We start from the raw sequence: 106,549 nt of genomic DNA, 5'->3' as shown, positions 1-106,549 counted from the left end.
AGTCGTCGTCGCCGTATGTCTCCTCGAGCACCAACAGGCCGGTCCGCTCTTCCCAGTCTGCGCTGATCGCCCACCCTATCGATCCCGTGTCCGTGACCCCACCGTCCTTGCCGATGAGGTAGAGCCGCTTGCCGGAGCCCTCGGCCTCAGCCGCGAGCAAGACCCCGTTCGGCCCGGTACCCAGTACCTCAAGCGACCAGGCATTCTTCCATTCCTCCGGAACCTTCAGGCCAAGAACATCGGCGGCATCGGACACCTCACCGCCCGGCTCGATCGCCCTTACGACGTTGTTGGGCTGACCGCTGTCTGATTCGTCCGCCCATTGCTGTTCGACCCAGATGAGCACGTCGCGTGTGGAGTCCCACATGACCGGGCCGCTCGCGCCGCCGGTGAGCAGGACGGATGCGACGGCGTCGCCGCTGGCGGCGTCCAGCACGATGAGACGCCGCTCGGGAGAGTCCCACGGCATGTCATCGGATGAATCGGGCGCCATCTGTGCGGCCTCGGACATCTGCGCCAGTTCCTCGATCGCCAGGTACGCTCCGGACGGTGACCATCCAACCACCGAAAAGGTACCGAAGCCCTCTGGAAGCGCCGCCTTGTGCCCTTCCCCGGAAGACGCAGCGTTGTTGAACAGCATCTTGGCGGGAAACGCGCCGCGCAATGGATCGATCTCACAGTAGGCGACCCAGTCGGCCGGTCCCGGCATCGCCCTCCATTTGGCCGGCACGTCAGCGCTCGGAACAGAATCAGGCTCGTCCAGCGCCCATGCCAGCAGCTCGCGCGGGGGACTGTCGAAGGGGCCCGCTCCGGGGACGAAGACGTCCTCCTCGGTGACGGCTTCCGCAACATCGTCAGCGGTGGCCCGGACGAGCCAGACGACCGGGGCCGCCTTCTCGACCGTGGCGACGAGAAAACCCTCCTGGGTGCGAACGTCACCGCTCTCTGAGTCCCACACCGCAACGAACGGCGTGCCCGCCGCGTTCTGCGTCTGGATCACGGCGAACTTGCCGTCGGCGGTCCAGCGCGCAGAGGAATCAACCGGCGCAACCCAGGAGTCGGAACCCGAATCGACCAACGGATCGATGATGTAGGTCTTCGCAAGCCAGAACGCCAGTCCCGAGGCGATGATGATGAAGGCGACGATGACCCCGATCACGACCCAGATCCGCGACCTGCCGCGCTCACGTCCAGACATCGCACCCACACCAGGTACCGCGCCGGGCGGCAGTGGGTCTGGCGACGGTGGTGCGACGGTTGCGGGACGGTCGCCGGAATCATCGGCCCCTGGAGTGTCTGCGGGGCTCCTTGGCAGGTCAACACCCTCGTTCAGGTCCGACATCCGGTCCCCTCTCGCACCGTTCTAGTCAACAACCAGCGCACCAACCAGGTCGGTGACCTGGTCGATGCCACGAGCATGACAGAACTCCACAAGCCCGTCGATGACGCGCACAGCGCTGGTGGGATCGACGAAACTCGCGGTCCCGACGGCCACGGCGCAAGCCCCTGCAAGCAGGAACTCGACAGCGTCCTCGGCGGTCATGATCCCGCCCATGCCGATGACCGGGATGTCCACGGCCCCGGCAACCTGCCAGACCATGCGCACGGCGACCGGCTTGATCGCCGGGCCGCTCAGGCCACCGACGACACGGGCGAGTTTGGGCCGGAAGGTGTCCACGTCCACGGCCATGCCAAGGAGAGTGTTGATGAGCGAGACCGCATCGGCCCCCGCGTCCGCTACCGCACGAGCGATCTCAGCGATGTCGGTCACGTTCGGGCTCAGCTTGACCACCAGGGGGCGCGTGGTCGCTTCGCGACACGCACTTGTGACCGCGGCCGCGCCAGCGCAATCGGTTCCGAACGTCATTCCGCCAGCGTCCACGTTGGGGCACGAGATATTCACTTCGTAGCCGTCGACCCGGGACTCTGCCTCGAGACGTTCGATCACGCCAACGTACTCGGCGACCGTGTTGCCGGACACGTTCACGATCAAAGGAACGTCGATGTCGCCGAGCCAGACAAGGTCCCGGGCGCAGAACGCCTCCACACCGGGGTTCTGCAGTCCGATCGAGTTCAGCATTCCGCTTGCTGTCTCGGCGATGCGCGGGCTCGCATTGCCAATCCACGGCTCGACTGACACGCCCTTCGTGACCAGGGCCCCCAGACGTCCGAGGTCCATGAAGTCCGCGTACTCCCGTCCCGACGCGAACGTCCCGGAAGCGGTCATGACGGGATTGCGCAGCTCAAGGCTGCTGATGCGCACGCGCATGTCGACGGTCACGACGCCACCTCCCGCAAATCCGTGCACGAACGCCTAATGCCTGGGCGGTATCTCGGTCGCATCCCAAAGCACCTCCTCGGCGTCGAAGACCGGCCCGTCTGCGCAGGCACGCTTCAGGCCGGTCGTGGTCGTGACCACACAAGACAGGCACGCACCGATACCGCACGCCATGAGCCGCTCCAGCGAGACCTGGCACGCCACACCTGCCGAGGAGCACTGCTCCGCCACAGCGCGCTGCATGGCCTCGGGACCGCAAACATACGCGACATCGAAGGTGTCCGCCGCAAGCAACCGTCCGGTCACCTTCGTCACCAGGCCTGCTTCTCCCGAGCTGCCGTCCTCCGTAGCGACCTCGACCCGTCTCGCGGTGCGCTCGAAGACCTCGCGCGCCACGAGACGCACGGCCGTGGGCGCACCGAGCGCGACCGTGACCGCGACCCCCGCGGTCGCAAGCTCCTCGGCGAGCATGCCGAGCGGTGCCGCGCCAAGCCCTCCTGCGACCAGAAGCGCATGTTCGAGACGCTCCGGCACGGCCCATCCACGACCGAGCGGGCCAATGAGATCCATCTCGGCGCCGGGCGACGCCGTCGCCATCTCCCGGGTGCCGACACCGAGAACCTGGTACAGGATCTCGATGCGATCTCCGGAAACGCGATGCACGGAGAACGGCCTGCGCAGGATGAAGTCACGTCCCCGCGCGACCCTGAGGTGCACGAACTGTCCTGGCCGCACGTGCGCCGCCACCCGGGGCGTCTCGAGAACTAGCAGGCCCACTCCGGTACCCACGCGATCGTTGGCGACTACCAGCGCCGGCTCGAGCGCGGGCCGCGCGCCCGTATGGTCGGCGTCGCAATTCACGGCGACACATCCTGGAAGTCCTGGAGCGCCACGGCGTTCAGCCGACCGTCCTTGATGGCCTCGATCGCCTGAACGACCGCGGTCGCGGCCGGAATGGTCGTGATGTTCGGGACTCCGTGCTGCACGGCCGCCGTGCGAATGTGGTACCCGTCCGAACGCGTTTCCTGTCCGAACGGCGTGTTGATAACAAGCTGGACCTCATCGTTGACGACAGCGTCCACGATGTTGGGACGGCCTTCGTGCTTCTTCAGGACCTCCGTGACCGGGATGCCGGCCGCGCGCAGTGTCTTGGCGGTTCCGCGGGTGGACAGGATCTTGAACCCGAGTTGATGCAACTGCTTGACCACCGGCACGATCGCTCGCTTGTCGCGATCGCACACAGAGACGAACGCAGCGCCTCCCCTGGGCAGTGAGTAGTCGATTGCAAGCTGGGACTTCGCGTAGGCCGTCGGGAAGTCATCGGCCACTCCCATGACCTCGCCGGTCGACTTCATCTCCGGGCCGAGGACGGTGTCCGCACCCGGGAAGCGCCCAAAGGGCATGACCGCCTCCTTCACACAGAAGCGTCCGAGCTCGCGACCCTCATCGGGCAGGTCCATCTCCGCGAGCTTGTGGCCGGCCACGACCCGAGCGGCCACCTTCGCGAGCGGGACACCGGTCGCCTTGCTCACGAACGGCACCGTGCGGCTCGCTCGCGGATTGACCTCTAGAACGTAGACCGCCTGGTCCTTCACCGCGAACTGGATGTTGATGAGTCCGCACACGCCGAGCGCGAGCGCCAGCGCCCGCGCATGACCCTTGATCTCCTCTATTGTGTCTTCGCCGAGCGAGAAGGGCGGAATACAGCAGGCAGAATCACCCGAATGGATGCCGGCCTCCTCGATGTGCTCCATAACACCACCGATGTAGACGGTCTGCTCGTCACAGACCGCATCGACATCGACCTCGACCGCACCCTCCAGGAAGCGGTCGAGCAGCACCGGATGGTCCGGCGAGACGCTGACGGCCTCGGCCATGTACCGCTCCAGGTATTCCTCGTTGTACGCGATCACCATTCCTCGCCCGCCAAGGACATAGCTCGGACGCACCAGGAGTGGGAATCCGATGCGCCCTGCGACCTCGACCGCCTCTTCAAAGCTCGTCGCGGTTCCCGCAGCCGGGTACTTGATGCCGAGGCCGTCGAGCACGGCGGAGAAGCGCCGTCGGTCCTCGGCCAGGTCGATAGCCTCCGGCTTCGTGCCCAGGATGGGCACGCCTGCAGCTTCGAGCGCATGCGCGAGCTTGAGCGGTGTCTGGCCGCCGAACGTCACGAGCACTCCCGCAGGCTTCTCGGCGTCGCAGATATCCATGACGTCTTCAAAGGTCAGCGGCTCGAAGTAGAGGCGGTCGCTCGTATCGTAGTCGGTCGACACCGTCTCGGGATTGCAGTTGACCATGATGGTCTCGTAGCCAAGGTCGTGCAGTTCGTACGCGCCGTGAACGCAACAGTAGTCGAACTCGATGCCCTGCCCGATCCTGTTCGGCCCCGCACCGAGGATCATCGCCTTGGGTCGCTCGCTCGGGGCGACTTCGTCCTCGGTCTCGTATGTCTTGTAGTAGTAGGGCGTGCTCGCTTCGAACTCGGCCGCGCAGGTATCGACCGACTTGAACGTAGCCTTCACCCTGAGGTCGAGCCTTCTGACGCGCACCTCTGCCTCAGTCGAACCTGTAAGGTGCGCGATCTGCGGGTCAGACAGCCCATGCTGCTTCGCGTCGCGCATCTCATCGGCGGAGATGTCCGCCAATGCGCGACCAGCCAGTCCTCGCTCGACAACGACCATCGCTTCGATCCGGCCAAGGAACCAGGGATCCACGTGCGAGAGGTGGTGCACGTCTTCCACGCTGCGCCCCCGCCGGAAGGCCTCGGCGATGTAGTAGATGCGCTTCTCTGTAGGCGTCGCAAGCCGGATGTCGAACTTGTGCTCGTCGAAGGAGTCCTTGCCGTCGGCCCCGAGGCCCAGCCGGCCGTTCTCGAGAGAGCGCATCGCCTTGCCGAGCGCCTCCTCGAAGGTGCGGCCGATCGCCATCACTTCTCCCACCGACTTCATCCTGGTAGTGAGGGTCTCGTCAGTGCCCTTGAACTTCTCAAACGCCCAGCGGGGAACCTTCACGACGGTGTAGTCGATGCTCGGCTCGAAGCACGCCGGCGTCTTCTTCGTTATGTCGTTGGAAATCTCATCGAGGGTGTAGCCGACGGCGAGTTTGGCAGCGAACTTCGCGATCGGGAAGCCCGTTGCTTTCGACGCGAGTGCGCTGGAGCGTGACACCCGGGGGTTCATCTCGATGACGACCATGTGCCCGTCTACCGGGTTGATTGCGAACTGCACGTTGCTCCCGCCGGTCTCCACGCCGATCTCACGCATGATGGCTATCGACGCGTCACGCATGGCCTGATACTCGCGATCGGTCAGGGTCTGGGCAGGAGCCACGGTAATGGAGTCACCGGTGTGCACGCCCATCGCATCGAAGTTCTCGATGGCGCAGATGATGACGGTGTTGTCGCTACTGTCGCGCATGACCTCCATCTCGTACTCTTTCCAGCCGAGCACGCTCTCCTCGACGAGCACCTCGCCGGTCGGCGACAGCGCTACGCCTCCCGCGACGATGTCCCGCAACTCGTCGTGGTTGTAGGCGATGCCACCCCCCGCGCCGCCGAGCGTGTACGAGGGACGCACGACCACCGGGTAGCCCAGATCAGCCACGACGTCCTCGGCTTCGCGCACCGAGTACGCGTATCCGCTGCGCGGGACATCGAGCCCGATCCGCTGCATCGCCTCGGCGAAGAGCTTGCGGTCCTCGCCCTTCTTGATGGCATCGAGCTTCGCACCGATGAGCTCGACGCCGAAGTCGTCGAGCACGCCCGCCTCGGCAAGCGCGACAGCGCAGTTCAGCCCCGTCTGTCCGCCGAGCGTGGGAAGTAGAGCGTCAGGCCTCTCACGTTCGATGATCTTCGCGACGAACTCTGGAGTCACCGGCTCGACATAGGTCCGATGCGCGATACCCGGATCGGTCATGATCGTCGCCGGGTTCGAGTTGACGAGAACGACCTCGTAGCCGTCCTCCCGCAGGACCTTGCACGCCTGAGAGCCCGAGTAGTCGAACTCACAAGCCTGGCCGATGATGATCGGCCCGGCACCGATGACCAGCACTTTCTTGATGTCGTCACGACGGGGCATGCTGCTCCTTCTCTAGGGAACGATCATCACGGGACACGACGCCTGCCTCATCAGCGTCAGAGATACGCTGCCAAGGACAGCCTCCAGTAGGGGATTCGGACCCTGCGTGCCCACTATCATCCCTGTGGCACGGCGTTCCTTGGCCTCCTGCAGAACGGCCCGGCGAGGATCCCCCTGCCTGACGACTGGACGCGCCGTGATGCCCTTCTCCGCAGCTATCGCCGCCATGTTGCGAAGCTGGAACTCCGCTCCATCTTCGGTGCGGCGAATACGGTCGCCGACAACGGCGGCGTCGATGACATGGGTCAGAAACGCGGTGCCAACGGCATCCTTTGGCATCGAGAGGAGCGCGTCGAATGCCCGCATCGACGACGACGAGAAATCGATCGGCACGATGATCTGCTTCGCGAATGCCCTCGCCAACTCGGCCGGGTGCTCGCGTCCCCGCATGAGGTCGTAGCGGACGGCGATCGTCGGTACGCTCGCGTTGGTCACCATGTCCTCGGAAACGGACCCGGCGATCAGCTTCGTGAGCAGCCCCTTGCCGTGGGTACCGCACACAACCGCGTCGACGTGCGTCTCGGCGGCGATGCCCATCAGGCATTCCGAGACCGGGCCCGTGACTACCCGCACCTCCACATCGAGACCGGCGCTCGCAAGATCCGAGCTCATTGCGCGGATCTGCTCGCGCACCTTGTCCATCGTGGCGGCGATGACCGGACCCTCCATGCCGCTGGCCTCGACTGCATGGCCAAGGACCACGCGTCGCACGCCAAGCGCGGCAAGCCCCTCGGCGTACCGGAGCAGCAAGCCGAACTCAGGCGAGAAGTCGGTCGGGACCATCACACTCCGCAGCATCGACGCCCCCTACCCCTTCCTGGCCTGCCGGTCGACCGTCTGGTCCATGAGCCGCGTGAACTCGCCGAACAGGTAACGGGCGTCATGTGGGCCCGGTGCCGCCTCGGGATGGTACTGGACGCAGAACGCCGGGAAGTCCAGCAACCTGATGCCCTCCGTGGTCATGTCGTTCAGGTTCACGTGCGTCAGCTGCACGCGGCCGAAGGTCTCCGACTGCACGACCGGTGGCACGCCTGCGCGTGCCCAGGCACCCAGATCCGAGCCTTCCATTGCCAGCCCATCGCTCTCTTCGGCCAGTACCGGTCCTATGGAACCGAAATCCACGCAGAATCCGTGGTTCTGACTGGTGATCTCCACGCGGCCCGTGAGCAGGTTCTTCACCGGCTGGTTGCCGCCGCGGTGACCGTACTTGAGCTTGTACGTGCTCGCCCCCACCGCGAGCGAGAGCATCTGGTGGCCGAGACAGATCCCGAAGACCGGCCTCGTGCCCAGAACCTCCCGGACGGTCCCGTAGAGGTAGTCCACGGCAGCCGGATCGCCGGGCCCGTTGGCGACGAAGATGCCGTCAGGCTCAAGCGCCAGCGCGTCGGCAGCAGATGTCGTCGGCGGCACCACGATCACCTGGCAACCCGCCTCTGAAAGCTGCCGGAGGATGTTGTACTTGATACCGGAGTCGAACGCCACGACCTTGTAGCGCGGTGAGACCGGCAGCACACCTGTGTCGACCGGCACTTTACCGTCAGGCCCCGCGTTGCCCCACTCGAACTGCTCGCCCACGGCGACCTCAGCCACCAGATCCCTTCCCACAAGCCCCGGGGACCCCAACGCCTTCGCCACGAGTGAAGCGGGGTCAAGATCCACGGTCGAGATGACCGCGCGCATCGCGCCGGCTTCGCGAACGTGCCGGGTCAGGCGGCGCGTGTCGACACCCTCGATCGCGACGACACCGAAACGCTCTAGGAACGCAGGCAGGCTCTCCTCGGAACGCCAATTCGAGGGCTCGCGGCACATCGCGCGAACGACGAACCCCTTCGCGAACACGCCGCGTGACTCCATGTCGGCGCCGTTGGTTCCGTAGTTGCCGATGTGCGGCATCGTCATGGTGACGATCTGCCCGGCGTAGCTCGGGTCGGTCAGCACTTCCTGATATCCCGAAAGCGAACTGTTGAACACGATCTCGCCTGCGGCCTCTCCATCAGCGCCGCAGGCCAGACCCTCGAATACCGTCCCGTCCTCGAACGCGAGCAGCGCAGGCTTGCGTGCCGTCACCGGTCGACCACCTTCCCGTTCCGCAGAACGATCCTGCCTCCGACGAGCACCTCCGAGGCCTTCCCGAGTAGCGCAACTCCGAGAAAAGCCGAGTTGGCCGAGAGGCTTTCGAACCACCCTTCGGTCACGGCGACCCGTGCTTCCGGATCGAAGACGGTGATGTCCGCGACCTGACCCTCCGCGAGCCGCATCTCCGGCAGTCCCGGAACGGCTGTACGCGCACCATGGCACATGCGCTCGACGACGACAGGCCAGTCGATGACCTGCTTTGCCACAAGATGGGTGTTCACCAACGAGAGTGCCGTCTCCAGCCCGGTGGTGCCGAAGGGCGCGATCTCGAACTCGAGCTCCTTCTCGTGCGAAGCATGAGGCGCATGGTCGGTGGCGATGCAGTCGACCGTACCGTCCAAGAGCGCAGCCAAGAGGGCTTCGCGATCGGCGACTGTGCGCAAAGGTGGGTTGATCTTCAAATTCGTGTCGTAGGTCGTATCGATCGCGTCCTCGTCAAGAAACAGGTGATGCGGCGTGGCCTCGCAGGTGACCGGTATGCCCTGCTCCTTGGCAGCACGGACGAGCTCCACGCTGCCGGCTGTGGACAGATGCGCCAGATGCAAACGGCATCCGGTGAGTTGGGCGAGGCGGATGTCGCGGGCAACAGCGATCTCCTCGGCAGCTGCGGGCCAACCGCTCATGCCGAGGCGGGTGGAGACCACACCCTCGTTGACGACGCCGCCCGCGGCAAGTGCTTCATCCTCGCAGTGCGAGATGAGCACGGTCGGCAGCATCTTCGCGTAGTCCATCGCAAGGCGCTGCATCCCGGCGTCCTGCACGCCATGGCCGTCGTCGGAGAAGGCGACCGCGCCGGCGCCGTGCATGTCGGCGATCTCCGCGAGTGCGGTTCCTGCACTTCCCATGGTGACAGCGCCGATGGGATACACCCTGCAGAAGGCCTGCTCCTCGGCCGCCTCGATGACATAGCGCACCGCCGAAGCCGTATCGCAGATCGGTGACGTGTTCGGCATCGCGCAAACCGCCGTGAACCCACCGTGAACGGCCGCACGTGAGCCCGTGAGTATCGTCTCCTTGTCTTCGCGACCCGGATCCCGCAGGTGGACGTGGAGATCGACCAGACCCGGCATCACGATCTTCTCGGTGCAGTCGATAGCCAGGGCGCCCTTCGGCGGTTCGATGCTTGGTGAGATTGCCGCGATGACGCCCTTTGAAACAAGCACGTCCGCGACCTGATCCAGCCCCACTGCGGGGTCGACCACACGCCCGCCTGCGAGCAGGATATGCTCGTGAGAAGCGCTCCGACCCGTCATGCAGCCTCACCTCCGAGCAGCAGGTACATCGCGGCCATGCGCACTGCAACGCCGGCGTTGACCTGGTCGAGCACGATCGCCCGGTCCGAATCCGCAACTGCCGAGGAGATCTCGACGCCTCGGTTCATCGGCCCCGGATGCATAATGCGGGCGTCAGGCTTCATCGCGTCGAGACGCTTCCCGTTCATGCCGAAGAGCTTCGCGTACTCGCGCAGACTCGGGAAGGGCATCCCGTCGGCGCGTTCCATCTGAATGCGCAGCATGTACGCCACATCGAGATCGGGAAGAACCTCGTCCAGCGAGTAGCAGACGCCCGCGCCAAGGACGTCCGGGCGCGCGGGCATCAGCGTGGGCGGACCGATGACGATCGGGCGGGCGCCGACCGCGCGGAGCGCGGGTATGAGCGACCCGGCGACGCGCGAGTGAGCGATATCGCCGACGATGCCCACGGTCAGTCCCTCGAGGCGACCCATGGTCTGCCTTATCGTGAACAGGTCGAGGAGCGCCTGAGTCGGGTGCTGGTGCTTGCCGTCGCCACCGTTGACGACGTGGGCGTCCATGCACTCCGCCAGCACCTGCGGTGCGCCTGCGTACTTATGGCGCACGACGATGAGATCGCAGGCCATCGCCGACAGAGTCTTGGCGGTATCTCGCAGCGACTCCCCTTTTGCGGTCGCCGACGCGGAGCCCGACATGTTGACGGCGTCTGCGCTGAGACGCTTGGCAGCTAGCTCGAAGCTCGTCCTCGTGCGCGTGCTCGGCTCGAGAAAGAGATTCACGACCGTGCGTCCACGTAGGGTGGGAAGCTTCTTGATGCGTCGTTCGTTGACTTCCTTGAACGACTCCGCCGTGTCCAGGATGAGAGTGATGTCCTCGGCGGACAGATCGTCCATCGACATTATGTGCTGGCCGGACAACATCATTCCGGGTCCTTTCCGCACGCCTCGAGAATCTCCGCCGCATCGATGCCGTCTGGCTCGGTGAGACGCACCCGGACGCGCTCCTTGCGAGACGTCGGAACGTTCTTGCCGACGTAGTCCGCGCGGATGGGCAGTTCGCGATGACCCCTGTCCACCAGCACGGCCAACTGCATCGAGCACGGCCGCCCGTAGTCCATGATCGCGTCCATCGCCGCCCGGATCGTGCGGCCCGTGTACAGCACGTCGTCGCAAAGCACGATGTCGCGCCCTTCGACGTCAAACGGGATGTCCGTGCGGTGTACCTCGGGATTGAGCCTGGTCGCAAGGTCATCACGGTAGAACGAGATGTCCAGCAGGCCGACTGCGACTTCGGTGCCTTCGATCTCGCGAATCTTGGCGGCGAGCGCCTCGGCCACACGGGCCCCACGCGTGAGGATTCCCACGAGGGCTACATTCGACGCTCCCTTGTTGGCCTCCAGGATCTCGTGGGCGATGCGCGTCAGAGCGCGTTCGATCGCCGGGCCGTCCATCACAACCGCCTTCGTGCGGTACTCCATCCCAGGCCTCCTCACAACGCGTTTCCCGGGCAACAAAAACGCCTTCTCGCAAGGCAGGCAAGAAGGCACATCGTACCGCCGACGCTCCGTCAGCAGTCTCGGTATGTTTCCCTTGCCGGCCTCACGGGACCGGGTTAAAAGGTCTCACGCGACCTTAGCAGCACAACGGGGTCCTGCCAAGGGGCCATGCCGCGCCGATAGATCAGCTCATCGGGATCTCGATCGTGAAGGTGCTGCCTTCACCCGGTACGCTCTGAACAAGGATGGTACCCCCATGCGCTGCAACACCGCGGTACGCGACGAACAGCCCAAGACCCATCCCGCCGAAACTCCTCGTGCTCGACATGTCTCCCTGCGCGAACAGCTCGAACAGACCTGCTGCCTCCTCCTCGGACATGCCAATTCCATGGTCCTGCACCGAGATTCTGGCTGCTTCGCCAACGGCCTCCACTGATACTACGATGTCTCCGCCTCGGGGAGAGTACTTGACCGCGTTGTCAAGAAGCCGGTCCAGAGCGTTGCTGACACGGGCCGGGTCGCACATGACCTCCGGCATCCCGTCCTGAACATCGAGTCGAACGCTGAAGCCGACCGGAGGCAGACCCGTGACGCGCTCGCTGACGAGTGCCCCGAGGTCGGTCGGCTGCTTCACGAGAGCCATGCCCTCCGATTCGACCTCGGTTGCTTCCAGAAGCGTCTCAACGAGTTCAAGCATCCGTCTCCCATTGGTGCGTATCTTCTCGACAGAGGAGTGAACCTGTTCCGGTCTCTCAGTCGGATCCATGGCCGCAAGCAAGTCAGAGAACCCGATGATGCTCGTAAGCGGGGTGCGCAACTCGTGCGAGACCATTGATATGAAATCCGTCTTCATCTGGTCGAGGCGCTGTCTCTCGCTGACGTCCTGTTTCACGATCACGACGTGGTGGACTCCACCCGTGGGAGAACTCACCGGGGCGATCGTCACGTCCTCGGCATATGGAGTCCCGTCCTTGCGAGTATTGGAGTTCTCCGCACGCCACACAGAGCCATTCAAGACGCGTTGCCATGCGGATTCATAGTCAGGTTCACGATAGGCCCCATCGTCGGGGCCGAAGATGCTCGAACCAGCCACATCATCCAGTTCGTAGCCGGTGAGCACGGTGAATGCAGGGTTCACCCAGCTGACCGTCCCCGCGGCGTTGCAGACAACGATGGCGCTTGCGGCCGATTCGACCGCAGCCGATAGCAGGACCGCCTCCTCGCGAGCCTCGACAGCCATAAGCGCCATGGCGACACGGTCTGCGTAGCGGGCCGCCGCCTCGAACCGCACCCCGTCAAACGCGTGCGGGTTGGCGGAGGTCAGCGCAAGGGCACCGAAGACGCGGTCGGTTCGGCGTAGCGGGAATGCGCAGCCGGACCGAATCCCAAGTGCAGCCGCACGCTCCTTCCATGATGCTGACAGATCCTTCTCAAGCCCGGCGATGGCCACCGCACCACGTTCGCGCAGAGCAGCGCGTGTAAGGCCATCCCCGTCAGCACGTCCCGAATCGAGGAGCCCTTCGATCGCCTCTCTGGTACACCCGGCACACGCCTTGATCTCAGGCTCGCCACCGGGTCCCGAGTACGCGATCCACGCTGCGGTCGAGCCAAGTTCGTGCGCAGCGTCCGAACATGCCACCTGTAGCACCTGCTCCTCAGTCGCGCCGAGAAGAATCGCCAGGTCCACATGTCCCAACGCCCGCTCGACAGCAGCCGAGATCGTGACCTCGGTGACATCGATCCCGATCGCAAGCGTGCCCGCGAGACCCCCGCCTTCACCCGGCAGTCGGACGACGGACCATTCGAGAATGAGCTCATCGCCTGACTTGGTGATCACGGGCGAGACTCCGCGCAGAGCGGGCCCTGCGTTGTCGACCGAGGAGAAGATATCAAGCTCCGGCGTGGGCTCATCGGAAGGATAGAGGGCCTCGGACGCGCGCGCGCCGAGAACCTCTTCCGCGGTGTACCCCGTGATGCGCTCGGCCCCGGGGTTGAACAGCGTCAGCCTTCCCTCGGCGTCCGCGACACCCACGAACACGTCCGCCGCCTCGATGATGCGCCGACTGAAGTCGCGCTCGGCCCGCAGTTCTTTCTCACGTTGGCGCCGCTGCGCCACCTCCTCGTCCAGCTCGTGGATCACGCGCGCCTTGGCGTCAACTTCCTCGCTCAGTGTCTGCATCGTGCTCTGCAGTATCGCGTTCGTCCGCTCGAGATCAATGAGCTTCTCCTCGAGCTTGTGCACGAGTCTCTCGCTGTACTCGCGAAGCACTTCGGCTTCCTCGCGCATCGCCGGAGCGCGCACTTCCTCCGATGTGGACATGAGCGCGTCAATGGTCTCAAGGAGAGTCTCCGGCTCGACCGGCTTGCTGAGGAAGCCGTCGGCACCCAGCCCGGCGGCGAACTTCTCATCGGCGGGATCCGTGTATGACGCAGTCAGGAAGACGAGGGGTATCCTGGCAAGCGCCTCGTCGGACTTCCATTCGCGGGCAAGCTGGTATCCGTCCATGCGCGGCATGAGGATGTCCGAAATCACGACGTCCGGCATCTCCTCGCGACCCTTCTCAAGCGCCTCGAGTCCGTCACCGGCTTCGATGACCTCGTGTCCCGCGGACTTGAGAATCGACGCAACGAGATAGCGCCCGGCCTCGTCATCGTCAACGACAAGCACTCTCACTGAGTCTCCTCCGAGCTGTCCGGAATCAGGTAGTGCTCGACCTGGCCCACGAAGAGCTCCGGATCGATCGGCTTCGAGATATAGCCATCACATCCGGCGCGGAGAATCGCCTCCTTGTCGCCCTTCATCGAGTAGGCAGTGAGCGCCACAACCGTCACTTCGAAGTCGTCCGAGGCCTTGATGCGACGCGTCGCCTCGAACCCGTCCATCCTCGGAAGCAGCATATCCATCAGGATGAGGTCCGGACGACTCGCGAGAGCCGTGTCGACGGCCTCCTGACCGTCGCGGGCGGAGAGCACGTCATAGCCCGCCTTCTGGAGCAGGAACTTCGCCAGGTACATGTTCTGTGGATCGTCCTCTGCAATGAGAATCCGGGCGCTCATCCGGATCCCTCCTCTGTTTCACGCAAGTCCGATATTTCGCAAACATCCGACCCTGATCCGGCCGCAGTGTGCCCGGCCGCGCCGGGAATCTCTTCACCGGACGGCCACGTGAGGGGCACCTCCAGGGTGAAAACAGAACCCTTGTCCAACTCGCTTTCTATGTATATGTCCCCATGGAGGAGCCGCGCGAGCTTGAGCGAGATCGCCAATCCGAGACCTGTGCCTCACTCATACCCCGGGGCGATGTCCGGAGAACCGGATGCTTCCCCCCGAACCAGACCGAGAACCTCCTCGCCGGCCTCGGTGACGCTCATCGATTCTGGAGCCAAACGCTGCAGCACCTCCTCCAGATCCTCCGGAAGCGGGTCGACGAACGCCAGATGCTCGCCGGTGATCGGGTGTTCCAGCTCGAGCTTGTAGGCATGCAGGAACTGCCGGGAAAGCCCCTGATCCGTCTTCTGGCGCGCAGCGCCGTAAACCTGATCGCCGACGACCGCGTGATCGATATAGGCCATGTGCACGCGAATCTGGTGTGTTCGGCCTGTGTAGAGCTTGCACTCCACAAGCGTGTACCCGTCATCGTGCGTCCCCGCTGCGAACCTCTCAAGGACGCGAAATGTCGTTACCGCTTGCTTCGCGCCTGTCGAATCGGAGACAGCCATGCGCATGCGATCGCGCTGGTTGCGGCCGAGTGGGGCGTCGATGATCCCGCTGTCGGGGGTGATGTATCCGTGTACGAGTGCGATGTAGCGGCGATCGATCGCCCGGATCTTGATAGCCTCACCGAGCGCTGCCTGCGCATGGTCGGTCTTCGCCACCATCATGAGCCCGGTCGTGTCCTTGTCCAGACGATGCACGATACCCGGGCGGTCCTCGCCCTGCAGCGTGCCCAGATCATCGGCGTGGGCAAGCAACGCGTGCACGAGAGTGCCCGTCCAGTTGCCTTGCGCGGGATGCACTACGAGTCCGGCCTGCTTCGACAGCACGATCATGTGCTCGTCCTCGAACCGGATGTCGAGTGGAATCGACTCCGGCACAAGCGCTCCACGATCGGCCGGCGGAATCTCACCCTCGATCCGGTCGCCCGCGCGCACCACGTGGCGCTTCGAAACGACCACGCCGTTGACCCGCACGAACCCTTCCTCGGCCAGTCTCGCACCGACAGACCGCGATGCGATGGGCTCAAGCGTGCCCAGGAGCTTGTCGACCCTCTCGCCGGCCTCCTGGGAACGCACGGTATGTTCGAAATGCTGCGGGGTCACGGTCCATCACAACGCGGCTCGTCCGGTAGCAGGGTGGACACAGCATCAGTTGTCGAATCGGAGACTTCGTCTTCGTTCTCGGACTCCGGGTGAGGTTCCGGGCCAAAGAGGATCCAGACGATAAGAAGCCCGACGCCCACCAGTATCGAGGAGTCGGCGACATTGAATACCGGAAAGCCCCGGACTTCGAGGAAATCGGTGACGCGGCCGGCCATGACGCGGTCGATGAGGTTGCCGATCGCCCCTCCCGCCACGAGCGCGGTCGCCACGAGCAGCCAGCGTGTCCTTGGCTTCCACTGGATCCAGTACGCGAGAATCGCAAGCACGACGACGAGTGAGGTCGCGACGAAGACGGGGCGAGCACCGGGAAGAAGCCCGAAAGCGGCACCGGTGTTTCGGACATGCGAGATGTAGAAGATGTCCGTCACGAGAGTGATCGACTCGCCGGGGTGCAGCGCGGCACGAATGACAGCCTTCGTGAACTGGTCGAACACGAGAACGACCGCGAGTGTGATCGATGCCACAAGCGCGGGACGCCGCGCCTCTACCGCGATTCTTCTGCCGACTTGCACGTGATGCACAGTGTCGCCGTAGGCATGGCCTTCAGACGCTCGTCGTTGATGTGCTCGCCGCATCTCTCGCACGTCCCGTATAGCCCATCATCGATGCGCGCGAGAGCTGCGACGACAGCTGTAAGAGCATCGCGCACGTTGTCGTCGAGAGTCATGTCGAGCTCTCTCGCGAACGTCGCGGTACCCTGATCGGCCATATGATCGCGGTAGTTGTTTTCCCCGCTGGCCTCCGAAAGCGCCTCGTGACCCTCGCGCTGGATCTCCTCGACCTCGGCCCGCAGGCGCGACAACTCAGCCTCAAGGTGGGCGCGCAGTTCCTGTTTGGTCGCTTTGTTCATGAATCCGTCCCGTTGCGCGTTATCGGAAAGCGCCCGGAGGTCCCGGGCGCTTACATGGTTCTCTCAGGATTATACCACTCATGAACTGCCGAGGAACCAACTCGCAGGTGGTGGCGTCGGTCGTCGGAGCACGGCCCTGGCTACCGGATGCCGGCCACGACCTCCTCGCAACGCGAACAGAGACCGTTCTCGCCGAGTTCGCGAATGTTCCAGCACCGGGGACACTTGGCTCCGGTGGCCTGCGTCACGCTCACAGATATCTCCTCGGCGGGTTCCAGGATCACCGTCGAGACGATGAACATCTCGGCTAGCGCATCGAGACCTCGAGCCTCCAGAACCACGAGCCCATCGGCAGGAACGCCGAGGACGATCGAGGCCTCCTGGCTCTTGCCGACTACCTTGTCATTTCGGGCGTCTTCGAGCGCTTTGGTCACGACATCTCGAGCCTCAAGCACTGCCCCGTAGGCATCGCGCAGAGACGCCGCTTCGTCGGCTGGGACATCAACACAGGGCCATCCGGCCAGCAAAACGCTCTCGAAACCGCGGCGGAGTGGCTCCGGGGCAAACTGCCACACCTCCTCGGCAGTGAACGAGAGGATCGGGGCCACGAGGCGCACGAGCGACGTCAGCACGGCCGCGAGAACCGTCTGGGCACTGCGGCGCGACAGCGAATCGGTGGCGTCCGAGTACAGCCGGTCCTTCAAGACATCCAGGTAGAACGAGGAGAGGTCCGTGACGCAGTAGCCGTAGACGGTGTGGTAGACCATGTGGAACTTCCAGGCGTCGTAGGCGTGCGTGACGCGATCGACCACGTCCGAGAGGCGAACGAGCGCATACCGGTCGATCTCGGGCATGTCGGCCCATGCGACGGCCATCGAGGGCTCGTAGTCCGCCAGGTTCGAGAGCAGGAAGCGGAAGGTGTTGCGGATCCGACGATACGCTTCGCTAGTGCGGTCGAGGATCTCGTCGGAGACCGACACGTCCTGGCTGTAGTCGGCGGAGGCCGCCCAGAGGCGGATGATGTCGGCACCAGACTTCGCAACCACGTCGAGCGGCGACACCACGTTGCCGAGGGATTTCGACATCTTGCGACCGTCGCCATCGACGATGAAGCCGTGGGTGAGCACGCGCTCGAACGGGGGCTCGTCGTATGCGCCCACGCTCGTGAGCAGCGCCGACTGGAACCAGCCGCGGTGCTGGTCCGATCCCTCGAGGTAGAGTTCGGCGGGCCGGTGCAACTCGGGGCGCGGTTCGAGCACGCTGGTGTGGCTCACGCCCGATTCCCACCACACGTCGAGGATGTCGTCCTCGGGGACGAGCTCGGTGCCGCCACAACGCGGGCATGCAGTGCCCTCGGGCAGGTAGTCTGCAGGTTCGCGGATGAACCAGGAGTCCGCACCCTCCTTCTCCCACTGCGAGATGACCGCGTCGAAGGTCTCATCGGTCGCCACTGTCTCGCCGCACTTGACGCAGGAGAAGACGGGGATGGGCACCCCCCACGCGCGCTGTCTGCTGATGCACCAGTCCGGCCGGTCGGCGACCATGCTCGAGATGCGGTTTATCGACCAGCTTGGGATCCATTCGACCTTCTCGGTCGCGGCGAGTGCTTTCTCGCGCAAGTGCGTCTTGTCCATAGAGACGAACCACTGCTCGGTCGCACGGAAAATGACCGGCTGCTTGCAGCGCCAGCAGTGAGGATACGAGTGGGAGGTCTTCCCGGAGTGAGCGAGCGACCCGCGCTCACGCAACCACTCTACGATCACAGGATTCGCGTCGTTCACGTTCAGTCCGGCGAACGGACCACCGCCTGCATCGAACACGCCGTCATCGTCCACCGGCATGGGTGCCGGCAGGCCGAACTGCTTGCCTACCAGATAGTCTTCTTCACCGTGACCGGGGGCGGTATGAACCGCGCCCGTTCCGGTGGTGAGTTCGACGTGGTCGCCCGTGATGATCGTGCCCTCCACACCGTCATGTATCGGCTGGTCGTACGTAGCGCCCTCGAGATCGCTACCCTTGATGCGAATCGGCGAGCCGTCCGACCCGGTTGCCACCGAGTAGTCCCACCCGATCACCCGGCCCACGTCTTCCACGAGTTCCTCGGCCACGAACATGATCTCGTCGCCCACCTGGACGCCCACGTAGTCGGCTCCAGCCGCAAGGGTCACGGCGACGTTCGCAGGCAGAGTCCACGGCGTCGTCGTCCAGATGAGCACCGAGAATCGACCGTCTACATGGGAGAACAACTCAGGCCTCGACCTCAAGTAGAACTTAACATATATGGAATCTGAGGTTTCGTCGGAGTACTCGATCTCAGCTTCAGCCAAGGCGGTCTTGCAGCGAATGCACCAGTGGATCGGCTTGCTGCCTTTGTAGATCATGCCGCGCCGGTACATCTCCTTGAAGATCCTCACGTTGCCGGCTTCGTAGGCGTGGTTGAGCGTCAGGTAGGGGTCTTCGAAATCGCCCATCACGCCGAGGCGCCTGAACTCCTCGGCCTGCACGCCAACGAACTTCATCGCGTAGTCGCGGCACAGCTCGCGCAGCTTCGCCCGCGATATCTTCTGCATCTTCTCCGGGCCGAGGTTCTTCTCGACCTGGTGTTCGATGGGCTGACCGTGACAGTCCCATCCCGGAACGTAGGGGGACCAGTACCCGCGCATCGTCTTGTACTTGACCACAAGGTCCTTGAAGACCTTGTTGAACGCGGTACCCATGTGGATGTGCCCGTTCGCGTACGGAGGCCCGTCGTGCAGGATGAAGGTCTCGCCACCCTCGTTGGCCGCCAGCGCCTTCTCGTAGATCCGGTTCTCGTCCCAGAAGACAAGCCGCTCCGGCTCGCGCGCGCTCAGATTCGCGCGCATCGGGAACTCCGTTTGCGGCAGGTTCATCGTGCTCTTGTAGTCCGGCTTCTCGCCCATCTGCTCCCCTTCGCCACGCATGGATCGCCCGCCGCGCCCGCGCCCGGGCACGAAAAGACGCGCTCGTCACCTCTGCCGGGACGAAGCGCGCCTGCACTCCGCGGTACCACCCAGCTTGCGCGGAGTCTCCCCGCACGCCACTCGGTCGCCCTGTAACGGGAGCGCCCGTCGGAGCCTACTGGCCAAGGAGCCGCGCTTCCGGCGCCTGGCGGTTCGGTCCGAGGCTGATGGGGTGATCTTCGGGAAACGGACCACGCGGGCTTGCACTGTCCCCGCTCGCTGCATCGAGGTCCGGGGCTTCCCTACTCGTCCCCGTCGTCGCCTATCGTACTTTCGCACACCGCGACCCGAAGCCGCGATACGCGCGATGTTACTCCAGGTCGCAAAGGGCGGTCAACGAAGCCCCACGGTCGATCGCGTCAGAACAGACCTTCCGGGCGCTGCCCGAACGCTCTGCGAAGGTCGTCCTCGGCCAGTCCGGTGATCTCGACCTGTTTGTGCCGGGAACTCTCCCCACGAACGACGGTCACGGTGCCCTTCGGAACGCCGAGCGCCCCGGCCACGACGCGGCATGTCGCGGCGTTGGCCTTCCCGCCTTCCGGAGCCACTGTGACCCGCACAGACAGTTCACCCCCTCGCCAGCCCGCGATCTCATCGCGACCCGACTTGGGGGTGACATGTACGGAGATGCGTACGGGCTTCACATGCGTGCCTAGTCGATCTCCTCGATATCGATGTCGTCCTCGCGCTCACCCATCGAGTCAAACGATGGCATGGAGAACTCCTGCGGTTCGTCGAACTCGGGTTCTTCGGCCATGAGGTCTGGTGCCTCTACCTCGCCGAGGGTGACGCTCTCCACGAATCCGGATGCGGGAGGCTCCTCCGCGAGCGACTCAGGCGTTATGTACTCGATCTCGGGTTCGGAAGTCGGCACCGCCGGCTCCACGAACAGCTCGGCAGCGGGTGCGGCTGCAGGTGCCGCGATAGGAGCGACCTCGGAGGGCGCGGTGCGCGCTGCCTCGACGGCCTCCTGCGTGGCGACCTCGACGGCTCCCATGACACCGTCGTCTGTCTCTCCCATCAGCACGTTCACGTCGTCGGGCAGCGATATCTCCGAGAGCCCCCGCACGTGACGCTCGAGCATGCCTTTGAAGCCGGCACGGAACTCCTCCTCGGCCTGCTTGATGCGGACGAGTTCAGCCGCAACCTTCTGCTTCTGCGTGAGGGCGTTGTGGATGATCTCCTTGGCCTTGACCTCGGCGTCTCGCAGCAGGGTCGCCGCCTCGTCCCGGGCCTTCGCGACTATGTCCTCGGCGGAGCGCTGCGCGGCGAGCATCGTGTTGTGGACGGTCTGTTCCATTTGCTGGTACGAGCGGATCTTGTCCGAGGATGCATCGAGGCGCTCCGAGAGATCGATGTTCTCCTTGAAGAGCCGTTCGAACTCATCGGCTACGTCGTCAAGGAAGCGATCGACCTCAACGACATCGTACCCGCGCAGCGAGTGGCGGAACTCCTTGTGGTGGATGTCCAACGGAGTGAGCTTCATCCGAACCGGTCCTTCCAACGAGTGTGACTAGCGGAGCAGAGGCAGTAGCATGCCACGAACGACGTACTGAAGCACCAGATATGCTACCAGAGGGGAGAAATCCATCCCCGCGCCGCCCACCGATGCCGTGGGAACGATGCGACGGAACAGGCCGATATACGGCTCGCAGACGGTCCCGAGCACGCGATAGACCTCGTAGATGAACCCCTCACGCACGGGGAACCATGACAGGATTATGTAGGCCACGATCAGAAGGCCGTAGAAGCTCACCAGACGGTCCACAACGTCGAAAGCCACGTTCACGAGCCTAACTCCTTCGCCCGCTTCACAGCAGCGTTGACGGCGGCTCCGAGCGACGCGCGGAAACCGGATGCTTCGAGTGCCTCTATGGCCGCGATCGTGGTGCCTCCGGGACTCGACACGCCGTCGACCAGTTCCTCGGGGTGCACGCCGGTCTGTTCGATGAGGTCCGCCGTGCCTCGAACGGTCTGCACGGCCAAGATCTGCGCGACATCGCGCGAGAGACCCTGCCTCACGCCGGCGCGCGCCAAAGCATCCACGAAGATAGCCACGTATGCGGGACCCGATCCCGAGATTGCCGTCGCCACATCCTGATACCGCTCTTCGAGCACGACAGCCTTGCCAAGGAAGGAGAACAGCTCCCGCACCAGATCGACCTGCTCCGCAGTGGCCTCCGAACCGCCGGATATCACGGCCATCCCCTGACCGACCATTACTGGGGTGTTCGGCATCACCCGAACGACGGCTACACCGCTCCCGAGCGCGGATTCCAGGCGGGCGCACGAGATACCTGCCGCGATAGAGACCACCAGTGCGCCCCCGATCGCGGGGGCAATGGTCTCAAGCACGGTGTCCATGATCTGCGGCTTCACGGCGAGAAGGACCACGTCGCCCGCGCCCGCCGCATCCACGGCGTCAGCTACGCACCGCACGGCGTAAGACGCGGCAAGATCCTCGCGGCGCCCGGCAACCGGTTCCGCAACCACGACCGCCTCCGGTGTCACCACGTTCGCAGCCAGCAAACCGGCGACGATCGCCTCGCCCATCCGCCCCCCGCCGATCACTGCGAGCGTGCCCGATAGCTTGAAGTGCCCTGTGGTCATGGGTCTACTCCAAGGGGAAGAGGCCCTTGTCGCGCAGGCGTCGCATATCACCCGCGGACACGTCCACGTTTGTCGGCGTGAGCATGAACACCTTGTCCGAGACCTTCTGGATACCGCCGTCGAGACCGTACGTCAGCCCGGACGAGAAGTCGATGAATCGCTTGGCGAGATCGGGACTCGTCATCGTCATGTTCACGATGACAGGGGTCCCCTGCTTGAACTTGTCTGCGATGTTCTGGGCCTCGGTGAAGCTTCTGGGTTCGATGATGTGCATCTTGACCTGCGGAGTCATCTGGGCGACTCCTGAGCCGGATGGCACGCTGCGAAGACGCTCACGATCGCGTGAACGCGCCTCACTCCAGGCCCGCTCGATGTCGGGTTCGCGATTGGCCCGCCTGGTGCCGAATCCGGTACCCTGCGGGGCTTCGCTGACAGAACGTCCATAGAACCCGTCCGCACTTTCGGAGTCATCGGCGGCGTTTCCATCGGCGAACTCGTCGTCTTCGTAGTACTCGTCGTCCCAGTCGTCCTCGAGTCCGAGGCGTACCTTGATGTTGTGCCACAAACCCACGTCGCATCTCCCAGCTACCAGGCTACCTGCCGAAGATCGCTCTTCCGACACGCACGATGGTCGCACCCTCTTCGACCGCGACAGCGAAGTCGTTCGTCATACCCATCGAAAGCTCCACTAACTCTACCCCATTCGGACTCGTCGCGCTCAGGGAATCGCGCAGTCCGCGGAGTTCGCGAAACACCCATCTCACGTCCTCGGCACGAGCGAACGGAGCCATGGTCATGAGTCCGCGGACCACCACATTCTCGCGAAGAGCTGACTCTTCGAGGATCTCCTCGAGTTCCCCCGGCACGAGGCCGTGCTTGCTCTCCTCGCCAGACACGTTCACCTCGAGCAGTACCGGCTGGACCACGCCCGCCTCGGCCGCCTTGCGATCGATCGTGTCGAGGAGCCTGAGCGAGTCGACCGAGTGGATCAGGCAGGCCCGGCCGACAACGTCCTTGACCTTGTTGGTCTGCAGTGTCCCGATGAAGTGCCACCTGACATCAGGGAACAGTCCGTACTTGCCAAGGAACTCCTGGACACGGTTCTCCCCGAAGTCGCAGATCCCCGCAGCGATGGCATTGCGCACCTCGGCCACACCGACGGTCTTGGTGACGGCAACGACAGTGACGTCGTCCGGCGAGCGGCCGGCGCAGTCCGCCGCGTGAGCCACCAGGCCGCATACAGACTGGTAACGCTGGGCAACGGCGCTCAAGCGGCTATTCCTCGCTCCAGTCATGCAGGGCATCAAAATCGCCGGTCACCATGTATGCGATGCGCTCGCCGATATCGACAGCGTTGTCGGCGATCCGCTCGAGGTAGCGCGACGCGAGCACCATTGACGATGCCCATTCGATGTCCTCTTCGTCCTGCAAGCGAGCAAGCTCCCGGAAGAACTGCTTGTAGAGATGGTCGATCGGCTCATCGAGTTCTTGCAGCTTGCGCGCAAGCTCGAGGTCCGCCTTCTCAAAGGCCTCGTTGGTGGCATCGAGCACGCGGTACACAAGATTGCCCTGCGCCTGAATGAGATCGTACAGGGTCTGTGGTCCCTTCTTCCCCGCGGTCCTTTTCGCCGCCTTGGCGATATTGACGGCGAGATCGGCCATGCGCTCAAGGTGCAGCGCCATGTACGTGAGCGAGTAGAGCAGGCGCAAGTCCCGGGCTACCGGGAACTGGGTCGCAATGACCTCAAGTGAGTGCTCCTCTATGCCCAGGCAACGTCTGTCGATATCGCTATCGCTGGCAATCACTTCCTCGGCCAGGTCGATGTCGCCGGTCACTAGCGACGTCACAGCCTTGCGGGTGATATCGGTGACATCACGACCGATGCCGAGGACCTCCCGCTTGAGATCTTTGAGTTCTTTCCTGAAACCTTCGCGCATAGTGCCTTTCAGCTCCTCGGACAGGGGCCGGGTCGGAATAGAGAGCATTATATCGCCGAAAAGCTGGAGCTCGGCGTTTTCACCGTCTTGTTACGCACGTGTCGCCCGGAGGCAACACTCTACATCATCGCAACCGCCGGCTAGCCGAAGCGGCCGGTGATGTAGTCCTCTGTCCTCTTGTCCTTGGGACTCGTGAAGATGTTGGCTGTCCGGTCGTACTCGACAAGCACGGCAGGCTCCCCGGTCTGTTCCTGGAGGAAGAACGCCGTGAAGTCGCTCACCCGCGCTGCCTGCTGCATGTTGTGGGTGACGATGATGATCGTCACTTCGTTCTTGAGTTGCGCCATGAGATCTTCGACCTTCTGGACGGAGGTCGGGTCGATCGCCGAGCACGGCTCGTCCATGAGCATGACCTGCGGCTGAACGGCGAGAACGCGGGCGATACAGAGTCGCTGCTGTTGCCCGCCGGACAGGGTCAGCCCGCCGCGAGGAAGAATGTCCTTCACCTCTTTCCAGAGGTTGGCCTTCTCAAGCGAGCTCTGCACGACTTCGTCGAGATCCGCCTTCTTGCGCACGCCATGCAGCCTTGGACCGTAGGCGACGTTGTCGTAGATCGACATCGGGAACGGGTTGGGCTGCTGGAAGATCATCCCGACCCTACGGCGGAGGTCGACGGAATCTACACCCGGGGCATAGATGTCCTGTCCATCGAGAGCTACGAGTCCTTCCACGCGCGTGCCTGGAATCAGGTCGTTCATGCGGTTGATGCAGCGCAGGAATGTCGACTTCCCACATCCAGATGGGCCGATGAAGGCTGTGACCGCAGAATCCCTTATGCCGACCGTGATCCCCGTAAGCGCGTTGAAGTCGCCGTAGAAGAAGTTGAGGCCCCTCACGGATATCTTGTCACGCCCCGTCAGTGACCGGTCGGGGCTCTCATGCGTGTTGCTGCTGTCAGCCATGCGCGTCACGTCCTCCGCTCGTTCCGGCGCAGAATGTACCTGGCACTCAGGTTGAAGAACAGAATCATGATCATCAGCAGCAGGGCGGTGCCGTAAGCCGCCGGGAGATTGATGCCGTCCATGGCCAGCAGGTACAGGTGGACGGTCATCGGCCGACCGGAATCCAGAGGGGTGACAGGCAGGTTGATCGCCTGGCCCATGGTGTAGATGACCACTGCGGTCTCCCCGACTGCCCGACCCGTCGCGAGGATGATACCCGTGATGATGCGCGGCGTCGCCACTGGCAAGACGATGCGGCGGACCGTCTGCCACTTCGTGGCACCCAGCCCGTACGAGCCCCAACGGATGAATCGGGGAACCGCGCGAATCGCCTCCTCGGTCGTACGCATGACGATCGGGAGCATGAGGAACGACAGCGCCAACGCTGCCGAAATCATCGAGAACCCGATCTTCATCGCTTCGACAAAGAGCGCAAGACCGAATAGGCCCATGACGATGGACGGCACGGACGCCAGTGAGTCGGCCGCGAACCGGATCATGTTCACAAGGCGACCCTGCACTGCGTACTCGGCGAGGTAGACCGCCGCGAGGATGGCTATGGGTGTGACGATCATCATGGCCAGCACGGTCACGTACAACGTTGAGACGATTGTCGGCCAAACGCCTCCTTCGGCGTTGACTCCATGCGGCCAAGTGAAGATGAACTCGGGGCTGATCACCCCGATGCCGTTGACGAACACGTACACGATGACCGCGAAGAGTACTCCAACCGTCGTGATGGCCGCGACCCAGAGGGAAGCCAGCGCGATGTTGTTCGCGAGGTTCTTGTTCATCGACTGTCCTCGATCGATGACTGCAGACGCGACATGAGACGCACGAGGGCCACGAGCGCCATCGATACCACGAACAGGATGATGGCCATCCCGAACAGGGCAGTGCGATGATCGCCGGCCGCGTAGGGCATGTCCATCACTATCTGAGTGGTGAGTGTCGCCACGGGTGCGGAGATCGACTCGGGGATGACCGGAGCATTACCGACCACCATGAGCACGGCCATGGTCTCTCCGATGGCGCGCCCCATGCCAAGGATGATCGCATCGATGATGCCGATCTTGGCCGCCGGCACAAGCACCTTGTAGATGGTCTGCCAGGTGGTCGCACCCATCGCGTAGGACGCCTCGCGGATGCCGGGCGACACAGAGCGTAGGGCGTCCTCGGAGAGCGTCGCGATCGTCGGCACGATCATGATCGCGAGAATGAACCAGGCGGTCACCGCACCGAAACCAAGCCCGCCACTCAGGTTCGCGACAACCGGTCTGAGAATGATGAGTCCGAAGAAGCCGAAGATCACCGATGGGATGCCCGCCAGAAGCTCCACCGCCGGGCGAACGACTGCCCGCACATTGGGGGACGCGACCTCTGAGAGGAAGATCGCCGTCCCGACGGCCAGAGGCGTTCCGATCAGAAGCGCCCCGGCCATTACGACCACGGAGCCGTACACGAGCGGCAGGATGCCGAAGATTCCCGCCGTCGGGTTCCATTCACCGCCAGACAGGAAGGCGACCGGACCGACGGAGGCGAAGATGGGCCACCCTTTCCAGCCGACGAATAGGAAGATAAGGAGAACACCCATCACGGCGACGAACGCGCAAAGAAGGAAGATGTTCTTGAGCGCGGCTTCCTTGAAGTAGGTCGCACGCGAGACAAGCTGTAGCGATGAGATTCCCGCGTGTTCCGCATCCGCGTCTGTTCGCACGTTGTCGCGCAGACCCTTCCTCTCAGAGGATGCGGACATCTACTTCGCCTTCTTGGATATCGGAATGAAGCCGGCGTCCTCGACGATGGTGTCCTGTACCTGCGGCGACAGCACGAAGTCCGCGTACTCCTTGGCCAGTCCGGTCGGCTCGCCGACGGTGAAGAAGTGAAGTGTGCGCTGGATCGGGTATGTCCCGTCGACAACCGTGTCAATCGACGGCTCCACGCCGTCGACCGCGATAACCTTCACCTCGTCGTTCACGAACCCGAGGGAGATGTAGCCGATCGCCGACGGCGCCTCGGCAACCACCGAGCGGACCTGACCCGTTCCCGGCAGCACGGCTGCCCGACGATCGAACGGCTGCTTCTCCATGACGATCTTGAGGAACGCTTCCCGCGTTCCCGACGCCTCATCGCGGTTGACTAGCCCGATTGCCCTGTCCTCACCACCGATCTCACTCCAGTTCGTGATCTCACCGGTGAAGATCGCTCGCACCTGAGCCTTGGTGAGAGAGCCTACGGGGTTGTCTGGATTCACAATGACCGCGATCGCGTCGATCGCGATGGGAGTGTCATATAGGCCAAGGCCCGCTTCGTCGTCCTTCAGGTCGCGCGAGGATGTACCGATGTCCACCCTCCCCTTGGCGACGCTTTCAATACCTGCCGATGAGCCAAGCCCTGAAACGAGAACCTTGTACTCGGGCTTGCTCTCATGAAACATCTCGCCAGCGATTTCGGCGATGGGCAGAAGGGTTGTCGACCCGGTGACTACGATCTCCTCGGCATGCGAACCTCCTGACGCGCACCCGGCGCCCAGGACAGCGATGCCGAAGAGCGCTGCGACCACAGATGCACGCACACAACAACGGCCAAGGCGTCGCCAGGTCGAGCTCTGCTTGATGCACGGCCACAAGAGCCGAATCGCCATCAGATACCCTTTGCTATCGCAACGAGTGCCGCGTGCCTGCCGGTTACCGGGCTCGCCCGGAAGGAGAAGTAGCTGCCGGAATCGTCGAACGTGCACGCGTCAAGCACGGCGACGTTTCGATCATCGATGCCGGCATCCGCAAGGCTTTCGCAAACAGCCGCGCGAATATCGAGCCCACCGTCGACCGGGGCGATGGTATCAAACTCGCCCGCGAAAAGCGAAGCCCGTTTCTTGTCCACGCGATAGCAGCAAGGTCCGATGCGAGGACCCACGTACGCACGCGCCGAGCGGGCCTCACAACCAGCTGCATCGCACAGGACACGCACGGCCTTCTCCGGCAAGCGCGCAAGTGCGCCCTTCCACCCCGCATGCACGACAGCCACACAGCGCACCGGAGTCAGTGTCGCGAGGACCAGTGGCACGCAATCCGCATACAGCATCACAAGCGGCATACCGGCCGAGAGCGTCACCATAGCGTCGGTTCCCGGGACTGGATTCCGCCCTCCAGAAGCGAACGCTCCGCGACCGGCGTCGTGTCCGCCAAGCAGACGGATGCGGTCGCCATGCACCTGCACTGCGCTCACGAGTCTGTCCCTCAAGTCCGACATGCCAAGGAGCGCCAGAACTCGCGAACGGTTCTCGTCGACTCGCGCAAGGTCGTCGCCAACGTGTGCCGCAAGATTCAGGGAGTCATACGGTGCGCTGCTCGCGCCGCCTCCGCGCTCCGTGAAGGCAACGGCTATGCCGGCCTCGGCAAGTCCCGGGTCAACCCAGACGGAGACTCCGCGATCTGTGAAGCGCTCGAGCCGCGGACCGGGTAGTGCGATCGACGTCCCGCTATCACTCACGGACTCGCTCCTCACGACGGGCTTCGCGCATTCTCGTGACCGATACGTGGCAAAGTGTGGCTGCTTGGGGCACACTCATTGTAAGGTCCCGGGGCGTGTCTTGGTGTTGGCCCCGATTGTGCAAGACTGACTGCTCGGGAGGGGGTGAGACGATGAAGCGGTCATTTTCGACCTTCTCCTCCATTGCGGTCGGCGCTATCACGCTGTTTGCGGCTGCGCCGGCCTTCGCGCAGACCTACGGTGATGATGCCGCTGGAGCGGCCGTGGGATTCGGTATCCTCGCATGCTGGGGCATCGTCATTCTGGTCATGCTTGCGTTCTTCATCTGGTGGGTAATCCTCGTGATAGACGCCTTCAAACGCCAGGAGTACGAGTTCCCGAACTCAACCGGCAGCTCCAAGACGATGTGGCTTGTCATCCTACTCGTCGGCTGGTTCCTCGGCTTCCATTGGGTCGTAGCTCCGGTCTACTACTTCATGATCGTGAAGAAGGGGCCCAAGCCAGGAACGGGCGCTCCTGCCGCAGCTGCGACACCGCCGATGGCCGCACCGCCGATGGCCGCACCTCCTGCGCCTCCTGCGCCCTCGGTCCAGCCGCCGGCGCCTCCCGCGCCGCCGGCACCGCCGACACCACAGGTGGCGCCACCCGCACCTCCTGCGGAGCCCGCCTCTCCTGCACCACCAGCACCACCCGCTCCACCGGAGTAGGCTCCAGGAATGTGGAAAGACCAGACCCGCCGTCTTCTCGAAGTCGGCGGGTCTCTTCTTCTCCCTGAAGAAAGTGGAGCCCGGATGCGGCGGGGTGATACCGCCGCCGCATCCGGGCCTTCGAGATCGCGGCCTTCGCAGACCGCGTCTACAACTAGAACGTACGCTTCTTGAGAAACGCAGGGATGTCCAGTTCCTCATCAGAAATGGGCTCGAACGTCGGGACCGAAGAGCTCGACTCATCGTCGGAGGCGGCGAACTCCATCGTCTCCTGACGGCGGCGCCCCGCGAAACCGGTCGCAATCACCGTCACGCGAATCTGATCCATCATCGAGTCATCGATAACGGCGCCAAAGATGATGTTTGCGTCCGGATGCGCAGCAGTGGCGACTACCTCTGCCGCTTCGTTGACCTCGAAGAGCCCGAGATCCGAACCGCCCGCGATCGACAGAAGCACGCCCTGGGCGCCCTCGATACTGGACTCGAGCAGCGGGCTTGAGATCGCGGCCTTCGCAGCATCATGCGCACGGTTGTCACCGGCCGCCAGGCCGATGCCCATGAGTGCAGAACCGGCGTCCTCCATGATCGTGCGGACGTCGGCGAAGTCCAGGTTGATGAGACCGGGCACGGTGATCAGGTCAGTGATGCCCTGAGTACCCTGTCGCAGGATGTCATCAGCGATTCTGAAGGCATCCAGTATCGACGTCTTCTTCTCCGCCACCTGCAGCAGCCTGTCATTCGGAATGATGATAAGGGTGTCAACGTGCTCGGCAAGCCGCTTGATCCCCTCTTCGGCCTGAAGCGCGCGCTTGCGCCCCTCGAAGGCGAACGGGCGCGTAACGACGCCTACGGTGAGGGCGCCGATCTCTTCCTTCGCGATCTCAGCGATGATGGGCGCGGCTCCGGTACCCGTGCCGCCACCTTCGCCGGCGGTGATGAACACCATGTCGGCGCCCTGCAGCGCCTCCTTGATCTCGCCCCGGTTCTCCTCGGCAGCCTGGAGCCCGACATCGGGATCCGCCCCGGCACCAAGTCCCTTGGTGAGGTTGACCCCCACGTGGACCTTGTAGTCCGCGTCGGACATGAGCAACGCCTGGGCATCGGTGTTCACCGCGATGAACTCCACGCCCTTGACTCCGGCCTCGACCATTCGGTCGACCGCGTTCGTGCCGCCTCCACCGATACCGACGACCTTGATCACGGCCAGGTAGTTCGCACCCGTCTCGAGCATGTTTCCTCCCCTGAGATGCCCTCGGTCCACCTTGGGTAAACCTCAAGTTTACGGTTAGACTGCATGTGCAACAGTCAATCTTCGCATAAACCTTATACGAAGAACAAGGGGTTTGCAACAAGAAAGTGAATAGACGCCTTGGCTCACGGCTGGGGTGTGTCTATGCCGCGCCACGTGGGACGCTCAACAGAGCGCACGCTGATGTATACGACCTTGCCTTTCTGGTCGCGCAGAATCTGTCGGGCAAGGAGGTCCTTCTTGCCGATATCGTCGGATGCTCCCACCAGAATCTCGATATCGTCAGTGGTGATGAGCGCGGTCTTGTCGATGCTCGGAGCGGAAATAGCACGCGTTCGCTCACGCAAGGGTTGGCTGATTCCCGCCCAGACAGCAATGGCGTTGAGAACGGGTTCCGACGCGGTACGCGTTCCCGGTCGCGGATCAGCTCCCGTCACGTCTCTCACAACAACGACCGTCGATGTCACATCGGCGGTCTGCTCCCCTATCACGAATCCGGAGGAGTCGAGCATCCATAGCTTCGCTCCCCCGAGGTCCAGTAGGGCGTAGGGCTTCCGCTCGGTGATGCGGATTCGTAGGACGTTGGGAAAGTCCCGGGCCACGCTAGCCTCGGAGATCCATGGACTTGCCTCGAGCCGCTCCTTGATCTGCCCCGCGGGGTAGCGCAGTAGAGTCGAGCCATCGGGCAAGGCAGCGATCGCACGTACGTCAGCAGCCCCAAGACGGCTGTTGCCGACCACATCTATCTTCTCGATGGTGAACGCACTTGATCGGTACAGACTCACGCCACCTGAGACCACCGCTACCAGCAGCAGTGCAGTGGCGGCGAAACGCAGCTGCAGCACCCTTCTCCGGCGGCCCAGCCGACGCTCCCGTTGCGTACGCCGCGCTGCTGCTGCCCGATCGGCCGCTGTTCGTGATGTCGAGTTGTCACGCGCACGCGCAGCGCCGCGAGCAGAACCCTTCGATTCGGGTCGCGCCGAGCGCACCCGAGACGTGCTCTCGGCGCTGATAACGACCTTCCTACGTCCCGTCGAATGTGCCGAGGAACCGGATTTCCGTTTGGAGCTCGATGCCATGCCCGTCCCTAACCGCGTCTCGTACCTGCTGGATCAAAGCGCAGACGTCCCGGGCGCTCGCTCCCCCCTCATTCACGATGAAGTTCGCGTGAACCTCGGACACGCGCGCGCCGCCTACACAAGCGCCCTTCTTGCCCACGCTTTCGACGAGTCGACCTGCTGAATCGCCCGGCGGGTTCATGAACACGCTGCCCGCACAGGGCACACCCAGTGGTTGCGTTGCCTTCCGGCGGCGAAGACCCGACTCCATCGTACGCTGAATCCGCTCCTTGTCTCCATCCTCGGCACGGAGCACGCATTCGACGATGAGGCCGCGATAGGTCAGGTCTGTGCAGCGGTATCCCCAGGCGACCTCGGACCCGCGTACCGCGAAGAGCCCGCGAGCCGGATTGAACAGCGTCACATTCTCCACGCGATGTCCGATCCAGTCGTCCCGCGAACCAGCGTTCATTGCCAGCGCCCCGCCGACCGTGCCCGGGATTCCCACCGCGAACTCCATCCCGGCAAAGCCCCGCGAAAAGGCATCCTGCACTACCGCCGCCAGAATCACGCCGGCACCGGATCGGATCTGCGTACCCTCGACGCTGTGCCGCTTGAACTCCCGGCCTAGCACGACGACTGCACCATCGTACCCGGCGTCAGACACGAGGATGTTGCTCCCCTTGCCCATGACGGTGTGGTCGACGCCCTCCTCTGACAGCACGCGCAACGTGTGCGCTATGTCGGATACCGTGTCGCACACGACAAAGAGGGCCGCGGGACCCCCGATTCGATACGTCGTATGCCGTGTCATGGGTTCCGATCGGCGCACGGAGCCATGCACGACTTCCCTCAGCCGTTCATATGCTGCGGCTACCGGCACTTCTGGCCCTTCTCCCCGGGTTCCATCGCGCGCACCAGCTCGGGCCCGACAGTCGTCACGTCGCCAGCGCCCATGGTCATTATGAGATCGCCGGGGCGAGCATACGCTCGCACATATGGCTCGATGTCCGCACGATGCGGGAGATACGCCACTCGAGCACGGGGTGATTGCGCGAGAATCGTCTCGACCAGCGTCTTCCCGGAGACACCCGGCACAGGAGTCTCTCCGGCGCTGTACACATCCATGAGTACGATACGGTCCGCGTCCTCGAAAGCTGCTCCAAAGTCCCAACCCAGCGCTGCGGTACGGGAGTATCGGTGCGGCTGGAAGATGGCCCATATTCGTCCGAAGCCGCTTTCCTTTGCAGCCCGAAGCGTAGCGCGAACCTCGGTCGGGTGATGGGCATAGTCGTCAACAAACGTGATTCCATCCACGACGCCGACCTGATCAAACCGCCTCCGCACTCCGGAGAAGCCTGACAACCCCTTCCCAGCCGAGAGGGCGTCGAGTCCAAGCGCGTATGCGACTGCGATCGCGGCAGTCGCATTGGAGACCATGTGCTTCCCGGGCAGCGCCACCTCCGCTGACACACTGCTGCCATCGGGCATCGCAACAGCGAATCGGTGGCCAAGCCCCCTCGACTCAAGGGAGTGGAACCGAAGGTCCGCCATCTCCGACCACCCGTACGTCAGCACGCGCGCATGAATCCCTGACACCAGCTCCATCAGTCTGGCGTCGTCGGCGCAAGCCACCACAGTCCCATCCGCAGGAACCTTGGACATGAAGGCGACGAAGGTCCTCTCGACCTCCTCCAAGGTGCCGTAGTGATCCAGATGATCCGCCTCCACATTCGTCACCACCGCGACAAGAGGATCCAGGAACATGAACGAGCCATCCGACTCATCGGCTTCGACGACGTAGTGTCGACCTTCGCCACACCGTGCATTGGTGTCGAACGATGCAACCTCCCCGCCAATGAGAAACGTCGGGGCCTCGCCCATCGCGAACAGCATGGCGGCGATCATCGAGCTCGTGGTCGTCTTGCCGTGGGTGCCCGCGATTGCGACCGTTACGCGGTCCTCGGCCAGATGCGCTAGCATCCTCGCGCGGGGCCACACCTCAAGACCCGCGCGACGCGCCTCGGCCAGCTCGGGATTGGTCTCCGGAATCGCCGAGGAGACCACGACCACTTCAGGCGTGCCAAGGTTGTCGGCGCTGTGGCCGATGGACACGTCGATCCCTTGCTCGCGAAGGGCTGTGGTGTAGCGTGACTCCTTGAGGTCGGAACCGGTCACGCCGATACCGCGCTCGTTCAGAACGGAGGCGATTCCGCTCATTCCCGCTCCGCCGATGCCGATGAAGTGCGCGTACACGCCAGAACTCACGTCTTCTCCCAGTCGATGCGACCCTGCCCGGAGGCGGCTTCGGCAACGAGCGAAGCAACCCGCTCGGCGGCGTCAGGATGTCCGAGCGACTTAGATGCGGCTGCCATGGTAGCACGTGTCCCCGCGTCCACCAGGAGGTCTGTGACGGCCTCGATGAACTCCGGCCCGTCGAGCGCCGAGTCGGCCACCAGGAGCGCGCCGCCAGCTTCTTCGACGGTCCGCGCATTCGTTGTCTGATGATCGTCGGTCGCGTAGGGGTATGGCACCAGCACCGCCGGACGGCCGAGAGCCGTGATCTCGGCGATAGACGTAGCTCCCGCGCGCGCAATCACGAGATCCGCTGCTGCAAGGGCGCTTCCCATCTCATCGATGTACTCGAGTACCTGGTAGCGGACGGGATCCACGCCAAGACCGCCAACCCGTTCGCGCACCGAGGCGGCCTCATCGCGCCCGGCAATATGCACCACGTAGACGTCGCGCAAGTCCGTCAGGCGCCCCGCGTACCGAGCGAGCACATCGTTGATGTGCCGCGCTCCACGGCTTCCACCGAACACCAGAAGCATCGTCGCGTCGCCGGGCACTCCCAGCATCTCCCGGCCCTGATCTCGTCCAGACGCCAGGACCTCCGCGCGCACCGGGTTGCCCGTGACGACCACCTGTGCCGAGCGCGCAAGGTATCCGGCGGAGTCCTCGTATGTGACCGCAACCGCGCGAGACCACCGCGCCAGCAGCCTGTTCGCAAGCCCGGGCACGGAGTTCTGTTCGTGGAGCACAAGTGGCACGCGGCACACAACAGCCGCGATACCCACCGGAATGGACACGTATCCGCCAAACCCGAGGACGGCGTTCGGGCGAAACCGGGCAAGCAGCCCGACTGCGCGGACAGCCGACACTCCCAGGACCGCGACAGCAACAAGCAGCGACAGGGGCTTCGAGCGGTCGAAGCCCTTCGCAGGCAGCCCGAAGAAGCGAACACCCGCCTCTGAAACGAGGCGGGCCTCGAGCCCCCGCGGCGTGCCGACAAACGCTACGTCGTCAGGCCCGACGGCGCGCAGAACTGCTGCGACCGCCAACGCGGGATAGATGTGGCCGGCGGTTCCCCCGCCGCTCACCAATACGCGCACGGGCAGGCTCCTTGGCAATCGGTCTATCGGCGACGGCACGCACGCCCCGCATGCCGTACGTCGACACTGACAGGATGACACCTACGCACAGCATCTTGAATGTAAGGGAAGACCCCCCGTAGCTCACCAGAGGCATCGTGATACCGGTGACAGGCATGAGTCCGGTGACCGCAGCCATGTTCATGAGCGCCTGGGTCACGACCATCACAGTGAGACCTCCGGCCAGCAACCGCCCGAACGCATCACGCGCCCCGAGCGCTATACGCATTCCTGCGTAGGCGAACACGGCGAATGCGACCACGATCGCAAGCGTGCCCAGCAGGCCGAGTTCCTCGCCAATGATCGCGAAGATGAAGTCGGTGTGGGCAGCTGGCAGGTAGAAGAACTTCTGCCTGGACATGCCGAGACCCACACCGGCAATACCTCCGGAGCCGAACGCAAGCATCGCCTGGATCGACTGATAGCCTCCGCCCTGGGGATCGGCCCAGGGGTTGACGAAGGCCAGGAAGCGCGCCGCACGGTACGGCGCGATCGCTATGGCGCCGGCTGCCACCGCGGCTCCGGCCACAAGCGTTCCACCGAGTATCGGCCACTCTATACGACCCAGGACCAGAACGAGGTACACGGCGACCGCGATGGACATCGCGGTCCCCATGTCTGGCTGGAGCATCACCAAGCCAAGCACGATCCCCACAGACACGAACAGACGTCCCCAGAAGTCCCGACGGTCGATCTTGCGCGCAGAGAGGTCGCACAGCAGGAGCGAAACAACCATGATGCACGCAAGCTTGGCGAATTCGGATGGCTGGATGGTGAAACCGCCTACATCGAGCCAACGGGTCGCGCCCCACCTGCCAACGCCGATGAGAAGTACCGCCACAAGACCTGTGATCGATACCGCATACAGCGGCCAACTGAGCGAGCGCAGCTTGCGATAGTCATACAACCTGGCCAGGCCCATGCACACAAGCCCGGCGACCATGAACAAGAGCTGTCGCTTGAAGTGGTAGGCACCGTCCGAGAAGTTCACAAGATCCGACACCGAGGACGCAGAATAGACCATGACCAGGCCGAAGAGCAGCAGGAAGGCCGTCGAGCCGAGAAGAAGATACCGCGCGACAGGGCCACCGGCGTAGTGTCGTTTGCCGCTCACGCTCGCCTCTCCTCGGCCATCTTGAGAACCATGCGCTTGAAAGTCCGACCTCGTTCAGCATACCCCGAGAACTCGTCGAACGAAGCGCACGCCGGGGACAAGAGCACGGCGTCGCCCGGGAGTGCCAGATCGTGCGCGATGCGGGTGGCGTCGGCCAGCCCGTTCGCACCTACGACTGGCGTCCCGGCGGCATCGAAGGCCGCGACGATCTCGTCTGCGGCCTCGCCGAACGCGACCACTCCTCGGCATGACCGAGCCGCCTCGGCGATCTCGTCGAACAGGTTGTCTTTGTTGCGCCCGCCGAGGAGCAGTACCACGGGGCGGTCCCTGAACGCGCTGAGTGCCATGAGCACGGCACCCGGATTGGTCGCCTTGGAGTCGTTGAAGTACTCCACTTCACCGACGGTCGTCACGGATTCGATCCTGTGCTCGATGGGGGCGAAACTCGCAAGGCCCTCGCGCAGGGCAGTGGCGTCCGCGCCGAAAGCGTGCGCTGCTGCTGCGGCGGCCAATGCGTTGCTGATGTTGTGATCTCCCTTGATCCGGAGGTCTCGCGCCGGTATGAGTTCGACCCGGCCCTCGTCCGTGTCCAGCACCAGCATGCCACCGTCCAGGCCGGCTCCGCCAGCGGGCACATGCATGCGGCTTACGCGCACGACGCGCACGCCCTGCAGCTCGACCTCACTTGCGTAGGGCGCTGCTCCGGCATCGTCCACGTCGATGACTGCGGTGTCACCGGCGCCCATCCTCTCGAAGATGCGCGTCTTGTCCGCCGTATAGGCAGCCATCGAGCCATGCCAATCGATGTGATCGGGGGTGATGTTCAGGAGAACCGCGACTCGAGGGTGGAACTCCGTCACGAGATGCAGCTGGAAACTCGATACTTCGGCGACTATCGCCGCTTCGGGCGCGGCTTCTTCAACGATGTCGATCGCCGGGTTCCCGATATTGCCCACGGTCTCAGTGATCGTCCCGGCGCACTCGAGAAGGTGCGAAGCCAGACTTGTCACCGTGGTCTTGCCGTTCGTGCCCGTGACGGCCACCCACGGCGAACTCGACATACGGAAGGCAAGCTCCAGCTCGCCGATCGTCTCATCGCATGTTTCGACCGCGCTGATGTGAAGCGGCGTGCCGGGAGGGATACCCGGACTCACGATGCCGAGGCCCCAGTGCCCGTCAACCCGGTCGCATCCGAGTTCGACCCTGACGCCCACGGCCCGGTACTCCTCGGCCAACTGCAGGAGCTCCGGCGTGTCCTCGCCATCGACCGCCGTGATGGTGATACTGTCGCCATGCACGATGCACGAGAGCAGGTAGCGGACCACCGCTGCCCCTGAGCGGCCCAGACCGACGACCAGTATGTCTCCGCTGAGCCTCCGCACTCTACTTCCTCACCGAACCCACGAAGTACAGAGCGAAACCTGCGCCGGCCATGATGCCGGTCACGATCCAGAAACGGACCATCACCTTCGTCTCAGACCACCCGATCATCTCGAAGTGATGGTGGATCGGGGCCATGCGCAGGATCCGGCGCCCGGTGAGCTTGAACGAAGCGATCTGCAGGATCACCGACAGACCCTCGACCACGTATATGCCGCCGATGAGAACGGCTAATAGCTCCGTCTTGGTGATGATGGCCAAAGCCGCTATCGCAGCGCCAAGACCCAAAGAGCCCGTGTCGCCCATGAATATGTCGGCGGGATAGCTGTTGTACCAAAGGAATCCGATGCACGCGCCCGCGATCGCAGCGGCCAGCAAGGCGACCTCAAGCCGGTCCTGGCGAAACGCGATGCCGGCATACGCGAGCATCACGATGGTGACCGTTCCCGCTGCAAGACCGTCCAACCCATCGGTCAGGTTAACGGTATTGGAGAAGCTAAGGATCATGAAGAACACCAGGGCCAGATAGAGCCATGGGACGACGATCTCCAGTGAGCCCAGGTTGACCATACTGGAGAGGGCGCCCATGTCCACGTTGACTCCGACCAACGGAAGCGCCACGTCGGTCGAAAGCCCAGCCCAGTTGACCACGAGCACGCCGAAGGTGATCGCGATAACCGCCTGCCACATGATCTTGGCCCGGGGCCTGAGTCCCAGCGAACGCTCGTGCCAGACCTTCGCCCAGTCATCGATGAAGCCAAGGAGCCCGCACGCGAACGTCACGCCAAGGGCAAGAATCGACAGCGGTCCGATGTCAGCGAGAACCAGGTAGGTGCTGGCGATGACAAACAGGATGAGGACTCCACCCATCGTCGGCGTGCCCTGTTTGACGAGATGGCCCTGCGGTCCGTCCGCCCGAACCTGTTGGCCGATATTGCGGAATCGGAGTACCCGTATCCACAGCGGGAACAGAGCGCCGGACGCAACAAGCGCCAGCACCACGGCGAGGAAGACCTGGTAGGTAGGGTATTGGGCGAGTCTAAACATGCGGCTCCACAATCGCCTCGACAACGCGCTCCAACCCCATCACCCGCGACGCCTTCACCAGAACGACATCGCCTGGGCTGAGCAGATCATCCAACACCTCGCTCGCCTCGTCGACGGTGACGCACGGCCGGATCGCTTCCGTGTCCATGCCCGCAGCGCGTGCGCCATCGGCGAAGCGCGCTCCGAGTTCTCCGACTGTCACCAGTGTGTCGATTCCGCTTCGCGCAATCTCCTCGCCGATATGGAAGTGCGCCAACTCCGCGAGAGAGCCAAGCTCCGCCATGTCGCCAAGGACGGCGACCCTGCGACCCGCTACGGACATGCCCGCAAGGGTCTCCACCGCCGCGCGCATCGATGTGGGGTTCGCGTTGTACGCATCGTTGATCACATGGATGCCTGTCGCGCTCTCAAAGACCTGCATGCGCATCCCTGTGATCTCGGCCGACTCAAGGCCGCTGATGATGTCGTCCAGTGGCACACCGACGTTGCGCGCCACGGCGGCTGCGGCGAGGGCATTGTACACGTTGTGCCGACCCGGAATAGCGAGGGTGACACGCCGGGTGCCCCCCGGAGTGACAAGTTCGAACGAGGGCCGGCTATCAGCGTCTACGGTGACATCACGCGCGCAGATCTCACACTCTTCTCCGAGGCCGTAGAGAACAACCTGGGCCCGCGCGCGGTCGGCAAGAGGCGCTGAGCGGACATCATCGCTATTCAGGAAGACCATGCCCTCCGGGGGCACGGCCTCCACGAGTTCGCCCTTCGCCGAGGCGATCGCCTCTTCGCTGCCAAGGAGCTCGATGTGACTCGTGCCCACATTGGTCACCAACCCCATCGTCGGCCGCGCGATCTCGCACAGCTGCGCGATCTGGCCGGAACCGCGCATTGCCATCTCCACTACCAAGACGTCGGTGTCGGCACCGGCCCGGATGAGCGTCAGCGGCACTCCAAGCTCGTTGTTCTGGTTTCCGAGCGTAGCTGTGACCCTCAGTCTCGTCGACAGAACGGATGTGATGAAGTCCTTCGTCGTCGTCTTCCCGGTGGACCCGGTCACACCTATCACCGGACAGAAGAGGCGATCCCTGTGGTGCGCCGCCAGGGCCTGAACAGCCTTGAGCGCATCCGGTACCCGCACTACAGCGATACCCGCACGCTCTGCGACTTCCACCGCGGCGGCGATATCACCGGGGCTTCGCGTGACTATCAGCGCACGGGCCCCATGCGATACTGCCTGCTCGAGGTGGTCATGGCCATCGGCAGACACACCACGGAACGCCACGAATGCCATGCCCGGATCGACATCGCGCGAATCGGTCACGAGGCCGTTCACCATCGCGTCCTCGGAGCCGGTGACCAGCTGTCCCGCGACCACCTCGACGAGAGTCTCAACCGCAAGTGTCAGCATGGCAGTCCCAACTCCTCACGCGCGACTTCGCGGTCATCGAAATGAATAGTGCGATCTGCGAGTATCTGGTAGTCCTCGTGACCCTTGCCCGCGATCAGCACAGAATCACCGCAAACAGCCTGCGTGAGCGCATGTGAGATCGCTCGCCGGCGGTCCAGTTCCACCTCGTATGATGCGGAGCCGCCTCGCATGCCGTCCTCTATCTGCAGGACGATTCCGACCGGATCCTCCGAGCGCGGGTTGTCGCTGGTGATGATTGCATGATCGGCCCCCTCCGACACCGCCGCGCCCATCATCGGCCGCTTCTCCGGGTCCCGATCTCCACCGCATCCGAACACGACCAGGACCCGCCCCGTGGTGACCTCTCGCACCGCCGCGATGGCTTTCGCCAGACTGTCGGGCGTATGCGCATAGTCCACGTAGACGGCAAAGGGCTGCCCCTCCTCTATGCGCTCCAAACGACCCGGGACTTGATGCGCGTCCCCCAACCCCCGCGCGATGGTCTCGATATCCACGCCAAGGACGTGCGCACACCCAGCAGCCACCGCCGCGTTGCTCACGTTGTAGTCACCTGTAAGCGGCAGGCTGATGTCCGCGACCCCCGACGGTGTGACCAGCCGGAATCGTACACCCTCGGCTGACAGTGTGACGTCATCGGCGAGTACGTCGGCCTCTAGCCCGCCGATGCTCACGGTAAGGACCTCGTCCAGTTCAGCGGCGAGACCTGCGCCGAGCGGGTCGTCGATGTTGACCACGCGGTAGCGAACCGGCATGTCGGTGAAGAGCCGCTTCTTGACCGACCAGTACTCCTCGATGGTCTGGTGGTAGTCCAGATGGTCCTGTGTCAGGTTCGTGAACGCGGCGACCGCGAAGTGCACGCCGTCGACGCGACACAGGTCGATCGCGTGAGAGGAGACTTCCATCGCGACAGCAGAGACTCCCTCCTCGGCCATTTCCGACAAGAGCGCCTGCAGGTCGGCCGACTCTGGCGTCGTCCTTGCCGCGGCCAGTCGTCTACCGCCGATGCGCGTTTCCACGGTGCCGATGACGCCGGTCACGCGTCCGGAAGCACGAAGAATGCTATCGACCAGGTACGTCGTGGTTGTCTTGCCGTTCGTTCCGGTCACGCCGACGACGTCCATACGCCCACTCGGATCACCGTGGAGGTGCGCCGAACCGAGCGCAAGTGCTCGCCTGGTGTCCGGTACTCGCACCTGAGGGACGTCACCCGCAACGTCGACAAGACGCTCAACGACTAGCGCCGCTGCACCACGGGCGACCGCGTCAGCTGCGAAATCGTGCCCGTCGTGCGCGAATCCCGGAATGCAGAAGAAGACATCGCCATCCCCGACCCGGTCCGAGCGGTATGCGATGCCAGAGACGCCGATATCGAGACCGGGAGCGTTCGCTCCGATTGCCTCTGCAAGACTCTGAAGGGTAGTCGTAGTCACTTGTTCCCACCTAGAAGACGGTCGATTCTATCATGCGTCCTGCGCCGCTCATCAGGGCTTCTCCGAACCCGTTGCCGTCTCGTCGACGGAACGCGGAGTCGCCGTCGAGGGCGGGATCTTCAGGTGCGAGACACTGAACTGCCCAAGAGCACTGAAGGTCGGCGCCGCGACAACGCCACCGTAGATCGCATTGGATGGCTCATCGAGGATCACCACGATCAGCACCTGCGGATCATCCGCCGGAAGATACCCGAAGAACGAGGCCATGTACTTCCCCGCTGCATATCCGGGAGCGTCAGTCCGCGCCTTCTGCGCAGTGCCCGTCTTCCCCGCAACCGCGTACCCTGACACAGCCGCCTCGGTTCCCGTGCCCTCGGACACGACATGCTTGAGTACCTCGGTCGTCGTGCGGGCGGCTTCCGCCGAGATCGCTCGCTTCTTCGGCCAGCTGAAGGCGGTATCGGGGTCCTCAGGCAGCGAGAGCAGGAAGTGCGGGGTGACGAGCTCTCCGCCGTTGGCTATGGCGGCGAACGACCTGGCAAGTTGAAGCGGGGTCATCGACACACCCTGTCCGAAAGGCACGGTGCCGATCGTCGACGACGACCAGTCCTCGGGTGGAGGCAGCCAGCCTTTCGCCTCGCCAGGGAAGTCCACTCCCGTCTTCTCGGTCAGACCAAAACGGTCGAAGTACGAGTACAGGCCCTTCGGTCCGAGTGCCATACCGAGCTTGACCGCACCGACGTTGGAGGAGTTCGTCACGATCTCTGAGAGAGACCAGTTCACAGTCGGCCGAGGATGCGACTCCCCGATTCGCCGACCGCCGACCTTGATACTCGGAGGCAGACGGAACATGCTGTCCGGCCCGTAGAGACCCTTGTCTATGACCGAGGCCGCGGTGAGGGACTTCACGGTCGACCCGGGCTCGAATGTGTCGGCGATCGGGCGGTTGCGATAGGCGGCATCATCGGCCTTGCCGAAGAAGTTCGGGTTGAATCCCGGCACCGACGCCATTGCGTAGATGGACCCGTCGCGCGGATCCATCACGATCACGGAGCCGCTCTTGGCCTTCCACTTCTCGACAGCCGCGGCCAACTCCACCTGGGCCTGGTATTGGATGTCCTTGTCGATGGTAAGGACCACGTTCCCGCCGGCGATCGGGTCCTCATTGCGCATGACGCCCCCGGGGATGGGACGCCCGAATGGGTCCCGTTCCGCAAGAATCGCTCCCGGTTCACCCTTGAGCACTTCGTCGTAATACTTCTCAAGACCGGCGAGACCGTCGTCATCGACGCCCACGAAGCCGAGTACCTGACACGCGAGCTCCCCTGACGGGTAGGTCCGACGCGAGTCCTCAAGGAACCCGATCCCTTGCAGATCGAGGTCTTCGAGCGCTTTCGCGCGATCCATATCTACCTTGCGGGCGATGTAGACGAATCCGGTGTCTTTCGTGAGTTTCGTCTCGTACTCCTTGGCTTTCCCGCCAAGGACCTTCGCGAGGGACTTCGCGGTGCCTTTGGGATCGACGACCGAGTGGGGCGCGGCGTAGATCGTGCGCGCTTCCATGCTTACGGCCAATGGCTCGCCCTCGCGGTCGTAGATGGAGCCACGGCGCGGGGCAAGCGTGATGTCTCGCATCCGCTGATCGACAGCCTGCTGCGCGTATGCAGACGCGACAACGACCTGCAGGTAGACGAGCCTCGCAGCTACGGCAACGAGAAAGACCACCAGAATCGCAAGGAGGACCGTGTACCGGCCCTCCCGATTCGTTCGCTTGGCCCCTCGCGCCACATGTCCTCCCGGCGTCTTGGACTTCCGTTTCGTCATCGGGACGATGCGAGTCCTGCATCACCTACGAGAAGGACCTGCGCCTCACCTGCAGCCATATCCATCACCGCCTGGAACAGGCCTCGCTTGCCTTCCGCCGCAGGGCTACTGCCCCGGTCCGACTCTTCGCCCCACTCCGCACCGGATTCGGCAACAGGAACGGGTTCGGCGGGAAGCTCAAGATAGGACACCTCCCCCGCAGCAGCCATCTCCATCGTGCTGCCCGCGATTCTCTCGATGCGCGAGGGCGTGGTGAGCGCGCTCTTGTCCACCTCAAGAAGATCGCCCTCGAGGCGCTCGGCCTTGATGTCTCGGGCAAGCACGCCCTTCTCGAAGGACGTTTCTGTAGCCTCGACCGACAGTGCCACACGACCCAGCCCTGCGACTGCCAGGGCGACCATGATGGTCAAGCATGCGGTATATGCGCTCTTGCACTTCGAAACACCGCGGCTGCTCGCGCGACGCCCGCAGGCCGATCCGGCCAGCCGAAGAGGAGCGCGGCGACTCACCTGCGCATTGTACGAGGCCTTCCGTGCTGCAACTGCCACCGCGACCCACCTCCTTCAACTCCGCGTTCCGACCCTGCTACGTCTTTCGCTCTGCCACCCGGAGCCTCGCACTTCTTGCCCGCGGGTTGCGCTCAATCTCGTCCGCCGTAGGCACGACGGGTTTCTTCGTGACGATTCGGAGTACCGGCTCCCTGCTACACACACACGCTGGCAACTCGGGAGGACACACACACCCCGCCGCAAGTTCGCCGAAGAGCGTCTTCACGATGCGATCCTCAAGCGAGTGATAGCTGATGACCGCGATGCGGCCACCAGGTGCAAGCCAGTTGACCGCAGCTCGAAGTCCGCGTTCGAGGACTTCGAGCTCGGAGTTCACCGCGATCCGGAGCGCCTGGAACGTACGCCTGGCCGGGTGAGGCCCGCTGCGACGTGCCGACGCCGGGATTGCGTTCTTGATGATCTCGACGAGCTCGCCGGTCCTCTCGACTGGTCGGCGGCCCCGCGCGGCTAGGATGAAGGCTGCGATGCGCGAGGCCCACCGTTCCTCTCCGTACTCGCGGATGATGCGGGTCAGCTGCTCTTCTGAGTAGGAATTGACGATGTCTGCTGCTGTGATAGACCCGCGCCCATCCATCCGCATGTCCAGGGCCGCGTCCTCCTGGTACGAGAACCCCCGATGCCGGAGGTCGAGCTGTGGCGAGGACACGCCGAGGTCGAACAGGAAACCGTCGGCGTATGGGATGCCGGCCTGCGCTAGCAGGTCGTCAAGATCGCCGAAGTTCCCCTTCAAGAGGATGATCTGCTGGCCGAGGCGGAGTGTGACTGCTGCTGCGTCAAGCGCTGAATCATCTTGGTCGATGCCGACGAGAATGCCTGTCGGTGCGATCGATTCTGCAATCCGCTTCGCGTGACCTGCCCCGCCTAAGGTACAGTCGACGATTATCGAACCGGGGTGCAACGATAAGTGCTGCGTGACCTCGGCCAGCAAAACTGGGGTGTGCCGGTATTCCATTGTCAAGGCCTACAGGAGACCCGCGTCGGCGAGCTCCTTGGCGAAGTCTTCGATGCCGTCGGCAGTCTCGCCGCTATACGTGGACCAGGCATCCGCGTTCCACACTTCGATGCGGTTGCCGTTCCCTGTGATCGATACGTCTTTCTCGAGCTTGGCGAACTCCCTGAGCAGCGGCGGTAGCGTGATGCGACCTGCCGAATCAAGCTCGGCTTCAACCGCGCCGGACGTGAAGTAGCGCCTCACTTTGCGGAAGCGCGGTTCGAAGTCGTCCTTGCCCATGAGCCGTTTCACGAAGGCGGAGTACTCTTCGGCCGAGTAGACGTAGAGACAGCCTTCCATTCCCTTGGCGATGACGAGCTTGCCCGTCATCTCCGCCCGGAACTTGGCGGGCAGCGAAACGCGCCCTTTGGCGTCCAGCGTGTGCTGATAGTCGCCCAGGAACATCTGCTGCCCTCCCCCCGTCTGCTCGGGTTCACCTTGCGCCCATTCGTGTGGGCGTCCTCCTCGTGCAGTGCTACTTTATGCCACTTCATCCCACTTTGCAACACCTGTATGGGATTGTATCCCACCATGTGCCACCTCGCCCCATTGCCTCCCCCAAGACGACACACGGACGCCGTATCCGCCCGATCACGTCGTGGACGGTCAGACCGGCCAAACCAACACTGCGGTCTTCTCGCAAGAACCAGACGCCGAGTCTGTACGTCTATGAGACAGGTGGCAGGGATTCGAACGTTGACAGCGGAATCTAGAAGGTGAATGGAGCGCCGTCTCCCGTGTGGCATGTTGCCCGACGCTCACGCATGCGAGTAGAATCACGGAAGACCTTATCTGCTGATGCGGAGGTGAACGACCAGAATGCATTTCACTCCGAACATTGCGAGCCCCCTCTTCAACACGCTATTGGTTGCCTTCTTGGTGTGCGTCGCGCTCGGCGCCTGGCTTGGCGCATACGCCGCCAAGCAGCTCAAGAAGATGGAGGACCAGGCCAAGGAGTAGCCTTCGCCAATCCGCTGCTAACGATTCGGACGCCCTTTCGCCTTAGTGCTTAAGGGCGTCCGGCATTTTCCCCGCCGGCTTGGACAGGAGGACTTGTGATGGGACACGTGACACGGCGCATGACCCGCATGTCAGTCTCAATCGCGTTGCTGCTCGCGCTCGCAGGAGCTCTCGCAGGTTGCGGGCTCGTGCAAAGCGCCCAGGAGGCGGGCGAGCGGGGCAGTGGCGTCTCCGGATCGAGCACCGGCGTCGAGATGGCAAGCCCGGAGATGGGCGCCACCGACGAGATGAAGTCCTCGGTCGAATCCTACGACACCGCACCGACAGCCGGGGCCGGCGAGGACGCATCGACGATACCCCTTCCCGACCGTCTGGTCATCCGCAACGTGGCGCTCCGCGTCCAGGTCGACGATGTCGAAGCGTCGGTCGACAAGATCCGCGCAGCTGTCTCATCGAACAAGGGTTCGGTCACCAACCTCCAGGTCAGCACAGACAACGACCAGCCGGTGTACCGCTACGACGCTCAGGGTTCCCTGGCTGATGGGTCGGCGCTATCCGGCTGGATGACAGTGCGCATACCGGCCGACAAACTCGATGCCTTCTCGAAGGAAGTCTCCGCTCTCGGCGAAGTGCTGCGCCAGTCCGCCGACGAGTCGGATGTCACACAGGAGCATGTGGACCTGTCTGCGCGACTCAAGAACCTCCAGGCGCAGGAGACCCGGTTGCGCGAGTTCTTCTCCTCGGCCAAGAAGGTTGACGAGATGCTCGCAATCGAGCAGGAGCTCGGCCGCGTGCGCGGCGACATCGAGTCGATGCAAGCGCAAATCGCCTATCTCGAGCGTCAGGCGGCAATGGCAACGGTGACGATCGAACTTGTCGAGCCGCAGGCTGTTGTCCGGCCGTCTGGTACGGATTGGGGCTTCGTCGCCTCAGTGACGCAGGCGATTCGGGCGTTCGTCGGCACAATCAACGGTCTCATCATCATCTTCGGCGCCGTGCTTCCGATACTGCTCATCGCGCTCGCACTGTTCTTCGTCATTCGCGCGGTTCTGCGCAGTCGGGCCAAGCGGCACGCAGACGAACCCCAGGACGCGGAAGAGTAGTGCTGCGACCTGACATCAAGATGCCATTGTGGGCGGCGGTCGCTCTCCCGGCCGCCGCCTACTTCGTGCGCTCGGCTGGCCGAAGATTCGACTTCCGGCCAGACATGCCGAGTGACGTGATCGCCTATGGCGTTCTAGCGGTCTTCGTGGCCCTGGTCGCTGCCACGCGCAGATCGGCGCGATCGGATGGCCGCGACGAGGATCTGCCCCGCCAGGTGGAACAGAAACACGACGCCTCCGGCGAGTCCCGGGAGGACGAAGACGTCCTCGGTCAAGCTGAGTGACGATGGGCCCGGGGTTCCGACGCCACCGACCACGGTCAGCCAGCCCCCGAGTGCCACGCCAATGGCCACGCCGGCGCCCCATGTCGCAGCCCACAGCATCGCGCGGCCCCCGCTGAACGACTCACGCACCACGCAGCGTCACTCCTTGCTGTACGGCTTGCCGACTGCTGCGGGCGCCACAGCGCGACCCACCACGCCTGCGAGCACGACAACGGTCAGCACGTAGGGAAGCATCAGGAAGAACTGCGGCGGGATATTGACTACGTCGCGAAGGATCTGGAGCTTGATCTGCAGAGCATCCGCAAACCCGAACAGCAGCGACGCGAGATAGGAGCCCACCGGAGTCCAACGCCCGAAGATGTTGGCTGCCAGCGCAATGAACCCCCGGCCGTTGGTCATGTTCTCGGTGAAGCTGCCGACCTGCTCGAGCGTCAGGTTCGCGCCGGCGAGCCCCGCCAGACCACCGCTCATGAGAACCGCGACCCACCTGCCGCGCACTACGCTCACGCCGACGGTGTCCACCGCACGCGGGTGCTCCCCGAGCGCGCGCAGATGCAGGCCCCAGCGAGTCTTGTACATCGCCCACTGGGCGACGATCGCGATGACGATGGCCATGTAGACGATGGGCGTGTGCGAAAGCAGCGCCCCGTTGATCCAGTCCCACACCGTGCCCACGAAGCCCGATCCTGCTGAGCCGAAGCCAAACACCGGGCGCAGCAGGCCTGCGGGATCCGTGGTCCCGGGATGCCCGTAGAAGCGCTCCATGAGGAACCCCGTGACGCCGAGCGCGAAAATGTTGATCGCGGTGCCGGAGACGACCTGGTCGGCGCGGAGATTGATCGAAGCGAATGCGTGGATAGCAGACACGGCAGTGCCGGCAAGCACCGCCACAAGCACGCCGAGCCAGAGACTTCCCGTCGCAAGCGCCGCGGCCGTACCGAAGAACGCCCCCGTGAGCATGATGCCCTCGAGAGCGATGTTGACCACCCCGGAGCGCTCACAGATGGTCCCCCCTATCGCCGCCAGCGCTAGTGGCGTAGCCATGCGAAGCGCGGAGGCGAACAAGTCGGGTGTGATGATGTCGCTAAGCACGGCCGACCACCTCCTTCTGCCGACGACGGATGAACCACATCACGATCTCCTCGGCCGCAACGAAGAAGATCACGAGAGCCTGGATGATGAGGATGATCTTCTGCGGCACGTGCGCCTCGAGCTGCATAGTGCCGGCGCCGGCCGACAACGCACCGAACAGCAACGCTGCCGGAATCACGCCGATCGGGTTGTTCTTCGCGAGCAGTGCGACTGCAATGCCCGTGAAACCGAATCCGGACGAGAACTGATCGAACAGACGATGGTGGACCCCCATGACCTCAACGGCACCGGCAAGACCGGCGAGTGCGCCAGAGATGCACAGCGCCTTGACCATCGTCCACTGAACGGAGATGCCGCCCGTCTCGGATGCCCACGGGTTGAACCCAACCGCACGATTCTCGTAGCCGAGCGTCGTGTGTTTCAGAATGAACCACACGAGAACCGCGATCGCGATGGCAACGACGATTCCAAGGTGCGCTCGCCCGAGCTTGAGGAACGGGAGTGCCTCGAGGGTCGCGTCCGAGAAGAGCGTCTGTATGCGCGGCAGTTGGGACTCGAGGGGCAGAGCAGTGGTCTGCGGTATCTGACCTGGAGCTTTGAGTGGCCCTACCACCAACCATGAGACGATGTAGCGGCCGATATAGGTGAACATCATCGTCGTGATGACCTCATGGGCCCCGATGCGCGCCTTCAGGATCGCCGGGATGAACGCCCAGGCCGCGCCGGCCAGGGCCGCCGCAAGAATCAGCAGGGGGACGCTCACGATCCACGGTAGCCCCCCAAGGACGAGCCCGAGCGAAGCGGCCGCAAGACCACCCATGAACAGCTGACCCTCGGCACCGATATTGAAGAGCCCTGCCCGAAAGCCATATGCGACGGCAAGACCTGTGAAGATGAGTGGTATTGCCCGCAGGACCGTGTCTCCCATCTGCTTGGGGCCGCCGAACGCGCCCTTGAACAGCGCCGCGTAGGCAGCCACGGGATCGTAGCCGGAAACCCACATGATTATCGACCCGATGACGATTGCGAGGAACGCTGAGACAAGCGGCGTCCCGATCTTCAGTGCGACCGTCATCCAGGCCCGCTGCGCGGGCAGCGTCTCGCGCTGTTCGCTCATGAGTTCCCCAACTCCATCGCGGCCTCATCCGACACTGGCTTGTCGCCGTTGAGCTTCGAGCCTCCGCCTCCGGTCATGAAGTAGCCGAGCGTCTCTGCGTCTGCTTCCACGACCGCGAATTCCCGGACGATTTGACCCTCGAACATCACGAGGATCCGGTCGGCGAGCGAAAGCACCTCCTCGAGTTCCAAACTCACCAGGAGCACCGCCTTGCCCGCCTGGCGCTCCTTCAGAATCTGTTTGTGCACGAATTCGATCGCGCCGACGTCGAGACCGCGCGTCGGCTGCGCCGCGACAAGCAGCTCCGGGTCGCGCCCCATCTCACGCGCAATGACGACCTTCTGTTGGTTGCCTCCGGAGAGGTTACCGGCCTCGACCTTCTCGGACGGCGTGCGCACGTCATAGTCCTCGATTCGCGTGAGCGCCATCGAAGTGATTGCCCCCGGGTGCATAATGCCTCTGGTCGCATACGGGGCCATGCGGTGATCTCCGAGGATCAAGTTCTCAGCGAGATCGAATTCGAGCACGAGCCCGCGCCGGTGGCGGTCTTCCGGGATATGCGACACGCCTGCCTCGATCGAAGCGCGGGCGCTTGCATGCGTGATATCGGTGCCCTTGAGGCGGATGGTCCCGTCTTTCGGACGGCGCAGCCCGACGATCGACTCCACAAGCTGAGCTTGGCCGTTGCCGGAGACTCCGGCTATCGCCACAATCTCCCCAGCGCACACGGTGAAGGACACACCGCGCACCGCCTCCAGTCCACGGTCGTCGTCGACCGTAAGCCCATCGACCTCGAGCACGTCGGCCCCGCAGGTTGTTTCGCCCTTCTCGACGCTCAAGACGACGTCGCGCCCGACCATCATCCGGGCCAGTCCCACCTCGTCGGTCTCCTCCGGGCGAGTCTCCCCGACAACTCCTCCGTCACGCATGACCACGATGCGATCGGCAACCGCCATCACCTCTTCCAGCTTGTGGGTGATGAAGACGACCGACAGTCCCTCGTCAACAAGCGAGCGCACGACGCCAAAGAGCTCTCGAACCTCCTGTGGTGTCAGCACTGCGGTAGGTTCGTCGAGAATCAACACCCGGGCACCCTGGTAGAGCGCCTTGAGAATCTCAACACGCTGCTGCATACCGACCGAGAGGTCCATGATGCGCATGTCCGGGTCTACAGTCAGCCCGTAGCGTGCGGAAATCTCCGTCACCCGCTCGCGGGCAGTCGCAAAGTCAATCACCCCGAAGCGGCCGGGCTCCCTCCCCAAGACGATGTTCTCGGTGACCGTCAGCGGTTCGACAAGCATGAAGTGCTGGTGCACCATGCCGATACCGAAGTCGATGGCTTGGCGGGGCGACTTGATCCGGACGGGGTTGTCATCGACGAGTATCTGCCCCCCGTCGGGCGCCATGAGGCCATACACGACGTTCATGAGCGTAGACTTGCCTGCACCGTTCTCGCCAAGGAGCGCGACGATCTCCCCGCGATCCAGACTCAGGGACACCTTGTCGTTAGCGACGACGCCCGGGAAGATCTTGGTAATGCCGCGCAACTCAAGTACAGGCATAGTCTTCCCTTCGCATGGTCGTGCAGCAAAGAGGGGCGGCCGGACCATGGCCCGCCGCCCCTCTATTCTAGCTCAACAAGTCGCCTGAGATGCGGCGCTACGTGCTACTACGGAGTCTCAGGAACCGTGACGGCACCACTGACGATGTCCTCGCGAGCCTTCTCGACGGCATCCTTGATGGTCTGCGGGACCTTGGCCTCAAAATCGTGGTACGGGGCAAGATCCACGCCACCCTCGGCAAGTCCGAAGTACTGCGCCTGACCGCCAGGGAACGATCCGTCGACCACGGCCTTGATGGCCTCGAACACAGCTGTGTCGACGCGCTTCATCATCGAAGTGAGCATGACGTCGCCAGTACCGGGAATCGTCACATACTGGTCGGCGTCGACACCGATGAACAGGGCGCCCTTCTCCTGGCAAGCAGCGACCGCGCCCGTACCACAGGCGCCAGCTGCGGCGAAGATGACATCCGCCTTCTGCCCGATGAGCGAGTAGCCGAGCTCCTTGCCCTTGGCCTGGTCAGTGAAGTTGCCCGTGTACAACGAGATGACCTTGACGTCCGGGTTCACGGACTTGGCACCGGCGATGAAACCAGCTTCGAACTTCTTGATCAACGGGACATCCATGCCACCGATGAAGCCGATGACATTGTCGGCGTTGAGCTTGCTGTCAAACGAGTCCTTCGTGGCCAGACCTGCAACCACGCCGGCCAGGTAGCTGCCCTCCTGCTCCTTGAACAGCAGGGACACCACGTTGGCCGGGACACCATCGTAGAACTCCTCGTCAACACCGCCGAAGTAGGTGTCCGGGAAGGTCGGGGCCAGCTTCACGACCGTGTCAGTCATGAGAAAGCCGACCGCGAAGATCGGGCTGTAGCCCGCCGTAGCGAGCTGATCGATGTTCGACTCGTAGTCCGTGATCTCCTTCGACTCAAGGACCTCGATCTTGACACCGAGTTCGCTCTCAGCCTTCTTGAGACCTTCGTACGACAGATCGTTGAAGGACTTGTCGCCGAGGCCGCCTACGTCGGTGACCATGGCAGCCTTGACGTCGGTCTTGGGGGTCTCCGTGCTGGTGTCCGGCTTGGCTTCATCTTTCGTACCGCATCCCGCAGCAAACACCAGAACCATCGCGAATACGAGCATCAGTGCTAGGACTCTCCTAAACCTTACGTCCACGCAGATCCCTCCTCCGGTTCGAATACAGAATTCCCCAACTACTATCCATACTAGCCGTTTGGTTTGCCCACCACCATCGATTCTTCCCCCTCCAGCCTCATGCGAGACGTTCCGACGGCGCTTTCCGCTTTCCGCCGACGGTCGCTCAGGTACCTCGCACGACGACTATCGCAAACGTGCCCGCGGGTGAGTTGTGAGGTACTCCTCGCGGATGTGCTGGCGGTCCACATGCGTATACACCTGCGTTGTGGATATGTCCGCATGCCCGAGCATCTCCTGCAATGCGCGCAGGTCCGCACCCCCTTCGAGCATGTGAGTAGCGAACGAGTGCCGCAACGTGTGAGGGTGGAGACGAAGCCCGACGAGTTCACCATACTTCCGTACCATCGCGTAGACCGCCTGACGCGTCAGGCGTCGGCCACGCACACTGAGAAAGACGGCTGACGGCTCCGCTGGCCGGGTGGAGCCCTTCGTCCGAAGGTACGGCCGCCCGTGGGCAAGGTACTCCGACAAGGCAGCCGTAGCTGGCTTCCCGATCGGGACGACGCGCTCCTTCTCGCCTTTTCCGAACACGCGAACAAAGCCGTCGTCAAGCGCCAGGTCGTCGAGTTCGAGTGAGGTCAACTCGCTGACACGCATTCCGCATCCGTATAGCATCTCCAGAATCGCGCGGTCCCGTATGCCGGGCGGCCCGTCGCCGAAGGTCTGCGAAAGCAGGTGCTTGGCCTGCTCGATCGAGATGGAGTCCGGCAGCCTCTCGGGAACCTTCGGCAACCTCACCCGCGCAGCCGGTTGGTTCTCGGTAACGCCCTCGCGCACAAGGAACTTGTGGAAGCTCTTGACCGCCGCAACCCGACGCTCGACGGTGCTGGGAGCAAGGCCGGCTTCGTGCAGTCGCACGAGGTAGGCTATGATGTCGTCCCGCGTCACCGCATCGACGTCAGCAACGCCGCGGGCATCGAGCGCGTCCATGTAGCCTGCCAGGTCGCGGCGGTATGCATCGACCGTGTGAGGGGACGCCCCCCTCTCAACGGCCAGATAGGCCATGAATTCCGCAACGTGAGAGCGCATGTGCGCTCCTTAGCCCAGAAGCTGCTCCAGTGGCGTGTAGTCCATGCCGTGTGCCTCGGCGACCGGCTCGTAGACGATCTTGCCCGCGAGTACGTTCACGCCCTTGGCCAGCGCCGCGTCCTCGGCAACGGCCTGCTTCCATCCCTTGTTCGCAATCGCCAGACCATACCGCAGGGTGGCATTGGTGAGGGCAAGCGTGGACGTGTTGGGCACCGCGCCCGGCATGTTGGCGACACCGTAGTGCAGGACACCGTCGACGAAGTAGATCGGATCGGAGTGGGTGGTGGGCTTCGTCGACTCGATGCATCCGCCCTGGTCAACGGAGACGTCGACGACCACCGAACCGCGCTTCATGTCGGGAAGCATGTCTCTTGTGACGAGCCAAGGAGCACGCGCGCCGGCCAGAAGCACGGCGCCGATCACGAGATCGGCCTGATAGACTGCTTGCTCGATGTTGTGGCGCAACGAATACACTGTGCGGATCCGGTTTCCCCAGAGGTCATCGATGTAGCGAAGCCGATCCAGGTTCACGTCGAGAACGGTGACGTGGGCACCCATGCCAACGGCAACGTAGGCGGCATTCATGCCCACTACACCCGCGCCCAGAATGACGACGTTGGCTGGGAGAACCCCGGGAACGCCCCCCATGAGCATGCCCCTACCGCCCATCGGCTTGAGCAGGTACTCGGCGCCCACCTGAGTCGCCATTCGACCCGCAACCTCGGACATCGGCGCGAGCAGGGGCAGGGAGCGATTGGGAAGCTCGACGGTCTCGTAGGCGATACACACGGCGCCGGACTTGACGAGCCCCTCGGTCTGCGAGAGGTCGGGCGCAAGGTGCAGGTACGTGAAGAGGATCTGCCCCTCTCGAAGACGCTCGATCTCGGCCGCCTGAGGCTCCTTGACCTTCACGATCATGTCGGCGCGTGCAAAGACCTCCTCGGCGGTCTCGGCGATCTCGGCACCAGCGCCCACGTACTCGCCATCTTCGAACGAGGAGCCGACTCCGGCAGACTTCTCTACAAGCACCGTGTGTCCATGGCTCACGAATTCGCGCGCGCCCGCAGGGGTCATGCCCACGCGAAACTCGTTGTCCTTGATCTCCTTGGGCACGCCTACGATCACGGCAATCTCCTTGTCTGTGATGGACCCGCTGACCACACCAGGCTGGGATCGAACACCAGCGGGCAAGAAACTCAGGCCAGTGTAACGCAGACACCGTGCTTTATGCAGCAGGCCCCATCACTCTATTCACCCGTCGGCGGCAGCTTGCCCTGCGCTACCCGGGCGACTCTGGCACAGACGTCCCCAGCGGCGAAAGCGGCTGCGAAGAACGCGGGATCTTGGTTAAGATCGCGACCCATCGTTCTCACTTCGACGCCGCCTAGAGAGGGCGGAGCGGTGCTCCCGGCCGAGGAGATGGCGCGCCTGTGCCGGCTCCACACGTGGGCCTCTTCGAGGGCCAGGTCTACCTCCTCGGCGTACTCTTCGGGAAGCGAGGGAACCGCGACCAGAGCCGGCGCAAGCGCGACCGTCGAGAGCGCGGTAAGCGTGTGATGGCTCACGCCGCGATGGCGGGCGCGGGCATCGGCGAAGGAGACCCTCAGGCATGCCACGGGGACTCCTCCGAGAACACCCGCAGCGTTTATCGCCTCACCCTGCGCGATGCCGCCGTGGCCGAATGGTGTCGAGGTGCCGACGACACCGGGACCGATTGCGGCGATCGCCACATCCGCCCGTGCCACATGGCGCGCAGCCAGCAGAGCCGAGTGCAGGTTCACGGCCTCGAGGTCACCGCCGAACGCCTGTCCGCACGTGATCGTGGTATCGATCAATCCCGCCCTGACAGCGGCCCTCACGACATCCGAAAGCACCAGCGGCAGCGCCGCGAAGTCGGTCATGACATATGCTATGCGCAAGTTCGCGTCGAAAGCCTTGACCGCTGCGGCCACCAGGGGCACCTGGCTGTGCAGCCCGCAGCAGGCCACCGGAAGCCCTGCTATGTCCTCGGCAGCCTTCATGATCGAGTGGTGTGGGCTCTCGTGCTCCTCGACGGCAAGCACGTCGATCTGCGACGGCGTATAGCGCATCTTCATGATGTGTCCGCCGGACGGGTCGTCGAGCGCCACACCCTCGGCGTCCCCCATGCGGGCCACCACGAAGTGCAGCCCACCTGTGCCGAGGGACATGTCGACGGCGGTCGTATTGAGCAAGACGCGGTCGGCGAGACGGCACTCCCCGGTCAGCCGCGTGTAGGCGATCGCACGTCCACTGCCCCGGTCATCGAGCGCGACCTCGAGCGTCTGCGCACCGTCAGCTGTCGCCTCCACGGAGGTGACGATGGCCCACACGAGTCTCATGACGACGGATCGGCCACCCTGCTTGCCACCGCGACGATGAGCGCCGCAATCGAATCCATGTCCGCAAGGTGAACGGTCTCGTCAGTGCTGTGGACGTTGCGCATGCCACAGGACAGCACGAGCGTGGGAGTCCCGTCGCTGGAGAAGACGTTGCCGTCGCTGCCACCACCGGTCGTGAATGTCCGGGGCTGTAGCCCTACCTCCCGACACGCATCGGAGACGATCACGACAAGCGTGTCGTCGGAGTCCCGCAGGAACCCCTCGTACTCCTTGGTCCACGCGATATCCACCTGTCCGTCCCCGGTGCGAGCCGCCTCCCTCATCGCCTGGTCCATGAGCAGCCGCACTTCGTCCGCCCTTTCGGCGAGGAGTGAGCGGCACTCACCGGTAACCCTCGCGAATGCGGCTACCACATTCGTCGCGATTCCGCCTTCGACGGTCCCTATGTTGGCGGTGGTGTTCTCGTCCAGCCGGCCGAGCTGCATCGCAGCGATCGCGCGCGATGCCATGACGAGCGCCGACCGGCCTCGCTCAGGCGCAACGCCCGCGTGGGAGGCGGTTCCTTGGAATGTCGCCACGAACGTGTAGTGCGTCGGAGCGCCAATGACGATGCCGCCGGGCTCGCCGTCCGCATCGAGCACCAGGCAGAGATCCCCGGCAGCGTCCGCCGGGTCGAGCGCCTTGGCGCCGTGCAGTCCAAGCTCTTCACAGACTGTCAGGATGATCTTGAGCGCCGGTGTGTGTGCGCCCGATTCGTCCAGCCGGTCCACGGCCTCCAGAATCGCCGCGATGCCCGCCTTGTCATCGGCGCCAAGCACGGTCTGCCCTGCCGAGGAGACAACCCCGTCCACCACCACAGGTTCGACACCCCGGCATGGCTCCACGCAGTCCATGTGCGCGCTAAGGACGAGCGTTCGCTCCGAATCGCCGTGACGCGTCGCTATCAGGTTCCCGATGTCGGCACCCGTACTCGACATGGTGTCATCGAAACGCACTTCGAACCCGCGCGCTTCAAAAGCGCTTCCGCAATACGCTGCCACAACCGACTCCGAGCGCGATGGGCTGTCAATACGCACCAGGTCGAGAAATGTCCGCAGTAGCCGCCCGTCAGTCATGCGCCCGTCAGCTCTCGCGTGCGCGCCGGTAATCGACCGCCGCCCCGACGAAGTCCCGGAATAGCGGTGCCGGACGCGTCGGACGGCTCTTGAACTCGGGGTGTCCCTGATTGCCAAGGAACCACGGATGGTCCGGCAGCTCGATCATCTCGACCAGCTTGCCATCAGGACTCAGTCCGCTTACAACGAGTCCGGCATCCACGAGCTTCTGACGATACGCGTTGTTGACCTCGTAGCGGTGTCGATGCCGCTCGTAGATGACCTCTTCCTTGTAGGCCTCGTGGCCCCTGGTTCCCGCTGTGACCTTGCAGGGATAGGCGCCCAGGCGCATGGTGCCGCCCATGTCGTCGACCTCGTGCTGCTCGAGCATGAGGTCGATGACCGGGTGTTCCGTGACCGGATCGAACTCGGCCGAGTTCGCACCCTCAAGTCCCGCGACGTACCGCGCGAACTCAACGACGGCGACCTGCAGGCCAAGGCAGATACCGAAGTACGGGACCTTGCCTTCGCGAGCGTAGCGCGCCGCACGCACTTTGCCTTCGATGCCCCGAATGCCGAAGCCCCCGGGCACAAGAATGCCATCCATCTCCGAAAGGACCTGGTCGACCTCCTCTGGCGTCAACGACTCGGCGTCCACCCAGTGCACGTTCACCTTGTGGTCGTGGAAGATACCCGCATGGTCGAGGGCCTCGGTGACGGAGAGGTATGCGTCGGGGAGCTGCACGTACTTGCCGACCAGCGCGATGTCGACCTCACTGGACAGCGACGCCGAGTGAGCGACGAAAGCGTTCCACTCGTCCATGTTCGGCTGCCCGCAGTCGAGATGCAGCCGATCGATGACCATCTCGTCGAGCTGCTGTTCGCGCAGCCGGAGCGGCACCTCATAGATGCTGCTCGCGTCCTGGGCGCTCACGACCGCCTTCGGGTCGACATCGCAGAACAGCGCTATCTTGCGCCGTATCCCCGCGTCGATCGGGCGGTCAGAGCGACACACGATGAAGTCCGGCTGGATACCGATGCTGCGAAGCTCCTTGACCGAATGCTGCGTGGGCTTGGTCTTGAGTTCCGCGCTTGCCGCGATGAACGGCACGAGCGTCACGTGGATGTAGCAGACGTTCTCCCGGCCTTGGTCCTTGCGCAGCTGCCTGATCGCCTCGAGGAACGGCAGGGACTCGATGTCGCCGACCGTGCCGCCCACTTCCGTGATGATCACGTCGGGCTGCGTCTGCTCGGCAAGGCGCAGGATGCGGTCCTTGATCTCGTTGGTCACGTGCGGAATAACCTGAACCGTGCCGCCAAGAAAATCGCCCCGGCGTTCCTTGGTCACGATGGTCGAATAGACCGAACCCGCAGTGACGTTGCAGTCGCGCGAGAGTGATTCGTCGATGAAGCGCTCGTAGTGACCCAGATCGAGGTCGGTCTCTCCCCCGTCGTCGGTGACGAAGACCTCGCCATGCTGGAAGGGGCTCATCGTGCCGGGGTCGACGTTCAGATACGGGTCGAGCTTCTGGATGGTCACCTTCAACCCGCGGGCCTTGAGCAGCCTCCCGAGGGAGGCGGCGGTAATGCCCTTGCCGAGCGAAGATACGACTCCACCGGTCACGAATATGTACTTTGCCATATGAGCCCTTCAGCCTCCTGCCTCGTTGTCACACGTCCATCATACCCGCACACCTGTCACGAAGCCGGGCGATTTTCGGTCACCTCGGGCATCCTGCCGAGCCCGTCCACCCATGCCAGCGCGCGGTTGTGCTCGATCACGGCCGAGAACGAGACCCGCTCCGAGAGTAGGTTCATGCCAAGGAGTGCCGCCGCCGCGATCACCTGGCCCGGCAGAGGCAGAACCGCGGCCAGCATGAAGCCTGCCAGCGCGCCCGCAGCGTTGGCTCCAGCATCCCCGAGCATCCCGCGGCCGCTGGCGTCCCAGCGCCACACGGCCACCATCGGCCCGATCATCATGACGAACAGACCAACACCCTCGAAGAGAGAAGCGCCCGCGGAGAAGTCCAGCTGGATCGCGCGTGCCACTGCCACGCATACCACGATGAGACTCAGTGCGGTATGCGCCTTGATGGCCCGCGCCGGACGCACATCCAGGAGGTTCACGAGGTTCGCACTCAGCGCGATGATTCCGGTCGCGGCTACTACCGCGACGGCGGTCCGCCACACGGGAGTCGCCCCGGGTTCACCCGCGCGCGACAGCTCAAGGACAAGCGCGACGCCGAGCGAGGCCGCCCCGATGCCAAGGAGCTTCAGCCCGCCGGTCGTCAGCCTGCCTCTGAGGAGCGCCCTCACGTGACCGCCAAACCCCTTCTCTGCGGAACCGCCCATGGCGTCATCGATCAGTCCGAAAACGAACGCCGCTACGACTACGGGGATGGCCTGGAATACGACCGGAGCGGCGAGCTCTCTGCCGAAGAAGACCCCTGAGACAGCTACGGTATTCAGCCCGACCATCGCGATCACCCAGAACACCCAGACCGTACCGAGTCCGACGAACACATCCGCGTCCCGGTAGTTCCGCACATGCGGTCCGGATGTCTCGAGCGTCGGCACAAACATGTGCATCCCAAGGGCCGGCAGACCCCATCCGGCCAGAAGCGCGGCGACGAGGCGTACCGACTCCGCCGTCCAATCTGTCACGAGCTGTCCCCTTCCCCGGAATGCTCGCTTTGCATGACACCGGGCAGCCGGTCGAGCATCAGGCACAGAATGCCCACTCCTACGTAGAGAAACATCAGCGCCGGGATCACGATCCCCGAGTCCTCGGTCAGGTATGCAGCCACTCCACCCACGAGGCAGGCAGCCATCGCGGCGGAGAAGTAGGGATTCTCCGCAAGCGTGTCCGCGAAATCACCCTGAGGCCTCCAGCGCATGAAGCCAAGGAATCCGAGAACCGCGACAAGAAGGTACGCCCAGTTCGTTCGAGTCAGAACGCGCATGTTCGTCTCGGCCTTTCGCGCCACGATAAGCCAGAGCTCGCCCACGCCGCCCGCACGCGCACTCTCCCACGCACGGGCCAGATGCGTCTGACTTCCCGTGCCCGCAGACAGATCCACAAGTGAGAACGCCACCAGAAGCGCGACGACGATGGCCGCCACCCCCAGCGCTAGCCTCCAGCCGAAACGCACACGGTTCATGAGCGACCACGCGAATCCGAAGGCGACCACGCCCCACACGACGACTCCCACATTTGCCCCAAGAAACGGGGCTGCGGCGGTACCGACGATGACCGCACCGATACCCGGCAGGAGCCACAAGCGCATGTGTCGGGTCCAGGCAGACTCAGGGAACTGATCCATGAGCAGGCTTGTTCCGACGAGCACCGAGCCGACCAACACCGCCGCGCTCTCGTTCCCAAGTCCGTAGTAGCGCGCCCCCATCAGAGGAGAGTACCCAAGGAAGCTCGTGAAGGACCACGGCGCGTCGAACCACTGATCGACAAGTATCACGCCGGTAGCGAGCAAGCTGAGAATAGCGACGGGAACGCGCAGAGCGACGAACCGTCGCAGCACGAGCGCCGCGACGGCCAGAATCGCACCCACCACCGCGAACTGAACGCTCGCAGCCGCAGCACTCTGCGGACGAGTCCCAAGCGCGAACATCGCCGTCGATGCCACCGGAACCGTCAGGGCTATCAACAGCAGCGTGATACCTGAGCGCGACACCCGATCGACCGTGCGAACGCTCCATCTTCGCGCCCGCAGGAGAACGACCGTCGCGAGCATGAGAATCAGCGTAGTGCACGCGATGAACGCATTGATGATCGCGGGCTTCGCGCTGTCGACTGCGACCGCCGCGTCGTTCATAGACGACAACTCGGCGACCCTGTCCGCGAGTGAGCCCGAGTTGCGCACGGGTACCATGGGGTTCCCTAGCACCTCGACCGGCTTCTCGATACCCAGCGAGCCCGTCACCGTGGCGGCAACGTCGAGGTTCGTGACGAGGCCCGTTCGCTGCGTCGACGAGGAACTGGCATATCCAGACCAACCTGGACCGGCGACGATGACGGGTGCAAGACCCATGACCTCACCGGGAGTCTCAACCAGCGCCTGCGGAACGACCATGATGACGCTGTCGTCCGGTAGCCCGTTCATCACGATGTCGACGATGACATCCAGCGTCCGGACCGCCTGCCTGTGGTGCGCCCGAGCAACCGCCGGGGAAGCCTCAGGCGCGAACTCCTTGGCTCGCTGAAGATCTCCCGGATCGAGAACGACCAGCACTGGCCCTGTGGCCTTCGATAACTCCTCTGAGACCCTCTGATACTCCTTCTCGAACGCAGCCAGATCGGTCGATATGCCGAATGGCGCCTCGGAATCGCTTTGGAGCAGTCCGGATGATACGTCGCCAAGGACAACACGACCCTGCGCGTCCATTGCAACGAGCGCGGCCGGGCGACTCCTGGCCAGGCCACGTACCTCGTACCCGGAATCGGAGTTCCCAATGGCCGCGGTGGTTCCACCCGCATCCACGATTGCCTGGCCGAGAGCGCCGAGTTTGACCGCGAGCGTCTCGGCCTGCTCGTTGAAGCGCAAAGCACGGGACATCCCAAGGTAGACGACCTGTGCACCGGCCGAATCGGCCCCTGTGGCCCGCAGGAACGCATCACCGGCCGTCCCGCCCTCGTAGTACTCGTCCGAGCCGTACGCCGCCGCTGCCAATGGGTCCTCGGCCGCCCATGAACCGGACGAGAGGGTGAGCGCGCCCTGTACCGGCGACGACAAGCTTGAGAGTCTGCCACGGTTGCGCATGTTCAGATTCCCGAGAGCCCCTGAAGCACCGAGTTCTGCGATAGCAGGCGCACTTTCTGCGGTGATGTCCGACCATTCAAGATACGGGGCCAGGACGAGCACGACCCGGCGCGCCGGCTGCACGTCTTTCGCGGCGGCAGCAGGCAGTAGTGTCGCGACGATCGACGCGACGATCACAACCAGTGTCAGCGAACGCTTCATCCACACTCCTCGTCGCACGTGTACACGTGCGACGATCATATCTGGGGACATGGCCCTGCGTGCGACTGCACGGGACCGGGCTAGAGGCGCCCACCCGCAAGTATAGCGGAATGCCGCGCGAAGCCGGTATGGCACATGGTCACGACACGGCTACGAGTCATCGACGCCGTCAAGGCGCCCAGCCGCTGCGCCACATGCTCGGATACAATTGTGTGTGACGCGGTCCGGAGGGGTCCAAGCGGACTGACCGAACGGAGGCAGGACCATATCCCAGCCCACTATCGCGCGCTCCACCGCGATAATGTCCATATCTACGACGCTGTCCCGGGTCACGGGGTTTGTGCGCACCTGGGCGACGGCATACGCGCTCGGAGTGACCGCGCTCGCTGCATCGTACGGCGTCGCGAACAACATCCCGAACATGATCTACGAGCTCGTCGCAGGCGGCATCATCTCGTCGCTCTTCATACCGATCTTTCTGGAGTGGTGGGGAGACAAGAGCCGCGAAGACGCCTGGCGTTTCGCGAGCTCGCTCTTCAACCTGACCACGCTCATCCTGAGCGTGGTAGCCGTCCTTGGCACGGTGTATGCCGAAGCGTTCGTCAGGACCCAGACATTTCGTATCAGTCCGGACGACGCGGCGCTCGCCACGTACTTCTTCCGATTCTTCGCGGTCCAGGTGGTGTTCTACGGCGCAGGATCGATCATCAGCGCCGTGCTCAACTCGCAGAGGCGCTACTTCTGGCCGACTATCGGCCCCGTGTTCAACAACCTTGTTGTGATCGTCACTCTGCTGGGCTTCTACGTTCCCTTCCGCGAGACGAATCCTGAGCTGGCCCGAATCGGATTGGCAGTCGGCACGTCTCTCGGAGTGCTCGCCATGTTCGCCGTGCAGCTCCCGAGCCTGCTCAGACTCAAACCTGCGTACACCTTGCGCATCGATTTCAAGCACCCGGGAATGCGCCGGCTCGGCAAGATGGCAGTTCCCACGGTGCTCTACGTCGTCACGAACCTGATCGCCGTGTCCTTCCGCAACGCCTACGCCTTCGAGGTCTCCCCCGAAGGACCGGCGACACTGATGTACGCGTGGATGTTCTACCAGCTTCCATACGGCATCTTCGCCGTGGCTCTGGCAACGGCGATCTTCACCGAGCTCTCCGACCAGGCCGGACGCAACGACTGGTCGAGTTTCAAGCTGACCTTCGGCAGGGGACTCCGCATCACCGGCGTCCTCATGCTGCCGATGGCGGCCATGCTTGTCACGCTGGCCACACCACTGACCACCCTGTATCGCGCCGGTCGTTTCACTGCCGAGGACATACCGGTCGTCGCCGAAGTACTCGTCTGGTGGGGCGTGGCGCTGTTCTTCTTCGCAATGTTCATGTTCCTCATCCGGACCTTCTACTCGATGCAGGACACCAAGACGCCGATGCTCGTCAACGGCGCGGCGACCGTCGTCCAGGTTTCGCTGTACGCGACCCTCACAGTCGGCATCGGGAGCTGGAAGGGGCTTGGACTACGGGGCATCCCTATCTCCGATGCGGTGTTCGCGTCCATAAGCCTCGTCGCCCTCCTGTTTGTCCTTCGCCGCCGCATCGGCGCGTTCGACATGCGCGGCGTCGTCTCCATTCTGGCCCGGATGCTTGTCGCATCAACGGCTGGGGCGGCGGTCGTCGTCGGCCTGCTGTATGCGACTCGCGGTCTTTCCGACGCGCGCGCCGGATTCCTCGTCCAGCTCGCCATCGCCGGCTCGCTCGGTCTTGGCGTCACCTACGGCATCGCAGCCCTCCTGCGCGTACCCGAGATCCCAGAGGGCGTGGCGCTCATCCGGAGAGGCATCGTGGGACTGACAGGGCGATCTCGATGAGCGTCGTCGCACTCATCCCCGCCTTCAACGAAGCCGATCTCATCGGCGCGACCGTGATCGCCGCACGCTCCATCCGCGGTGTCGACCGTGTCCTGGTCGTCGACGACGGCTCCACCGACTCGACGGCCGAAGTCGCACGGGCTGCGGGGGCCGAAGTGCTCGCCCTGCCCGACAACGTGGGCAAAGGCGCGGCCCTCGACACCGGCATCGCCCATCTGGCCGAGGAGATCGAGGTGCTCCTGCTTCTCGACGGGGACCTGGGCCAGTCTGCGGAGCAGGGCCAGCTTCTTCTCGACCCGGTCTCCGAAGGACGCGCGGACTTGGTGATTGCCGCATTCCCGCGCCCTGCGGGCAAAGCCGGTGTCGGTCTCGTCAAGGGTCTCGCACGTTGGGGGATCGCTCGAATGGGTGGCGGGTTCGTGGCACAGGCCCCGCTCTCAGGTCAAAGAGCGCTGTCGGCCCGTTGTCTCGCGAACGTGACGCCTTTCGCATTCGGATACGGGGTCGAAGTCGCCCTGACCGTCCGCGCGCTGCGCGCGGGAATGCGTGTCATCGAGATACCGACCACGATGAGTCACGCAGCAACCGGTCGCGATCTGACGGGATTTGCCCACAGGGGACAGCAGTTCGTCCATGTCGGACGGGCGTTGGCGCGGCTTGCGTTCGAGCGTCGTCGCACCCCCGCCTAGTCCTTCGGCGAGCCCGTCTTCGTCTCCATCGTCGGCCATGGCGCGTCAGCGGCATCCCCGGTTCCGAAGTAGCCCTTTGCCCGTCCGGCGAGCAGCCACACCACAGACAGCCGCCCGGCGGCGCTGCTGGCGTTGTCGACGGCAGACAGACCTTGCGCTGCACTCGCAGCAGCGACGCCCGTCGGATTCGTCCCGGCCTCCGCACCGATGCTGATCCGGCCCACCCGGGAAAGCTCCTCGGCTATCCTCAGCGCGAGGTCATCTGGTACACCGTCCCACGCAGCCATCGCGATCACACCATCCACAAACACGTCTTCCCGCAGTGCGGGATCGAAGCGAATCGCACCTGCTTCGCTCAGCGCATCTGTGAGAGGGCGATCGACGCCCGGAGTCGCCCACTCGGCAGCAAGCGTCTTCGAGACTGCCGAAACCAGATCGTCACCCGTCAGATCCCCCACCACCGGTGTCGCTACCTGAGAGACCGCGGGATCAGCAAGTGCCATCCCGGCTTCGCTCTCCGTCGCCACTATCACCTCTCCGCCGGCCTGCCCGATGGCCTGGGTCACAGCCCCGAGCCCGTCGGTTCTACCGGTCGACGCGATCACCAGGAACCTCTTGCCCGCAAGGACATCGCCCGTGAGAGCGGGGACCAGGTCACCTACGAAAGCGTCGAGGTGCTCGTTGTCCGTGCGAAGCACATCGTTCTCATCGGCAAGCGTGCGAAACTCATCCTGAAGGCTCTCCACGATCGAATCGCGCTGCCTGTCGAAAGTACCTCTCTCGACGACGATAGTGCCAAGGAGCAGGCCGATCGCCATTGCAAGGAAGACCGCCACGAGCGACGCGATATGGTAGCGAAGGTTGTACATGCAGCGACTCCTCGTCGTCTGAGGTAGCTAGATACCCAATATCGTGCGAACTCGCAGCAAGAGCAGCGATAGCATCTGGCGAACCATGGGCGAGATCATCACGATCACGCTCACCGCAACAAGAGCCGCACCCACAAGCAACATGAGATCCGTTGGTCCGACCGATGTCCGGTAGAGCTTGTTGACGCCTTTCGCGTCGACGAGCTTAGGCCCGACCTTGAGCCGGACGAGAAACGTGGAAGCCATCCCTTTGCGCCCCTTGTCAAGATACTCCACGAGGTTCGCGTGAGTCCCAACCGCGACCACAAGGTCAGCTCCTGACTCATATGCCAGAAGAAGCGCGAGATCCTCGCTTGTTGCTGCCAGAGGCCACGCTACCCCGCGAACACCGAGCGCATCCAGCCTTTCCATGCCGGGGCAACGCCCGTCTGGATAGGCATGCACGATGATCTCCGCACCGGAGAGCAGCGCATCGTCGCTGACCGAGTCCATGTCCCCGATGATGATGTCCGGCTTGAAGCCAGCTTCTATGATCGCATCAGCTCCGCCGTCCACACCTACAAGAGCGGGTCGAATCTCGCGGATGTACGGCTTGAGTGCGTCGAGATCGGCCTTGTAGTCGTAGCCTCGGACTACGACAAGTGCATGCCTGCCATGCAACTCGGTACGGGTGGCTGGCACGTTCGTCCCGTCGGTGAGAAGCGACTTCTCCCGCTCCAGGTACTCCAAGGTGTTGCGCGCGAACTTGTCCAGCTGTTCCTCGAGTCCGTCCTTGGCCTGCTCCATGGCAGCTTCGATGGTTTCCACGGTGAGGCGTGTTCCGCGCGCGACAACGTTTCCCGCAAGAAGGACCTCATTGCCGATAACATCGATCGCATCGCCCTCGCGCACGCGTTGGAATATCTCTGGGCCGACATCGTCGATCAGGCGCACTCCGCCACGAGCGAGCAGGAGCGGGCCGACGTTCGGGTAGACGCCGGAAATGAACCTCTCGGCGTTGATGACGACTTCTGTCCCGGTCTCGAGCAGCGATTCAGCACTCACGCGATCCATATCGACGTGGTCGATGATCGCGATGTCGTCCCTGCCAAGCCTCTTGACGAGGTCCTTCGTCCGCTTGTCCAGCCGGGCCGTGCCCTGATGTCGCATCTCCACACCCCACGTACAAGACAGGTACGGCCCGTCCGAACCGACGAACCCCGCCCGTCAGAAACGGCTGACCCGCGATTCTACCAGAAGCATGCGCAGGCCGCGTGAACGCTGAGCTCCACCGTCATGCCCGGGCTGACGCCAGAAGTTCCTCGGCATGCGCCCTGCTCGTTCCCGTATCGCTTCCCGACAGCATGCGCGCGATCTCCAGCACGCGCTCTTGTTCGTCGATCTCGCGGGCCCTCGTTCGAACCGCGCCGTCTTCGTCGGTCTTCTCGACGACGATGTGCGCGTCCCCGTGAACCGCGACCTGCGCAAGGTGGGTTATCACCAGCACTTGATGATCCGCGGCAAGCTGTCTCAAACGCCGCCCGACAGCGTCCGCCGTCGCGCCTCCGATTCCCGCGTCGATCTCGTCGAACACCAGTACCGGCACCCGATCCGCTTTGCCGAGCACGCCCTTCATCGCAAGCATGACCCGTGAGACCTCACCGCCCGAGGCTATCTTCGAAAGGGGCCGCGCAGGCTGATCCGACCCGGGAGCATAGAGAAACTCCACTCGCTGCGGCCCGTCCTCGGTCCATTCTTCGAATGCGAGGTCGGCCGTTCCGACGTCAAACCGCACACCGCCCATAGCGAGATCGGAGACCGCATCGCCGAGGGCACTCACGAAACCCGGCACGGCCCTTCCCCTGACGTCCGCAAGCTGCCCGGCTGCGGCCTCGAGGTCTCCTTTCGCCGTGGCGACCCGGTCCTGCGCCTCCCCCAGGCTCGACGCGCCGCACTCCAGCCGGTCGAGCCGCTCCGCAGACTCCGCCGCAGTCCGGATGACGTCGTCCAGGTGCGGTCCGTACTTCTTCTTGAGCGATGCGAGCGCGGAGAGTCGGGCTTGTGCGGTATTCAGTGCCGCCGGGTCGTACTCGATGGCGCCACCATAGTCCCGGATCTCCCCACCGATGTCGTCGACGGCCGCAAGCGCGACCGTAAGCCGGTCGGTCAGCGAATCGAGAGCCGGGTCGAGCCCCGCAACACGGGCCAGCACGGACTGCGCGCGAGCAAGCGCGTCTCCCGCGCCGCCGTCGGATCGAAGTGACGCGAACGCCTCGCTTGCCGCCGCCGTTAGACGCTCGCCGTGCTCCATCATCGGCAGTCTGCGATCGATCTCCGCATCCTCGCCGGGGTGCGGCGCAACGGCCTCGATCTCCCGGGTCACGAACCGAAGGTAGTCGCCCGTCCTCTCCGAATCGGCCAACTCGGACTCGAGGCGGCGCAGAGTCGACACCGCGTCGCGGTACCCCCCGAGTGCGACGCGATAGGCCGCGAGAGCCCCCGTTGCGGCCTCTCCGATGTGTCGATCAAGATAGCCGACGTGTTGCGGAGGCGAGAGAAGGGCCTGGTGCTCGTGCTGTCCATGCAGGTCGAAGTGCGGGCCAAGGCCCTCGGCGAGCTGACCCACGGTCGCCATGCCCCCGTCGATCCAGCACCTTGATCTCCCGTCGGCGCTCACCTTCCTGACCGCGACCAGTTCGCCGTCAGTGCCGACGACCCGCCCCTCGACCAGCGCTTCCTGCGCCCCCGCACGCACGAGCGTCGAATCGGCACGCTCCCCGACGAGCAGCTTGAGAGCACCAACCAGCGCGGTCTTCCCAGCCCCGGTCTCCCCGGTGAGCACGGTCATGCCCGGCCCAAACTCAAGACGCACGTCCTCGATGAGTGCAAGATCACGCACATGAAGCTCCTCGAGCACGTCTAGCCTCCGAGGAACTCGGCAGCAGCAACCTCATAGAAGTCACGTCCATCGAGCTTCACGAGCAGGACGTCACTCTCGCTTCGACACACGGTCACCGATTCTATGTCTCTACGACAAGGGGTCAACTCGCCGTCCACGGAGACGCAACCGTCGCGCCGTGCGGGATCCGGCAAGCGAATCTCGACGACGTCGGATGAACCGATCACCATCGAGCGCGTCGTCAGCGTGTGAGGCGCGACGGGAACGACCACGTTGCACGGAACCGAGGGTGACACGATCGGCCCTCCGGCCGAAAGCGCATATGCGGTCGATCCCGTTGGGGTCGCGACGATAACACCATCGCCGGTGAAAGACATCATCGGCGTACCACTCACAGAGAGGGATACTTCGATCACGCGACCAGACGCCCCGCGTCCCACGAAGACCTCGTTCAGGGCGCGATAGCGCCCGACCTCCCGGCCACCCATGACGACGATCGCCTCGAGTGTCTCGCGTCGCTCGATCTGCCCTTCCCCTGCCAAGGCCGACGCCACGGCATCGTGCAGCCCCTCCGAGGGCGCACCGGTGAGGAAGCCGAGCTTGCCCATGTTCACGCCAAGGATCGGCACTTCGATCGGACCGAGCAGGTGGACGGCCTTCAGTATCGTCCCATCGCCGCCGAGAGAGACAACCAGCCCGGGCTCTCCGATCTCAGTGACCGGGACCCCGAAGTCCTTCAGTCCTGAAGCCTCGGCATCATCGCTGGTGAGGACGGGGTCGAACCCTCCCGCCGCAAGCGACGCCACGACCTCGCGCGCCGAAGCGAGCGCGACCGAATTACCCGCATTCGGAACAATGAGTACGCGCACTATCTCCCCAGCTCCCGGTGAGCAGCCCCGACGACCTCCGAAACGGACACGCCCACTTCCTCACCGTCATCTGACGCCCATATCCAGAACTCAATGTTACCTTCGGGCCCCGTGATAGGCGACCATGTCAGTCCGAGGGGGACAAGACCTTCTTCTCGAACCGCGCCAAGGACCCGTTCGAGCACCTCCTCGTGGATCGCAGGTTCGCGGACCACTCCACGTTTTCCCACACGACCCTTACCGGCCTCAAACTGAGGTTTTACCAACGCCACGAGTTGACCACCCGGTCGAAGCATCGAACACACCTTGTGCAGCACTTTCCCGACACTGATGAAAGACACATCCACGACCGCCAGATCGAACGGCGCTCCCACATCATCCGGCTCAGCCGTGCGGATGTTGGTTCGCTCGAACACCGACACTCGGGGATCCTGGCGCAGTGACCATGCCAGCTGCCCATACCCGACATCGATGGCACACACGTGCTCTGCGCCGTGCTGAAGCAGGTAGTCCGTGAAACCTCCGGTCGATGCGCCCACGTCCACTGCCCGAGCGTCTCGCGGGTCGATTCCGAACACGCGGAACGCGCCTTCCAGCTTCTGCCCGCCGCGGGACACGTAGTCAGCGTGGCGGCGTATCTCGATCTCTGCGTTGTCATCGATCAGCTGACCGGCCTTGGTCACCGGTTCATCACCGACGCGGACCTCGCCGGCCATGATCGCGGCCCGCGCGCGCTCCCGCGACGCGACGAGCCCGCGCTCAACGATGACGACGTCGGCTCGGCGTCGCGTCATCGGTTCCACTCCAAACGGTTTCGGACGTGCCGTCCCGTCCCAGGCCCATCAACCTGCCAAGGACCGCCCCCCGTATCCCATCCGGCGTGAGCCCGACCTCCGCCAGGAGCTTGTCCATCGCCCCGTGGGTGACAAAGCAGTCGGGAATCGACAGGCGCTGCACGGGAATCTCAGTTCCGAGGTCCGAAAGCGCCTCGAGAACAGCGGAGCCCATGCCCCCCTGACCGGTATTCTCCTCAATTGTCACCACCAGGTCATGGTTCGCCGCCGCCCATGAGATCGTCTCCAGGTCCAACGGCTTGAGCCAACGCATGTTCACGACGCTCGCCTCGACCGCGCCCTCGGCGAGAAGCTCCGCGGCCTGCTGCGCAGTCTTGACCATCCTGCCGATGGCGAGCAGAGCGACATCTGTACCGGTTCTCCGGATCTCCGCACGACCGGCCTCGAGAACAACCGGCTCATCGGGCAGACCGACACCCGTCCCCTTGCCACGGGGATAGCGGATCGCCACCGGTCCATCGGCCAGCAGAGCAGTGTGCAGCATGTTGGCAAGCTCGGCCTCATCGGCCGGTGCGAGGATCATCAGGTTGGGCACGGCTCGCAGATACGTCAGGTCGAACACACCGTGGTGCGTAGGGCCGTCCTCCCCAACCAGCCCTGCCCGATCAAGACAGAAGACCACGTGAAGGTCCTGAAGGGCGACATCCATGATGACCTGGTCGTACGCACGTTGCAGGAAGGTCGAGTAGATGGCCACCACCGGAAGCCGGCCACCGAGCGCAAGCCCGGCGGCGAGCCCCACTGCGTGCTGCTCGGCAATCCCGACATCGTAGAAGCGGTCCGGAAAGGCCTCCGCGAAGCGGTCGAGACCGGTTCCGGCGGGCATTGCGGCGGTGATGGCGACGATACGTTCGTCACGACCAGCCTCGGAGATGATCGACTGGCCGAAGGCTTCCGTGTACGTGAGAGGACCGTCTGATCCGTTGACCTCGCCGGTCTCTACTGAGAACGGACTGATTCCGTGGAACGTGTCTGGCTTGTCCTCGGCATGCGCGTAGCCGGCACCCTTGCGCGTCACCGCATGTATGATCACGGGTCCATCAACCTGTTTCGCCCGCGCGACCGCGGACTGCACCGCTGCCACGTCATGCCCGTCGATGGGGCCGACGTACTTCAGTCCGAGTTCCTCGAAGAGCATGCCCGGTACGATCAGCTGCTTGACGGACTCCTTGGCAGCTTCACCGGCAGCGACCATCGCCGCACCGAGTCTCGTCTTGCCGAGAGCGCTCTCAACATCATCACGAAGCCGGTTGTAGCGAGGGTCGAGACGAACGCGAGCGAGATACGACGCTAGCGCACCCACGTTCTGAGCGATCGACATCTCGTTGTCGTTCAGGATGATGATGACGCGGGCGCCGAGATGACCCATGTGATTCAGCGCCTCGAACGCCATTCCGCCGGTCATCGATCCGTCGCCGATGACCGCGACGACGTGCTCCTTGCCACCGTGCGCATCCCGGGCCGCAGCGAGGCCAAGCGCGACAGACAGCGAGTTGGACGCGTGCCCGGTGTCGAAAGTGTCGAACGCGCTCTCTGCCCGTTTCGGAAAGCCACATATGCCACCGTACTGACGCAGCGTACTGAATGAATCGCGCCTGCCTGTCAGCAGTTTGTGCACGTAGGACTGATGCCCGACGTCCCAGATTATCTTGTCGTACGGGCAGTTCAATGCCCGATGCATCCCGATTGTGAGCTCTACGACACCCAGGTTGGGCGCCAGATGACCACCTGTCTCCGAGACCGTGTTCACCAGCATCTCGCGAATCTCCCGAGCCAGGGTACTGAGCGCTTCCGCGTCGAGTTCACGCAGGTCATCAGGGGTGTGTATGGTGTCAAGAATTCGCTCGGAACTCAAGTGGTCTTCATCTCCACATGCAAGTGGTCGTGGGAACCGCCGATCTACGAACCAGCATAGACCCCCCGTTCGCTCGAATCGAGCGGACCCGCAAGCCGGTCAACGGCGCGTTACTCGCCTGCCTCGTTCCCGACAGCCGGCACAGTGTGACCCACCCCATCGTCGTCGGCCTCCACGTCCGGCTCGCCCTCGTCGGCGCCGGTCTCCGTATTCGCATCGAGCGACTGCGCGCCATCGACCAGATCGTCCCCCATCGGAACCGTCGAGTCGGACGCGTCATCGACCACTGATCGCCACTCGGTATGGTCGGACAGCTCGGTGCAGACATTCGCCAGGCGAACGCCCTCCTCGAGAAGATCGAGGCTCTGTTCGAGTGAGGTGTCCTTCTTGCGAACTTGGACGACGATCTCCTCCAGACGCGTCCTCGTACCCGCAAATGTGTGCTTCTCGTCAGCCATCCTCGCCGGAGTCTCCCGTCTCGCGAGTCACTCGAATCTCCGCCAGCCGGCCAAGGACTCCGTTGACGAACTTTGACGAGTCTTCGCCACCGTAGGTCTTAGCCATCTCGACCGCTTCGTTGATCGAGACCGAATCCGGAATGTCGTCGACATGAAGTATCTCATACACCGCCAGCCGCAGGATGTTGCGATCGACCAGGGGCATTCTCAGAACGGTCCAGTGTTCCGAAATCGCGGACAACTGCTCGTCGATCTCATCGAGATTGGCTTCGACACCCTCAACCAGAGACGTGCAAAACGCCGAGGGTTCGCCGTCCTCGGCGCTGTATGAGCGATGCTCCAAGATCTGCCCGACATCGTCGCCGGTGATCTCTCGCTGATAGAGGATCTGAAGAGCCTGTCGTCTGGCCCGCGTGCGCTCAAGCATGTCTGATTTGGACGCCGATCTGCTCGGGGGCTTGTCAGCCCTTGAAAACGATGCCGTCCACGAAGACATTGACCGCGCGCACCGGCACGCCGACCTGGTTGCGAACGGCGTCCGCAACCGCTTCCTGCACGGCGACAGCTACGGCCCTCAAGGGCTTGCCGTAGTCGAATTCAACGTGCAGCGCAACCGAAACGGATCCGTCTTCTACCTGAATCTCCACGGGCTTCGGTGCCTTGCCTGGCTTGCTGACGGCCTTCTGGGCAAGACCGGCCAGGCCATGACCGCATATGCATGCCACGCCCTCCACACTCTTGGCAGCGAGGGTCACGATAGTCTCGAGAACACCGGGCGCAAGGCCAAGGCCGTCCAGCCTGATCTCTTCGGACATCCAGTGCACCTCATCTCGCGGTCAATGCCGGTCGCTACGACATGTACGTTTCGACGAAATCAGTATATACGTCGCCGCGCTGGAACGCGTCGATCTCGATTACTGCTTGATGGAACGGGATCGTCGTCGGGATTCCAACGATGATGAACTCATCGAGCGCCCTCCGAGCCCGCGCGATGGCGTCCTCGCGCGTTTCACCCCACACGATCAGCTTGCCAAGGAGAGAATCGTAGTACGGAGGAACCGTGTAGCCCGAGTACAGGTGGCTGTCCACGCGTACACCGAAGCCGCCGGGAGGATTGTAAAGTCTGACCTCGCCCGGATGCGGACGGAAGTTGTGCTCCGGGTCCTCGGCGTTGATGCGGAACTCGATAGCGTGCCCGCGCAGAATGACGTCCTCCTGACGCGCATGTCGCATCGGCTCTCCGGCCGCGATGCGCAGCTGCTCCTTGATGATGTCGACGCCCGTGACCTGCTCGGTGACCGGGTGCTCGACCTGCACCCGCGTGTTCATCTCCATGAAGTAGAACGAGCCGTCCGTGTCGAGCAGAAACTCAACGGTGCCTGCGTTCACGTAGTCAACCGCCCTCACCGCAAGAAGGGCCGCGTCACCCATTGCCGCACGAAGCTCAGGGGTGAGAGCCGTGGATGGCGCTTCCTCGATGAGCTTCTGGTGGCGCCGCTGAACCGAGCAATCCCGTTCGAACAGGTGGATCGCATTGCCATGGGTGTCGGCAAGTACCTGCATCTCGATGTGTCGAGTGCGCGTCAGGTACTTCTCGATGTAGACGACGTCATTGCCGAACGCCGCAGCGGCTTCTGTCTTGGCCGCCGTGAAGTTCGACTCAAGCTCACCGGCGCTCTCGGCGACGCGCATGCCCTTGCCGCCTCCGCCCGCCGAGGCCTTGATAAGCACCGGGAACCCCACTTCCTCGGCGAAGGTGAGCGCTTCCGCGGCCGTCGCGACGGGACCTTCGCTGCCGGGAACGCAGGGCACGCCGGCCGCCATCATCGTCTGTCGGGCCACCGCCTTGTCGCCCATCCGCTCGATGGCCTCAGGCGACGGGCCGATGAACACCAGCCCGGAGTCCGCGACAGCGCGGGCGAACGCCGCGTTCTCCGCGAGAAACCCGTAGCCGGGATGAACCGCCTGTGCACCCGTCGTGACCGCCGCCGAGATGATGTTGGGCATACTCAGATAGCTCTGCGTCGAGGGCGGAGGACCGATGCACACGGCCTCGTCGGCCATGCGCGTGTGCAGGGAGTCACGATCAGCTTCGGAATAGACCGCTACGGTAGCCACGCCCATTTCGCGACACGCTCGAATCGCGCGCAGCGCGACTTCACCCCTGTTCGCAATCAGGATCTTCTCAAACATCCGCGCTACCCGAGCGGCTCGTAGTAGAACAGCACGGTACCGTACTCGACGGCTTCTGCATCTCCGACGCAAACCTCACGCACGGTGCCGGGCTCTTCGGCTGCGATCTCGTTCATCAGTTTCATGGCTTCAAGGATGCAAAGCGTTTCACCCTCGTCGAAGGTGTCACCGACCGACACGAAGGGGTCGGCGCCGGGTGATGCGGCGTGGTAGAGCGTCCCCACCATTGGCGAAGTCACCGTACGCCAGGTCGCCGGGCGCTCGGCCGCATCCCGTACGGCAACGTCCTGAGGCGCGCTGGCATCAGCAGCCGGCGGCGGGGCGGCGGCCGCAGCAGGTGCCACCGAGGTCATCTCGGCAAACCCACCCTTGCGCACGATGATCTTGACGCCGCCCTCTTCTACAACGACCTCGCTCACGCCTGCCGTCTCAACGATCTTGATGAGCTCGCGTATCTGGTTCACGTCCACGGGCTCTTCTCCCTCCATCATGGTCTCGATCTCCTCGCCCATCATGAAGACCGCCTTCTCGGCACCCTCCTGATGGAGCGTGAGATAGGTTTTTGCTTCGTTCGGGAAGAGGGCGTACATGAGTACGTCCTCTTCCGAGTGCGCGAGGTCGCCGATCTCCGCCTCGACCTCCGCATATGTCGTCGACACTAGCGAGCCAGGCCGAACGTCCGGCGGCAGCAGCTCGTCCTTGCCGAGGGCTTTCGCAACGACAGTCTCGTCCATGGGGCCGGGAGCCTTCCCGTAATGCCCCTTGATGTAGTCCTTCATCTCCTTGGGCACGACGGCCCAGCGCTTGCCTGTAAGCACGTTGATGACAGCCTGCGTGCCCACGATCTGGGACATGGGGGTGACGAGCGGTGGGAATCCAACCTCGGCGCGCACCTTCGGGATCTCGGCAAGCACGTCCGGGAGCCGGTCGGGTGCTTTCTGGAGTTCAAGCTGGCTCACGAGGTTGCTCATCATGCCGCCCGGAACCTGATGAGAGAAGACCTCCATGTGCAGGAGCGATGTCACGCCGCGCTTGAGCTTCTTGCGCATGCGGACCGCCTCCCAGTATTCAGCGATCTCGAACAGCAGATCCAGATCGAGGCCCGTGTCGTAGGGCGACTCCTTCAGCGCCGCGACGATCATCTCGACAGCAGGCTGGCTGTTCCCGAACGCCAGCGCCACCACTGCGGTGTCGATGATTTCCGCACCTGCCTCGGCGGCCTTCAGATAGTTCATCGGTGCCATGCCGCCGATGTAGTGACAGTGCACGTGAACGGGCAGCCCGATCTGGTTGTTGAGGGCAGTCACCATCTTCTCGGTGCGAAAGGGCGTGAGCATTCCCGCCATGTCCTTGATGCAGATCGTATCGGCTCCGATGTCCTTGAGCTGCTGTGCGTACTCGAGGTAGCTGTCCAGTGTGTGCACAGGGCTGACCGTGTAGCTGATGGCTCCTTCGAAGTGCCCGCCGCATTCCTTGATCGCCTCGGCCGACACCTCGACGTTTCGGATGTCATTGAGCGCATCGAACACCCGGAAGATGTCGATACCGTTCCGCTTCGACGCGTGAACGAACCGCCTGACGATCTCATCGCTGTAGTGCCGGTAACCCACGAGGTTCTGGCCTCGTAGAAGCATCTGAAGCGGAGTCTTCGGGCAGTGCTGCTTGATGATGCGTAGGCGCTCCCATGGGTTCTCGTCAAGGAACCTGAGTGCTGCATCGAACGTCGCACCACCCCAGACCTCCAAGGACCAGTAACCCACCGAGTCCGTCTTGCGGAGAATCGGCAGCATGTCAGCGATCTGCATGCGCGTAGCCCACAACGACTGGTGGGCGTCTCGCAAGGTCGTATCGGTGATATGCACTGGACGCATGCCGTTCTCTCCTCGGAATCTGAGTGTACAAAACCGGCGCGAGGTCGCATTGCCGTCGCGTCGGTTTGGCTAGTATATACGACAAGGTGTGCGGGTACGAGGCTACACGCGCGTGATATAGCTTCCGTCGCGCGTGTCCACCTTCAGTGTTTCGCCGGTGTTCACAAACATCGGTACCTGGATGACCGCACCCGTCTCCAGTGTGGCCGCCTTGGTGCCGCCCTGCACGGTATCGCCCTTGAATCCTGGGTCTGTCTCCACGACCACCAACTCGACGAACATAGGGGGTTCAACACCGATCATCTCTCCCCCTGCGATCAGGACTTCCACCTCATCATTCTCCTTGAGCCACTTCGCCGTGTCACCGACGAAGTCGGCGTTCAGTTCGACCTGCTCGTAGCTCGCGCTATCCATGAAGTGGAACGACGACCCGTCGCCGTAGAGATACTGCATCCTCTTGGTCTCCACGCGGACGTCTTCGAGCTTCTCGCCGGCCCTGAAGGTCACGTCGACCACGCGTCCGGTCTTGAGCTCCTTGAGCTTGGTGCGTACGAACGCACCTCCTTTGCCCGGCTTCACGTGTTGGAACTCGGCGATGATCCACATCTTGTCGCTGTAGATGATGCACATGCCGTTCTTGAAGTTGTTCGTAGACACCGCCATAGATCTTGTACCTTCCCTCGGTTCTAGAGCTCGATCAGCTCCTTTGGGGCGGCGGACAAGACACGGCAACCACCCTCTTCAATGACCACCAAATCCTCAATTCTAACACCGCCGAAACCCTCAATGTACACGCCCGGCTCGATCGTGACGACAGAGCCTGCGTGGACGGCATCCCGGCCACGCGGACTGACACTTGGCATCTCGTGAACGTCGATACCGACCCCGTGACCCAGGCCATGGCCGAACGCCTCGGCCAGTCCATGCTGACCCAGCGCGTCCCGTGCCGCCCGATCGATGTCCATCCCCCGAACACCGGCGCGTGCCGCGAGAATGCCTGCCTTGTTTGCGGCGAGGACCGCGTCGTAGATCTCACGTTGACGATCGCTTGCGCTGCCAATCACGAAGGTCCTCGTCAGATCAGAGCAGTAGCCACTCACACGCGCGCCCAGATCCACAGTGACGAAGTCCCCGACCTCGAACTGGCGGTCCGACACTTTCGCGTGTGGACGTGACGAGTTCGGTCCGCTCGCGACAATGGGGTCGAACGCAACTGCGTCTCCGCCGTTCTGCCGGATGAAGACCTCGATCGCAAGCGCTATGTCGCACTCACGCGCACCGGAAACGATCTGTCCCTTCACGTGCTCAAGCGCCCGATCGGTCAAGTCGGCCGCGACCGAGATGCGCTCGATCTCCGCGGCCTCCTTGACCTGACGGATCTCCTCGATCCATGCGTCCACGACCTCGACCCGGCCCTGGAACTGCTCGGAGACGAACCGGAATCGTCCGTAGGGCACCGACGACTCAAGTGCAACTTCATCGATTCCCCGCTCTGCGGCATATGCGCACAACTCGATGTAGAGCGATTCCTTGGGCACGCAGACTATCCAAGGTGTCCCTACGGCCGCCGCTTCGGCCGCCTCGGCATAGCGGAAGTCGGTGTAGACGCAAGCGATGTCCGAGGTGATCAGCAGGGCGACGTTGGCTTCGCTATCGAATACGTTCTCGAAGCCGGTCAGATATGAAACGTTGGAAACGCTCGTCACGACGATCGCTGAGGAGTGACGCTGTGCCAGCTTGAGCCTGGTCGCCGAGAGCCTTCGATCCGCTATCATGCGTCGCCCCGAACGCTCTGAGCGGCGGCGCGAACGCCGAGCAGGTACGAGCCGACGCCGAATCCCGATATCTGACCGATGCATGCCGGTGCGATGACACTCGACGCACGAAACTCCTCGCGGGCCGCGATGTTGCTCAGGTGCACCTCGATCACGGGCAGCTCGGCTCCCGCAACCGCGTCCCGCAGCGCGTACGAGTAGTGAGTGAAGGCACCCGGATTCATCACGACAGCGTCGTAGTCTCCAGGTGCCTGCTGCAATGCGTCGATGATTGCGCCCTCGTGGTTCGACTGCAAGAATCCGACCTCCACGCCCTCATCGGCAGCCTGTTGGGTCACCAGCGCCTCGATTTGGGCGAGAGTCGTCGAGCCGTAGATATCCGGCTCCCTCGTTCCAAGGAGATTCAGGTTCGGTCCGTTGATGACGAGCACGCGTATCACGATCTCAACCCCTCTCGCGCATCCACTCGCGCAGCTCCTCCTGAAGCACACCGCCGTCGACCCCGCGTACCACATGCTCTCCGGGGCTCGTGGCAAGCACGAAACGCACGGCGCCGTTGCGCACCTTCTTGTCCGAAGACATCGCCGTACGGATCATCTCGCTATCGTACACCGAGGAGAGCTCAACGAGACCGAGTGCATCTAGAAGCGCTTCCTGTCTGCTCACGAATTCAGGCGACACTGCTTCGATGCGTGCGGCCAGCCGCGCCGAGAAGCGCATCCCTTCGGCAACCGCAAGTCCGTGGCCGACCGCGCCATACCCGGCCACCTTCTCGATGGCATGTCCGAGAGTGTGCCCCAGGTTCAAGCACTCCCTCACGCCGCATTCTCGCTCGTCTCCAGCCACGATGCGCGCCTTGAACTCGACTGATGCCTGGATTGCGTGCTTGACCGTCTCGGGATCACGGTCCACGAGACCCTGGGCGTGCGTCTCAAGCCACGACAGGAACTCCTCGCCGTCAAGTACCGCCGACTTCGCGATCTCGGCGAGTCCGCTCCGCCACTCCAGCTCCAACAGGGTTCGAGGCGAATCGGTATCCGCGACCACCGCACGCGGTTGAAGGAACGCGCCCGCGAGGTTCTTGCCTGCCGCCAGGTCCACTGCGGTCTTGCCACCGACAGATGAGTCCACCTGCGCCAGAAGTGTCGTGGGGATCTGCGCGTAGGAAATGCCTCTCATGTACACCGCCGCGCAGAACCCCGCGAGGTCGCCAATCACCCCACCGCCAAGCGCCACCACGATGTCTCCCCGGTCGAGTCCGTGCGCAGCCAGCGCCTCGAGCACCTCACCTGCGCGCGCCCAACTCTTGCTGGCCTCGCCCGGTTCGACCGTGACCTGAACCACGCGGAACTGCGCAGCCTCAAGCGAAGCGACGACCCGCACTCCGAGAAGTGCTTGAACGTTCGAGTCAGTGACAACCGCCGCCGTACGAGCAGTCGAGTGCTCCCTCACGAGAGAGCCGCACAAGTCCACGATCCCGGAGCCGATGTGCACCGGATAGAGGCCTGACGATGTCATCACCTGGACCCTGACCGCATCGCTCACTCGACCTCGACCCCTTTCAGCAACGCCAGGACCTCGCTCGCGACGGTCGACGGTTCCTTGCCGGTGGTATCCACGGCGATGTCGGCAGACGCCCGGTACAGCGACTCCCTCGCTGTCAGAAGTGAGGTTGCGGCCACAACACCACCGGCTCCTGCCAGGAGCGGCCGCGATTCGGTTCCGCCAATGCGGGCAAGCGCCTCTCCGGGAGTGACAACGAGGTAGACCACACGCCCTTCGCAGGCCAACAGCGCCCTGTTCTCGTCGACGAGGATCACCCCTCCCCCACACGCCACCACCGATGGAGGCGCGTCTCCTAGCGCGCGCAGGGCCCGCGTCTCCAACGAGCGAAACCCCGTCTCCCCGTCCTCGGCGAATATCTGGGTCACCGAACGGCCTTCGTCCTGCTCGATGGTTTCGTCGAGGTCGATGAAGGGGTGTCCCAGGTCCTTGGCGAGCAGATGACCGACGGTCGACTTGCCGGCGCCCATGAAGCCGACCAGGAACACGTGACTCACGGCTGCAGCCTCGCACGGTATGCGGCAACAGCGGAGATCGTGTCGTCCAGACAGTCCCCGCCGAACTTCTCGATGTAGGCGCGGGCAAGAACGAGTGACACGTCTGCCTCGGCAACGACGGCCGCCGCCGGGACAGCACAGACATCTGAACGTTCCTTCGAAGCATCGACTGGCTCATGAGTGTCCATATCCACACTGGCCAGCGGCTTCATGAGTGTCGGAATGGGCTTCATTGCTGCGCGAATCACCAGCGGCTCCCCGTTCGTCATGCCGCCCTCGACGCCACCTGCATGATTGGTCTTGCGGTAGAAGCCCCGACCTTCGTCGAACAGGATCTCGTCATGAACGCCGGAACCCGGGCGCGTGGCAGCCCGAAACCCGTCACCGAACTCAACGCCCTTGATCGCGGGAATCGAGCACACGGCCGCGGCGAGTCCTGCATCGAGACGGCGGGACGCTTCGGCGTACGAACCTAGTCCGGGGACGAGACCCGTCGCCGTCACGCAGAAGACGCCTCCGAGGCTCTCGCCCGCCTCACGGGCTTCGTCGATCGCCACACGCATCCGTTTCGCAGTCGCCTCGTCGGGGCAACGCACGTCGCTGGCATCCACAAGTGCGGCATCGATTGCAGCTGGGTCTTCGACATCGTCCATCGCCACATCGCCGATGGACTGGACGAACGACTCCACCCCTACGCCCATTTGCGTCAGGAATGCTCGGGCGACCGAACCGGCCGCAACGCGGGCCGCGGTCTCACGAGCACTGGCCCTCTCAAGGATGTCGCGAATGTCTCGAGAGCCCGTCTTCTGAACCCCTGCAAGATCCGCATGCCCGGGACGCGGTGCGGTCACCCGGGCCGAGTCGACCGGCTCGCCAAAGACAGACATCACGTCTGTCCAGTTGTCCCAGTCGCGATTTGAGATGGCGATCGTCACAGGACTCCCGATCGTCCTGCCGAATCGCACACCGGAGACAATGGAGCCACGATCTGACTCGATTCGCATCCGCCCACCCCGCCCGTAGCCTACCTGCCGACGGGCAAGATCGTCATCAATCGCCTTCTGGGTCAGAGGAATACCGGCGGGTACCCGGGTGACGACTGCCGTGAGAACCCTGCCGTGTGACTCACCCGAGGTGACGTAGCGCATTGATTCCTCCGGGGACGGCGTTGCGGTAGAGCAATTCTACCACCGGAATGACCCCACAAGTCCCGGAGGACTACTTCGTGACGCCTTGGCCGATACTGATCGTCACCTGCACGTCACCGTAGAGCATCGTCACGCTCGTCGTGCCGATTGTGAGGACTTCCCACGGAGAGCCCGGAATGGACTCGCCTTCGGCCAGAGTGTACTCCTGGCCCTCGAAGACCAGCACAGCTCTCGCGACCCCGTTGTCTGAGATGATGTCCTGAAGATACAGAGTCTGACTGCTCGTATCCGGTGCTGCCACCGAGTCGGAGGTTGCAGTCGTAGACGTGGGAGACCCCGTCGTGGTCTCGAGTTCCGATGCGTCTGGCGTGACAATCAACGGCTCGAAGACGTCCCTGAAGGTGAACAGATCGCTGAGGGGTACGCCGCCGGGTTCTATGATAGCATCGGCGCTCGCAGTGGCCTCCTTTGACCCGGCAGCAGCATCGTTGGCTCCGACGGTATCTGGAGAGGATGACGGCTCAAGTACGAACATGAACACGGCCCACGCAACGAGTCCCGCGACAACAAGGAAGGCGAGAACCGCGCCACCGATGACAATCAGCTTGCCCGTGGATGTCGAGAGGAAGTCCCCGGCCTTCTCAGGAACGCCGGACACGGGAGCGGCCTCTGCCGGAGACAGAGAGCTGTCCTGGGGTGTCATGTCGTCTACCACAGGTGTCTCCTCACCGATCCGTCACTGGCCCGGGGCAGGAGGTACGGTCTTGTCCGGCCCCTCCTGTTTGGTAGCTAGAGAGTATGCCTCGAGCTGGATCGAGGTCTCCACGAATGTGCGGCTCGGCAAGAGATCGGTGTCGGGCTCGTACCTCGATGTCGAGAAGTTGACGATTCTCATCTGTCGTGTCAGTCGGCGGAGTCGCTGTATGACGTCCACGGTGTCCTGCCAGGTACCTCTAACCGTCAGAGAGACTGGAATCGCCCAGTACTCCGGCTCAGCGGCCGCATCACTCGGCCTTTGGGTGGGTTCCCCCGGAGTCAGTGACGCGAACTCGAGACCGGACTCGTTCACTACGTCCTGCAGTTCGATGATCATCGCCGGCAGTTCCGGTGTCTCCGGCAACTCGTTAGCGAGGCGCATCAGCTTCACATCGGTCTCGCTGGCACGCAGCTTCTTCTCCTTGCGAGTCTCCAGGAGAAGCGAAGCGTCCTTCTGGTCCTGCTGAGCCTGAGCTATCTGGTCGTCAAGATCGCCGAGGGCACCAAACTGCGGCACGATGAGAAGGAAGACCGCGGCGACCGCAACCAGGACGATCAGGAGAATCGCGATGATGAGCTTCTGTTGTGTAGTGAGTTTCATCTCGCTAACCTGTCATTTCACTGAGCGGACTGACTTGGCGGGGCAGGTTCGCTCGAGTTCGTTGTCGTGTCCGGCGCCGCCGGTCTCACCACTCCGGTCGTTATCGAGAACGTGATCACATAGTCTTCCGTATCTTCGTAGGCGCTCTTCGTGGAAGACACGAGCCACACTTCATCCACCAGTTCAAGATCGGCGAGTCGCACTAGTGTCTTGGCCACTGCCTTGTGCCCGAAATCCGGTACATCCGTCACGCTATCAAGAGCGCTGCAATCGATAGTCAGGCCACTTTCCTCGTCTCCTGACAGTGAGTCCAACCACACATCCGACGGCAGCACGAGCGAGAATTCGTTGACGATTCTCCCCCAGTCGGCCCTCTTTGCGAGAGCTTCGCGGGCGATAGATAGCCGCGACTCCAGAGCACCCTCTTTGTCCTCGAAGACCTTCAGAGCCTCCGCGCTGTTCCTCAACGTCACAGCGGTGTCCTGCTCGGCCTGAAGCAGCGAGTTGCGCCCAGCCACCTGCCACGCCATGACACCCCACACCGCCGCGACAACAAGAAACACGACGAGCCCGCCAAGAGCGACGAAGGTGATCAGGCGCTCGAACTTGCGCTTCTCGATGATCTCCCGAGGAAGAAGGTTGATGCGGATCATCTAGACCGCACCCCCCATTGCAAGGCCGACGACCGGCGCGGAGCCCATTCGATCGGCCAGGACGAGGTCCTGAAGACCGCCGGGCACCTGAACCCACTGGAGCGGATCCGCAAGCACGACCTCCGCCTGGAGGCCCTTCTCGATGTAGCCGGCCATGTTGGAGAGCTGCGCACCGCTGCCCGTCATGTAGATCTTGCGGATCGTGCGCACCTGTGTCGCCTGGGTGAGGTAGTAGTCGAGGGACCGCCGGACCTCGGCGATGAACTTGTTGACCTCGCGCTCGAGAGCGTCCTGGGCGACCTGATACGTCTGCTGGTCGACATCGGGCACAACGGCCTGGGCCGCCGCGGAATCGATGTCAGGAAGCCCTACACGAATCTTCAGTTCCTCGGCTTCGTCGAAAGTGAGGTTCAGTACGTTGGCGATCGCCTGGGTGAACTGGTTGCCGGCGATCGACGACACGCGGGTGAAGCGCGGGACTTCGCGCTCAACGACCACGATGTTGGTCAGTCCGGACGAGATGTGAATGACGCCGATCGCTTCGCCGATCGCTTCGTCCTCACCGGGCAGGACCGTGCCACCCATGCCAAGGATCGAACGAACGATCGCAAACGAGGTCACATCGATCTGAGCGAGTTTCAGGCCCGCCTGCTCGACGGCAAGCACAGCATTGCCGATCATGTCCTTCTGCGCGGCGACAAGCAGCACTTCCATCATGTGCTCGTCGGCCGGCGTCATGTAGTCGCCGATTATCTGGAAGTCGAGGATCGCGTCCTCGATAGGAATCGGTATGTAGTCCTGCGCCTGGTACTGGATCGCGCCCTCAAGTTCAGCGCGCTCCATGTATGGCAGATCGATCAGCCGCACGACGACCTTCTGGTTGGACACGCCGATCGAGACGTCCTTGCCGTGAAGACCGTGCCGGCGCCACAGTTCCTTCATCGCCGAGGAAACCGCTTCTGTATCGACGACTTCGCCTTCTACGACCGCGCCCATAGGAAGATTGACGCGCCCATACGCGCCGAGCACGAACCCCGAGCCGGATGGCTTCAGTTGGGCTGCGCGAATGTGGTCGGTCCCGATATCGAGACCGATGGGCATCGGCTGGGTGCCGAGGGAGAAGGCGCCCACAGGAGTCCCCCTTCTACCACTAGTGCTACGACGTGACTTCGACTGATGCTACAACTCTAAACTCCCGATGCGGATTCTACCATATGTTTCATATTCGGCAACAGATGGCTGGCTCTTGAACGCTAGTTGCGCGTCCAGGTGCCCTGGTACACGATGCCGCCACCGGAACCCGGCAGGCTCTCGACGCCGGCCTCGGAGAGCTCTGAATTCATGTGGATGTTCAGGTTCGGCTTGTCTCCGTAGATGGAGCCGCAAAGGATGGCACCCTCTGCCCGAGTGGGGTCCGACCCCTGCGCGCCATAGAGCCCGACGACGCCGTTGGCAAAGATGCCGCCGATGTAGTGGGCGGTGTTGTTCGACTCGCCGATCCTCACATCGCCCGGCGTGACGATTCCGAGTGCCTGCTCCTTGGACAGCACGTCTTTGGGTCGCGGATCGCCCAGGATGAACACGTTGTTGTTGACCACAAGCGTGCCGTTGCCGACGTACTTCGTCACCCTATCACCGAGTGTGAGGACTCCGTCGATGAACACCGTACCCTCGACGTAGAGTGTGCCTGTGTTGTAGTCGAAGGCGAAGTCGTCATGCAGGCCGGAGGCGACCGGGTACCCGTTGCCTTCCCAGCGACCGAACGACGTGGCGCCGATGGTCAAGTTGTTGGTTCCCATTCCAAGTGCCTTGGGGCCGGTCGACGCGCCGATGTACTTGTAGAATGCAGACGTGGCGGCCGGCGAAGAAGTCGCCTTCGTGCCACCGTATGTGGATGGGTTACCGAGAGTCGTGACTTCGGTGGTGTTGACGATTCCGCGCGACTCCGAGCCCATAAGTTGGTCAGCCGACTCGGCCTTCGCAAGGTCGTACTTGCTCGACATGTACGCTGCGTCGACCCACGGCAACTCGATGTCGGGAACAGACGAGGATATTGGGCCGTCGGGGTACAGATTGCCCACCTTGCCCCGCACTCCGTTGGTGATGTAGCACTTGATCGGCTTCAGCTTGCCAAGGGTTCCGGCCCCGCTGATATCGAGGTATCCATCCTTGATAAACAGCGGCCCTCCTTCGTATCGCGCGCTCGAACCCCACTCCATGTTTCCACGGATGTACAAGGGGCCAGTTATGGTAGCGTTGCCGTTGAAGCCCCGACCTCCACCGATTGAAGCGTTCTCTCCCGAACCGATGTTGATGTTCCAGAGGTCGATATAGAAGAAGGTCATGCTCACGGACTCCGAGACACCCCGTGCCTCTCCCCACGAAGTAAGGACGTACTCGCCGAACAGGGGATTCGGCGTACCCGATGCAGGTGCCACGCTGATGGTGTAGGTACCGTCCTCGGTCCTGCCGGTCTTGTCAAGGAAGCCATCTGTCAGCTTGTCGGGAGTGAATGTGGCAAGCTCACGGTCCATCCCGCTCTGCGCCACCTGGAAGGCCTTGCTCTCGTTCTCTACCCGCACGGACTCGTGGAGGATCTGGCGGGACAGGATGAATCCGCCCATGGCGACAGCCGATATGAGCGCGACAACACCGACGACGGCCACCATCGCAATGCCATCTTCCTTGCGTATCCTCGTGAACACCTTGGTTCCTCCGTCCGTGGCGCCCTAGCGGTTTCGCAACAGCACCGAGCGCGTGTCCCGGTACTCCCGCCCGTCGACCTCCACCACGAGGTTCATGTCTACGTACCCGACTTGTGCCGGATCAGTGGTCCTCGCACGCGGCTTCTGTCCATCCCAGTAGTAGAAGAGTGGCTGCGTTCTCGCGACATTGCGGTTGTTTCGAGACCAGGTGACATCCCCGATGCGAGTCGTGTTTACCCGTGAGGCATTCGTGAGCCAGGTCACCTGAGTCAGCGTGCCGTCGGCATTCGCCGTGAAGATGTGCCGCTCGATCACTTTGTTGTTGTCACGATCAGTCAGCACGGTCATCGTGTAGGCGTTTGCCGTGTCCACGCTGATCGCCTGAGAGATGATCTCTTCCATAGCTCCAAGCGGCGCAGCAGCCTCTCTCGAAATCGTCGCCTGCCGATCGCTCACGTCGGTGCCGCGGTATACCGCAATCATCGCGCCGTAGGAGATGGCGAGCACCACGCCCAGGAGAACCGTGACCGTGATGAGCTCGGTCAGCGAGAAACCCCTGTCATCTGTCAGCCGTCCTACCATGCGACGTGTCCCATCGCGAGGGTGCCCTCAAGCACGGTCGTCGGACCTATCTCGTCCGACCAGATGGACTGGTTCGCAAGCGGAGCATAGACGGTAGCCGAGTAGCGGACCTGCACCTTGTACAGGTACGGATCGGCTACACCATTCGCGCCAACGGTCTTCACGACCGAATCGGTGAAGTCGCTAGTGTCAGATGTCTTGACGAACACCCACGCCGGGGTCGCATCGTTCATGTTCTTCCGGTAGACATCGTAGGCGACACCACTGGCAGCGAAGGTCGGTGAGGCGGACGTGAGCGAGACGGACGTCGTGGACTTGCGAGATTCGTTGCTTCCGGTGTAGACACACGTGCTGGTACCGGTGAGGGTGGGCCGTGTCACGTACGGTGTTGCGATCGGCTGGTATGCGCTGGCGAGATTCCGCGGCGACAGGGCCCTCACGGAAACGCAGTACCTGCTGAACGTGGAGCCGTTGTGAATGTAGACGGGATCCGGACACGCGGTGGTACCCACGCTCACCAGACTGCCCGAACCATTGATCTGCTCAAGCAAGACCTCGTAGGACCATGCATCATGCGTGCCGTCCTTTGCTGCTGCCCACGAGACGCGCGTCTCGGAGTTGTTGTTCACCTGTGCGATCGGAACCCCCGGAAGGTCCGGATTCTTGTTGTCAACATAGAGGCGTCGAGACTTCCTCTCCTCGCGACCTTGATTGTCTCTCGCGATGATGTAGACATCACGCCAGCCGTCAGCGATTGCCGCAACGGTCAGTCCATCAACACTCTTGACTTGCTCTGTGTCCCACTTGAACGACTGCGATACTGTGGGCGTTCCGGGTGTCCACGCGGCCACCGGAGAACTCAGTGTCGAGCCGCTGCGAAGAGGCTGATTCAAACAGCTGAACTCCAGTTCGGATACGACACCGTCAGGTTCAGTCGTCTCTGCGTCCGCGTCGATGATCAGGTCCGCACCACCCATGACATATGACTCGTATACGATTGTGTTCGCTACCGGCGTTCGAGTGCCGAAGTCGATCTCAAGCGGGCTGTCTTCGGTGCCGACAACGATTGCCTCGCTGTTGCGAATCGCAGCGAAACTCGTCATCCTCACGCTTCGGTACCCCGGCGCGGCCGCTTCAGCCGCTACCCGGACTTCCTTTGTGTTTCCCGTGCCCTCGCTGATGGTAGTCGTGATCGTCACTGTGAATCCGTCGACGGTGATCGTCTTGACGGGAAGGATATCGCCACCCTCAGATGTGCTGGCGATCTTCTCGAAGTCTAGCGACCGAACCCACTCGAAATGGCTGTTCACCGCGTTGACCATCGCCGTACGCTGCTTCGCGCTGAGGCTCATGCGCGTGCTCGTGCCAACCAGCCCAAGCACCGCCGTCAGCGCGAAGAACATGATGAACGCAGCGAGCACAACCTCGAGAACGCTGAAACCATCGTCGTCTCGACGGGGAGTACTCGCTCCAAAGCGCAGGCTCTTCATTTCTCACACACCCCTATATGCTGCTCTGGCGTGCGCCAACCGGCACACGTATCCACATGCATTATCGGCACCCGTGGCGCATGACTTGATGCTCACGAGTCGCGCGGGCACGAGGCTCACTCGACCATAGTCCCGAACTCATTCCCGTGCATCATGCTAGTCCAGCTATCGAGATGTACCAAACCCACATCGAGGGTCCGAACATAACCGTCAGTACTGCGCCAGCCGCCAAGAACGGACCGAAAGGTATCTTGGTCGATGCACCCTCACCGCTCCCTACGCTGGCGCCTACACCCCACACTGCACCGATGAACGAGCCTATGACCAGAGTCATCAACGCGTATGGCCCTAGGTAGATACCCAGCGTGGCCAGGAGCTTCACGTCGCCCATGCCGAAACCCTGGCGCTTTCGAACGACCTCGTAGACAAGCGCGATGCCCAGACTCGGCCCTGCCCCGAGCGCCACGCCGATCAAAGCCACGACAATCGGTCGTGCCGAGGAACCGGAACTCGTCCCGAGCAGCGGGGCGATCGCGGTGTGCGACACGGCTGAGGCCGCCACGAACACCACTCCCGTGATGGCGAGCGCCCCCACCAGCAGGTTCGGCAGACGCATCGTGTCGATGTCGATGAACGTGAGCAGAAGCAGGAAGTAGAACAGGACAACGCACGCAACCGTCCTGAGGGTGAATCCGAACCGCACTGCGGCGAGCACCCAGAGAACTGCCGACGTGAGCTCCACGAGCGGATATCGGAAGGAGATGCGGAATCCACAGTCCCGGCAACGAGCCCTGAGAACGCCCCACGACACCAGGGGGATGTTGTCGTACCAGCGCACGGGATGGCCGCACGCAGGGCAATGTGAACCGGGAACGGACAGCGATTCGCCACGGGGAAAACGCCAGATGACGACGTTGGCGAAGCTGCCGAATGCAAGGCCGAAGAGCGCGAGTGCTGTGAAGTAGGCTGCGTTCATGTGCGCTTCCCTGGCTGGAGAGGCTTTACGACGAATGAGCCTAGCGGTTCGCTGAAGAGGTGTCGAGGTCGAGCGGCAGCATCGGAACGCGAAGAGACCGGCGGGGCGAACCCGCCGGCCTCATTCCTAGACCTGAAGAACCAGGCTAGCCGAAACTCCTAGTAGTGAAGGTGCGAAGCGTCCGCGCAAGCCGCCTCGCCATTAGTCAACGTGTAGCTACCGCCGAGGGTCGGGCATACAGGCTCTGCTGCGACGAATCCATTCCTGCCAATGAACGGCGGGGCCCCGGCGCTGGCGCTCGCCGCGGTCTTCCAGGCGGCGGCCTCGAGATTCGCAAGGCTGTTGAGAACATCGTCAGCAACGAACGTCTGAGCTGCGCCTTCAAGCGTGCGCTGGTTCGCGAAACACGCGCGCTCCTGCGCCCGGGCACGAGCAACGTTGAACACGGGAATCGCGATTGCAACAAGGATACCGATAATAAGCACAACCACCATCAGTTCGACCAAGGTGAAGCCCTCGTCCTTACGGAACTTCCTCATGGCTTCGCACCTCCTTCTCCCCTCCCGGGGAATCGACTTGGCGGCCTTTCGCCGCCCAACATTCTTCAATTGGGGTTATCGACCTCGTTCAGCTGGGCTTTAGCGTATTCACCTTCTTTCGCAGATGAACGGCATCTGTTGTGAGCCCTGTCACGGTGCATGATCGCTGACGCTGCGGCACAGACCATCGTGAACCGATGCCTACTCCACGAGAGTGATGACAGTGAACATCGGCATGTAGAGCGCGACGACCATGCCACCGACAACGAGCCCGAGGGTCGCCATCATCAGGGGCTCGATGAGGGACGTGAGACCGTCGACGGCTGTTGCCACCTCCTCGTCATAGAAGTCCGCGATCTTGTTGAGCATGGCGTCCAAAGCACCGGTCTCCTCGCCGACCGCGATCATCTGTACGAGCATGGACGGAAAGACGCTCGACTCCGAAAGAGGCTTGGCTATAGTCTCGCCTTCCTTGATCGCGGAGCGGGCTCTCTTCACGGCGAGAGCGACGACTTCATTGCCTGCGGTATCAGCAACGATGTCGAGCGCCGAGAGAATCGGCACGCCGGCGGAAACGAGCGTGCCGAATGTCCGCGTGAAGCGCGCGAGAGCGATCTTCCGCACCAGCGTGCCGAACACTGGGGCACTCAAGCGGGTCTTGTCCCAGATCAGCTTCCCACTGTTCGTGCCCTTCCAGAACTTGAACAGGAAGTTGACCGCTACTGCAACCACAGCGGTGATGACCCCACCCCACCCGGCAACGTAGTTCGAGATGTTCACGAGCAACTGGGTGATCGCGGGCAGCTCCCCTCCCATGTCCGCGAACATCTTCTCGAACGTCGGCACGACGAAGATCATCATCGCCACGAGGATTATCAGCACGAGAGCACCCATCGCAATCGGATAGGTCATCGCGGACTTTATCTTGGCCTTCAACGCCAGCTCGTTCTCGAAGTGGTCGGCAAGCCGCATGAGCACTTCGTCGAGAACACCGCCGGTCTCGCCCGCGCGCACCATATTGATGAAGATCGGCGGGAACACCTTTGGGTGTTTGGCCAGCGAGTCAGAGAGTGACTGCCCGGCTTCTACGTCCTTGGCCACCTGGTTGATGACGACGGCCAGACCTTTGCTCTCCGTCTGCTGCGCGAGGATCGAGAGGCACTTCGTGAGCGAGAGGCCCGCATTGATCATCGTCGCAAACTGGCGCGAGAAGATCGAGACGTCCTTGGGGTTGACGCCGGTTCCAAAGGTGATCTGGTTCAGCGCGGCGATTCCGCCCTGCTGGTCCAGCTCAAGGATGATGTAGCCCATCTGACGCAGTTTCGCGCCGACAGCCTCGCTATTGTCGCCGTCCAGAGTTCCCTTGACTATCTTACCGGCTTTGTCACGGACCGAGTAGTTGAAGGTCGGCATCCCTGTGGCCTCTCCCTTTCTTCGCTATCCGCCCGTCTGCGAGAGCAGCGACTTGAGATCGTTCTGATCCACGGCGCGCTGCATCGCGGTCTCGAGCGTAATCATACCTCGTCTGTACATATCGGCCAGTGCATGGTCCATCGTTACCATTCCGTGCGAAGTACCCGTCTGCATCGCCGTCTGGATCATATGGGTCTTCGCCTCGCGAATGAGGTTCCTCACTGCGGGTGTAGGAATGAGCACCTCGCACGCGACGACCCTCCCCCGCCCGTCGATGGTCGGCAAGAGCTGCTGACTTACGACCCCCTGCAGCACACCCGACAGCTGGACGCGGACCTGCTGCTGCTGGTGAGGCGGGAATACGTCGATGATTCGATCGACCGTCTGCACTGCATCCTGCGTATGCAGGGTTGCAAACACCAGATGCCCGGTCTCGGCAGCGGTCAATGCCGCAGAGACTGTCTCGAGATCGCGCATCTCGCCGATGAGGATCACGTCGGGATCCTGGCGGAGAATGTGCTTGAGCGCGCGGGCGAACGACTGCGTGTCTGAACCGACCTCACGCTGATTGATCACGGAACGGTCGTGCACGTGAAGGTACTCTATCGGATCCTCGATGGTAATGATGTGTTGTTCCCTGTTGTGGTTGATATGGTCAATCATCGCCGCCAGTGTCGTGGACTTCCCGCAGCCTGTAGGTCCTGTGACCAGCACGAAACCACGAGGCTTCATCGCCAGGTCTTCGAGAACGGCAGGAAGACCAAGGTCTGCGATCGTGCGAATCTCCACAGGGATGAGACGGAACGCCGCCCCGAGACTCCCGCGCTGGAAGTACGCGTTGACTCGGAAGCGCGCCTCACCTGGAATGGAGTATGCGAAGTCGTGTTCGAGATTCTGCTCGAGCGCCGCTCGCCGATCCTGGCTCATGATCGAGAACACGGCCTCACGCGTCATGTCGGGCGTCAGGCACGGCTCGCCTTCTATCGGCATAAGCCTGCCGTTGAGCCGGATCATTGGCGGGACGCCCACGGTGATATGGAGGTCCGACCCACCCCTCTCCATCACGACACGCAGCAATTCGTTCACATCTCGCATAACGCCCCCTTGGCTCGCGAGAACTAGACTATGACCCGTACGATCTCCTCGATCGACGTTATCCCCATCCGGACCTTCTCCAACCCATCCTCCCGAAGGGTGAGCATTCCCTCGGCGATGGCGACACGCTTGATCTCGTCCGCGGTGGCCTCCTCGACGGTCAGTCGGCCGATCTCCTCGGAAAGGAGGAGCACCTCGTGCACTCCGAAACGTCCGCGATAGCCCGTCTGACCGCATTTCCTGCAGCCGACCCCCTTGTAGATGACCTCGGGCAGGTTGTCCTCCCGGAATCCGGCATCGACAAGGACCTGGGGCTTCGGCGTGTACTCCGATTTGCAGTCTGGACAGAGGCGCCGAGCAAGGCGTTGCGCGAGTATGCAATCGACCGCCGAAGAAACCAGGAACGGCTCGACGCCCATCTCGATGAGTCGGGTGACCGCCCCCGCCGCGTCGTTCGTGTGCAGAGTCGACAACACGAGGTGGCCGGTGAGCGCAGACTCGATTGCGATCTTCGCGGTCTCCTGGTCGCGAATCTCACCGACGAGAATGACGTCAGGAGAACAGCGCAGGAACGAGCGAAGCGCGCGTGCGAAGGTCAGCCCGGCGCGAGCATTGGTCTGACACTGGTTGACGCCGGCCAGACGATACTCGACGGGATCCTCTGCTGTGAGGATGTGTTTGTCGGGATCGTTCAGCACATTGATAGCCGCATAGAGCGAGGTCGACTTGCCGGAGCCGGTCGGCCCGGTAACAAGAATCGCTCCGTACGGCTTGCGGAACGAGCCCTCGAACCGCTCGAGCGATGAGGGCAAGAACCCGAGATCGGAAAGCCGAAGGAGAATCGAGTCTTTGCGCAGGATGCGGAGCACGACACGCTCGCCGTACACAGTCGGCAACGTCGAGACGCGGAAGTCCAGCCCATGTCCGCCGACAGTCACCGCGCAGTGTCCGTCCTGCGGCTTGCGCGATTCGGCGATATCCATGTCCGCCATGATCTTGAATCTGCTGATAATCGATGCCTGCACGGACTTGGGGCTCCGCATGACCTCGTGAAGCACGCCGTCGACCCGGAACCTGACACGCAAGTCCGTTTCTTGCGGCTCGATGTGTATGTCGGAGGCTCTGTCTGTGACCGCCTTCTGGATGATGTAGTTGACGAGCTTGACGATCGGAGCATCCGAGGTGACGCCGGTGAGCTGATCGAGTTCGGATTCATCCAGATCCTGCGAGCCAATGAATTCGTCGGGCTCCCGATGCTCCGCGACCTTGTAGTACTCCTGGATAGCCGAGAGGATGTCGTCCTTGGTGGAAATGGCCGGACGGATCTCGAATCCCGTGATGATGCGCAGATCATCGAGCGCAAGGACGTTCTGTGGGTCCGCCATCGCCACGAACAGCTCAGAATCATCGAGTTCGACCGGCATGAGTACGTAGCGCTCGGCCAGTTCCTTTGGGACGACCGCCACTGCGTTTGGATCCGGTTTTCGCTCGGCAAAGTTGACGTACTCAATGCCGATCTGCGCGGCCATGACAGAAAGGATGGCGCCCTGCGTCGCGTAGCCGAGGTCAACGAGCACGCGACCGAGGGGGCTTCCCGTCGCGTTGTGGACTTCAAGCGCGTCTGTGAGTTGACGCTCAGTTATTATCCCGGCACGCATGAGCAGCTGGCCGAGTCTCTGTCCAGCCTCCGCCACAGATTATCCTCTTCGTCCGCACTATTGAGCCTCGTCCGATGCGTCCCCCGCTTGCTTCCATCCTACGACACAAACCTCGGGCGGCCTATCCTTGTCCGCTCCGAGAATCCGCCTTCGATCTCTTCAGGTCGTCCAGCAGGGCTCGAGCGTACTTCTGTAAGAGTTCGTAGGTGCGTGAACCCTGCTTAACACCCACGCGTGACTCGCCAAACCACATCTCCACAGGCGCGACGAGCACGATGTCTGGGATTTCGTCGCCGGACGGCCCGTGAGAGGGGGCTGATGCCGGGAGGGACGGCGGGATCGGGTGCACCGAAATCGCCTCATTGGGAGACGGAAGCGTGGAACCATTGGAGGCAATCTCTGTTCGGTCCGAAGCGGGTGTCGCAATGACGGAGACTGTCGCCCTTGGGCGCTCGATCAATGGGGGGACGGGGATCGGTGGTGCGACCGAGACTGGCTGGCGAACCGGCTCGACCGTGCGAACGACCGTCTGCGGACGCGGTTCCGCGGGAGCGGGTACCGGCGTCGGGACGACGGGCTCCGGCCGCGGCGGCTCCGGCGTCGGTGCGGGCTTCGGGACGACGGGCTCCGGCTGCGGCAGCTCTGGTGCGGGTGCGGGCTTGCCCGCGTCCAACTCGTCAATCAGTGTGTCAAGCCAGTCAACGGGCTCGTCAGCCGGCGCGACCGCAGTCACCTGCGGGGTCCGCACCTTCGCAGGCACAACCGTGCGACGCGACACAAGCACGGATTGCTCCTCGATGAGGGCGTCCCAGTAGTCGGCAGAGGGACGGAGTCCATGACCGCCGACGACCCCTTCTTCGACGGGCTTCCATGCCCCGGTACGGAGCGGCTGGTTGAGAACGGCGACCATTCCGCCCGTGGGTTCGGCAAACGCATCGGACCGCGCGGCTTCGACGATCTCGGGAGGCGCCGGCTTCAACATCGGCCAGCTCGAAGGCTCGAAGTCAGCCAAGGAATTCGGTTCCGTCTGCTTCAAGCGGGAAACGGAGCGCGCAAGATAGACGAGAGCAAACAGAACCAGAACGAACGTCGCGGCTAGGATGGCAAGCCGGACATCCATCCCTATCCCATGCTTTCGACGATCCTGTACAGCAGTCCCAGGAGCACCGCCTTCACGGAATCCTTCTCGCGTGCGTCCATCGGAAGCAGCGGGACCGCTTCTTCGAGAGCAAGTTCGCCGCGAAGGCGTTCCAGGCGCTCCGCCTCTTCTGCGGTGATCTTGTTCGCGGCAACGACGAACGGAACGTCGGACATCTCCCTGAAGAACGCGATCATCGCCCTGGCGTCCTGAATCGATTCCAACTCAAGCGCGTCAACGAGAAGCACGAATCCCAGCATGCCTTCGGAGAGAGTCTCCCACATGAAGGAGAATCTCTCCTGCCCCGGCGTGCCGAAGAGATAGAGCACGACGTCATCAGAGATGGTGATACGGCCGAAGTCCATGGCGACAGTAGTCTCGCCACCGCCCTCTCCGGATGTGTCACTTACCTGGCGCTCCGTCGAGAGCACCGTGATCTCGCTCACTGCCTTGATGAACGTGGTCTTCCCCGCATTGAACGGGCCGGTCACCACGACTTTGACTGACTGCATCCGCTTCCCTTTTTCTACAGCTTCTCGATACCCTCGATGATCTTGAGCACAAGTTCCTTGTCCACAGCTTGATCACGGTGAATCTCTAGTCTGCCCGGCTCGGGGATTCTGTTGACACTGGCGCTGGGACGAGTGCGCCCCCCGGCGCCGGTGAGCGCACTCAGTTCGTCGCCCATGCCGCTCGACAACCCAACTCCGAGCTCCTCCGCTGCAATGTCAGCCAGGTAGGCGTCAGTGGAGATCACCCCCGGCTGCGTACTTGTCGATTCCTCATCACTGAAGTCAGTTTCCACGACTTCGAGCACTTCATCCGACTCCAGCGACTCCAAGAGATCCGCGAGGTCAGGGGTCTCCGCTATCTCTTCCGGGTAATCCTCGTCCTCGGACTCGATCTCAGGCACGATCTCAGGCACTATCTCTACATAGGACTCGAACTCGGGCTCCGACTCCCGCTCCACCGCTTCGAGAAGATCGACGAGATCGTCGACGGGCTCCCGGACTTGCTCCACTTCATCCGCATCCGCGGCGCTCTCTGTTCCGTCGAGCACCAACGGCTCCGTCCGGAGCTCTCCGGCTTGAACAGAAGGTTCAGCCTCCTCAGAGGGCTCGTAGTCGCCTATCGGGGACAGCAGATCCTCCGTCGGCAACTCGCCCAGCCCGAGGGCCATGAGGTCGGTCTCCAGGTCTCCCGTGAGGACCGGGCCGGACTCAGCGACCTCTTCGTCCGTGATGGTCTCCGGAACCTCGGCCAACTCAGGTTCGGACTCCACCTCCGCAAACTCAGGCTCGAGGGCAATCGCGAAGTCCACCCCGCTTGTCGACAGCTCGGAGTCGGTTTCTGGCGCAGTCGCGAACTCGAAACTGACCTCGGGCTCGGGTTCGGGCTCGGGCTCGGGCTCGGGCTCGGGCTCGGGCTCGGGCTCGGGCTCCGGTTCGACGACTGGAGCTTCCGGCACGTCCAGAACAGCGCCCATCATCTCTTCGAAGACGGTCATGTCTTCGACGCTGGCGTCGGCTGCGTCTCCCGACAGGAATTCGGGGACTTCCGGTTCGCCGTGGACCTCGGAAGGGAGCGCCGTCAGGGCATCATCGGCAGTCATCGCTGAGTCCGCCGCCTCCGCCTCAATCGCTGAGGCCCCGGTTTCCGAGATGGCCGCAAGCGTCGCTTCGCGTTCTCTGGCCTCGCGGAGGGCTGTCTCCTCGGCCATCTTCTGCTGGGCCCGTATCTCGGCGACGACCGCATCCCGCTCGACACGTTCAGCCCGAAGGCGCTCGACCTCTTCGTCGGTCGCAACCTCGAGCAGACCTGCGGAGAAGAGCCCGTACATGATGCGCGCGACCTCGAAGTCGGTGCGACGAGTCTCGGTGGCCAGCCCCGAAACCGAGAGTGTCCCGTCCACAAGCAGAAGTAGATTCCACTCGATCGGCTTCAGCGAGATCTCAAAGGTGCCCTCGCCGGGAGCCGTGGCCATCTTGAACACGATATCCATCGACGGGATCTTCTTCTTGATCCGCGTCCATTCCTCAAGACGCCGACTGCCCTCCATGATGACATTCTCGATCGAGACAGACAGCCCGATGTCCTCGTCAACGACATCGGGAAGCAGTTCGAAATCGAACTCGCCCTCGTCCCAACGCATGAGATCGAAAATAGTGTCCTGTATCTGCTCCTGAACGAACGCCTCCAGGATCTTGTCGCTGATGTAGTCCTCGTCGACGAGAATCTGCCCCAGGCGACGCCCGCCCTCCCCTTCCGCCCTGCGGGTCTCAAGAGCGCGTGATAGGGCGCTCGGAGTGATCTTGTTCGCGTGGACCAGACGCTCGCCAAGGGGCTCGCCGTGCCAGTTCGACTGAGCGAAGAAGACGTCGCCGTCGCGGAACCAAACGCTCCCCGCGGCGGCGTCAACTCGGCGTATGCGTAGCACACCGGTCTTCTTGCTGAACGTCACCAGCTGGAAGACATCAGGTAGGCTGAAATCCTTGAGGTTGCCGCGAAGTGCCATCGGCTCTATTCGTACCCTTCCCTCTTCGTGCCAAGTGCCAGACTACTAGCCGAGGATCTCGGTCATAGCGTCCGCGGTCGACTTCATGTCGTACAGAACGAGTCCGAGCTTGGATTCTGAACGGGCCAGCGTCGTGAGTACCGCCCGCGAACCGGCAGCAATGAGCACCACGTACCCATCATCTCCCTCGATGAAGACCTGGGTGAGGTGGCCACGGCCGAGTTCCGCCGCAGCACGTTCACCGAGACCGAGAATCGCTGCAGACATGGCACCCACGCGGTCTTCCTGCATGCCCTCGGGCAGGGCAGAAGCCATCGTGAAACCGTCCATGCTCACGAGGGCAGCAGCCTGAATATCCGCCGAACTCGACATCAGGTCATCAAGGGCCGTCGCAAGGCGCTCCTCACGTGTTGCCACACGCGCGGTAGCCTGCGGCCGTTCCGCAGGCTGGACAACGGGCTGCCCCGGTGCCACCGGAGGAGTCGCTGGTGCAGCGGTAGTCGGTGCCGGAACGGCAGCCTGCACCTGGTCGGGCTGTAGCGTTGCGGGGACGACGACGGGTACCGATATCAGCTCGTCGTCCTCATCGAGCAGCTCATCGTCCACATCGCTGATGAAATAGTCGCCGATGCCGTTGTCCGCCATGCTTCAGGACACCTCCCAGTCCTCGTTGGCGCACCCGTTCGGAGAACGTGCGCGAACAAGCCCGCCCGCAGACGAGTGCCCCTAAGTCTCTCACGAAGGGGGGGCGGGCACAACCAGCTAATGTGGTCTGTACCAGGGCATACGTCGCTCTAGGCAACCACCCGCATTATCTCCTCGATGGAGGTCAGGCCTGACTTCACCTTGGCGAACCCGTCGTCCTTGAGCGTGAGCATCCCCTCAGCGATCGCCTGCCTCTTGATGTCATCTGCGGTCGCGTTCTCAACGCACATCCGCTCGAGTGTCTCAGACATCCTCAGAACCTCGTGGATACCCATGCGTCCCCGGTAGCCGATGTTGTTGCATTTCTTGCACCCTCTCGCCCGGAACAGCTTCGGAGGATGACCCGGTTCATAGGGGAATTCGACGCGCTGAAGCGCTTCCTCGCTGGGGGTGTACTCCTCCTTGCACTCCGGGCAAAGGCGCCGACCGAGTCGCTGGGCCAGAACGCAGGTGATGGCCGAAGCCGTCAAGAATGGCTCGATGCCCATCTCGGTCAGTCGCGTCATCGCCGACGGCGCATCATTCGTATGAAGCGTTGAGAGCACGAGGTGTCCCGTGAGCGCTGCTTCAACGGCGATGGTTCCAGTCTCCTTGTCGCGAATCTCCCCGATCATGACCGTATCGGGGTCCTGCCGAAGAATCGACCGCAGCGCGGTGGCGAATGTCAGTCCCGCCTTCTCGTGTACCTGCACCTGGGACAGGCCCGCCAGCCGATACTCGACCGGATCCTCGACCGTGATGAGGTTCGTACCCACATCGTTGGTGCGGTTGATGGCGGCATACAGTGTCGTGGACTTGCCGGAACCCGTCGGACCCGTGACCAGGATGGCTCCGTAGGGCAAGGAGAGAGCCTCCATTAGCCGCTCAAGGGGCTGCTCGAGAAACCCGAGGTCCTCAAGAGACATCATGATCGAGTCCTTGCGCAGCAAGCGCATGACCGCGAGTTCGCCGTGAACGAGCGGAAGGACCGCCACGCGGAAGTCCACGGACTTGCCGTCAAGCACAACGCCGAAGCGCCCGTCTTGAGGAACGCGCCGCTCAGCGATGTCCATGTTTGCGCTGATCTTCAGACGGCTGATGAGTTGCCTGTGCATCTTCTTGGGACTCTTGAATACTTCCTGACACACACCGTCGATGCGGTATCGCACCCGCATCTCGGTCTCTCCGGGCTCGATGTAGATGTCACCGGCTCCTTGGCGAATCGCCTCCGTGATGATGAGATTCATCATCTTGGCGACGGGGGCCTCCGTTTCCTCGAAACCGCCGTCGTCCTCTTCCTCTTCCCCGGTGAAGACCGAGTCCTCGAGATCGCCCATCATATCCTGGACGTTCGTCGATGCAGCCGCGAACTTGTCTATTGCGGCAGACAAATCGCTATCGCACGAAACAACGGGACGGATGTCGTAGCCTGTGACGATTCGCAGGTCGTCAATCGCGAAGATATTGGCTGGATCGGTCATCGCGACGACAAGCTCATCGTCCTGGATCTTGATCGGCAGTACCGTATAGCGGCGCATGAGTTCCGTCGAGATGTTCGTCGCCGCATTGGCATCGATGTCGTATGCGCCCAGGTCGACGTATACGATGCCCATCTGGTCCGCGACGGTCTGCGCGATCTTGACCTCCTCGGCAAAGCCGAGACTCGCAAGCGTGGCGGGCAGAGACCGCCCCTCCTCCTGCACTAGGGCTTCGTCGAGCTGTTCCTGTGTAATCAGGCCGGACTGAACCAGGATCTTCCCCAGTCTCTTGCCGCTCGCGGCGCTCACGCGATGTCACCCGATTCCGCAAGCCGTTCGGCCAGCACCTTTTCGGCCGCCGACCTCATGACATCCCGTGGCGTGCGAGTTTGCGCGGAATCGCTCCAGATATCCACCGCGATCGCCCCCTGTGCCACGAGCATGCCGAGCCCATCGAGCGTTGTCGCCCCCCTCGAACGTGCGCCGTCGAGGAGTGCGGTACTGCCCCGGCCATACACCATGTCCATGACCACCTGTCCCGTACCGAGCCATTCGATCGGCAGTGGACTTGGGTCGTCGGTGTTCATGCCCATCGGAGTCGCATTGACCACCAGGTCTGCCGAGCGCACGGTCTCCTCGGCTCCGGGACCCAACGCTCCGGTGCGCGCCTCGGTGTTTCGCATGTGCCCGCTCATGCGGTCGACAAGCTCCTCGGCACGCTCGACATTGCGGTTGAGGACGGTGATCGTCTTGGCCTTGCCGAGCATCAGAGACAAGAATGCGGCCCCCGCCGCACCTCCTGCTCCAAGGATGACCACATCACGGCCCTCCGGCTGGAAGCCCGCGTCGCTCTCAAGTGACTCGAGCAGCCCGCGACCGTCTGTGTTGTAGCCGATGAAGCGACCGTCCACCACATGCACCGAGTTGACAGCCCCGGCCATCTTGGCGAGCATCGCCACCTCGTCGCACAAGGACAGCATCGCCTGCTTGAATGGCATCGTGATGTTGAACCCAACGAACGGCAACGCCCGCACGGCGCCGAGCACCCGCATCAGATCGTTCTCGTCACGTACGGACAGTGGGATGTAGGCCCAGTCGAGACCGAGAACCTCGTACACCGCATTGTGCATAGCGGGAGACAGCGTGTGGTCGAGCGGCCAGCCGATTACGCCGGCCAAGCGCGTCCGGCCGTTGATTCGCGAGCTCACATACACTCCGCTCGGTCGATCGCCAGGGTGTAGTCCAAGTCTACGTGAGGGGACGACGCCCCGCCAGCACGAGCCGCTCGATCCGACGCAAAACCAGCGTATGTGGTAGGTCCGACGAGGAGAGCGGCTGCACAAGAACGGTCGTCATGCCAAGGAACTTGCCGCCGAGAACGTCGGTGAAGAGCTGGTCCCCTATCACAGCTGCGCGAGACCTGTGCGCACCCACCAGTCTGAGCGCCCGCAAGAACGCAAAAGGCAACGGCTTGACGGCCTTGGAGACGAGTTCGAAGCCCATCTCAGACGCGACTGCACGCACGCGTTCATGCCAGTTGTTGGACACGAGACACACCGAGAAGCCCCCGTCTGAAAGTCGACGAGCCCACTCATGATGCTCGGCCGTGATCACATTCGTGTCGCGAGGCAGGAGCGTGTTGTCTAGATCGACGAGAAGCGTATCGATATCTCGTCGGCGAAGATCGTCAAGGTCGATCGCGAACACGCTCGAGTAGTAGAGGTCGGGTGCGAGAATCGCCATGCGTAGGGTGTCTCCTAGTGGTCGGGTTTGCCGTCACCGTCATGGTCGTGGCCCGTGCTGTCGAGAGCCGGGCCGATCTCGACGTCGAGGCGCAGAATCTCGCGCTTGATGAAGGCGTCCTTGTCCTTCAGACCCGCCGCTCGGTAGATTGCACCGAACACGGCGTAGCTATCGTGCTGGTCAATGGCGTTGCGCCACTTCCCGACCCTGACAGCCTCATCAACCTGCCGGACAGCCTCCGGCACATCCTTGCCGTAGAGCCACAGAATCTGCGCGTAGTTCGCGCGCAAGAAGCCTGACTCGGGATTGTTCTCGATGCCTTTCTTCGCTAGATCGAGACCCCCGGCCACGTCACCGCGGCGCGCGAGGACCCATGCGACGGTGTAGTAGCCGTCTTCGAACTGCGGGTCGAGCGCAAGCACAAGGCCCACCGTCGGAAGAGTGTACGTTTGTTCGGCAAGCGGCACGTCTTCGTAGTACTCGTGAAAGATCGGCTCGATTCTGTTCCAGAGGACGTATGCGGCGAATATTCGCAGCCCAGAGAGGTAGGCAACACCAGCACGACCAAGCTCCTGACCTGCAGGGGTGCGCGTCGGGGTGAGTCGGTCGGTGGCAGTCTGACCACCGAGAAGGACCGCCACGAGCGCGACTGCGATTCCTGCGATCAGCCACCTCGATCGAAGGACAGACATACTACAGGTCCCTCCGCCCGAACGCCGTCACTCCAACGAGAAGAAGGATCCCCACCCACGCGAGGAAGACAAGGAGCATCGAGCCGACATAGGTACCGCTGACCCCGGATCCGTGGGCAACCGGGTTGATCACGTTGAAGGGATCCAGCGACGGATACACGGCGTAGAGCGCGTCCTGTGGTGCCAACAAGTAGCCGCGAGTGTGCGCGATGAAGAGGAATGTCAACGCAGACACCGAGACAATCACCGGTCCGGCGAGTGCGGACACGGCAACGGCGAAAGCCGCAACTGCGCCCGCCTCCAACCAGATCGCAAGGGTTCCCTCCGCAAGCACCCACATCGGCACGCCGTAGACCCCCCACCCGACGCCGATGATGATGACCGTGAACGCGAGCACAATCGCCCCGACTGTCAGGAATACCCCTGCCCACGTGCCAACCACATACTCCCACCTGCGAACGTCGCGCGAGAGTACGTTGTAGACCGTCCGGCGTTCCGTTTCTGCAGGAATCCTGTTCGCAGCAAGCGCGAGCGTCACCACGAGCGTGGCAATGTAGGTGAGAGTCAGCGCCACCTCGCGATACACGGCCTCAACCACGCCGACCCCGTAGCTTGGCAGCGCTGGAATCGCGAGCGCCATCACCGCCCCGAAGAACACAACGATCCAGACCACCTTTCGGCGCACTGCGTCCATCAGAACCGAGGTGCATAGGGCCCAGATCCTGGCGATCATGTCACGCCACCTCCTCGGCAGATTGCCTGAGAAGGCGTGTGAAGTAGCCCTCGAGCGTGTCGCGTTTTGGAGAGACGGATACGATGCTCCACCCCGCGTCATCCAAAGCGTCGACCGCGAGCCGGACATCCGCGTCGGCGACGGAGAAGACCCACACGCCACCCGAGACTGCCACATCGGAAACTCGATCCGAGATGGCTGAGGGGAGGTCGGCGCCTTCACCTCGCGCACGAATCGATGTCTGCCCGGCGACGTTGAGGAGGTCGTCTATGCGACCCTCCGCAGCCACGACTCCCCGGTTGAGGATGCTCACCCTGTCGCACACCGCCTCGACCTCGGAAAGCTGATGTGACGACAGCAACACGGTCGTGCCCTGCTCCTTGAGCGACAGAATGAGATTCCTAACATCGCGCTGGCCGACCGGATCAAGACCGGAAGCCGGCTCGTCGAGAACGACCACATCGGGACGGGCTAGAAGCGCCTGCGCGATGCCAAGGCGTTGAAGCATCCCGCGAGAGAACCGGGAGATGAGAACCCGTTCGCTGCCCTCGAGGCCGACCTGGGGCAGCAGTTCCGCTGTCCGAGAGGCGGTCACCTTGCCCGCTAGACCGGAGAGACCTCCGTACAGACGCATCACCTGACCGGCGGTAAGCAGAGGGGCGAAGTACGGCTGCTCCGGAAGGAAGCCAAGCCGCGAACGAGCTGCCGGTCCGGCGGGTTCGCCGAGGATCTCGAATTCGCCACCGCTTGGGTGAACGAGTCCGAGCAGCATCTTGAGGGCGGTCGTCTTGCCTGCACCGTTCGGGCCAAGAAGACCATGAACGGTACCACGGGCGATATCGATTGACACGTCATCGACCGCATCGCGTCTCGCGCCACGCCCTCCGTACGCTTTGCGCGCACGGATGATTCGGATGGCCAGATCCGTGGACCCCTCCATGGTCACTCTCCGAACACCTCCTTGGAACGCTGCTTCGCCTTGAGAAACTCGTCGAAGTTCGTGGCGAAGGTGTGCGAACCGTCCTTTCCTGTCAGCACATAGTACATGTAGTCGGTGTCGGCCGGATCAACCGCGGCCCTGAGCGACTCTATACCCGGATTGGCGATCGGGCCCGGCGGAATCCCCTTGTACATGTAGGTGTTGTAGGGGCTGTCGATCTTGAGATGACGGTTCTCGAGTCTGAAGCGGTTCCCCGGCAAGACATACTCGATAGTGGCGTCGATCTCGAGCCGCATGCCCTTCTCGAGGCGGTTGAAGATGACCGAGGAGACAAGGGGACGCTCCTTGGCCAGCTGGGCTTCACGCTCGATCATCGAAGCGATGGTCACGAGTTCGTTCATGGTGAGGCCTCGCTTTTCAGCCGGCCCGATGTCGATGGATGCGATCTCCTTGTCGAACTGGCGAAGCGTCATCTCGATCACATCACGGGCCGTGCTCCCCTCTTTGATGCGGTAGGTCTTGGGGAACAGATAGCCTTCGAGAGAACCGGCATAGGCCGACTCGAGGTATGAGTGACCGGACACGAACTCTCCGGCCCCGCCCTTCGCAAGCGCAAGGAACTCGCTTGCGGGAATCCCGGCCTCGGCCTCGAGACGCTCGGCGATCTGCTCGACGACGAAACCTTCGGGAATGGTCACGGTCACGTACTTGACCTTGGGACCGCGCGTAAGCTCGTCGATCGCCTGATCGTAGCTCAGTCCCGCGACGAGGTCGTAGATCCCCGCTTTCAAGTCGCCATCCGATTGCGATAGGCGTGCCTGGAGCCGGAACATATTGGCGTTGATCACAACACCTGCCAAGGAGAGCCGCTCGGCGATCTCCGTCGTTGAAGCGCCACTCGGTATCTCGATCTGCACTGGCGTGCCTGCCACGACGTCCGAATCGGGACGCAGGAACAGGACCCACACGCCGACTGCGAGTGCGACGACGAGCACCGAGGCGAACACAGTACCGAGGCAGCCTCTGAACCTGCGAGCACGTCTCGAACCGGCGGGACGCGCTCGCCCGCTAGGGCGCTCCGCCTCCGGCCCACTAGTCTGTATCACGTGTCTCATCTACTCCAGTGCTACGAAGGGAATCCAGGTAACCCTGCAGCAGCAACGCTGCCGCAACCATGTCGACCGAACCGCGCTTCTGCCTCTCCGACAACCCCGCCGCCTGCATGGCGCGACCGGCCTCAACGCTGCTGAAGCGTTCGTCGTAGAAATGCACGGGAAGTCCCAGAAGATCGGCTAGTTCCCCGACAACCTGACGCACATGCTGTGCCTGCGGCCCCTCAGTCCCATCGAGACTGAGCGGCAGCCCCACCACGACCTGATCGATCTCATAGTCTTCGACTATCTGCCGCAGCGCCGAGGACCCGGCGATCGCGCGCGCGTCTAGAACCTTCACCGGCGACGCGACTCTAAGACCGGGATCCGATACCGCGACCCCGATTCTACGCTCTCCGATGTCGAGACCAAGTATTCTCACGCAAGGCCGCTCTACGAGACGCCGAGGGTCTCTCGGGCCATCCGCAACGCCTCGTCGATCCCGGCGGCGTCCTTGCCCCCGGCCTGTGCCATCGACGGCGATCCGCCTCCGCCACCCTTGATCGCCCGGGCTATCGCCTTGATCACAGCGCCCGCGTCGAAGCCGGCTTTCACTGCCTCGTCGCTGCCGGCGGCCAGCAGAAGCGGGCTCCCACTCTCCGGGTCCGCCGTGGCCAGAACGACTGCTCCCCCTCCAATGCGCGAGCGCAACATGTCCGAAGCGGCCCGCAACCCCTTGGCGTTTGCCTCGGGCATGCGCGAAATGAGCAGCGGGTAGCCCACGTCAGCCACCGAAGCCAGCAGACGTTCGACCTCAGCGTCGGGCAGCGCCGATGCCCCCCGCTCGGCGGCGGCCTCAAGTTCCTTGGCACGCCGGAGGAGCGTGACTACGCGCTCGGACACCTCGATCGGCTGGACCTTGAGAGCTGACGCAGCCTCAGACAGCGCCGCCTCTTCGCGTCTCACCTGCTCCAGCGCGTCAAAGGAGGTGACCGCCTCTATGCGGCGCAGGTTCGATCCCACGCTTCCCTCGGAGACGATCTTCACGAAGCCGATCTCGGTCGTGCGCGCCACGTGAGTCCCGCCGCACAGTTCCTTCGAGAAGTTGCCTACCTCGAGCACGCGCACGAACTCCCCGTACTTCTCGCCGAAGAGTGCGGTGACCCCCGCCTCGCGAGCAGTCGAGAGCGAAGTCTCGAAGTTGCGCACCGGATGGTTCTCCATGATCTTGGCGTTGGCCATGCGCTCGAGTCGCGACATCTCGTCAGTGGTCATCGCCTCGAAGTGCGTGAAGTCGAACCTGAGACGCTCGGGCGCGACAAGCGAACCCGACTGCTTCACGTGATCGCCGAGGACGAACCGCAACGCCCAGTGAAGGATGTGGGTCGCGGTGTGGTTGCGCCTGATGCGCTCGCGCCGCATGACGTCGATGGACGCGGTCACGCTGTCGCCCACGGCGAGGGTTCCGGCTTGCACCGTGCCCACGTGCGCGTAGACGCCCGCGACGGGGATCTTCGTGTCCTCGACGCCGAACACCGCTCCACCTGCCGAGGAGATCGTGCCGGTGTCTCCGACCTGACCACCCTGTTCGCCGTAGAACGTGGTGCTGTCGAGCACGACTTCGGCATGAGCGCCCGCATCGACCTGCTCGACCGCAGCACCGTCTACGACGATGGCCACGACCTTCGCGTCGACCGAATCGTGCTCGTAGCCCACGAAGTCGGTCGGTCCGCCGGATGCGGCGATATCGTTGAAAGCTCCGCCGAACCCGACCCACGACTCGTCTTTGACCGCGGCCCGCGCGCGCTCACGCTGAGCTCCCATCTCCGACTCGAACGTAGCCATGTCGACGGACAGGCCGTTCTCGGCCACGATCTCTGCGGTGAGCTCGACCGGAAAACCGTATGTGTCGTGCAGCGCGAACGCCTTGGAGCCATCCAGTACGGTGGAGCCGGCTGCGCGCAATGAGCCCATCTCCTCCTCCAGGAACTGCAGCCCCTGGCGAAGCGTGGATCCGAACCGATGTTCCTCGGAATCCGCGATTCGCCGAATCAGGTCGTGGTGCTCGAGGGTCTCGGGATACGCGTCCCCCATGAGCTCGACGACCTT

100 protein-coding genes are annotated in these 106,549 nt (G+C 63.1%); 5 read left to right on the top strand and 95 right to left on the bottom strand.

Annotation, left to right across the window (positions count from 1 at the left end):
* The 27 genes from Q8K99_08105 to Q8K99_07975 all read right to left on the bottom strand — a co-directional run.
* Positions 1-1,342: hypothetical protein (locus Q8K99_08105; GenBank protein MDP2182519.1), on the bottom strand; the 1,342-nt coding region annotated here is incomplete at its 3' end.
* A gap of 21 nt (positions 1,343-1,363) precedes the next feature.
* On the bottom strand, positions 1,364-2,281 hold the full coding sequence (locus Q8K99_08100; GenBank protein ID MDP2182518.1) for a dihydroorotate dehydrogenase: 918 nt from the start codon (positions 2,279-2,281) through the stop codon (positions 1,364-1,366).
* A 33-nt stretch (positions 2,282-2,314) separates the two neighbouring features.
* Positions 2,315-3,139: a dihydroorotate dehydrogenase electron transfer subunit gene (locus Q8K99_08095; GenBank protein MDP2182517.1), complete on the bottom strand. Its 825-nt coding sequence runs from the start codon at positions 3,137-3,139 to the stop codon at positions 2,315-2,317.
* Positions 3,136-6,354, bottom strand: a complete 3,219-nt coding sequence (gene carB / locus Q8K99_08090; GenBank protein MDP2182516.1) for a carbamoyl-phosphate synthase large subunit — start codon at positions 6,352-6,354, stop codon at positions 3,136-3,138. The genes Q8K99_08095 and carB overlap by 4 nt, the downstream gene beginning before the upstream one ends.
* A 12-nt stretch (positions 6,355-6,366) precedes the next feature.
* Positions 6,367-7,212: a universal stress protein gene (locus Q8K99_08085; GenBank protein ID MDP2182515.1), complete on the bottom strand. Its 846-nt coding sequence runs from the start codon at positions 7,210-7,212 to the stop codon at positions 6,367-6,369.
* 9 nt (positions 7,213-7,221) lie between these two features.
* On the bottom strand, positions 7,222-8,481 hold the full coding sequence (gene carA / locus Q8K99_08080; protein MDP2182514.1) for a glutamine-hydrolyzing carbamoyl-phosphate synthase small subunit: 1,260 nt from the start codon (positions 8,479-8,481) through the stop codon (positions 7,222-7,224).
* Positions 8,478-9,803 carry a dihydroorotase gene (locus tag Q8K99_08075; protein MDP2182513.1) on the bottom strand — a complete coding sequence of 442 codons (1,326 nt, stop codon included), beginning with the start codon at positions 9,801-9,803 and terminating at the stop codon, positions 8,478-8,480. Before Q8K99_08075 ends, carA begins: the two co-directional genes overlap by 4 nt.
* Entirely contained in the window at positions 9,800-10,726 is a 927-nt protein-coding gene (locus tag Q8K99_08070) for an aspartate carbamoyltransferase catalytic subunit (protein MDP2182512.1), read from the bottom strand. Before Q8K99_08070 ends, Q8K99_08075 begins: the two co-directional genes overlap by 4 nt.
* On the bottom strand, positions 10,723-11,280 hold the full coding sequence (pyrR, locus tag Q8K99_08065; GenBank protein ID MDP2182511.1) for a bifunctional pyr operon transcriptional regulator/uracil phosphoribosyltransferase PyrR: 558 nt from the start codon (positions 11,278-11,280) through the stop codon (positions 10,723-10,725). The genes Q8K99_08070 and pyrR overlap by 4 nt, the downstream gene beginning before the upstream one ends.
* Positions 11,281-11,482: 202 nt before the next feature.
* On the bottom strand, positions 11,483-13,972 hold the full coding sequence (locus Q8K99_08060; GenBank protein ID MDP2182510.1) for a PAS domain S-box protein: 2,490 nt from the start codon (positions 13,970-13,972) through the stop codon (positions 11,483-11,485).
* Positions 13,969-14,355: a response regulator gene (locus tag Q8K99_08055; GenBank protein ID MDP2182509.1), complete on the bottom strand. Its 387-nt coding sequence runs from the start codon at positions 14,353-14,355 to the stop codon at positions 13,969-13,971. Before Q8K99_08055 ends, Q8K99_08060 begins: the two co-directional genes overlap by 4 nt.
* 224 nt (positions 14,356-14,579) lie before the next feature.
* A complete protein-coding gene (locus Q8K99_08050; GenBank protein MDP2182508.1) occupies positions 14,580-15,590 on the bottom strand; it encodes an RluA family pseudouridine synthase in 1,011 nt (336 codons plus the stop codon).
* 23 nt (positions 15,591-15,613) lie between these two features.
* On the bottom strand, positions 15,614-16,189 hold the full coding sequence (lspA, locus tag Q8K99_08045) for a signal peptidase II (GenBank protein ID MDP2182507.1): 576 nt from the start codon (positions 16,187-16,189) through the stop codon (positions 15,614-15,616).
* Positions 16,162-16,527 (bottom strand): TraR/DksA C4-type zinc finger protein, encoded by a 366-nt coding sequence (locus Q8K99_08040; protein ID MDP2182506.1) that lies wholly within the window; start codon positions 16,525-16,527, stop codon positions 16,162-16,164. The genes lspA and Q8K99_08040 overlap by 28 nt, the downstream gene beginning before the upstream one ends.
* A 140-nt stretch (positions 16,528-16,667) precedes the next feature.
* The gene (gene ileS, locus Q8K99_08035) at positions 16,668-19,448 is read right to left on the bottom strand and encodes an isoleucine--tRNA ligase (protein ID MDP2182505.1); all 2,781 of its coding nucleotides are present in this window, start codon (positions 19,446-19,448) and stop codon (positions 16,668-16,670) included.
* Between the two features lie 419 nt (positions 19,449-19,867).
* Positions 19,868-20,152 carry a DUF167 domain-containing protein gene (locus Q8K99_08030; GenBank protein MDP2182504.1) on the bottom strand — a complete coding sequence of 95 codons (285 nt, stop codon included), beginning with the start codon at positions 20,150-20,152 and terminating at the stop codon, positions 19,868-19,870.
* Between the two features lie 8 nt (positions 20,153-20,160).
* Complete coding sequence (locus Q8K99_08025) at positions 20,161-20,994, bottom strand: DivIVA domain-containing protein (GenBank protein ID MDP2182503.1); 834 nt, start codon at positions 20,992-20,994, stop codon at positions 20,161-20,163.
* Positions 20,995-21,021: 27 nt separating this feature from the next.
* Positions 21,022-21,297: a YggT family protein gene (locus tag Q8K99_08020; GenBank protein ID MDP2182502.1), complete on the bottom strand. Its 276-nt coding sequence runs from the start codon at positions 21,295-21,297 to the stop codon at positions 21,022-21,024.
* On the bottom strand, positions 21,294-22,118 hold the full coding sequence (proC, locus tag Q8K99_08015) for a pyrroline-5-carboxylate reductase (protein ID MDP2182501.1): 825 nt from the start codon (positions 22,116-22,118) through the stop codon (positions 21,294-21,296). Before proC ends, Q8K99_08020 begins: the two co-directional genes overlap by 4 nt.
* A 4-nt stretch (positions 22,119-22,122) precedes the next feature.
* Positions 22,123-22,689 (bottom strand): cell division protein SepF, encoded by a 567-nt coding sequence (locus Q8K99_08010; GenBank protein MDP2182500.1) that lies wholly within the window; start codon positions 22,687-22,689, stop codon positions 22,123-22,125.
* A 22-nt stretch (positions 22,690-22,711) separates the two neighbouring features.
* The gene (locus Q8K99_08005) at positions 22,712-23,389 is read right to left on the bottom strand and encodes a YggS family pyridoxal phosphate-dependent enzyme (protein ID MDP2182499.1); all 678 of its coding nucleotides are present in this window, start codon (positions 23,387-23,389) and stop codon (positions 22,712-22,714) included.
* Between the two features lie 4 nt (positions 23,390-23,393).
* On the bottom strand, positions 23,394-24,056 hold the full coding sequence (gene phoU / locus Q8K99_08000; protein MDP2182498.1) for a phosphate signaling complex protein PhoU: 663 nt from the start codon (positions 24,054-24,056) through the stop codon (positions 23,394-23,396).
* 140 nt (positions 24,057-24,196) lie between these two features.
* Complete coding sequence (gene pstB / locus Q8K99_07995) at positions 24,197-25,018, bottom strand: phosphate ABC transporter ATP-binding protein PstB (GenBank protein ID MDP2182497.1); 822 nt, start codon at positions 25,016-25,018, stop codon at positions 24,197-24,199.
* Positions 25,019-25,023: 5 nt separating this feature from the next.
* Positions 25,024-25,851 (bottom strand): phosphate ABC transporter permease PstA, encoded by an 828-nt coding sequence (gene pstA / locus Q8K99_07990; GenBank protein ID MDP2182496.1) that lies wholly within the window; start codon positions 25,849-25,851, stop codon positions 25,024-25,026.
* Entirely contained in the window at positions 25,848-26,813 is a 966-nt protein-coding gene (gene pstC, locus Q8K99_07985) for a phosphate ABC transporter permease subunit PstC (protein ID MDP2182495.1), read from the bottom strand. Before pstC ends, pstA begins: the two co-directional genes overlap by 4 nt.
* Complete coding sequence (locus tag Q8K99_07980; GenBank protein ID MDP2182494.1) at positions 26,814-27,701, bottom strand: phosphate ABC transporter substrate-binding protein; 888 nt, start codon at positions 27,699-27,701, stop codon at positions 26,814-26,816.
* Entirely contained in the window at positions 27,701-28,549 is an 849-nt protein-coding gene (locus Q8K99_07975; protein ID MDP2182493.1) for a polyphenol oxidase family protein, read from the bottom strand. The genes Q8K99_07980 and Q8K99_07975 overlap by 1 nt, the downstream gene beginning before the upstream one ends.
* A 152-nt stretch (positions 28,550-28,701) precedes the next feature.
* On the opposite strand from Q8K99_07975, the gene Q8K99_07970 reads away from it, so the two are divergent.
* Positions 28,702-29,256, top strand: coding sequence for a hypothetical protein (locus Q8K99_07970; GenBank protein ID MDP2182492.1), 555 nt, complete (start codon positions 28,702-28,704; stop codon positions 29,254-29,256).
* Between the two features lie 154 nt (positions 29,257-29,410).
* Here the strand turns inward: Q8K99_07970 and ftsZ are convergent, their stop codons facing one another.
* The 14 genes from ftsZ to mraZ form a co-directional block, all read right to left on the bottom strand.
* A complete protein-coding gene (gene ftsZ, locus Q8K99_07965; protein MDP2182491.1) occupies positions 29,411-30,487 on the bottom strand; it encodes a cell division protein FtsZ in 1,077 nt (358 codons plus the stop codon).
* Between the two features lie 143 nt (positions 30,488-30,630).
* Positions 30,631-31,350, bottom strand: a complete 720-nt coding sequence (locus Q8K99_07960; protein ID MDP2182490.1) for an FtsQ-type POTRA domain-containing protein — start codon at positions 31,348-31,350, stop codon at positions 30,631-30,633.
* A gap of 178 nt (positions 31,351-31,528) precedes the next feature.
* Positions 31,529-32,446 carry a UDP-N-acetylmuramate dehydrogenase gene (gene murB, locus Q8K99_07955; protein ID MDP2182489.1) on the bottom strand — a complete coding sequence of 306 codons (918 nt, stop codon included), beginning with the start codon at positions 32,444-32,446 and terminating at the stop codon, positions 31,529-31,531.
* Entirely contained in the window at positions 32,437-33,831 is a 1,395-nt protein-coding gene (gene murC / locus Q8K99_07950; protein MDP2182488.1) for a UDP-N-acetylmuramate--L-alanine ligase, read from the bottom strand. The genes murB and murC overlap by 10 nt, the downstream gene beginning before the upstream one ends.
* Positions 33,828-34,955, bottom strand: coding sequence for an undecaprenyldiphospho-muramoylpentapeptide beta-N-acetylglucosaminyltransferase (gene murG, locus Q8K99_07945; GenBank protein ID MDP2182487.1), 1,128 nt, complete (start codon positions 34,953-34,955; stop codon positions 33,828-33,830). The genes murC and murG overlap by 4 nt, the downstream gene beginning before the upstream one ends.
* Positions 34,867-36,108 (bottom strand): putative lipid II flippase FtsW, encoded by a 1,242-nt coding sequence (gene ftsW / locus Q8K99_07940; GenBank protein ID MDP2182486.1) that lies wholly within the window; start codon positions 36,106-36,108, stop codon positions 34,867-34,869. The genes murG and ftsW overlap by 89 nt, the downstream gene beginning before the upstream one ends.
* Entirely contained in the window at positions 36,105-37,490 is a 1,386-nt protein-coding gene (gene murD / locus Q8K99_07935) for a UDP-N-acetylmuramoyl-L-alanine--D-glutamate ligase (GenBank protein MDP2182485.1), read from the bottom strand. The genes ftsW and murD overlap by 4 nt, the downstream gene beginning before the upstream one ends.
* A gap of 1 nt (position 37,491) precedes the next feature.
* A complete protein-coding gene (mraY, locus tag Q8K99_07930; GenBank protein MDP2182484.1) occupies positions 37,492-38,535 on the bottom strand; it encodes a phospho-N-acetylmuramoyl-pentapeptide-transferase in 1,044 nt (347 codons plus the stop codon).
* Positions 38,528-39,940, bottom strand: a complete 1,413-nt coding sequence (gene murF / locus Q8K99_07925; GenBank protein ID MDP2182483.1) for a UDP-N-acetylmuramoyl-tripeptide--D-alanyl-D-alanine ligase — start codon at positions 39,938-39,940, stop codon at positions 38,528-38,530. Before murF ends, mraY begins: the two co-directional genes overlap by 8 nt.
* Positions 39,934-41,391, bottom strand: a complete 1,458-nt coding sequence (locus tag Q8K99_07920; protein MDP2182482.1) for a UDP-N-acetylmuramoyl-L-alanyl-D-glutamate--2,6-diaminopimelate ligase — start codon at positions 41,389-41,391, stop codon at positions 39,934-39,936. Before Q8K99_07920 ends, murF begins: the two co-directional genes overlap by 7 nt.
* 51 nt (positions 41,392-41,442) lie before the next feature.
* On the bottom strand, positions 41,443-43,215 hold the full coding sequence (locus tag Q8K99_07915; protein ID MDP2182481.1) for a penicillin-binding protein 2: 1,773 nt from the start codon (positions 43,213-43,215) through the stop codon (positions 41,443-41,445).
* Positions 43,212-43,763, bottom strand: coding sequence for a hypothetical protein (locus Q8K99_07910; protein MDP2182480.1), 552 nt, complete (start codon positions 43,761-43,763; stop codon positions 43,212-43,214). Before Q8K99_07910 ends, Q8K99_07915 begins: the two co-directional genes overlap by 4 nt.
* A 37-nt stretch (positions 43,764-43,800) precedes the next feature.
* On the bottom strand, positions 43,801-44,742 hold the full coding sequence (gene rsmH / locus Q8K99_07905) for a 16S rRNA (cytosine(1402)-N(4))-methyltransferase RsmH (protein ID MDP2182479.1): 942 nt from the start codon (positions 44,740-44,742) through the stop codon (positions 43,801-43,803).
* A gap of 3 nt (positions 44,743-44,745) precedes the next feature.
* Positions 44,746-45,180 (bottom strand): division/cell wall cluster transcriptional repressor MraZ, encoded by a 435-nt coding sequence (mraZ, locus tag Q8K99_07900; protein ID MDP2182478.1) that lies wholly within the window; start codon positions 45,178-45,180, stop codon positions 44,746-44,748.
* 414 nt (positions 45,181-45,594) lie between these two features.
* On the opposite strand from mraZ, the gene Q8K99_07895 reads away from it, so the two are divergent.
* Positions 45,595-45,735, top strand: coding sequence for a hypothetical protein (locus Q8K99_07895; protein MDP2182477.1), 141 nt, complete (start codon positions 45,595-45,597; stop codon positions 45,733-45,735).
* Between the two features lie 98 nt (positions 45,736-45,833).
* On the top strand, positions 45,834-46,838 hold the full coding sequence (locus Q8K99_07890; protein MDP2182476.1) for a DUF4349 domain-containing protein: 1,005 nt from the start codon (positions 45,834-45,836) through the stop codon (positions 46,836-46,838).
* 134 nt (positions 46,839-46,972) lie between these two features.
* On the opposite strand, the gene Q8K99_07885 is transcribed toward Q8K99_07890, so the two are convergent.
* From Q8K99_07885 to Q8K99_07830, 12 genes are all read right to left on the bottom strand, one after another.
* Positions 46,973-47,254 (bottom strand): hypothetical protein, encoded by a 282-nt coding sequence (locus Q8K99_07885; protein ID MDP2182475.1) that lies wholly within the window; start codon positions 47,252-47,254, stop codon positions 46,973-46,975.
* A gap of 6 nt (positions 47,255-47,260) precedes the next feature.
* The gene (locus tag Q8K99_07880; protein MDP2182474.1) at positions 47,261-48,214 is read right to left on the bottom strand and encodes an ABC transporter permease; all 954 of its coding nucleotides are present in this window, start codon (positions 48,212-48,214) and stop codon (positions 47,261-47,263) included.
* Positions 48,207-49,331, bottom strand: coding sequence for an ABC transporter permease (locus Q8K99_07875; protein ID MDP2182473.1), 1,125 nt, complete (start codon positions 49,329-49,331; stop codon positions 48,207-48,209). The genes Q8K99_07880 and Q8K99_07875 overlap by 8 nt, the downstream gene beginning before the upstream one ends.
* Positions 49,328-50,893, bottom strand: coding sequence for an ABC transporter ATP-binding protein (locus Q8K99_07870; protein ID MDP2182472.1), 1,566 nt, complete (start codon positions 50,891-50,893; stop codon positions 49,328-49,330). Before Q8K99_07870 ends, Q8K99_07875 begins: the two co-directional genes overlap by 4 nt.
* Positions 50,894-51,000: 107 nt before the next feature.
* Positions 51,001-52,038, bottom strand: coding sequence for a BMP family ABC transporter substrate-binding protein (locus Q8K99_07865; protein ID MDP2182471.1), 1,038 nt, complete (start codon positions 52,036-52,038; stop codon positions 51,001-51,003).
* A 198-nt stretch (positions 52,039-52,236) separates the two neighbouring features.
* Positions 52,237-53,142 carry a site-specific tyrosine recombinase XerD gene (gene xerD / locus Q8K99_07860; GenBank protein MDP2182470.1) on the bottom strand — a complete coding sequence of 302 codons (906 nt, stop codon included), beginning with the start codon at positions 53,140-53,142 and terminating at the stop codon, positions 52,237-52,239.
* Between the two features lie 9 nt (positions 53,143-53,151).
* A complete protein-coding gene (gene ald, locus Q8K99_07855) occupies positions 53,152-54,267 on the bottom strand; it encodes an alanine dehydrogenase (GenBank protein ID MDP2182469.1) in 1,116 nt (371 codons plus the stop codon).
* Between the two features lie 122 nt (positions 54,268-54,389).
* Positions 54,390-55,502 (bottom strand): DUF3866 family protein, encoded by a 1,113-nt coding sequence (locus Q8K99_07850; GenBank protein ID MDP2182468.1) that lies wholly within the window; start codon positions 55,500-55,502, stop codon positions 54,390-54,392.
* Complete coding sequence (locus Q8K99_07845) at positions 55,499-56,617, bottom strand: M20/M25/M40 family metallo-hydrolase (protein ID MDP2182467.1); 1,119 nt, start codon at positions 56,615-56,617, stop codon at positions 55,499-55,501. Before Q8K99_07845 ends, Q8K99_07850 begins: the two co-directional genes overlap by 4 nt.
* Positions 56,618-56,624: 7 nt before the next feature.
* Positions 56,625-58,238 (bottom strand): CTP synthase, encoded by a 1,614-nt coding sequence (locus Q8K99_07840; protein ID MDP2182466.1) that lies wholly within the window; start codon positions 58,236-58,238, stop codon positions 56,625-56,627.
* A 56-nt stretch (positions 58,239-58,294) separates the two neighbouring features.
* A complete protein-coding gene (locus tag Q8K99_07835; protein ID MDP2182465.1) occupies positions 58,295-59,260 on the bottom strand; it encodes a hypothetical protein in 966 nt (321 codons plus the stop codon).
* Positions 59,257-61,572, bottom strand: coding sequence for a hypothetical protein (locus Q8K99_07830; GenBank protein MDP2182464.1), 2,316 nt, complete (start codon positions 61,570-61,572; stop codon positions 59,257-59,259). The genes Q8K99_07835 and Q8K99_07830 overlap by 4 nt, the downstream gene beginning before the upstream one ends.
* 280 nt (positions 61,573-61,852) lie before the next feature.
* On the opposite strand from Q8K99_07830, the gene murJ reads away from it, so the two are divergent.
* Together murJ and Q8K99_07820 are read left to right on the top strand one after the other, a co-directional pair.
* The gene (gene murJ, locus Q8K99_07825) at positions 61,853-63,439 is read left to right on the top strand and encodes a murein biosynthesis integral membrane protein MurJ (protein ID MDP2182463.1); all 1,587 of its coding nucleotides are present in this window, start codon (positions 61,853-61,855) and stop codon (positions 63,437-63,439) included.
* Positions 63,436-64,128: a glycosyltransferase family 2 protein gene (locus Q8K99_07820; protein ID MDP2182462.1), complete on the top strand. Its 693-nt coding sequence runs from the start codon at positions 63,436-63,438 to the stop codon at positions 64,126-64,128. The genes murJ and Q8K99_07820 overlap by 4 nt, the downstream gene beginning before the upstream one ends.
* On the opposite strand, the gene Q8K99_07815 is transcribed toward Q8K99_07820, so the two are convergent.
* The 42 genes from Q8K99_07815 to Q8K99_07610 all read right to left on the bottom strand — a co-directional run.
* The gene (locus tag Q8K99_07815; protein ID MDP2182461.1) at positions 64,125-64,997 is read right to left on the bottom strand and encodes a copper transporter; all 873 of its coding nucleotides are present in this window, start codon (positions 64,995-64,997) and stop codon (positions 64,125-64,127) included. The two genes, Q8K99_07820 and Q8K99_07815, sit on opposite strands and share 4 nt — an antisense overlap.
* Before the next feature lie 27 nt (positions 64,998-65,024).
* Positions 65,025-66,146, bottom strand: a complete 1,122-nt coding sequence (gene steA / locus Q8K99_07810; protein MDP2182460.1) for a putative cytokinetic ring protein SteA — start codon at positions 66,144-66,146, stop codon at positions 65,025-65,027.
* A gap of 124 nt (positions 66,147-66,270) precedes the next feature.
* A complete protein-coding gene (locus tag Q8K99_07805; GenBank protein ID MDP2182459.1) occupies positions 66,271-67,893 on the bottom strand; it encodes a DNA repair protein RecN in 1,623 nt (540 codons plus the stop codon).
* 2 nt (positions 67,894-67,895) lie between these two features.
* Positions 67,896-68,744 (bottom strand): NAD(+)/NADH kinase, encoded by an 849-nt coding sequence (locus Q8K99_07800; GenBank protein MDP2182458.1) that lies wholly within the window; start codon positions 68,742-68,744, stop codon positions 67,896-67,898.
* Positions 68,744-69,538 (bottom strand): TlyA family RNA methyltransferase, encoded by a 795-nt coding sequence (locus tag Q8K99_07795; protein ID MDP2182457.1) that lies wholly within the window; start codon positions 69,536-69,538, stop codon positions 68,744-68,746. Before Q8K99_07795 ends, Q8K99_07800 begins: the two co-directional genes overlap by 1 nt.
* A complete protein-coding gene (gene dxs / locus Q8K99_07790) occupies positions 69,504-71,453 on the bottom strand; it encodes a 1-deoxy-D-xylulose-5-phosphate synthase (protein ID MDP2182456.1) in 1,950 nt (649 codons plus the stop codon). The genes Q8K99_07795 and dxs overlap by 35 nt, the downstream gene beginning before the upstream one ends.
* Before the next feature lie 110 nt (positions 71,454-71,563).
* Positions 71,564-71,911 (bottom strand): exodeoxyribonuclease VII small subunit, encoded by a 348-nt coding sequence (locus Q8K99_07785; protein ID MDP2182455.1) that lies wholly within the window; start codon positions 71,909-71,911, stop codon positions 71,564-71,566.
* On the bottom strand, positions 71,904-72,338 hold the full coding sequence (nusB, locus tag Q8K99_07780) for a transcription antitermination factor NusB (GenBank protein MDP2182454.1): 435 nt from the start codon (positions 72,336-72,338) through the stop codon (positions 71,904-71,906). The genes Q8K99_07785 and nusB overlap by 8 nt, the downstream gene beginning before the upstream one ends.
* Before the next feature lie 34 nt (positions 72,339-72,372).
* Complete coding sequence (locus tag Q8K99_07775; protein ID MDP2182453.1) at positions 72,373-72,726, bottom strand: Asp23/Gls24 family envelope stress response protein; 354 nt, start codon at positions 72,724-72,726, stop codon at positions 72,373-72,375.
* Positions 72,727-72,760: 34 nt separating this feature from the next.
* A complete protein-coding gene (accC, locus tag Q8K99_07770) occupies positions 72,761-74,104 on the bottom strand; it encodes an acetyl-CoA carboxylase biotin carboxylase subunit (protein ID MDP2182452.1) in 1,344 nt (447 codons plus the stop codon).
* Positions 74,105-74,109: 5 nt separating this feature from the next.
* Positions 74,110-75,975 (bottom strand): acetyl-CoA carboxylase biotin carboxyl carrier protein, encoded by a 1,866-nt coding sequence (accB, locus tag Q8K99_07765; protein ID MDP2182451.1) that lies wholly within the window; start codon positions 75,973-75,975, stop codon positions 74,110-74,112.
* Between the two features lie 102 nt (positions 75,976-76,077).
* Positions 76,078-76,638: an elongation factor P gene (gene efp, locus Q8K99_07760; GenBank protein MDP2182450.1), complete on the bottom strand. Its 561-nt coding sequence runs from the start codon at positions 76,636-76,638 to the stop codon at positions 76,078-76,080.
* Between the two features lie 23 nt (positions 76,639-76,661).
* Positions 76,662-77,750 carry an aminopeptidase P family protein gene (locus tag Q8K99_07755; protein MDP2182449.1) on the bottom strand — a complete coding sequence of 363 codons (1,089 nt, stop codon included), beginning with the start codon at positions 77,748-77,750 and terminating at the stop codon, positions 76,662-76,664.
* On the bottom strand, positions 77,747-78,187 hold the full coding sequence (gene aroQ, locus Q8K99_07750) for a type II 3-dehydroquinate dehydratase (protein ID MDP2182448.1): 441 nt from the start codon (positions 78,185-78,187) through the stop codon (positions 77,747-77,749). Before aroQ ends, Q8K99_07755 begins: the two co-directional genes overlap by 4 nt.
* Before the next feature lie 7 nt (positions 78,188-78,194).
* A complete protein-coding gene (gene aroB, locus Q8K99_07745) occupies positions 78,195-79,295 on the bottom strand; it encodes a 3-dehydroquinate synthase (GenBank protein ID MDP2182447.1) in 1,101 nt (366 codons plus the stop codon).
* Positions 79,292-79,810, bottom strand: coding sequence for a shikimate kinase (locus tag Q8K99_07740; protein MDP2182446.1), 519 nt, complete (start codon positions 79,808-79,810; stop codon positions 79,292-79,294). Before Q8K99_07740 ends, aroB begins: the two co-directional genes overlap by 4 nt.
* Positions 79,807-80,958, bottom strand: coding sequence for a chorismate synthase (gene aroC, locus Q8K99_07735; GenBank protein MDP2182445.1), 1,152 nt, complete (start codon positions 80,956-80,958; stop codon positions 79,807-79,809). Before aroC ends, Q8K99_07740 begins: the two co-directional genes overlap by 4 nt.
* A 70-nt stretch (positions 80,959-81,028) precedes the next feature.
* Positions 81,029-81,673, bottom strand: coding sequence for a hypothetical protein (locus tag Q8K99_07730; GenBank protein MDP2182444.1), 645 nt, complete (start codon positions 81,671-81,673; stop codon positions 81,029-81,031).
* A gap of 21 nt (positions 81,674-81,694) precedes the next feature.
* The gene (pilO, locus tag Q8K99_07725) at positions 81,695-82,315 is read right to left on the bottom strand and encodes a type 4a pilus biogenesis protein PilO (GenBank protein MDP2182443.1); all 621 of its coding nucleotides are present in this window, start codon (positions 82,313-82,315) and stop codon (positions 81,695-81,697) included.
* A 17-nt stretch (positions 82,316-82,332) separates the two neighbouring features.
* A complete protein-coding gene (locus Q8K99_07720; protein MDP2182442.1) occupies positions 82,333-82,968 on the bottom strand; it encodes a hypothetical protein in 636 nt (211 codons plus the stop codon).
* Positions 82,969-84,099, bottom strand: a complete 1,131-nt coding sequence (gene pilM, locus Q8K99_07715; GenBank protein MDP2182441.1) for a type IV pilus assembly protein PilM — start codon at positions 84,097-84,099, stop codon at positions 82,969-82,971.
* 122 nt (positions 84,100-84,221) lie between these two features.
* Positions 84,222-85,673 (bottom strand): hypothetical protein, encoded by a 1,452-nt coding sequence (locus Q8K99_07710; GenBank protein MDP2182440.1) that lies wholly within the window; start codon positions 85,671-85,673, stop codon positions 84,222-84,224.
* Between the two features lie 24 nt (positions 85,674-85,697).
* Positions 85,698-86,255, bottom strand: a complete 558-nt coding sequence (locus Q8K99_07705) for a prepilin-type N-terminal cleavage/methylation domain-containing protein (protein MDP2182439.1) — start codon at positions 86,253-86,255, stop codon at positions 85,698-85,700.
* Complete coding sequence (locus tag Q8K99_07700) at positions 86,249-87,745, bottom strand: hypothetical protein (protein MDP2182438.1); 1,497 nt, start codon at positions 87,743-87,745, stop codon at positions 86,249-86,251. Before Q8K99_07700 ends, Q8K99_07705 begins: the two co-directional genes overlap by 7 nt.
* A gap of 151 nt (positions 87,746-87,896) precedes the next feature.
* Entirely contained in the window at positions 87,897-88,721 is an 825-nt protein-coding gene (locus Q8K99_07695) for a prepilin peptidase (GenBank protein ID MDP2182437.1), read from the bottom strand.
* A 158-nt stretch (positions 88,722-88,879) separates the two neighbouring features.
* Positions 88,880-89,260 (bottom strand): prepilin-type N-terminal cleavage/methylation domain-containing protein, encoded by a 381-nt coding sequence (locus tag Q8K99_07690; GenBank protein MDP2182436.1) that lies wholly within the window; start codon positions 89,258-89,260, stop codon positions 88,880-88,882.
* A gap of 201 nt (positions 89,261-89,461) precedes the next feature.
* Positions 89,462-90,673, bottom strand: coding sequence for a type II secretion system F family protein (locus tag Q8K99_07685; GenBank protein ID MDP2182435.1), 1,212 nt, complete (start codon positions 90,671-90,673; stop codon positions 89,462-89,464).
* Positions 90,674-90,697: 24 nt separating this feature from the next.
* A complete protein-coding gene (locus Q8K99_07680) occupies positions 90,698-91,768 on the bottom strand; it encodes a type IV pilus twitching motility protein PilT (GenBank protein ID MDP2182434.1) in 1,071 nt (356 codons plus the stop codon).
* A 23-nt stretch (positions 91,769-91,791) separates the two neighbouring features.
* A complete protein-coding gene (locus tag Q8K99_07675; protein ID MDP2182433.1) occupies positions 91,792-93,426 on the bottom strand; it encodes an ATPase, T2SS/T4P/T4SS family in 1,635 nt (544 codons plus the stop codon).
* A 121-nt stretch (positions 93,427-93,547) separates the two neighbouring features.
* Positions 93,548-94,546 carry a hypothetical protein gene (locus Q8K99_07670; protein ID MDP2182432.1) on the bottom strand — a complete coding sequence of 333 codons (999 nt, stop codon included), beginning with the start codon at positions 94,544-94,546 and terminating at the stop codon, positions 93,548-93,550.
* A 2-nt stretch (positions 94,547-94,548) separates the two neighbouring features.
* Positions 94,549-95,076 (bottom strand): ATP/GTP-binding protein, encoded by a 528-nt coding sequence (locus Q8K99_07665; protein ID MDP2182431.1) that lies wholly within the window; start codon positions 95,074-95,076, stop codon positions 94,549-94,551.
* A 14-nt stretch (positions 95,077-95,090) separates the two neighbouring features.
* Positions 95,091-97,079: a DUF4388 domain-containing protein gene (locus Q8K99_07660; GenBank protein MDP2182430.1), complete on the bottom strand. Its 1,989-nt coding sequence runs from the start codon at positions 97,077-97,079 to the stop codon at positions 95,091-95,093.
* 45 nt (positions 97,080-97,124) lie between these two features.
* Positions 97,125-97,496 carry a roadblock/LC7 domain-containing protein gene (locus tag Q8K99_07655; protein ID MDP2182429.1) on the bottom strand — a complete coding sequence of 124 codons (372 nt, stop codon included), beginning with the start codon at positions 97,494-97,496 and terminating at the stop codon, positions 97,125-97,127.
* Positions 97,497-97,873: 377 nt separating this feature from the next.
* Positions 97,874-99,550: an ATPase, T2SS/T4P/T4SS family gene (locus Q8K99_07650; protein ID MDP2182428.1), complete on the bottom strand. Its 1,677-nt coding sequence runs from the start codon at positions 99,548-99,550 to the stop codon at positions 97,874-97,876.
* Entirely contained in the window at positions 99,547-100,449 is a 903-nt protein-coding gene (gene aroE, locus Q8K99_07645; GenBank protein ID MDP2182427.1) for a shikimate dehydrogenase, read from the bottom strand. Before aroE ends, Q8K99_07650 begins: the two co-directional genes overlap by 4 nt.
* A gap of 40 nt (positions 100,450-100,489) precedes the next feature.
* A complete protein-coding gene (locus Q8K99_07640) occupies positions 100,490-100,984 on the bottom strand; it encodes a YqeG family HAD IIIA-type phosphatase (protein ID MDP2182426.1) in 495 nt (164 codons plus the stop codon).
* A gap of 14 nt (positions 100,985-100,998) precedes the next feature.
* Positions 100,999-101,676 (bottom strand): hypothetical protein, encoded by a 678-nt coding sequence (locus tag Q8K99_07635; protein MDP2182425.1) that lies wholly within the window; start codon positions 101,674-101,676, stop codon positions 100,999-101,001.
* A 1-nt stretch (position 101,677) separates the two neighbouring features.
* Positions 101,678-102,409 (bottom strand): hypothetical protein, encoded by a 732-nt coding sequence (locus Q8K99_07630; protein ID MDP2182424.1) that lies wholly within the window; start codon positions 102,407-102,409, stop codon positions 101,678-101,680.
* A 1-nt stretch (position 102,410) separates the two neighbouring features.
* Entirely contained in the window at positions 102,411-103,349 is a 939-nt protein-coding gene (locus Q8K99_07625) for an ABC transporter ATP-binding protein (GenBank protein ID MDP2182423.1), read from the bottom strand.
* Positions 103,350-103,351: 2 nt separating this feature from the next.
* On the bottom strand, positions 103,352-104,356 hold the full coding sequence (gene mltG / locus Q8K99_07620; protein MDP2182422.1) for an endolytic transglycosylase MltG: 1,005 nt from the start codon (positions 104,354-104,356) through the stop codon (positions 103,352-103,354).
* An 85-nt stretch (positions 104,357-104,441) separates the two neighbouring features.
* The gene (gene ruvX / locus Q8K99_07615) at positions 104,442-104,882 is read right to left on the bottom strand and encodes a Holliday junction resolvase RuvX (protein ID MDP2182421.1); all 441 of its coding nucleotides are present in this window, start codon (positions 104,880-104,882) and stop codon (positions 104,442-104,444) included.
* Between the two features lie 11 nt (positions 104,883-104,893).
* Positions 104,894-106,549 (bottom strand): alanine--tRNA ligase-related protein (locus Q8K99_07610; protein ID MDP2182420.1); only part of this gene is annotated, 1,656 nt, incomplete at its 5' end.

It is taken from the genome of Actinomycetota bacterium, from assembly GCA_030682655.1.
In the GTDB taxonomy this organism is placed as follows: Bacteria; Actinomycetota; Coriobacteriia; order Anaerosomatales; family JAUXNU01; genus JAUXNU01.
The sequence above is the reverse complement of the archived record's forward strand: the minus strand, read 5'-3'. Positions and strand labels throughout refer to the sequence as shown.

Coding starts and splice junctions, on each gene's coding strand:
- carB (MDP2182516.1), bottom strand. CDS start 6,354: ATGCCCCGTCGTGACGACATCAAGAAAGTGCTGGTCATCGGTGCCGGG.
- Q8K99_08085 (MDP2182515.1), bottom strand. CDS start 7,212: ATGCTGCGGAGTGTGATGGTCCCGACCGACTTCTCGCCTGAGTTCGGC.
- Q8K99_08075 (MDP2182513.1), bottom strand. CDS start 9,803: ATGACGGGTCGGAGCGCTTCTCACGAGCATATCCTGCTCGCAGGCGGG.
- Q8K99_08070 (MDP2182512.1), bottom strand. CDS start 10,726: ATGATGTTGTCCGGCCAGCACATAATGTCGATGGACGATCTGTCCGCC.
- pyrR (MDP2182511.1), bottom strand. CDS start 11,280: ATGGAGTACCGCACGAAGGCGGTTGTGATGGACGGCCCGGCGATCGAA.
- Q8K99_08055 (MDP2182509.1), bottom strand. CDS start 14,355: ATGAGCGCCCGGATTCTCATTGCAGAGGACGATCCACAGAACATGTAC.
- Q8K99_08040 (MDP2182506.1), bottom strand. CDS start 16,527: ATGAACAAAGCGACCAAACAGGAACTGCGCGCCCACCTTGAGGCTGAG.
- ileS (MDP2182505.1), bottom strand. CDS start 19,448: ATGGGCGAGAAGCCGGACTACAAGAGCACGATGAACCTGCCGCAAACG.
- Q8K99_08025 (MDP2182503.1), bottom strand. CDS start 20,994: ATGAAGCTCACTCCGTTGGACATCCACCACAAGGAGTTCCGCCACTCG.
- proC (MDP2182501.1), bottom strand. CDS start 22,118: ATGACCACAGGGCACTTCAAGCTATCGGGCACGCTCGCAGTGATCGGC.
- phoU (MDP2182498.1), bottom strand. CDS start 24,056: ATGCGCGAAGGTTTCAGGAAAGAACTCAAAGATCTCAAGCGGGAGGTC.
- pstB (MDP2182497.1), bottom strand. CDS start 25,018: ATGGCTGACAGCAGCAACACGCATGAGAGCCCCGACCGGTCACTGACG.
- pstA (MDP2182496.1), bottom strand. CDS start 25,851: ATGAACAAGAACCTCGCGAACAACATCGCGCTGGCTTCCCTCTGGGTC.
- pstC (MDP2182495.1), bottom strand. CDS start 26,813: ATGTCCGCATCCTCTGAGAGGAAGGGTCTGCGCGACAACGTGCGAACA.
- Q8K99_07980 (MDP2182494.1), bottom strand. CDS start 27,701: ATGGCGATTCGGCTCTTGTGGCCGTGCATCAAGCAGAGCTCGACCTGG.
- Q8K99_07970 (MDP2182492.1), top strand. CDS start 28,702: ATGAAGCGGTCATTTTCGACCTTCTCCTCCATTGCGGTCGGCGCTATC.
- ftsZ (MDP2182491.1), bottom strand. CDS start 30,487: ATGCTCGAGACGGGTGCGAACTACCTGGCCGTGATCAAGGTCGTCGGT.
- mraY (MDP2182484.1), bottom strand. CDS start 38,535: ATGTTTAGACTCGCCCAATACCCTACCTACCAGGTCTTCCTCGCCGTG.
- murF (MDP2182483.1), bottom strand. CDS start 39,940: ATGCTGACACTTGCGGTTGAGACTCTCGTCGAGGTGGTCGCGGGACAG.
- Q8K99_07915 (MDP2182481.1), bottom strand. CDS start 43,215: ATGACGAAACGGAAGTCCAAGACGCCGGGAGGACATGTGGCGCGAGGG.
- mraZ (MDP2182478.1), bottom strand. CDS start 45,180: ATGTTCCTGGGCGACTATCAGCACACGCTGGACGCCAAAGGGCGCGTT.
- Q8K99_07895 (MDP2182477.1), top strand. CDS start 45,595: ATGCATTTCACTCCGAACATTGCGAGCCCCCTCTTCAACACGCTATTG.
- Q8K99_07890 (MDP2182476.1), top strand. CDS start 45,834: ATGGGACACGTGACACGGCGCATGACCCGCATGTCAGTCTCAATCGCG.
- Q8K99_07875 (MDP2182473.1), bottom strand. CDS start 49,331: ATGAGCGAACAGCGCGAGACGCTGCCCGCGCAGCGGGCCTGGATGACG.
- Q8K99_07870 (MDP2182472.1), bottom strand. CDS start 50,893: ATGCCTGTACTTGAGTTGCGCGGCATTACCAAGATCTTCCCGGGCGTC.
- Q8K99_07865 (MDP2182471.1), bottom strand. CDS start 52,038: ATGCTCGTATTCGCGATGGTTCTGGTGTTTGCTGCGGGATGCGGTACG.
- xerD (MDP2182470.1), bottom strand. CDS start 53,142: ATGCGCTCTCACGTTGCGGAATTCATGGCCTATCTGGCCGTTGAGAGG.
- Q8K99_07850 (MDP2182468.1), bottom strand. CDS start 55,502: ATGAGACTCGTGTGGGCCATCGTCACCTCCGTGGAGGCGACAGCTGAC.
- Q8K99_07845 (MDP2182467.1), bottom strand. CDS start 56,617: ATGACTGACGGGCGGCTACTGCGGACATTTCTCGACCTGGTGCGTATT.
- Q8K99_07840 (MDP2182466.1), bottom strand. CDS start 58,238: ATGGCAAAGTACATATTCGTGACCGGTGGAGTCGTATCTTCGCTCGGC.
- Q8K99_07830 (MDP2182464.1), bottom strand. CDS start 61,572: ATGAAGCGTTCGCTGACACTGGTTGTGATCGTCGCGTCGATCGTCGCG.
- Q8K99_07820 (MDP2182462.1), top strand. CDS start 63,436: ATGAGCGTCGTCGCACTCATCCCCGCCTTCAACGAAGCCGATCTCATC.
- Q8K99_07815 (MDP2182461.1), bottom strand. CDS start 64,997: ATGTACAACCTTCGCTACCATATCGCGTCGCTCGTGGCGGTCTTCCTT.
- steA (MDP2182460.1), bottom strand. CDS start 66,146: ATGCGACATCAGGGCACGGCCCGGCTGGACAAGCGGACGAAGGACCTC.
- Q8K99_07795 (MDP2182457.1), bottom strand. CDS start 69,538: ATGACGCGACGCCGAGCCGACGTCGTCATCGTTGAGCGCGGGCTCGTC.
- Q8K99_07785 (MDP2182455.1), bottom strand. CDS start 71,911: ATGGCTGACGAGAAGCACACATTTGCGGGTACGAGGACGCGTCTGGAG.
- nusB (MDP2182454.1), bottom strand. CDS start 72,338: ATGCTTGAGCGCACGCGGGCCAGACGACAGGCTCTTCAGATCCTCTAT.
- Q8K99_07775 (MDP2182453.1), bottom strand. CDS start 72,726: ATGTCCGAAGAGATCAGGCTGGACGGCCTTGGCCTTGCGCCCGGTGTT.
- accC (MDP2182452.1), bottom strand. CDS start 74,104: ATGTTTGAGAAGATCCTGATTGCGAACAGGGGTGAAGTCGCGCTGCGC.
- accB (MDP2182451.1), bottom strand. CDS start 75,975: ATGCGTCCAGTGCATATCACCGATACGACCTTGCGAGACGCCCACCAG.
- efp (MDP2182450.1), bottom strand. CDS start 76,638: ATGGCGGTGTCTACGAACAACTTCAAGAACGGCATGTGCATCATCTAC.
- Q8K99_07755 (MDP2182449.1), bottom strand. CDS start 77,750: ATGATAGCGGATCGAAGGCTCTCGGCGACCAGGCTCAAGCTGGCACAG.
- aroC (MDP2182445.1), bottom strand. CDS start 80,958: ATGCGCTACGTCACCTCGGGTGAGTCACACGGCAGGGTTCTCACGGCA.
- pilO (MDP2182443.1), bottom strand. CDS start 82,315: ATGAAACTCACTACACAACAGAAGCTCATCATCGCGATTCTCCTGATC.
- Q8K99_07720 (MDP2182442.1), bottom strand. CDS start 82,968: ATGATCCGCATCAACCTTCTTCCTCGGGAGATCATCGAGAAGCGCAAG.
- Q8K99_07705 (MDP2182439.1), bottom strand. CDS start 86,255: ATGGTAGGACGGCTGACAGATGACAGGGGTTTCTCGCTGACCGAGCTC.
- Q8K99_07700 (MDP2182438.1), bottom strand. CDS start 87,745: ATGAAGAGCCTGCGCTTTGGAGCGAGTACTCCCCGTCGAGACGACGAT.
- Q8K99_07695 (MDP2182437.1), bottom strand. CDS start 88,721: ATGAACGCAGCCTACTTCACAGCACTCGCGCTCTTCGGCCTTGCATTC.
- Q8K99_07690 (MDP2182436.1), bottom strand. CDS start 89,260: ATGAGGAAGTTCCGTAAGGACGAGGGCTTCACCTTGGTCGAACTGATG.
- Q8K99_07685 (MDP2182435.1), bottom strand. CDS start 90,673: ATGCCGACCTTCAACTACTCGGTCCGTGACAAAGCCGGTAAGATAGTC.
- Q8K99_07680 (MDP2182434.1), bottom strand. CDS start 91,768: ATGCGAGATGTGAACGAATTGCTGCGTGTCGTGATGGAGAGGGGTGGG.
- Q8K99_07675 (MDP2182433.1), bottom strand. CDS start 93,426: ATGCGTGCCGGGATAATAACTGAGCGTCAACTCACAGACGCGCTTGAA.
- Q8K99_07670 (MDP2182432.1), bottom strand. CDS start 94,546: ATGGATGTCCGGCTTGCCATCCTAGCCGCGACGTTCGTTCTGGTTCTG.
- Q8K99_07665 (MDP2182431.1), bottom strand. CDS start 95,076: ATGCAGTCAGTCAAAGTCGTGGTGACCGGCCCGTTCAATGCGGGGAAG.
- Q8K99_07660 (MDP2182430.1), bottom strand. CDS start 97,079: ATGGCACTTCGCGGCAACCTCAAGGATTTCAGCCTACCTGATGTCTTC.
- Q8K99_07640 (MDP2182426.1), bottom strand. CDS start 100,984: ATGGCGATTCTCGCACCCGACCTCTACTACTCGAGCGTGTTCGCGATC.
- Q8K99_07635 (MDP2182425.1), bottom strand. CDS start 101,676: ATGTCTGTCCTTCGATCGAGGTGGCTGATCGCAGGAATCGCAGTCGCG.
- Q8K99_07630 (MDP2182424.1), bottom strand. CDS start 102,409: ATGATCGCCAGGATCTGGGCCCTATGCACCTCGGTTCTGATGGACGCA.
- Q8K99_07625 (MDP2182423.1), bottom strand. CDS start 103,349: ATGGAGGGGTCCACGGATCTGGCCATCCGAATCATCCGTGCGCGCAAA.